The sequence below is a fragment of the Priestia sp. YIM B13491 genome (genome assembly GCF_042787605.1).
In the GTDB taxonomy this organism is placed as follows: domain Bacteria; phylum Bacillota; class Bacilli; order Bacillales; family Bacillaceae_H; genus Priestia; species Priestia megaterium_E.
Map to the genome: position 1 here is coordinate 979415 of NZ_JBHZOR010000001.1, position 110286 is coordinate 1089700.

A 110286-nucleotide genomic window follows, 5' to 3' on the forward strand; every position below is an offset into this window, starting at 1 on the left:
TATTGATGATGCCTTTTTCTACTACTGAGCCAATCCGATGGGTAGACGCCCTTTTTACATCTACTTCCGCTATGACAGTGACCGGCTTAGCCGTCGTAGATACAGGTACGCGTTTTACCGTCATCGGTCAAACGATCATTATGCTGTTAATTCAAATAGGCGGTCTTGGCATTATGTCATTTGCCGTGTTGATTTTTATGATGCTAGGTAAAAAAATTGGATTTAAAGAGCGTATGCTCGTTCAGCAGGCATTAAATCAAACAAGCGTCGGCGGAGTTGTCCTGCTAGTTAAAAGGCTGTTTATCTTTTCATTTTTAATTGAGTTTATTGCACTTATTTTTTTAGCGATACGCTGGGTTCCGGAATTCGGATGGTCTAAGGGGCTGTTCTTTAGCTTGTTTCATTCAATTTCAGCTTTTAATAACGCAGGGTTTGGACTACTGTCTGATAACTTAGTACAGTATGTTGGAGATCCTATTATTAACATAACGATTTCTTTTTTGTTCATCATTGGCGGGTTAGGGTTTACCGTTCTTGCTGATATGTGGGTGAAAAAATCGTATAAAAAACTAACGTTGCATTCAAAAATTATGATTATCAGCACGTTTGCGATTAATGTGATTGCCATGCTTTTTATTTTTTTCTTAGAGTACAGCAATTCGCATACGCTCGGAAATTTATCATTAGGAGACAAAGTATGGGCTTCTTATTTTCAAGCAGTAACGACAAGAACCGCTGGATTTAATACAATTGATTTAGCTCACCTGCATGATGCAACGGTCTTTTTAATGGTCTTATTAATGTTTATTGGTGCAGGAAGTGCGTCAACAGGAGGCGGTATTAAACTAACAACGTTTGTGGTGATTGTTTTTTCTGTATGGGCATTTTTACGAAGCCGGGAAGATATTGTGCTGTTAAAGAGACGACTTCTTCCTCTTCACGTGTTTAAGGCACTAGCCATCACGATGATTTCAATTATGTTTGTATTTGGGGCCATTTTCCTGTTAAATATTTCGGAAAACCTTCCGTTTGTAAAAATTATGTTTGAAGTTGTTTCAGCGTTTGGAACAGTAGGTTTATCAATGGGAGCAACTCCTGAACTTTCGTACTTTGGACGCGTAATTATTATCTTTATCATGTTTTTAGGAAAAGTGGGGCCATTAACGCTTGCGTTTTCATTATCTAAGCAAAAGCGCGAAGCTGTTCGTTATCCAAATGAAGATATAATGCTAGGGTAGAAAAATCGCCTTCGATAAGGCGATTTTTTTATATTATTTATACGTTCAAGACATATAAGAGGTTACGCACAAAACAGTTGCGATGAATAAAAAGAAGGCAAAGACAAGAACAATGGGCAATTTGGAATGTCGGCGCATTAAAGGTCCCCCTTTTTTATAGTAAAAAATCTCTTACTATATATAACGAAAGAAACAAAAATATGATTCACTTTTTTTGGCGGAATTTGAAGGTTTTTCTCATTGGAAAAATCCGCACCCCTGTCCTAAACATTTTGCCAAGCTGTTGCATACACTAAAAGCAGATAATAGGAAGTGAGGGATGGTACGTGGGAAAACAAAATTTTGCGTTAATCGTTGTGTTATTTGTTTTACTTGTTATTGTAGGTGCGTCTGGCTTTCGCTTTTAAACGTTAACTTTATTTACGCATAGCCCCCGTCAAAAAGGGCATACTAGGCGGAAGTAAAAACCAAAAATTTCTTCAATATTGCCGAACAATGAGTTCCTCTACTCATTCATCTAATCGGTATGTAGCCATGCGAAAGCATGGTTTTTTTTTGAAATAAGAGGATGAATGATGTTCATCCCCTCTAGAAATTAGTAGTAGCAAGAACACCCTACGATTACTAATAGAATAAATAAAACAACGATAAATGAAAAACCAAAACCGCCTTTTGCGCCCATATGTGTAACCTCCTTTAGTAAAAGTCTCTATATCCTATGTACTAATTGGGTTAAGTGATTGAGAAATTTGCCTATTTTTTAACGGTAACGATCTTTTGAGAAGAATGAAGAACACTTACTTTTTTCATTTGTGCAGAAATCCTTTATGATAAAGAGGAAAAGGAGGGCAAAGTGGTGGGAATACATGTAGAATACGTCATGAATCAGCTAGAAGAGGGAAAGTGGAGAGAGGTCAAACGCGAAATTCAACAAGAAATGAAGAAAAAACCTCAAGCATCTGATTTGTACTGTTACTTAGCGGTTTGTTTAGCAAAGCAAATCGAAGAATCAATTATCTTTGAAAAAATGGTATTAAATTTAGAAATGGACCGAGCTCTTCATCAGGCACTAACATTAAATCCATCTTCAAGCTTGGCGCACTTCGTTCGAGGAATAAAATACCGGGAAACTCCGCTTATGTTTGGAGGGAATTACGAAAAATCGCTGTCTTATTTGCAGCGGGCGCAAGATCTTGGTTTTGAAGGGATTATGCTGCCGCTCGAACTCGCCAAAACCTATATTCAATTAAAAGAAATGGAAAAAGCGAAAGAACAAATCGCCTATGCCCGGGAAATCAATCCTACTCACGGAGATATTAAAAAAGTCGAAGACATGCTGCAAACAGGACGGTGAATCAAAAGTCCTGTTTTATTTTTGGTTTTGAGGAAACATATGCTGATTTTCATAAAGAATTGCTTTTTATATAATAATAAGAATATTTATAAAAATTTTAAGAAATGCATGTAAGTCCAACGACTTCTTAACTGCTAGATTTTCTACATTATTAGAGCGTTCAGTCTACATAATTCCAAAAATAGTAAGAAACTATCAGCCTATGGATAAATTGTTGGAAAATATAGATAATTGTAAATGAATAGAGAAAAAGGTAAACATGCAATTAACTAAAAAAGCAAAGGTCTGATTTACTTTGCTTTTTATTTATACATATATGTAAAAAATATCATAATAAGCCAATTTATTCTTTGTGAAATCCATCGTTTCAGACGATGTGAAATAATGTATTTGAAGGAGGAGACCCAGATGAAGGTTATGAAGATGTTGGTTATTGCATTATTTAGTTTAAGTTTAGTTGTCACACCAGCTGCTGCTGAAGTTCCGGGTGTCGACCATTCAATGAAACGAGGTGCTACACAAGGAATTGTAGCGGCATCTCACCCACTGGCTGCTGAAGCGGGAAGGAAAGTTTTAGCTGAAGGCGGAAACGCTGTAGATGCGGCAGCTGCCATTCAATTATCTCTAAACGTTGTGGAACCGATGATGTCAGGTATCGGCGGCGGCGGCTTTATGATGATTTATGAAAAAAAGAAAGATAAAATTACGATGTTAGACAGCCGTGAAATGGCACCAGCTGATGTCACGCCTAAGCTGTTTTTAGATTCAAAAGGAAAAGTCATCCCTTTCAGTAAGCGTCACATAACAGGAAAGGCAGTTGGAGTTCCTGGTACGCTAAAAGGAGTAGAAACAGCCCTTAAAGATTATGGAACAATGGACTTATCAGATGTTATTAAACCAGCTATTACTCAAGCAGAACAAGGAATCAAAGTAAATTGGTCGATGGCTCAGTACATTGATGAAAATGTAGACAAGCTTGAAAGATACCAAACGGCCGGTAATGTATTTGTGCCGAATGGCAAGCCGTTAAAAGAAGGAGATAAGCTTATTCAGGCCGATCTTGCTAAAACATTAAAGCTTATTCAAAAAGAAGGATCAGACGCTCTTTATAAAGGAGAAATTGGAAAAGCGCTTGTTAAAGAAGTTCAAAAACGCGATGGAAGCATGACCATGGATGATTTGAAAAATTACGTTGTAAAAGAACGTGAGCCGGTCAAAACAACTTACCGAGGCTACGATGTGGTTAGTGCAGCTCCTCCTAGCTCCGGCGGATTAACCGTGCAGCAGATTCTAAAGCTAATGGAAGGTTATGATGTAGAAAAAATGGGTTCCAATACGCCTCAGTATTTGCAGCATTTAACGGAAGCGATGCACTTAGCTTTCGCGGACCGCGCGGCGTATATGGCAGATGAAGACTTTTACGAAGTGCCGAAAAAAGGACTGTTAGATGAAGATTATATTAAAGAACGTCGTAAATTAATTAATCCAAACAAAGCAACGCCTAATGTCAAAGAAGGAGACCCTTGGAAATATGAAGGAAAAGAAAATCCAAATAAAGCAACAGTAAAGGAAGAAAATCCAATCGGCCAAACGACTCATTTCTCTGTTGTAGACAAATGGGGAAACATGGTTTCTTACACGACTACCATTGAACAAGTTTTTGGTTCAGGAATTATGGTTCCTGACTACGGATTTATGCTCAACAATGAAATGACGGATTTCGATGCCACTCCGGGAGGCGTGAACGAGGTTGAGCCTAAAAAACGTCCTCGAAGCAGCATGTCTCCAACGATCCTGTTAAAAGACGGAAAGCCGTTTATGGCAATTGGTTCACCGGGAGGCCCCACCATCATTGCGTCTGTAGCAGAAACGATTATGAATGTTATTGACCATAAGATGCCGATTCAAAAAGCGATTTTAACACCTCGTATTTATTCAGGCGGCTACCCAACCGTAAGATGGGAACCTGGCTTTAGCCAAGATACAATTCTTGAAATGATGGCCAAAGGACATGCGTTTGAAGAAAAGCCTGAGCACATTGGAAACGTTCAAGCGGTTATCTATGACTATGAAACGGGGAAAATGTACGGAGGCGCTGATAATACGCGCCAAGGCACGGTACTAGGAGTAGACGCAATTAAATATGTATCCAAACAGCCAAAACCAATTAAAGAAGAGAAAAAAGGAGAGTTTACAGTTGAAGTCAACCGTGCCGTTTATCCATTTACTGATAAGCAAGTGAAGCTGATTGATGGAAAGCCTTACGTTCAGTCGGATCGCCTGCTGTTAGGCTTAGGCGTCATTGATTCGAGTGACTTAAAGCTGTATAAACCAAATCATCACTCGTATTTATCAGTTATCAAAGTAGCCAAATCACTTGGCTACAAAGTGAAATGGGATGAAGAAAAGAAAGTGGTCTCATTAGAAAAAGATCCTGGTGAAGACGATGCCGGCGATGATGAAGACGGAGACGTTATTACAAATTAAAAAAGAGACTGGGACAAAAGTAGTTTAGGTGAAGAAAAATCCGAACGATGAATTGAGATTCTTGATGGAGAATCCAACTCGTTCGGATTTTTTTATTGGTATGGCAAACGTAGGTTTTCAGTGTGTAGTTACTTCTAGCTGTTGCACGTAAATCAACAGCGGTGTAACGAGCGATCCATACTCGCTCCTTTATTCCATTTGTTCATCTTTAAATTGAATGAATTTTGTTATGTCGCAATCTCTTTTTTATGAAAGCAAATAAAATTGGCGATTTTAAACCAAACGACAAAAAAATTTGCGTAGTTTGCCAAAAAGTTGTAGAAATCGACAGTTTTTTTTGCATGTGTAAGAAAACCCGTGATAGAAAGACTGATAGAATGCTACAAACAAAGTTGGCATCATTTTTGCATAAGAAATAGATGAGGGGCTGTATCAATGAAAAAAATACATAGTTACATAAACACCTATGTTTACTTCACACAGAATAAAATGCAACGGAGGTATAGAAAATGAAAAAAGACATTTCAATTATCGGTGTACCAATGGATTACGGACAAACAAGAAGGGGTGTAGACATGGGGCCGAGCGCGATCCGCTATGCAGGCATGAATACACGCTTAGAAGCTCTTGGCTATACCGTACACGATGAAGGCGATATTAAAGTAGAAATTAAAGAGCGGGCAGACGTAGATAAAAATACGAATTTGAAAAACTTAGCGGCTGTAGCGAGCGGAAATGAACAGCTTGCTGCACGAGTTGAAGAAGTGAGAGAGCAAGACCGTTTTCCGTTAATATTAGGCGGAGACCACAGCATTGCAATTGGAACGCTTGCAGGAGTCGCGAAAGGTTCAGAAAATTTAGGCGTTATTTGGTATGATGCTCACGGTGATTTAAACACCGCTGAAACATCTCCATCAGGCAATATTCACGGCATGCCGTTAGCGGTGAGCCTTGGTATTGGACATCCTGTACTTTTAAATATTGGAGGGTATACCCCAAAAATTAAACCTGAAAATCTAGTTATTATCGGTGCACGCTCATTGGATGATGGTGAAAAAGAGTTAATTAAAGAAAAAGGAATTAAAGTGTATACCATGCATGAAATTGATCGTTTAGGTATGACGCAAGTGATGAAAGAAACGATTGATTATTTAAGCGGTACAGACGGCGTGCACCTGTCGCTGGACTTAGACGGCTTAGATCCGGATGATGCACCAGGCGTAGGTACACCTGTAAAAGGCGGCATCAGCTACCGAGAAAGTCATTTAGCAATGGAAATGCTAGCGGAAGCAGATATGGTGACATCTGCTGAATTTGTAGAAGTGAACCCTATTTTAGATCAGCATAACAAAACTGCAGAAGTAGCGGTTGCGTTAATGAGTTCATTGTTTGGCGATAAGCTTTTATAAGAAAGAGCTACTTAATAGGTATCGTGTAGAAGAAAATCTTTTATGATCCAATAAACGTTCATGCAGGGCTAAGCGGCTGCCATCCTCGCTACGGGGCTGGCGCCATTTGAAAAACATCCGGCATTAATGGACTTGAGCCATGAAGAGCTACCTAGTAAGCGGCTATAAAAACAAAATAAACCTAAAAAAAATGAAAGCGATTTCATTTTTTTATGCAGCAAAGGGAGGAAATGGGATGAATATTCCACAGGGACAGCCAGGAGAATTAAAAAGAACGATGAAAACAAGGCATCTTTTTATGATATCACTAGGAGGATGTATTGGTACCGGTTTTTTTCTGGGTTCAGGTTATACCATCAATGAAGCAGGTCCGATGGGAGCAATGATTTCCTACTTAGTAGGAGGGATCATTATGTATCTAACGATGCTGTGTCTTGGAGAATTATCTGTTGCTATGCCAGTTGCAGGATCGTTTCAAACGTACTCCACTAAATTTATCGGCCCTGCAACCGGTTTTGCGATTGGATGGCTGTACTGGCTAGGATGGGCAGTAACGGTGGCGCTTGAGTTCTTAGCTGCCGGACAATTAATGCAAAGATGGTTCCCAGACTCGCCCGTTTGGTTATGGTGCGCCATTTTTGGAGCGTTAATTTTTTCACTAAATGCACTTTCAGCTAAAGCATTTGGTGAAACAGAATTTTGGTTTTCAAGCGTTAAAATTTTCGCCATCATTATGTTTATTGTTGTAGGCGGAGCGGCGATGTTTGGACTCATTGATATGAAAAGCGGACAGGAAGCACCGCTTCTATCAAACTTCTTTGCCGAAGGGCTGTTTCCAAATGGCGTAACGGCTTTGCTGATTACAATGATTACGGTGAACTTTTCGTTTCAAGGAACAGAATTGATTGGAATTGCGGCAGGGGAAAGTGAAAATCCAGAAAAAACAATTCCAAAAGCGATTAAGCAAACGGTTTGGCGTACGCTTTTCTTTTTCGTCTTATCCGTGTTTGTCCTAGCAAGCATGATTCCTCGTGAAAAAGCAGGCGTCGTAGAAAGCCCATTTGTTGTTGTGTTAGACAGTGTAGGTGTACCTTACGCGGCGGATATTATGAACTTTATCATTTTAACAGCTCTTCTTTCAGTCGCAAACTCTGGATTTTACGCGGCTACACGTATGCTTTATTCTCTTTCAAGAGAAGGAATGGCAAGTCCTGCGCTTGGAAAAGTTAACAAAAGAGGAGTTCCGTTTAATGCACTATTAATTACGCTTGTGATTTCATGTTTTTCGCTGCTTTCAAGCGTAGTGGCAGCTAAAACCGTTTTTGTATGGCTGATTTCACTCGCTGGACTCGGTGCTCAAATTGGCTGGATTGCGATTACCGCTTCACTGCTTGCATTTCGTCGTGCTTACGTGGCTAAAGGTGGAAAAGTGGAAGATCTGAAATTTAGAACACCTCTTTATCCGGTTCTTCCTATCGTAGCGCTTATTACGAACTGTATCGTTATGATCAGTCTTGCGTTTGATCCCGAGCAGCGAATGGCGTTATACTGCGGAGGTATTTTCTTTATAGGCTGCTATGTTTATTATTATTTGAAAATTCGAAAACAAAATCAGTCAAAACAAGAGCAAGAAGTTCAGCTTGCGGAAAATAAACGAATGATTATTTAACATAAAAAACCCGGAAAATCGTGATTTTCCGGGTTTTTCATGTACTCGTTTTTAGCTATCTAGTGTTGTGTCTTCATTTTTACGGCGGCGGAGCCTCCATAGCGTGATAAGAGCAACCAGTGTAAGAACAATACCGCTGCCGAGCAGGATATGACTCACTGTTTTATCCTGCTTTTTTTGGCCTTGCTCAAAATATTTCTTGTACATTGCCACCGCAGCTTTATTTTGCTTGTATTTTCTGGGAACGCTCACTTCTTTTCCGAGTTTCCAGCCGTCTTTATAAGCTTTTTGCTGTAAAGATTTCACATCTTTATTCGAATAAAAACCTGCTTTGTACCATTTTTCTAGCTCGGGCTTGTCCTGAAGACTTTTAGGCGCTCTATAGGTCTGATAAGTGAAAGCTGAGTCGTATCCGTCTGCTTTTACGTCTTTTTGCTTTTGTTTCTGTCCTTTTTCATATCCTTGCTCAAAGGCTGTTTGCAATTCGCCTTCTGCTTCTGCAGGTACTTCTAATGAAAGGACGTGATAGCCTTGTACGTAGCCCTGCTTTTCAAACTGCTTTTTTTGGTGCTTCAGCACTTCGGCTTTAGCGGTTTCAAAGCCTTCTGTAAAAGCCTGACGTGTGACATCCTCATCATCATACATGCTCGGAACACTCATTGAATCATTTTCAAGACCTTGGTCATAGCCTTCTTTTTTTGCTTTAACAGATAAGTCCATTAAAGAAATAGCTTTTTTGTAGCCTTGAACATACCCTTTATTCCAGTCGGATGACTTAGAAGGAAAAGGGTCGATTTCTGACTGAATAGTAGCATGTTTGTAATCAAGGACGCCTTGCTGATAGCCTTCCTCTTCGCCGGCAGCCATTTCATTTTCTTGTTCAGTCTTGAGTTCTTCCTCTTTTTGCTGCTGTCCTTTTTTATATCCTACCGTATACCCCATCATAAACCACGTGAATTCTTCAGAAGATTTGTCCAGTCCTGTTGTTTGATCAAACTGTTCGAATTTTTTCTGTGCGTATCCATCTTCTTCTCCAAGCGAATAGCCTTCTTGATAGAGGGAGTCAAAAATTGCTTTTACATCTTCAGTTGTATCCACGTCTGTTGACTGGTCCAAAACGTCGGAAGAGGAGTCCGGGGAATCGGGAGTAGCATAAGAAGGGATGGGATCACTTGCAAGAATAAGTAAGCAAGCTGTACTAATAACGGCTAATTTTTTTTTCATCATTTCTTCACCTTTTAGTTCAAAGTCAATGTTTATTTTGTAGTTTAAGCGTACAGCTTTCCATGTAGAAAGGCGTGTAAAAGTTTTTCCAATTATGAAAATTATAACATTTAAATGAGAAGGAGAATAGGTGGTAAAAAGGAGAAATATGTGTTTTTTACAGAGTTTTATTTTTGTCGCTGTTTTGCTTTTTTCACTTTAAATGAACGATAAAATACTTCAGCTACAAAACAGAACAAAAGGAAAAAAAGGACAAATAGTTCAGCGAACTCCATAACCCGAAACGGACTGTAGGCATTTTGCAAGGCCATGGAAAAACTAAATCCTTGTATCATATCCACTCCCATAGAAAATCCCATTAAGCATCCTAACAGCAAAGCTGATATCCAAACGATTTTCATACGTCTCACTCTCCGGTTTTGTTTTTTTTCTTGAAAACATTCTACCGATAGTTTTTGTTATTTTTTTGTCTTACGCGTTGATTGCTCTATTAAAAATTGCATACAAAGCATTTATTTGGAAAAATCTAAAAAAAAGAAAAGAAAGGTGTTTTTAATCGTGCCTTCTTTATTTAAAAATAAAAAAAGCAAAGACAATACAAAGGAAACAGAAGGTTCGCTACCAGAGGAACAAGAACTGCTGATACAGTCGCTTGAAGGTAATATAGCCAACATAAAAAAGCGAACGGGGAACAGCTCGGATATGGTGATCCGCTATATAAAAATCGGGGAACGGGCAGCTATTCAAGCGGCCGTTATCTATATAGACGGGATTGTAGACAGTCAGTCTATTCAAGAGCTTTTAGTAGACACCATGATGAAAGATGACGTGTTTTCTGAACCAATAACGCCTCAAAACGCCTTTACGTTATTAAAAGAAGATGTAGTAGGAATTGGAGACGTTGCGATTTTACATACGTGGAGTGAAGTTTTTCCAGCCTTGATGTCAGGAGACACGCTTATTTTGATAGATGGAAACAACCATGCAATGAGTGCAGGTACGAAAGGCGGAGAGTGGCGTTCGATTCAAGAGCCGACTACACAGCTTGTCGTTCGGGGTTCGAAGGAAGGGTTCACGGAATCGATTGCTAAAAACATGCCCATGGTTAGGCGAATTATCAAATCGCCCGACTTATGGGTAGAAACGATGAAAATTGGGAAAGTAACGCGGACCGACGTTTCAATGATGTACATTAATGGAATTGCCAATGACAAAATCGTAAAAGAAGTAAAGCAGCGTCTTAACCAAATTAATATCGATAGCATTTTAGAATCAGGCTATGTGGAGCAGCTTATTGAAGACCAAACGTACACTACTTTTCCTACGATGTATCACACGGAGCGTCCCGATATCGTTGCAGGAAATCTGCTAGAAGGGCGTATTGCGATTTTTGTAGACGGAACGCCATTTGTGCTGATTGCGCCGGCTGTTTTCATTCAGTTTTTTCAGTCTCCTGAAGATTATTATTCGCGCTTTGATATTGCAACATCGATTCGTTTTTTACGCATTCTTATTTTTTTCATTTCACTAATTGCACCGGCTACGTATGTAGCGATCACAACGTTTCATCAGGAAATGGTTCCCACGAAGCTGCTCATCGCCATTGCTGCACAGCGGGAAGATGTTCCGTTTCCTTCCTTGGTTGAAGCACTCATTATGGAAGTCACATTTGAAATTTTACGAGAAGCCGGTATTCGACTTCCAAGGGCGATCGGTTCTGCAGTTTCAATTGTAGGAGCGCTCGTGATTGGGCAAGCATCGGTTCAAGCGGGGATTGTATCTCCAGCGATGGTTATTGTTGTGGCGATGACGGCGATAGCAAGCTTTGCTACACCTTCTTTTGCCATTGCGATTTCTGCGAGGCTCATTCGTTTTGTTTTTATGATTGCAGCAGCTACTTTTGGGTTTTATGGCATTATTCTGTGCTTTTTAATGATGATTGTTCACCTCTGCAGTCTTCGTTCATTTGGCGTTCCATATATGACGCCTCTTGCTCCATTCATTCCGAGCAATTCAGGTGATACCATTGTTCGCATGCCGTGGTGGATGCTTAGACAAAGACCAAGGCTCATTAGTAGTGGAAATATGACGCGAGAAGGAGACGGACAGCGGCCAATGCCTCCTAAAAGCCGAGGAATGGCAAACACTACGGTGAAAGAAGGCGATCAAAATGATGCGTAAAGGGCTCTTATGTACAGTAATGGCGTTTACGATTTGCTTTCTTTCAAGCTGCTGGAGCAGTAAGGAATTAACCGATTTAGCGATTGTCGCAGCGATGGGAATTGATAAAACAAAAGATGGTCAGTACCAAATCACGCTGCAAATTATTAATCCAGGTAACGTAGCCGGCGGTCTTCAAGGAGGCGGCGGAGGTACACAAAGTCCGTCTGTTTCTGTATACGGAGCAAAAGGCGCAAACTTAGTGGAAGCAAGCAGAAGAGCATCGAGCACTGTATCAAGAAGACTGTACTACGCTCATACAAACTTAATTGTTATCGGAGAAAGTCTAGCGAGAACCGAAGGCATTGATGTTATTATTGATGGCATTGACAGAGATCCGGAATTTCGAATTACATCTGATATGGTCATTGCAAACGGCGTAAAAGCCTCCAGCTTCGTAAAATCTCTTACGCCAATTGATAAAATTCCAGCTAATAAAGTCCTTAAAACGCTGGAGCTCACCGAACAAAAGTGGGGAGAACATATGAAAGTATCGGCTCAAGAAGTTATGAAAAACCTCGAATCTCCGGGAAGTCAGGCCCTGATGTCAGGGTTTGGAATAAGAGGTAGCGCTCAAAAAGCCCAAACGCTGCAAAATCTTCAGCAAACTGCTCCTGAATCCACTCTTCGTGCAGAAGGACTCGGCATGTTTAAAGATGGCAAGCTGATTACATTTTTATATGGAAAAAAAGCGCGAGGCGTGATGTGGCTGCGGGATAAAGTGCAGGGAACAGATGTGAATATTTCATGGAAAGATAAAAAGAAAGCCATTGCTTATCAAGTCGTTCGTCAGCGAACAAATGTGAGTGCAAACATGGTAAACGGCAAACCAAAGATGATTGTAAGAACTAGGGTAGAAGGAGATATTGGTGAAATGGAAGTACCTGTAGACATTAAAAATCCATTTATAATTCTTGATATTGAAAAAAAAATAGAAGCAGCAATTGAAAATGAAATAAAAGCAGCGTTTGCTTTTGCTCAAAAAAACAGACGGATGTTGTGGGATTTGGAGAAGTCGTGCACGAAAATTATCCGAGGCAGTGGAAAAGGCTTCAGCACGAGTGGAGCGATGTCTATTTTCCTGAAGTGGAGATGGATGTGAAAGTAGAAGCGTATGTAAGACGAGCAGGTTTGCGAAACAAGTCGTTTATGTCTGATGCCGTAAAACAACGACAGTAAACAGGAGGAGGAGGGAGCAATGAGTGGAAAAAGTGAAAATTAGCTCTGTGCAGTTTTTTATTTTAATCGTCCTTTTTGAACATGGAAGCGCATTGCTCATTCCGCTTGCAATGGATGCAAAACAAGACGCCTGGCTTGCTATTTTACTTGGTATGTTTGGGAGCTTGTTGCTTTACCTCATTTACTACCGGCTGTATAGGTACTACCCTGACATGCTGCCAACAGAATACATGCAAAAGCTGTTAGGAAAAGTCTTGGGATCCGCACTTGCTTTTTTATATTTGCTTCATTTTTCATATGCTGCCGCTCGCGTACTCCGTGATTTTGGAGAAATGCTGCTGACATTTGGCTATCCCGACAGCCCTTTGTTTGTGGTGAACGCGATGCTGATGCTGTTGATTATTTATACCGTGCACAAAGGACTTGAAGTAGTGGCTCGAGCAGGAGAGCTAATGTTTATTTTGATGTATATCTTGGCTGTAGCAGGATTTGTGCTTATTTTTGTTTCAGGCCTAATTGATTTTAGCTCTTTAAAACCGATACTCGGAGATGGGATTTGGCCGGTTTTGAAAACGGTGGCTACTCAGACTCTGTATATTCCGTACGGAGAAGCTGTTGTGTTTACGATGATTTTTCCATATGTAAAAGATTCTAAAAAAGTAAAGCTTGTAGGCCTTTGCGGCATTGTGTTAAGCGGCATTAATTTAGCAATTACAATGGCGATTAATGTTAGTGTATTAGGGATAGGATTGACTAACAGGTCAGTCTTTCCGCTTTTAAGTACGGTAGAGAGCATTAGAGTAGCTGATTTTTTAGAACGGCTGGACGTGTTTTTTATGATTGCATTAGTCATCGGAGGATTTGTTAAAATCAGCGTCTTTTTTTACGCTGTCATTGTTGGACTTTCCACATTGTTTAAGGTGAAACGACCTTCTGCGCTGACATATCCTGTGGGCACGGTGATTTTATTTTTTTCTTTGACGATTGCAAGTAATTTTCAAGAGCATTTAAAAGAAGGGCTAACGATTATGCCGGTATTGCTTTTTATCCCTTTTCACGTAGTGATTCCGTTTACGCTGCTCTGTATAGCATTTATTAAACATCGCATGAAAAAAACAAACGCGCTGCAGCCATCCTAACGGCTGCAACGCGTTCGTCTGCTATCTGCTACTGCAAATGCAGCTGCTCCCGCTCTTTTTTTACTTGTTCTAGCTGTGAAATCGTAACAAGCTGATACCCTTGTGCGTGAAGCTGCTTCATAATTTCAACCGCTGCTTCGGCACTTGTTTGATAAATATCATGCATTAAAATAACTTTTCCGTCTCCGACTTGGCTCATAACTGCTTGAACGGAGTGAGGAACGTTTCTATATTTCCAGTCTTCGGGGTCGATATCCCATAGAGTCACGCCAACATTTCCGATATAACGTCTTACATTTGCGTTCACGGCTCCATAAGGAGGGCGTACGTGCAGCGGTTCATAGCCGCTCACTTGTTTAATGAGCGCTTGGGTATCGCCTATTTGATGTTTGACCTGCGCTTCGTTCAACCGTGTGAGCTGAGGATGATCCCAAGAGTGATTTCCGACCTCGTTGCCTTCCTTGACCATACGTTCGATTGTTTCAGGATAATATTGAACGCGGCTTCCTAACACAAAAAAGGTAGCGTGCCCGTTCACTTCTTTTAATCCATCTAAAATCACATTGGTAGATGCAGGGTTAGGTCCATCATCAAAGGTCATCGCAACGACTTTTTTAGTTGGATCAATAGGCGCTCCTTGCTGCGGCATTTCGTTAACGATATGTTTTGGAGGCGTTTCTTTGACTTTATTTTTATTTGCTGCTTCGTTTTTGTAAGCATCGCTCAGCATGTCTTTAAATAAATCTTTTTGGATAGCGATTGTTTTGGTTTTCGTTTGTTCAGCACCTAGCTGATAAGGCTTAAAATAGATCACAATACTGTTTTCAAGCAGCGCAAACTGACTGAAATTTTGATTAGCTGCCTGAGTTCCTTTTTGAAGGTCCGGGTCAAAATCAGCTGTTTTCATTTGGTTTTTTAATTCAGCATATGAAATAGCCGAAAGGCGATCTAAATAGTTTGCATCTTCTTTAAATAAATTCTTTAACGTCATTTGTTTTTGAGCAGGCAGGTCGAAGGTAAAGGTTTTGAGAGAAGACGTCCCTTTCTCTCCATTTACAGATTCATATTCATCAAAGACAAGGCTTAGCGTTTGCTTGCTGTAATGGACGATTTTATATGTGATCGTTAACTCAGATTTTTTCTTTTTTGACTGCTTCTTCAGCTTTTTTTCATAGTGTGCCACTTGATCTGTTATGTAAGCTTGAATGGATTGATCGATTTCTTTTTTACCAAAGGAAGGGTAGCTAATGGCATAGCCTCCGTCGGTAAGGTCCTTAACTAGCGTTTGAATTTCAACGTTTGGATAGGTTTGATCTGTTTGAATACTTGCCGTTTTTTTCTCTGTACTGTTTGCTTTAACGATATACCCTGCTGTACCAAGAAACAAAATACAGCATCCAAGCAGTGTCAAAATACGTTTGTAGCCCATGGTTTTCATGTAGTAATATTCCCCTTTTTGTATATATCTACCTAATAGACGCATGAGACGATCATTTAGTTTTACTTTTTTTTAAAAAAACCAAACTATTTTTCTACTTATTCCGTCTACCTTATAGATGTACTTCAGCAAGAGAAAATAGAAGGGTATGAAAGACGATGAAAAAACATGATGCACATCAGATGCTCATAGCGTGCGTAACTGAGCATAAAGCAGATTTTTACCGGCTTGCTTTCAGCTATGTAAAAAATCAAGAAGATGCGCTTGATATTGTGCAAGAATCGATTAAAAAAGCACTCATTTCAATGGACAGTATCAAGGATATTCAATCGATTAAAAGCTGGCTTTATAAAATTGTTGTACGAACAGCAATCGATTTCCTGCGCAAGCATAAACGTTTAATGCTTATGGACGATGAAGCGCTTGAGTACTTGAGCAGCGGACGTGAAGATCAGTATGAAGATATCGATTTAAACCAAGCAATGGATCAGCTGCCGGTTAAATATAAAACCATTATTATTCTGCGTTTTTTCGAAGATTTAAAAATGGACGAAATTGCGGAAATTATTGAGGAAAATGTAAATACGGTCAAGACAAGGCTATACAGAGCGTTGAACCTGTTGCGGATTACGATGACGGAGGAGGACTTAGAACAATGAATGAAAAAATAGAAAAGTTAAAGAAGGAGTATCATGACATTCCTATTCCAGAGGAATTAGATGATGTTGTTGCAAAGGCACTTTCTTCATATTCTCGTAAAAAGAAATCCTATATTTGGCCGAGCGCAATTGGGGCAGCAGCGGTGATTTTTATCACAACGGTGAATGTGAGTCCAGACGCGGCAAATGCAATGGAAAAAATTCCTGTGCTTGGAAAAGTAGTAGAAGTGATCACATTTGATGAACTAAAGCAAGAAGAAAAGCATTCTCGTATTGACGTGAAAACACCATCGATTTCAGGCTTGGAAAACAAAGGTCTCCAAACAAGCTTGAATGAAAAGTATATAAAAGAAAACGAGCAGCTGTATGAACAGTTTAAAAAAGAGATGAAAACATTAAAAAAAGGAGAGAAAGGAAACGTGGCTGTCAGCAGCGGCTATGATATTATGACGGATACCGATGATTTGCTTGTGGTTCATCGATATGTGGAAGAATCGAGAGCTTCAACGTCGAGCGTCAATCAGTACGACACGATTGATAAAAAACACGAAGTGCTCGTTACGCTTCCAAGTTTGTTCAAAGATAAAAGCTATATAAAGGTCATTAGTGAAAATATTAAACAGCAAATGAAAGATCAAATGAAACATGAAGAAGGCAAAATCTACTGGCTGACTGAAGAAGATATGGATCCTTTTAAAGAGATTGATGAAAATCAAAGCTTCTACATTACGAAAGATCATAAGCTTAGAATTGTATTTGATAAATACAAAGTCGCCCCAGGATATATGGGAAACGTTGAGTTTGAAATTCCAACGGATGTTATTTCAAACCTTCTGGTTGGTAAACGGTATATTCATTAAAAAACAGGCGTGAACGCTGAACGTTCACGCCTGTTTTTTACATAAAGAAACGTTTAAATTTATTTTTATGCAAAATAAGTTGAAATATATAAGCAATCATGTATAATATTTTGTATATATTTTCATTCTTTTTGTTTATAAAGTCTTAGGGGAAAATGATGTGAACGGTTGCATTTCTAGAGAGGAAGTGAAGAGGTGAAACGCACGTTAAATCAAGATACAATTAAAGATGCCATGCTGTTTAATCAGCTTGTGATGCAAGTAAGTAAAGCTCTTTGGAAGTCTACTGAAAAGGATTGGGAGCAGTGGGTTAAGCCGTACGATCTGAGCATTAATGAGCATCACATTTTGGGGATTGCTTATCAGCTGGAAATCGCGTCGATGACCGACATTTCAAAGCTAGGCGTCATGCATTTATCCACAGCTTTTAACTTTGCAAAAAAATTGCACTTGCGGGGCTATCTTACCCTTTCTAAAAATGAGAAAGATAAGCGGAATACATACGTACAGCTCACAGAAGAAGGAAAAAAGATGTTTTTAAAAACGCTTGAGGATTATAACCCTCTTGAAAATCCTTTGTTTCAAGGAGCGATGCCGCTTCGAGATGTTTACGGAGAGCTGCCTGACTTTGTGGAGCTGACGGCTCTGATTCGAAGCATATACGGAGAGGATTTTGTCCAGTTTATCGAACGTTCTTCTCAAGAGCCCGCTAGCTTTAAAAAATAAAAAAGCCTTCTTGTGCAAGCTGAGAAGGCTTTTTTGCATATTAACTTTTTTCAGTTAACCGTTCAAGTTCTTCTGAGGAATGGGCCATCTTCTCAATACGCAGAGACAGCTGCTTCATTACATCGGCTATTTTTTCAAGTTCTTTTTTTGTTAGAACGGTTTGCTGTTTGTTCTCGGTTGTTATGCTAAGAACGTTCGTGAAAAAAGAAGTAATGTTGTTCATATTGTCAGCCGTATCTTTTGTTAATGTAGCGACTTCTCCGCCTAGGGCCGAGACGCTTTCGATTTGTTTTTGAATGTCTCCGATAAAAGTGGAAATATTAGCAATCGATTTCTTCGTTTCTTCTGCAAGCTTCCGTACTTCCTGTGCCACCACTGCAAATCCTTTTCCATGCTCGCCCGCTCGAGCAGACTCAATTGAAGCGTTTAGTGCTAATAAATTCGTTTGCTCCGCAATAGAAGTAACAATCGAAACGATTTGATGAATTTGTTGTGATGTGTGTTCGAGCGTTTTCATTTTGTTTTGAATGAGCGACGTATTTTTTTGTATGCTTCCAAGCATGTTTTGTTCTTCTTTTAATTTTGCTTGACTTGTAACAGATTCTTTCTCAATGACTTCTGCTAGTTCAGAGCTTTTGTTTGCATAGGAAACGACGTCAGAAGACTGACTGTGCATTTGATTCATAAACGTTTTCGTTTCTTCAGATAACGAAGAAAGGATAGAGGATGTACGCGAGATTTCTAGCTGAATTTTCTCTTTTTGAGTCTGAAGTCCAGCGCGCCGCTCGTCATATTCAAGCTCATAGGCTTTTAACACAATTTGCTGTTCTAGACTAATAAGCTTTGTCATACTTGCAATAAAAGCCAGACATTCTTCTTTTGATTCCATCGTACGTTCACATACTGAAAGAAGCGAAGTAAATAAATTTTGAAATGCGCACAAATACCAGTTTGGCTCAAGTCCAATTTTGACGTGCATCTTGGAAATTTTTTGACGTTTTACCACAAAAGCATCGTCTATTTGTCCATCAAACATTTCTAAAATATGCCGTTTTAACGTTTGCTTTAATGCATGGACGCTGCTGTGCTTTTCGATAATCGCAACCAAATGAGGCTGTTCGCCAATAGCTTTGTAAAAATCGTTCACGATCTCTTCGATGGCATTCAGCGCGTGAACTTGAAATCTGGCAATCCGTTCGAGATCCTCTGCTGTTAAGGAAATCATGTTAATCTGCTTTTTTATCATCGGGTCCGATACATGAAGCTTTACAGTGATGGATTCGACAGCCGCTGCTTCGGCGTGCGCTTTGTTTCGTTTAAACCAATTCATGTTTATCACCTTTATTTGCTAGAATAGTTGTTTTTCTCTTCTTCTTATATTTCGGCGTTTTACATCCAAGAGTTGAGGCTGTTTAAGAAGATTGTTATCAAATTGTTATCTTCTATTAATTGAATTGTTATCCGCAGATGGTATGGTTGTACGGTGCTTAAAACATGATTCGGGGAGGAAACGAAATGAAAAAAATGCTATCGGCGCTTCTTGTAGGAGGAGCTTTATTTGCAAGTCCGGCAATGGGACACGCTGCGTTTGGCGACACGGTTTTAAAACAAGGGATGACAAATGATGATGTTGAACAAGTTAAAACGGTGTTAAAAGATAAAGGATTTTTAAAAGGCGAAGTATCGCGTTATTTTAATTATGAAACAAAAAAAGCGGTTATGGCTTTTCAAGAGAAACATAACCTAGAAGCAGATGGAATTGTTGGAGAGAATACATACAATGCATTAGGTAAAGGCGGCGTTGTAGAAGGCGAATCAGAAGTGAATACGGATAAAGTAATCAGCAAAGCAAAATCTTTAATGGGCACGCCGTACAAATGGGGCGGCACTACACCTTCAGGATTTGACTGCAGCGGATATCTTCAATATGTATATAAAGAAAGTGTAGGCGTTGATATTCCCAGAACGGTTGAAGATATCTATAAAGCAAGTGAAAATGTAAGTGAACCGCAGGTAGGAGATCTTGTGTTTTTTGAAACGTACAAAGAAGGGCCTTCTCATGCAGGCATTTATCTTGGAGACGGAAAATTTATTAACGCATCGTCTTCTAAAGGTGTGACAATTAGCGATAAAAATTCAAGCTATTGGAAAGAGCGCTATATAGGAGCAAAGCGTATTGCAGCCAACTGATTCTTCATTTAATAGATAAGACAAGACAAAGCTTAGGAGCTTTGTCTTTTTTTGTTTGGGTTTCAGTAGGTAGGAGGAAGTAGGAAGTAATCATGTGTAAAACGGGCTAGTCATGTGCGTATTTGTATGGAAATATAATAAAAGTTCTGTCACCTTTCTGATAAAGCTTGTATATATTGATAAAGTAATCTCTTAGGTTACGTCAATTGTTGTAGGTAATTTGAAGGGATAGCAGTATAAAAAGGAGGAACAAACTTTATGTTTTTTTGTTGTTACCGTCGCTATGTAGAAAAGATAAAACATCTGTTGTTTTCAAATCGATTTGCTGAATTTATTCAGGAAAACACAAAGAAAGCAGTAGAAGAAGTCGTTTATTCTGACACGTTCAAAGAATACGTAATAAGTATTATTAAAGAATCTCAAGAATCACCTTTTAAAGAAATTGCCGAGCAGTATATTGGAAAAGAAGTTGTGATTGAAACAACGGCTGGTTCACTAGAAGGTGTTGTGACATTTGTAGGAGATGATTATTTAGAATTAGTAGAGTCTCCAACATCAACGGTACTACTTCCATTTACAAGCATTGTTACTATTCAAGGCGCTTAAACGAAAGGAGAGAAAAGTATGTTTCAAGATACATTACGAGAAAATGTTGGCTCATTTGTGCAAATCATCACAGCTATTGACGTTATTAATGGGACCCTGCTTGCTGTTACGGACGCAGCGGCTGTTGTACGTACATCAAGCTCATATGGTGAGCCAACGAACGTAACCATTCCACTAGTAGCTATCACGTATGTTCGAATTTTCAGCGGAGTTGAGTGAGTTTGAAAGTATCAGTGATTATTCCAGCCTGTAACGAAGAAGATTCATTATTACCTGTGCTTAAAGAAGCTCAAAAAATAAAGCCGTTTGAGATTATTGTCGTAGTAAATGGATCTAGTGATGCAACTAAGGCAATAGCCGAGGATGCAGGCTGCCGCGTCATTTATTATGAGGAAACTCTTGGCATAAATATCGGAAGAGCCATTGGGGCTAAAAAAGCAAAAGGAGACATTTTGCTTTTTTTGGACGGAGATATCGCGGTTCCTCATCAAGAGCTGATAAAATATACGCAAGCTATAGAAACCGGTCATGATATAGCGTTAAACGACCTGACGTGGATTATGAAACGAAAGGTACGTCCTCATTCTGTTTCCGTTGCGAAATACATGCTGAACTTATGCTTACAGCGTGAAGATTTATCCGTTCAAGCCTTAACAGCCATTCCTCATGCTATCAAAAAAACATCAGCAGCTAAAATCGGGTACGAGAACTTAGCTCATCCCCCGCTCGCTCAAACGATTGCTCTTTTAAAAGGAATGTCAATCGTTGCACCGTGTTCTTCAGACGTTATTTATACCAATAAGATTAGAACCACCCACAAAACAATTCCTACCAATTCACCTTTTCCTATTTCCACTAATTATATTATTGGAGATCACATTAAAGCGTTAGCTCATCTTATCGAAGAAAAAGGCATAAGAGGCGGACTAACAGACGGCGATCGAAATCGAGAAGTTGTTTCCGCTTATACACCAAGCGTGAAGCGGAAAGCAGGCGTTAAGTACAGTGCTGTTATCCCAGTAGGTGAAGAAAAAGAAACGATTGCAAACGTGATCCAAGAAGTAAAAAAAGCCGGAGTGGAAGAAATCATTGTAGTTGTCAACGGAGCCGATGAAGTGACGGTTAAGCGAGCAATTGAAGCGGGTGCTACTGTTCTTCATTACAAGCAGCGGCTTGGGCATAATGTACCTCGAGCAATCGGTGCGATGTACAGCAGCGGTGAGATTTGCTTGTTCATAGATGGAGACATTGTGATTTCCGCGGAAAATTTACGTCCGTATTTAGAAGCAGCTGACCAAGGCATTGATGTAGCGCTTAATAATTTAGAGTGTCTGCTTGACGAAGTGCATCCTATTCACTCGGTAAGTACTGCCAAATATTTTCTGAACCTTGTCTGTAAACGTCCTGATTTGACAATTAATACAACAACGGCTATTCCACATGCCATTAAACGAGGTGTAATGGAGAAAGTAGGCTACGAATCTCTTATTATTCCGCCTTTATTTCAATTAAAAAGTATTATGTACGGCTTTAATGTCCAGCCTGTTCACTTTGTGGATGTGGCGCGAACAAACCGGATTCGAAAAGAGCATATGAAAGTCAAAGGTCTAGCAGCATCAACTCAGCGAATTTTAGGAGATTATGTAGAGGCCATGGCGTATTATATTAGCCAAACTAGCGAAAGAGGCGAATTTCTTCCCGACATCCGAAGACATGATCTTTTGTTTGAGGTGTTGAAGAATGAATAAAAAAGTTGCCGTTATTGGTCTAGGGTATGTGGGACTGCCGCTTGCTCTTTTGTTTGCTAAGAAAAACTACACCGTGATTGGACTTGATATTGACGTTCGGAAAATTGAAGCGCTAAAACAAGGGAAAAGCTATATTCCAGACGTATGTAATGATGTGATTCAAAGTGAGAAAAATTTTCAAGCATATGAACTGAAAAAAGGGATTTCCGCATTTCAAGCATGTGATTATGTAGTGGTGACCGTGCCAACTCCTATTACAGAAAATCATAATCCAGACCTAGGACCCGTTATTAGCGCATCTACGTTTTTGAAAGAACATATGGTAAAAGGACAAACCGTTATTTATGAAAGCTCTACCTATCCAGGCACGCTTGAAGAAGTCGTTTTACCTATTTTAAAGGAGTCTGATTTGCAAGCGGGAGTTGATTTTTATTTAGCTTACTCTCCAGAGCGAGTCGATCCAGCAAACAAGTCGTACGACATTGAGTATATTCCAAAAGTGATTAGCGGCTACAGCAAAGACTGCCTTTATCACGTGCAGACGTTTTATGAAAGTATTTTTCAGCAAGTCGTACCTGTTTCTTCTCCAAAAGTAGCGGAAATGTGCAAGCTGTTTGAAAACATTCAGCGCCTTGTCAATATTTCGTTGGTGAATGAAACAAATGAACTGTGCGAAGAATTAGGGATTGATTTTCATGAGGTCTTACAGGCGGCATCTACTAAGCCGTTTGGGTTCACACCGTATTATCCAGGTCCCGGAATTGGAGGACACTGCATACCCGTTGATCCGCTTTATTTTTTATGGAAACTAAAGCAAAATGGGTTAACAAGCGAACTTATTGAAGCTGCTCATCATATTAATGAAGAAATGCCAAATAAAGTAATTAGACGTGTTCAAAAGCAGATCGCTGCAAATGAGAAACGCGTGTTTGTTGTAGGCATGGCGTATAAAAAAGACGTAAATGATATGCGTGAATCGCCGGCGCTGACGGTATGTGAAGGTCTTTTAGCAAAAGGATATGAGCTGACGTATCATGACCCTTACATTGAATCCGCTATATTAAATAAACAAACGTATTTCTCTGTCCCGCTGACAAAAGAAGAAGTTAAAAAAAGCGATGTTGTACTTGTGTTAACCGATCACAGTCAAATCGATTGGTCGATTGTAAAATACGCAAAAAAAGTTGTAGATACAAGAGGTATTTTAAATGAATGAAGCCGCTGAATTGTTCAGTGGTTCTTTTTTTAGGGGGGATATCAATGAAAACTCTTTCTGTCGTTCTGCCCGTTTACAATGAGGAAGAAATGTTAAAAAACGTGCTTAAGCAAATTAAGAAAGTGAACGTGCTTGAAATTATTGTGGTCGCAAACGGCTGTACCGATGCTTCAGTGAAGATAGCGAAAGAAGAGGGGTGCACGGTAAAAGTAATAGAAAAGCGTATGTCTCCACATGAAGCGAGAATGGAAGGGGCAAAGACTGCCAAAGGAGATGCCGTCTTGTTTGTAGACGGAGACATTATTCTTTCGGCTTCCGAGCTTGAGCGTTTTGTTCAGCCTTTGTTATTTGGAAATAGCGATGTTGTGCTAAACAAGTGGGGAAAAATGAAAACGAATGCTTTTAACCGCAGCGAGCTGATGTGGAGTACGGTTTTGCATCATGCTCTTGGGAAGCCTCATCACACCAACGCTTATTTAAAAGCGCCTTACGGGGTACAGTTAAGCGTGTTGAAGAACTACTGGGAGCTGCCGCCTCTTTCGTTATTTGTGACATTTTTAACACAGTACCGCGTAAGTATGTCTATGTCGATTGAAACACAGGGGAAAGGAAGCTTTCGTCCATTTGATCGCCCGCTGCGCACCAAAGAGCGAATTCAATCCTACCAGAAGCTTCTTCAAACATACTATACGCTGGCGTCAAATCGTAAAAGGCGAGTGAATATGCTTGCGCAGCCCATTCCAGTTGTGGAGCACGGATGGGGGAAATTATCTTCTTTTTATGGAGGAAAACAGCTGTCTATCATTATTCCAGTTTGCAACGAAGAACAAACAATCAAACAAGTGATTGCAGAAGCAAGAAAACTTGAGCCTTTAGAAATCATTGTCGTGATTAACGGTTCCACTGATCAGTCGGAGGCGTATGCCAAAGAACAGGGTGTCAAAACCCTCGTCTACGATGAGCGGTTAGGGCATGATTGCGGAAGAGCTGCGGGGGCTCTTGCAGCAACGGGAGATATTCTTCTCTTTATAGACGGAGATTTTGTTCTTTCAGCTCAAGAGTTGTATCCATTTGCTTCAGCGGTAGCGAGCGGCGTTGATGTAGCTTTAAACGTATGTGAAGATGAAGCGAAGCTCACGCATGTTGTGCAGGGGTGGAAGTACGTGTTAAACGAGACGGTAGGAAGAAAAGATTTATTAATGAGCTCGATGACAGCTGTTCCTCATGCCATAAGCAGAGAGTGCCTGCAAAAAATTGGACTCCAGTCTCTTGTAATACCGCCTTTTGCTCAAGTAAAAGCGATAATAGAAGATTTTCGTGTGCAGGCCGTTCACCATGTTGACGTAAATAAGTTCAATCGGTTTCGATATTCTGAGCACATTCCATTAAAGAGCCATTCTCCTACGGCAGAACTCATTATTCACGATCATATTTTTGCTTTTCTCTCTTATCTTCAGCGTGACTGAGCAGGGAGTATTGCCTTACTTCTAAAAGAAACGTTTAAAATGAGATAAAGAAATTTGCTGATATCTTGTTTTTCTGTTCTAACCCCTTGAATTTGTTCACAGTTGTAACTAAAATTGTTACATGTGCAGACAAAAGTAAAAAAGGAGGAAAAGAAATGAAAAGCTATCAGCTTGGAACGTTTTTACTTCGTCTTATGTTAGGGCTAACGTTTTTTATTCATGGCCTTGGCAAATTCCAAAGCGGTATTGATAATACGGTCGGTTTTTTCCAGAGCATGGGCATTCCTGCGTTTTTCGCTTATGCGGTTGCGGTTATTGAATTCGTAGGGGGAGCCGCTATGATTCTTGGATTTCAAACGCGTTTAATCGGTGTCTTGTTTGCGATTGTAATGATTGGCGCTATTTTTACAGCGAAAAGCGGTGCTGGTTTTACAGGCGGCTATGAGCTTGAGGTTGCCCTTTTTGTCGTTTCGCTTCATATGATTCTAGCAGGAAGCGGCGCGTACGCGTTAGACAACCGGTTACAAAAACCAGAAGAACATTATTCTTAAAAAGGTAGGCGCTATGTGCCTACCCTTTTTTGTAAAAAATATCCTTCTATCGATTCATTTTTACTAAAATATACAGCTATCATTTTTAAGAAAATTCGTATATATGGTACTATTTGGTCATAGATGACTACACAGTCATTCTATTTGAACGATACGGGGAGGTTTTAACATGAAAACCGAAAGAGAAAACGGAATTGTCCGTCAAGTGAATACGATTCAAACAAAAGAAGAGCGATTTAATCCTTTTTCATGGTATGAAGAGATGAGAAACAGCGCGCCTGTGCAATGGGATGAAGAAAGGCAGGTATGGGATGTTTTTCACTATGACGGGGTCAAAGAAGTGCTAGAACAAAAGAATGTTTTTTCTTCTGATCGAAGACCTCCACAAAACCAAAGACAAACTGCTCTGGGAACGAGCCTAATTAATATTGATCCGCCTAAGCATGCTGAAATGAGAGCGCTTGTCAATAAAGCTTTTACGCCTAAAGCAATGAAAGCATGGGAGCCTAAAATTGCGCGTATTACAAATGAATTATTACAAGAAGTGGAGCATCTTGAAGATATTGATATAGTCGAGCATCTGTCCTATCCGCTTCCGGTTATGGTAATTGCCGATATTTTAGGCGTGCCGATAGAAGATCAGCGTCAGTTTAAAGATTGGTCGGATATTATCGTAGCGGGTCCTTCTAATAACGAACGTGAAACGCTCGAAAAATTGCAGCAAGAGAAAATGAAAGCAAATGATGAGCTAGAAACTTACTTTTATCGAATCATTGAAGAAAAACGCACACGTCCAGGAGATGATATTATCTCCGTGCTTCTTCAGGCAAAAGAAGAAGGGAAACAGCTAACGGATGAAGAAATCGTCGGTTTTTCTATTTTGCTGCTGATTGCAGGAAACGAAACAACCACAAATTTAATTTCAAACACGATTTATTGTTTAATGGAAGATAAAGCTTCTTTTGAACGACTCAAACAAGAGAAAGAACTTTTGCCTTCTGCGATTGAAGAAGTTCTTCGCTATCGTTCACCCGTTCAAGCTCTTCACCGAATCGTAAAAGAAGATGTGACTCTTGCAGGCAAGAAACTAAAAGCGGGCGAACACGTCGTTCCATGGATGGGATCTGCGCATCGAGACGCTCAGTATTTTGAAGACCCGGATGTATTTAAAATCGATCGAAAGCCAAATGTGCATATGGCATTTGGAAGAGGCATTCATTTTTGCTTAGGAGCACCGCTTGCTCGAATAGAAGCAAAAATTATGCTGGCTGAGCTGATTGACCGCTATCCGCAGATGGACTGGAGCCCGTCATTTGAGTTAAAGCCGATTGAAAGCACGTTTGTGTACGGGTTAAAAGAATTATTGATTCGTAAACATGTATAAAAAAAGCACGCTTTGCGTGCTTTTTACTCTTTCTCTGCTTGAATTCTCGCTTCAGCAATTTTATCCGTATGATCATATCCCCATTTAAACATCAGCTCGATAATAGGGATGAGCGTTTCTCCAAAAGGTGTTAAATAATATTCTACTTTAGGCGGAACTTGTTTATAGACTTCGCGGTGGATAATTCCGTCGCGCTCGAGTTCGCGAAGCTGCAGTGTGAGCATTCGCTGCGTCACGCCGGGAATGAGTCTGCGCAGTTCATTAAAGCGCCGGCGTTCCTTTGATAATTGATATAAAATGACGCTTTTCCATTTGCCTCCGACTACATCAACGGCTGCTTCCACAGGGCAAGAATAGCCGTGAGGCTCCCATTTTGTTAAGTCGTATTTCATAGTGATTACTCCTTTTATCAGTGAGTTCAGCTGCATTTGTGCTGTTTATACTATAGCACGTCTTATTTGATAAAAACATGGAAATGATTCATGGAATTATTGACGGAAAATTAAAAAAGTAATGGAAATAATTATGAGTTTGTTGTATGATGAAACTATGAAAATAACTTTTCTATTAAAAAGCGAAATATTTTGAAAGCGCTTTATTTATAAAGGACGACAGGGGAAAGGGCGGAGGAATGATGAAAAGATTTATCAAAGTAGAAAAAAGAAATCATGTGGCGGTTGTACGAATGAATCAGTCAATGCTCAATCGTTTGAACAGTGAAGTCATGTATGAGCTGCAAGAAACGATGAATGAGCTGCAGCACGATGCGTCGGTTGGATCTATTGTATTTATGGGAGAGTACTATAAAATGAACGGAGATCATAGAACAACTTCTTTCCTACGTGAAGAAACAGGAAGGCTTTATCAGCCAATTCATGCAGTAGCAGCTCGGGCGATTTTTCAGCGTATTTCATGCAGCTCCAAACAAACGATTGCGCTTCTTACAAACTTTACATTTGGCGGAGGGTATGAGTTAGCTTTAGCGTGCGACGTACGAATTGCAGAAGAACCTGTACAGCTCAAGTTAACAAACGGCATGACCGTTAGTGCGCAAGAAGCGTGTAATATGGGCAAAGTGCAGCACGTTGTGCAAAAAGGAAAAGGATTAGAATATTCACTTGCGCTGAACGCATTAGAAAAGGAAGCTTAAAAAACGCTTTCACTTTATTTTTATAAAGTGAAAGCGTTTTTATTTTATTTTGTTGATAAAAAGGTATTGAAAATTCTGAAAAAAGGAGTAGAATGATAACAAATCTACTTATTTTAAATAAGCAAAGGAGCTGGTATCAATGCCATTCATTTTTAAAGAAGCGGTAGTCGGATTGTTTACAGCGGCAGCAGCAGGTTTACTGGCGTTTCAAGGGGTAGAAGTGGTGTCAGCCATCATTCATCTGCTAACTTTTTGGAAACAGTAATAGCTAATAAGTAGAGGAACGACCTATAAAGATAAGGGGCTTGAGACTTTCTCAGCCCTTTTTGTTGTGGAGTTCATTATTTTTCAGTATACTAACGGTGGAAATTAAGACATAATATGGTTACATAGCAGGGATTTACGAACTCAGTAGGGAAGTATGTAGACTCTGAAAAAAATAAACAACGATCGCTTTTACCCGGTAACAAGTTTTGTTATCGGGTAACGTGTGTAAGGGGTGTGGATAAGTGAAAGACAAAAATTTAACAGAAGAACAGCAGCGAGTTGATTGGGTAGTAGAAGAAATCAGCCAAAAAGCTGAAAAAATAGGCAAAAGCGTAGGAAACGTAAGGGGCGAAATTGTCGATTTGCGAAGCACGTTTTGGGACGATGTCACGGTTAATATGGATGAGCCGGATGACGTGATTGAGACATTTACGAGTATTAAGCAGCAGGCAGAACTTTTAGCTGAGCGTGAAATTACCCATAGACAAGCGTATGATCAATTAAAAACATTAAAAAAACTGACGCAATCCCCTTATTTTGGACGTTTTGATTTTATAGAAAATGGTGAAAAAGAAGCGGAAGCTATTTATGTGGGCGTGGGCTCTTTAATGGATCAAAAAGATGAAGAGTTTTTAATTTATGATTGGCGTGCGCCTATTTCGAGTCTTTATTATGATTACTCACCGGGAAAAGCGCAGTACGAAACGCCAGGTGAAGCGATTAAAGGCGAGATGAAGCTAAAGCGTCAGTTTATTATCGAAAATAGCGTAATTAAAAGCATGTTTGATACAGGGATTACCATTCGAGACGAGCTGCTTCAAGAAGTGCTCGGACACAATGCAAGCAGTCAAATGAAAAGTATTGTAGCGACCATTCAAAAAGAACAAAACCAAATTATTCGAAATGAAAAAAACAAAGTGCTGATCGTTCAAGGAGTAGCAGGGAGCGGTAAAACGTCTGCGGCTCTTCAGCGCGTGGCTTATCTTCTCTATCATCACCGAAAGCAGCTGACTGCAGAAAACATGATGCTGTTTTCACCAAATCCGCTTTTTAACAGCTACGTCTCAACCGTTCTTCCGGAGCTTGGAGAAGACAATATGAAACAAACAACGTTTCAGCAATATGCCGATGGCCGGTTAGGAAACGAGTTTGAAGTGGAGGACTTGTTCGTGCAAATCGAATATTTGCTAACGGAAAAAGATGCTGCGGCAAAAAAGCAAAAAATGCAGGAAATTCGCTACAAAGCAAGCCGTGAATTTAAAAAGCAGGTAGATGCGTATATTGAAGAACTGTCTACTAAAGACATCATTTTTAAAAACATTAAGTTTCGCGGCGAAATCGTGTTATCTGCTCGGCGTTTGCTGTCTTATTTCTATTCGCTTGATACGGGAATTTCCATTCCTAACAGGATGCAGCTCGTAGCCGAGTGGGCGCTTAAGCTCATCAACCAGCTTGAAAAACTGGAGCGTAAAAAAGATTGGGTTCAAGAAGAAATTCAGCTTTTAGAAAAAGAAGATTATGTGGAGGCCTATCAGCACCTGCAGAAAAAGGAAGGCTATACGGAAAGCTCATTTGATGATTTCGACCGGGAACAAGCGTATTTAGCCAAAGCGGTTGTAGCTAAGAAAATGAAATTTATTAAGCAGGCGATCAAGCACCTTAAATTTATCGACATTCGCCGTATCTATATGCAGCTGTTTGAAAGACATCACCTTTTTTCCTACGTAGAGGGATGGGAAGACACTGCTAAAAACACGGTGCACAGAGTCATGAACATGAAACTGTCTTATGAAGACGTAACGCCTTACTTATATATAAAAGATCAAATTGAAGGGCGCAAAGCCAATCCTGTCATTCGCTATTTGTTTATTGATGAAGCACAGGACTATTCACCGTTTCAGCTGGCGTTTTTAAAAGAGCTGTTTCCGCATGCCAGAATGACGCTGCTTGGAGACTTGAATCAAGCGATCTATGCGCACGCCTTGAACGCACCGACTATTCTTTCAAGCGAACTGTACGAAGAGAAAGAAGCAGAAACGCTGACTCTTACGAGAAGCTACCGATCAACACGTCAAATTGTCGAGTTTTCAAGGGATATGGTAGCAAACGGTCATTTAATCGAGCCGTTTAATCGAGACGGTGCGAAGCCAACCGTTACGGCTGCAGATAACGTCCAAGACCTGCATGAGGCGATCATAGACAAAATTAATAAATTGAAGGAACAAAACTATAAAACGATTGCCGTGATTGCCAAAACTGCTGAAGAAAGCCGAGAAGCATTCCAAGCATTGCCTGCTTCGATGTCTGCAAGGCTGCTGACAAAAGAAACAAGTTCATTTGAAAAAGGCATGCTTGTCCTGCCTGCTTATTTAGCAAAAGGAATTGAATTTGATGCCGTCATCATTTACAATGCATCGAGTGAATGTTACCAAGATGAATATGAGCGAAACTTATTTTATACCGCATGCACAAGAGCAATGCATGAGCTGCACCTGTTCTCGCTTGGTGAAACCAGCCCGTTTATATCAAATAAAGAAACTTATGAATACCAAGGTAAATAAACAGAGAACGGTCAGTGTCTCGAGTGTCTGAAATAGTAGTACGGAAAATAGAGGATGAAATCGCAAAGGTTTTGCCCTCTATTTTTTATTTTTATGGATGGATTCAGTTTATTTTCATTGCTTAAATAAAAATTGTTTGGTCAAAGTCTAGTTACCATAAAGCGAATCAAAAGGACGGTAAAAGGAGGAGTTTTATATCCAATATTTACGAATAAATGTATTACTCATCTTTATAATAAGTTTATTTTTCTCAGGTATTATTCTTTTTTCTTATAAGTTATTTGCTTGGGGCATGCTACCCATCATAGCCTTGCTGTTCAGCTATGCTTTAACCTCTAAATATCGTTCAACGGTTTCTCTGTTTCTATTCTTTTTAGTAGGGATATGTATGTTTCAAGTAGGAAGCAATTATTTCATCGAATGGGATCTATCGAAAAAGATGAAAATCATTATAAACAGAGTTTTACTTCTGTTTATCATAGGTGGACTATTGCTTTCAGTTTTGTTGTCCAAACAAAAGGTATTTCTTTTTGCATCGTTACCAGACTGGCAGAAACGTATAGTGATGCCATATCATTCGATTAAGCTAACGTACTTTTTACTGTTTGGTCTAATTGGTTCGGCTACAATCTTTGTACCGTTACTGTTCGTTGAAGATATAAGCTATACAAAATCATTCGTCATATACGGTATAGTATTCTCCGTTATAAACGCTATTTTAGAAGAGTTGCTTTGGAGAGGGATCATGTTATCTCATTTAAAAAGTAATCTTTCCACTTTTTATGCTGTTTTCATTACGAGTATTGGATTTGGTCTTTTGCACATATCAATAGGAATTCCTGTAATCATGAGTTTACTTTTTTCTTTTGGTGGACTTTTCTATGCATTTGTCGTTTTAAAGACGAAAAGCATATACCCGGCCATAGTTTTTCATTTTATTATTAATTTAGGTATGGTCTTTAACGGATGGATATTTTAGCATCTTGCACCAAGAAGCTCAGAGCTATATATCGCTCTGAGCTTTTTATGAGTTATTACTGTTGTATATTGCCTGAACTGTTTACAGTAGGCCGCCTTCTTTTTATTGACTTTCAAAATGCAGTAAATACTTCACTAAATAAAGGCCTGAGTTTGTTTTTTCTTGAAGAGGAATGGTCAGGCATGTGACGTAATAATACCCGTTTGGAATATCATAGCTTAAAGTTTCAGATAAGACACTTTTGATTTCAATCCCATCGCTTTCGACGTGAAAAGGAAGGCGAGTGGTCTTTTCAGCCCGTGATGCGTCTGGAGTTTCGTTTACCCACACTTCAATAATGGCTTTTGTGTTCGATACGGCTTCAAATGAAATAGCTTTATCGTCTGCGACATATCCTTTTTGAATATCTTCATCACTCCAGTCGTGATGGGGCTTTGGCTGTCCTTTTTGAAACAGCGTAAACTGATGATAAGACATGGTTAGCTCTTGTTCTTTCCATTTTGTTTTCATGATTTCACCTCTTCAAAGTAAAGCTTGTTCTGCTATTATTGAACGATAAATTGTACGCGTGTACCATCTGGATACTGTTCTAACTGATTTCCAACCCATGAGCCGGCTCCGCGGTTATCAGAAGGTGAAATATAGCGAATGTCAGCTCCTGCTCCGCCTTCTTCGCACATAGCCATTGGCCATTCATCACGGTCATAGCCTGTTTTTGTTGGATATCCTTTCAGGGATTCTTCTCGGTTCGCTTCAGCACCTTCGCGATCAATTGTGCAAACGGCAGAGTGCCCAGAGGCAATTGCGTCACGAATATGATCACCCGTTTCAGGATATCGGTCTAACGGAAAATAAAGCGTCGCATCATAGTTTACTTCAGCTTCCGTTTTTTCAGGAGCTAAAAAAGCCGCATGTCCCATAAACCCTAAAATACATGCCATGATAATGAATAGACTTGCCATTAATTTTTTCCCGTATGTAGTCATCTCAAACCTCCAGTGTAAGTCGTTTTTACAGCTTAACTATACTCTCAGATTGCTAAGTTTAGATTACAGGACAATAAATACGGTGTAAACAAGTATTAACATTTATGTGAAAATGATCTTTTTTTCTTATCTGTAAGGAGTAGAAAAGCTCCTTAATATTCCGGGAATTATACTTTTTATTGTGAACCTGCTTACCAGTCAGGTTAAATGTAGTGTGAAGAGGTAGGTAACGAAAAGAAATCTCAGCAGTGCAAAAAAGAGTAAACTTCCTTTACTTGACATCATACCCTAATAGGTATAAAGTTGTGTATACATTTACTTCTTGCGTACAGCTTAAAAGCAAGAAACGCAATCATGTATGAGCGGAGGTAGTAGTATGATGGAATATGATAAGCAAGTTAAAAATCGTTTGAAACGTATTGAAGGTCAGTTAAAAGGTGTGTTAAATATGATGGAACAAGGAAAAGACTGCCGTGACATTGTGACACAGCTCTCAGCAGCCAGAAGCGCAATTGATCGCACGATGGGTGTTATTGTCAGCACCAATCTTGAACAATGCGTAAGAGAAAGCATTGAAAAAGGCGAGAATACGGAAAACTTAGTAAAAGAAGCAGTAGAGCTGTTAGTAAAAAGCAGATGAGACATTCGTTTCATCTGCTTTTTGTTTTTATTGTACGCTGCTCATAAGGATAAAAACCGCTGTTCCTAAACACAATACGGATAGGAACAGCGGTTTTTTAGGTTTATCTCGTTTTAAGAACAGGAAAGATATATGGAGAGAAAGGAGGAGGTCAAGGTGAGTGATGACAAAAAGTCACCAACATATAATCATACGGAAATTCATCATAAAATTGAGGCTTCTCCAAAAGCGCCGGGAATCAAAGCTGCTTTTCGCTTTAACCACGCTTCTTCTCCTTGGGTAAGAGGAATTAGCTCAGGCTTGTCTTCAAGTTTACCGATTTTGATAGGGATTTTGTTTGATCATTTGCAGTACGGACTCATTGCAAGCATTGGCGGCTTTACATATTTATATACAAAAGATGAGCCTTATGCGCAGCGTGCCGTTAAGTTATTTTTAGCTTTGCTTGGCGTTACGCTGTGCTTTACACTCGGCTCGTTATTTGCTGACGTAGCTTGGATGAAAACTATTTTATTTGGTCTTATTGGAGCTGTATCGGTTTATGTTTTCGGAGCGTTAAAAATTCCAGGGCCTTCTGCCATGTTTTTTGTCCTTTCATTTGCTGTGAGCACGAGCATTCCAGCGCCGAATTTGCAGGCTGTTTTTTTGCACGCAGGACTCGTTTTTTTAGGAGGAGCACTATCTTGGTGTATTAGCATGAGCGGCTGGCTTATTAATCCGCGCGGACCTGAAACCGCTGCTGTGGCGAAAGCGTACAGGCAGCTAGCTTCATTTGTCGGGTCTCTTGGTACGGAATCGTTTCACACCGAACAGCATAAAACGGTTGTGGAGCTTCGGGCAGCGGAAACAGCGATGAAACAAGCGAAAATTAATCGAAAAAAATCATCGTTTGCGCATCGCCTGTTTTTATTAAATCAAAAAGCCGAAGGGCTGTTTATCTTTGTAATGGCCGCTGCGAACGATTTTAATCCGGCTGTTTCTAAAAAAGCACAAGCGGTGATTGAAACGTTCGCATCCGAAATGGCCACGCTAAAAAAACATAAAAAAATCCGAGACGTGCGTGAAGAAATTGAAGAGCTGTCCATCAAAGAAGAGCTGCGCACATTATTATTGGATGTAAATGACGTTCTTCAAATGAAGGAATTAAAAGAAACGGAGTACATTCAATTTTCACAAGGCAGCGTAAAAACACGGTTAAAAGCTGCTTTTCACAAACGTTCGTATGTGCTTAAAAACGCTTTGCGCTATGGAATTATTATGATCATTGCCGCAGCCGTTGCCTACACGACAAATATTCCTAGGTCTTACTGGATTCCGCTTACGTGCGCGGGAGTGATGCTTGGAGCAACCGTTCGTGCAACGGTTCAGCGAGGTATTCAGCGTTCGGTCGGAACGATTTTAGGTATTTTAATTGGGAACGGAATTTTAATGCTTGAGCCCACAGGAATCGTGATTGCACTCATTGTCTTTGTGCTTCAATCGACAATCGAGATTGTAATTGTTAAAAACTACGCTCTCGGCACGCTCTTTATCACACCAAATGCTCTTTTAATCGCTGAAAGCGGTCATCCGGATAAAGCGATTAGCTACTTTACGTCCGCTCGGGTGATTGATATTGTTATTGGTTCTATTATCGGAGTGGTCGGTACCGTATTAGTTTTTAAACGAGCTTCTTCGCTTCGTTTGCCGTATTTGCTCGGAGATGTGATACGAAAAGAAGGACAGTTTTTAGAAATGCTAAGCACCGAACAAGATGAAGAAAGAATTAAACGAGAAAGAAATAAGCTTCAAGGGGAACTCGTTAATCTTCGGGCGCTGTACGATAATGTAATTGGAGAATATTCTAAAACGGCCGTCAAACTAGAAGGATTGTGGCCTGCCGTTGTCGCTACCCAGCAGTTAGGTTATATGCTTCTTGCGTCGTTTGAAGGATATGAGCTGTCAGAAACGGAGAAACGAGAGCTTAAGGAAACATTTGCTCAGCTAGCTGCAGCAGCTGAGCAAAAACGAGCGCCAAAGCTTTCAAGTGTTCCAGCCCTGAAACGATACCCTATTATTCAAGGGGAAATAGTCGCTTTATATGAAAGTCTGCAGGTGGAAATATAAAAAGCACGGAACCCAGGGGCTCCGTGCTTTTGTTTTTACATATCCACAACTTCATTTACCGTTTTATTTACATCGTCACGCGTCATTTTTTCTTTTCCTTTCATCAATGCGTTTAATGTTCCATCAGCAAGCGCTAACGGAATTTTACAGAAATGAAGGATCGGAAGCGATTTGACATCTTCTAAATATTTCTTTCCTAGTGAAAGATTGCGGCGAGCGTAGGCAAACATATCTTCTCTGCTCCAATTGTTAGGAAAGAAGCTGACTCCGCGCTCTGAATCTTCCGAGGTATTACGCAGGATATTAACAGACTGCAAGCCGCGTCCGAACGCAATAGCTAATTCTTTGTCTGTCTCCGTGCCGTCATACCATTTCCAAATGTCATTAAGCATCACACCTACTAGACCAGCTACGTAGAACGTATAGTCATCTAAATCCGCTTCATTTTGAATATGCCAGTCTTTTTCTACCCAATCGGCCATTCCTTTGGCCATAATAGAAGTTGCATCTAATACTTGATCTGCAACTCCAGTCGGACAAAGCGCAATCCAGTTGCCGAGCTGAAGCGTTACGTCAGGTAAATCAGCTTGATAAGGACCTACTAATGCCATGTACTCGTCTTCGTTAAAAGACTTTTTTAACAGGTCACTAATGTCGTAAAGCAAGCGGCTTTTTACACCGGCTTCTAGCTCAGGGTGATCTTCAATTTCATCAATTGCCCTCATACATAAGTAAGCAGATCCTACTGCATCCTGCAATTCTGCCGGCAAGTGGCTAATTGGAATAAAAAATGTTCGGCTTGTCTCTTTTAACATCACCATTGCGTTGTCGCGTAATTTGTTGGGTACACTCATTGATAACTAGCTCCTTTTTACATATCCACATGTCAAATTAGTTTAAGTTTTCATCTTATATACTATAGTAACAAAAAATGAGCATTTAATGGAGTTTAAAGATTACTTATTAACGATATTGTCATTATTTTGTAGTATTTGAACAGAGAAACTTGTAACATATACAAGTTTACACTACGATAATACTCGTTCATTCTTCGTTTTACAGAAATAAATGGTTTATTTTTAAGAAAATTGCTGTCATGCTAATGAATTAGATGAGCTTTTAAGAGAGTATTCAACAGTAGGTTATACATAATACATAGGACAATACAGAGGTGAATGTATGAAAATTTTAATTGTAGAAGACGATGATAAAATATATGAATTAGTGAAAGAGAAATTTGAACAGTGGTCATTTGAAGTGGCTGGAGTAGAAGACTTTCAAAAGGTAATGGAAGTATTTATTGCAGAAAGCCCAGAGCTTGTTATTTTAGACGTGAATTTGCCTGTATATGACGGGTTTTACTGGTGTCAGCAAATACGTGCAGTTTCAAAAACTCCTATCGTCTTTCTTTCCTCTCGTGAACATCCAATGGATATTGTTATGGCAATGAATGTTGGCGCGGATGACTATATTCAAAAGCCGTTTAACTTGGATGTTCTTGTTGCTAAAGTGCAGGCGCTTCTGCGCAGAACGTATTCATATGGAGATACGATTTCGGACGTTATCGAGTGGAACGGCGCGGTGCTAGACTTAAAAAAAGGAAGTTTGCATTACAACGACCAAGAAATTCATTTAACGAAAAATGAATTTTTTATTTTGCGGCTTCTCTTGGAAGAACGAGGCAAGATTGTATCGCGAGAAGAGCTTATGCGAAGGTTATGGGAAGATGAGAAATTTGTAAGTGACAATACGCTTTCTGTCAACATCACACGCATTCGCACCAAGCTGGAAGAAATCGGGCTGAATGATAAAATTGTGACTAAAAAAGGCCAAGGATATTTGGTGAATTAAGATGTGGAAAAGTTTTTTAAGAGAAAGACTAAGCTGGATTTTATTTGTTCTTATATGGCTGATTGTAATCGATGCTCTGCTGCTGCTTGAGTATGATATTAAGGTGTCGTCCACTTCGTTTTGGTATTTAAATCTATTAACGCTGTGTCTGCTGATTCTGTTTCTTTTATGGAGAGGAATAAAAGAAAGAAAATTTCTAAAAAAGTTGAGCTTAATGATGCGGAATGATGCGTACGATTTGCAAGAAATGCAGCCATATGTTCGAACAAAAGCAGATGAAGACATGCTGAGTTTGCTGCAGCATATAGATCGTGTGTATCGCAGACAAACTCATGCTCTTCACGTACAGCAGCGAGAGCAGCAGGAATATATAACGACTTGGGTTCATGAGATCAAGACGCCGCTTACTGCGATGAAGCTGCTTATTAATGCTCATCGTACAGAGCTTTACAAATGGCCTTGGCTAAAGGATTTTGAAGATGAGTGGATGAAAATTGACGGATTAGTAGATCAGAATTTATATTCTGCAAGCCTGCAGTACTTAGAAAAAGATTATCAGGTGCAGGCAGTGTCGCTAAGCGAACTTGTTTTTCCAAACGTTGCGTACTTCTCAAAATGGTGTATTGAAAAGAAACTGGATATTGATGAAAAAAATCTAGACATACTGGTACACACTGATTCAAAGTGGATGCAGTTTGTTGTGAGACAAGTGCTGTCTAACGCCATCAAATATAGCCCTCTAGAAGGAAAGCTTTCTTTTTTTAGTGAAGAAACGCCAAAGTACGTAAAGTTATTTATCGCTGATCAAGGAAAAGGGATTCCGACTCAAGATCTTCCCAGGGTTTTTGAAAAAGGATTCACAGGAAATGCGGGAAGAAAAACGAAGGGAGCTACGGGGCTAGGTCTGTATTTTTCAAAAAAAATTACAGATGCTCTTGGCCATCGAATAGAAGTGAATTCACTTTTACACGAAGGCACCACGGTGATCCTGACCTTCTACAAACCGAATTCTTTTGATAACCTTTCAAAAATGTAAGATTGCACGCTGAGATTGTCATCTGCTTCAAACGAATCTTTCCTTGTTTCAAAGTAAGATAGAGCTATACACAAGGAGGGAACGTACATGAAGCGAAAGTGGATTAGCCTCTTAGCTCTGCTTTTGGTTGTAGGAGCAGGTATAGGAGGAATAAAGATTTATCAAAAAGCCGCAACGGAGCATCAATACGGGATTATCCCAAAAGAAGCAAAAAAAGTGAATGAGTATGGACGAGTTCAATATACCATTTCAGTGATAAACGAAAAAGGACAAACAACGTTTCAAACATTTACAACGATTAAACAGTTAAACGAAGGAACGGTTATTGACCTTTTCGTTCGAGGCAATGAAGTTCGGAAATATGACATTATAACAAAGAATGAGCTGCCACAGCGAGTGAAAAGCGTGTGGCCTACAAAAGAACGAAAGGAGGAAGAAAAGTGAGCGTTGTTCTTGAAGGAAAAAATGTAACCAAAACGTTTGGATCAAGAGGAAATGTATACGAAGCGCTGAAAGGAATTGATTTTACAATCGAAGAAGGAGAGTTTGTCGGTATTATGGGACCATCTGGAGCGGGAAAAACGACGCTGATGAACATTCTTTCAACGATTGACCGTCCCACCGACGGCGAGATATGGATTCAAGGAGAAAACGTGGCGCTCATGAAAGATAAGAAGCTGTCTGCTTTCAGACGCAATCATTTAGGGTTTATTTTTCAAGATTATAATTTATTGGATACGTTAACGGTAAAAGAAAATATTCTTCTGCCGCTTACGGTTACAAAAATGTCTAAGAAAGAGATGGAAGCGAAGCTTAAAGACACCGCAACGCGACTAGGCATCTATGAGCTGGCGGATAAGTATCCGTATGAGATTTCTGGCGGACAAAAACAGCGCGTTGCAGCAGCGAGAGCAATGATTACGAATCCAGCTGTTATTTTCGCCGATGAACCTACCGGAGCTCTTGATTCCAAAGCTGCTTCAAGCCTGCTTGAAAAGCTGTCGCAATTAAATCAAGAAGACCGTGCCACGATTATTATGGTGACGCATGATCCGCTGGCTTCAAGCTACTGCAGCCGCGTGCTGTTTATTAAAGACGGACAAATTTACACGGAGCTGTTTAAAGGCGAACAAACGAGACAAGCATTTTTTAAACGAATTATGAACATTCAAGGCGCATTAGGCGGTGAAGGCTATGACCGTATTTGATCTTGTTAAAAAGAATATGCGCAAAAATATTAGCCGGTACAGCCTTTATGTCTTTTCAATGATTTTTAGTATTATTGTGTACTATGTGTTTGCTACGCTTCAGTACGACCAATCGATTTCAAAGGTTATTGGAGAAGAGCTGAGGCTGCAGGGCATTTTTAATGCTTCAAACTACGTTTTGCTTACCTTTATTGTTGTCTTTATTTGGTACACAAACTCATTTTTTATCAGGCAGCGTAAGAGAGAGCTCGGGCTGTATCATTTAGTCGGCATTGAAAAACGTACGATTGGAAAAATGATTTTTTATGAGAATATGCTGCTGGGGATTTTTTCTTTGGTGGTCGGTATTTTACTAGGTACCGTGTTTTCAAGGCTATTTGTGCTGTTTTTACTAAAGCTTATGGGACTGTCGCTTTCTATTACGCTCACATTTTCTTTTCAAGCGGTTTTAAAAACAGCCGTAGTGTTTTTGCTTGTTACCATTTTTATATCGTTTCAAGGCTATTTTATTATGTACCGCTATACGCTATTAGATCTGTTTCAAGCAGAAAGCAAAAGTGAACGCGTAAATAAAATGAATTCGAAACGCTCAATTGCAGTGGGAGGACTGGGTATCTTACTCGTTGGCTACGGATACTACCTTTCATCGGGAAACATTGTGACGCCTAAGTTTTTTCTAATTGTAGCCGTTGTACTGTTCTCGATCATTTTCGGTACATTTTTACTTTTTAAAGCCACAATTGAGTGGCTGATGGGGCTTTACCGAGAGCATGCAAGCCGATATTATTCGTTTGCAAATATGCTAAGCGTTTCTACCATGATGTATCGAATTAAAGCAAATGCACGAGTGTTAACCCTAATTACGATTTTGTCGGCTACTACACTTGTAGCAGTTGGTGTGACGTATTCCTCGTACTATAATACAAAAGCCGACGCCAGAAGCATGCAGCCTTATGACTATACGCTGCACAGCAAAAAAGCAGCGCAAGAATTTATGGATGTACTGGATGAGCTAGATATCCAATCAAATCGGTATGTCTATCATATCGTGAAGCACTCTGCTGATTTATCGGATTTTCGATTTATTACATCGGGCTACTATAAAGATAGGGAACAAATCAGTTTTTTAGATGAAGAAGAAGTGCGGAAAAATGGCGTTTCGGTTCCTGCGCTAAGCGCAAACGAAACTGTTATTTTTGATTCAATGGCAAAAGGAAAAGTGTTTAAGCCTAGTACAGGTAAAACCGCAGCTGTGCAGCTGAACAAATCAGAAGAGCTTACTTTAAAAGTCGTTAAATCCGAGCCTTTGCTCATTCTTGATTCTGACAGTGCCGGCTATCAGTTTGTAGTCCACCACGATACATTTAACAAGCTTCTAAAAGCTGGACAAAAGCAAGCGGTGTACGTATTTAATACCGATGATGGAAACAAACAAAATGAACTTGCTAAGAACTATCATCAAATCGCAAAAGAAGCTGGCGAAAGCCGTACTTCATACTATGATGTGTTTCAGGCAGGCTTAATGAGTAAAGGATTGTTTATTTTTATTGGAGGGTTTTTAGGGCTCGTCTTTTTGATGGCAACGGGCAGTATTATTTATTTTAAGCAAATCTCTGAAGCGGAACAAGAGCGCAAAAGATTTGAAGTTCTGCGTAAGCTTGGGTTTTCAGTGTCTCAAATGATGAGCGCCGTTCGAAAGCAGCAGCTGTTTACGTTTGGTTTGCCTTTAGTGATTGGCATCTTGCACAGTCTATTTGCGCTGAAGGTCATTACGAACCTAACCGGTGAAAGTCTGATAGTCCCTGTTTTAATAGCGGATGCAGTATACGGGATTATTTATTTCTTTTTCTACTGGCTGACAATGAATTACTACCGAATGGTAATAAAGCGACTATAAAGAAAAGACTGTTTCGATCAAAGAAACAGTCTTTTTTTGGTTGGGAAAATAAAAGGTATGGAGTAATGAAATCCTGAATATAAAAAAAGGGTATATAAAAAGTAGAGAGTTGTATTGGAGGGGAAAATGTGAAAGCAGATGCTGTATTTGAAGGGGGAGGCGTTCGAGGAATTGCATTCACGGGTGCGATTGAAGCGATGGAAGAAAGCAATGTAGAATGGCAGCGTCTAGCAGGTACGTCAGCGGGAGCGTTAATTGCGGCACTTTTAGCGAGCGGCTATAAAAGCGGTGAAATTCGCAGAGAGCTTCAAAACATGGACTATGCTAAGTTTCGCGGGAAAACGATCATTAACCGAATTCCTCTGATTGGAAACTTGATTGAACTGATGGTTCATTTAGGTTTTTATAAAAATGATTATTTGGAAAAATGGGTGTACGGTTTGCTGCGTGAAAAAGGAATCGAAACGTTTGCGGATTTGCCGGCAGATAGGCTGAAAATTATTGCCTCAGACATTTCGAACGGGCAGATGCTTGTGCTGCCTGACGACTTGCCTCGCTACGGAATGCAGCCAAGCGATATGAAGATTTCACAAGCCGTGATGATGAGTGCGTCCATTCCTTTTTTCTTTCGTCCGGTCATCTGGAAGTCCAAAGGGTTCAAGAGATCATACATTGTCGATGGAGCGCTTTTAAGCAATTTTCCGATTTGGCTGTTTGATACGGAGCATCCGCGTTTCCCGACATTTGGTTTTCGATTTGTCAAAGAAGAAATTGATACAGCCGCTATTATTCCGACGCCGGTCCATTTATTTAAAAGTATGTTTACGACGATGCTGCAAGCTCATGATTTGCGGTATTTGAACGCGGAGACAAAAGAACGAACGGTGCAAATTCCAACCGGTGTGATTACGGCAACGGATTTTGCCTTAAAGGAAGAAGAAATCGAATTTTTATATGAATCTGGTTATATATCAGCAAAGCGCTTTTTAGAAAAGTGGGATTTTGAACAGCATAAAATGAATCGGACCGGACGGCAGCTGACACGAAGAAAGCTCCCGTAACAGGAGCTTTTCTACGGCTGTTTTAAAATGTTGACTTCAACAGCTTCGCCTTTTGCCGGAACGGAATACTGAACGCTTTTGTCTTTTTTGAGCCATGCTTTAACGAGCTGTCCTTTTTTGTATGTTTGATCATCCGAAACTTTTACATAAATAGGCTGTACATCGCTAGAACCAAGTATTTCTTTTGTTGTATAGTCAAGCGCGGTATCTCGCGGAATGACGTTTGCAATAAGAATTTCATCCTGTTTCACTTCTAAAATGCGCCCTTGAACTAAATAGCCGGCCGGCTTTTTTGACTGCTCGGCGTTATCAGAACAGCCGCTTAAACAAATAAAAAAGAGAAGAAAAAGTGCAGTTGATTGAACGGTAAACTTCATAAAATCTCCTTTCCGTTTCAACATGACTACCATTATAACGCGTTTGACCATTTCTTTTCCAGTTTTCGGAGAAAGCAAGAGGTAATCGTTGACGCTATTTCAGCACGCATGATATGTTTTAACTCATAAACGCTATTTTTACTAGAAGTCACGCTTAGTACGGGAGGTCCTTATATGGATGTTACCTTTTTAACCAATGTTATTCGACATATATTAGAACGAGATAATTTTGTCATTGACTTTGAAGAATCAGATGAACAAAATATTCACTTTTGGCATCGAGACGAGCCGTTTCGCCTTTTTATTTCAGAGCAAACGGAAAGTTATTTAGTATGGACCGTTTTTGAAGATGAAAAGGAACAGTGGAGCGGAAAAACATTTCTCCAAGAAGTGACGAATACGTGTAAAGACTGCAGTGAGCCAATTGCGCACTGGATTTATAAAGATGGAGGCAAAGCAGGTTATTGCGATCATTGTCTTCAAACGTTTGGAAATGCGTATTTTACAAATGCTGATGATATCAAGCAAAACCTTCATTTAATTGACGGTTCTATTTGTTTTATTACCGATGAAACCGGAAGCGATTGGTGGATTGCATATGAAGGATTCAAACGAGTAATTGCAAGATTAGAAGAAAATCCCGATCAGAAAGTCGAAATGTACAAGCCCGAATATCCGGTCTTTAAATGGGAAATACATTTTCTAACGGAAAACAATTCTGCTAGCTTTAAGTTCAAAGATGACTTTGCATCTGGAATTTTACCGAAGGGAAGAATACTCTAACATCCTTGTTATAAGGGTGTTTTTTCTTATAATGGGAAGTTTTTTTGAAAAAAATAATTAATTTAGGTTAAAAAGAAGGAATTAAAGGGTAAAGAGTAGAAGATATATCACTATAGGAAGAATGGGGGAAATAATTATGACAACTACAACAAATTTAACACTGGGGTACAAAATGTACACGATTGATTTTAGCCGTCCAACGCAGTCTAACGAGGCACTGCTTGATTTCTTTAAAGATGTGCAGCGCAGACAGGGAAATAATGCAGAAAGCTTTTCTAAAACATTAATGGAAATCGAAGAAATCAAAACAAAATATGTAGATCATGAAATCGTACTGCTGGCTAAATCGCTTGAACAGCAAATAAGCCGCTCAAATGCAGAAAAACTTGAGGTCTGATAATCACCAGAAATGGTCGATTTATCAGACCTTTTTTATTTCTATCGATGCAGCACTTTTGGGGTGAAGTCAAGGGGACAGGATATCTGGTAGTATAGGTTTTTGGTCGAAGATAAAATTCTGTACATGTCAACGGATGTTTGATTTCATCAAAAGTTGTAGATGAATAGACTATCAAGTCGTTGGAGGCGTTGTATGGTTGGAATTTGCAGCTGGAAGTGTGCAGTGAGTGGAATAAGTATTGCCAGTGTCTACAGTAAGCAACCGTCATGGCAGCGGGAGTGCTATTTGGTGACACCTGGTAAAGTTTATTATGAGTCGTGCTATCAGGGGTACGGAGAGTTTGCGGGAATGGATATTTTTTGTTTGATAAGAGAAAGCAGAGCGTGGAAAGAAGACAGTGAAGAGGTAGTGGCTTTTAAGCCTAAGATTGTGCTGGCGAAATATTACAGCGGACAGCGTTATGAAGAACTGCCGGAATCAGAGCCGTGTCCGTACGGAGGCTATTTTTTTGAAGGGTGGAAGGAAGGGTAGCGAATATACATAAAAGCTGTAGAGATATCTCTACAGCTTGTTATTAACGTCTTGTTTCATCGACAGATTGTTCTAAGTCACTTACTTCTTGCGTAATTGTATTTAATTCTTCTTGCACCGCTTCAGCTTCAAGAACAGGATCTTGAACGATTTCTGTCGTTTCAAGCTCTTCTGCTGCAGCCGTTTCTGCAAGCGGCTGTTCTTTAGCAGTGCGCAGAGATTTCACTTTGTTGACAACTTGCGAAGACTGTTCGGAGACTTTTTGTGAAAGACGAGCCGTGCGCTGTTTGAGATCTTGGCCTTTTGCATATACCGTTTCTTTCACTTGACCTGTTTTAGCAAGTGCTTGATTCGCTCCATCTTGAATAGAAGCACGCAGCTCTTTTCCTGACTTTGGCGCTACTAGTAAAGCTGTTGTTACACCCACTACGCTACCTACTAACGTGCCGACTAATAACTCTTTGCTTCCACCTTTTGTTTCTTTACCCACTGTTTCTTTTACGTTTTCTTTTGTCATGACATTTCCTCCTTTTATAATATGTAATATGAAGGGTTTACCATTTTGTTGAATACTTCCTGCAAAACGCAAATGATTCGCTAAAAAAATCTGCAAGTGCCGTCGGACGCTCGTACAGGCTGGTGAAATTTGATTGTATATAGTATTCAACCATCTGACAGAAAAACCTTCTTTTCTGCTATAAAAACAAAAAAAAACTTATCTATAAAATCCGACACAAGAAAACGACAACATTCGTTCTTTGGTAGCATTTTCACTTGAAATTTTATATCATAGAGGGCAAGGAGAATACGTTCTCTTTTTTTAGATGCTGGAGGGATTGAAGAAATGGCTGAATCGAAGTACAGAACGATTTTAGAAGCAAAATCTGGAGAGTTAGAAGCATTAAAAGACAAAGCAATCAAAGACAGCTGGCAGCCGATTTATCATATTCATCCACAGTACGGGCTGATGAATGATCCAAACGGATTGGTTCAATTAAACGGTGAATATCACGTGTTTTATCAGTGGTATCCGTACGGCGCGATGCATGGAATGAAGCACTGGGCTCATGTGAAATCTACGGATTTAGTAACGTGGGAACGCCTTCCGGTTGCGTTAACGCCAACGGAAGAATATGAATCGCACGGCGCATACTCAGGCGGCGCGATTGAAAAAGATGGTCAAGGGCTGCTGTTTTATACGGGGAATGTAAAATACGAAGACGGCTCACGTTCAGCTAATCAGTGTATCGCGATGCTAAACAGGGATGGAAGTGTAGAAAAATACACGAATAATCCAGCGGTACGAGGCGTTCCTGATGGGTATACAGGACATGTGCGCGATCCGAAAGTATGGAAAGAAAATGATACATATTATATGCTGCTAGGCGCTCAGCGTGAAAACGAAACGGGCGCGTTAATTGTGTATGAATCAAGCGATGCGCTTCAGTGGTCATTTAAAGGTGAAGTTAAAACATCGCTTCCTGACTTTGGCTATATGTGGGAGTGCCCGGATTACTTTAAACTGGACGGAAAAGATGTGTTTGTCTTTTCGCCGCAAGGAATCAAAGCGGATGGCCACGATTTTCATAATATTTATAATGTGATTTACGCGGTGGGAACATTTGATGTGGAAAGTTTAACGTTTGAAATGGAGTATTACCGTGAAATTGATAAGGGGTTTGACTTTTATGCACCGCAAACGTTCCAAGATGAAAGCGGACGTCGCTTGCTGTTTGCATGGATTGGAAACCCGGACGTTGACTATCCGTCAGACGAATACGGATGGGCCCATGCCTTAACGCTTCCTCGTGAGCTTTCGCTTGAAGGAAATGAACTTGTTCAAAAGCCTGTAGAAGAGTTAAATAAGCTTCGAGATCAAGCAGTTCATTTTAGAGGAACGCTAAAAAATGAAGAAGTGATCATTGATGAAGCAACAAACAATGCATATGAAATCAATATGACGTTCCGCGAGATAGAGGCCAAACAGTTTGGTTTAGAGCTGTTTAATAGTAAAGAAGAAGAGCTTCGCCTCGTGTTTGATACAGGAAAGCAAGAAGTGCGACTCGACCGTTCTTCATTCCACCATCAATATGCAACGGAATACGGTGTGGTTCGCTCTGAAAAATGGACAGCGTCAAATGAAGTCGATGTTCGCGTATTTGTCGACAAAAGCATCGTCGAAATTTATATAAACGGCGGCAAAATTGTCTTCACTTCCCGGGTATTCCCGAAAAAAGATTCCAAATCAGCTGTAAATGTATTTGCAGAAGGGGCCGTGGACTACCGTATTGATTATTACGGCATGTCCCGCGGTATTTAATATAATAAATGAGAAAAGCCAATGAATATCATTCATTGGCTTTTTGGTTTCTATAAAAATAAAATACAAATACATGAAGCAACTAAGTGAGGAACAGCTGCAATAATAAAACGTTTCATCCACTCTGTATCCTCTCGCTGCCGGACGGGTGTAAAGTAAGGACCTCTCGTTTCAAATCGAAATGCGTCGAGAAGCGTAACGAGTGCAATCGCTGTAAGTAATATGCCAAGAGGACCTGAAATATAGTAAATATACTGCCAGTTGCCTGCTGTAATAGAAATGATAATCACAATAATTAAAGATATAATGCCAGATATTAATCCTGTTTTCAAACTCAAAATCTCCTTACATCCAGTTTTTGCTTATCTATTTTACCATAACCGAATGAAGGTTTGTATATACGGCTCGGGGCGGATATTTACTTCTTAATTGACCTTCTATGTAAGTATCTTCTCGTATAAAATGAGTTTCCTAGCAAAAGCAGTGTCCCTAGAATCCAGCCAGCTGCAGGGGAATAAGGAAAGATATTTTTTAAAGCCATCCCAAAAGAAATAGAGGCTGCTCCGAGTATAAATAAAAGCAGCGTGATTCCTTGACGTTTTTTCATATGTACCACCTCTCTTACTAATTTTACCATAAAATGTGAGTGTAGTAGAATAAAATGTAAGGTGTCATACAAAAAAAGAAGTATATGGTAAAATTTAAGGAGTAGGAAGGGAAGAGGAATGCAGTGATTAAAAAAGGATTTATAGCAGGTATCGTGATGGTCGGGATTGCTCTTGCTCTTGCTGCTTTTACAGGGAAGTGGAGCTATCTCTATTTTGTGTCAGGCACAATGGGAGCAGTGTCACTGGTTTTAGCTTTGGCATACCTTATTGACAGTATCGTGCTAGGAAGTACAGGCACATTCTTTTCAGTCAAAAAGACGCGCAGGGTGAGCCGAGTTGAAGATGCAAAACGATTTGGAGCTATTGCAGTACCGAACGTATTAGCTGCTTTGATTTATGTAGCCGCTGGTTGATGAACAGAAGTCTATAAAAGCAGCTTGAGGTGTAACCTCAAGCTGTTTTTTATGCGTCAATCTGAACGTTTCTTTCCCGTTTATCACGCAGAGGCATCAGCATACTCACAAATCCAACGCTTACAATGATGATTGCCGCCGTTAAAAAAGTTGTCTGAGCACCTGCAAGCTTTACAACCATGCCTCCAAGAAGAGGAGCAGTAAGTAAAACGGCACTCGTTAAGGTGTTGATGAATCCGTACACTTTTCCGAGGTGTTCCTTGTCGCTGTATGTTTGAACGATATAGTTAAACAGCAGTAAATTAAGCCCAACTCCGGCTCCTCCAATAGGTGCAACAATCAAAATGAAATAGCGTGACATAACGGCTGGATTAAAGCAGCTAATGAAAAATAAAGCCCCTCCAAATAGAAGCAGTCCAAGTGATAACAGTCTAAATGGATGGTGAACCTGTTTTTTTCTATTAAGATACATTCCTGTTGCTAGCGCCCCCAGTCCGATTCCAGAAAGCAGCCAGCCGAGCATTTCCGGATGATGAGGCAGCACATCTCGTAGGAAGATGCTGATTTGAGCGTCAACAAGCATCACTACAAAATACGAAAGGTGAAACAAAATAACGGCGCGTAAAAGGATTGAGCGCTGAAAAACGATTTTCCAGCCGTTTGAGTACGTTTCTTTCAGTTGATGGGAAGAACGAGCAGCTTGCCCTTGAATGTTTTTACGTGCTTTTTTAAGTGAAAACAGCACGCCAATAGAAATCATACAAGCTGCGGCATTAGCTAAAATGCATGCTTTTGGCGTTGTAATCGTCAGCGCGGCGGCTCCGAGAAACGGCCCCACAACTTTTGCAATTTGAAACATAATGTTTTGTAAAGTAGAGGCCTGCAGCAGCTGATCTTCTTTGACCACTTCTCGAACGTAAGAGAGCTGTGCGGGCACTTTCATAACAGAACTCATAGAGCGCAGCATCAGCACCCCAAGTGCCAAAAGCGATTCATTTGTAAAAAATAACAGACATGTGAACAGAAGACGGACTAGTTCAGACAGAAACATCAGCTGTACTTTATCATAGCGGTCGGCTAAATTTCCTGCTGCTTGACTTAGCAGGATGCTAGGTAAAGCGTACGCGACAGGAATAAGCGTAATCCAGAGGGAATTTGCGTGCCACACGTATGTAAAAAGCGTCATCACCGCAAACATATCAAATAAATCTCCGAAGCTTGCTGCAGTGCTTGAAATAAATAATTTTTTATAAGAAGAATTAGCAAACAGCTTTTCTTTTTTCAATACCTTCATTCCTTTATGTGTTGTTCGTAAAAAATAATCGCATCTTCAATAAATTGAAGGACTTCGCTGTCAATAGGGTAGAGATTAAGTGAACTTGATGCCTCAGGAGATTTGCGAACATCCCAAAAGGCTTTTTCTAAAGCCGCATGAGGGCCAAATAGCTCACTCGATAAAAACAGTATATCAGCTGCAATCAGCTGTCCATCTTCAGATTGAGGTGCGCGCTGGTGCTTTAAGCAAAGCTGAACTCGTTTTATGATGTTAATCCATTTATCGGCACTCGCATTCTCCATTTTAGGCAAATCATGCTGCAGAATCTCACTTTCTTCTATTGAAAGCGAAAGGAGATCCGTCCAGCTGCTCTTGGCATTAGTTTCATTGTCAACTAAAGGAAGGAGCTGCTTCCAGTTTAATTCACCTTCTATTTTTATACTGTTGCGAAGCGTGTGAGTATGTTCTAAAGCTTGTTGAATTTCCATCGCTTTTTGCTGAAGCTTTTGCTGATGAATCGCTAGAAGTTCATCGATACTCACTTTGTGAAGAATAAGTTCAATATCTCGCAAAGGAACGGCTAAGTTTTTTAAAAGAGTAATTTTCTCTAGTGTGACTAAATCCGTTTCTGAGTAGGACCGCTTTCCGCTTTCGGCTTTTGACGATGGATGAAGCAAGCCGATTTGGTCGTAGTAACGAAGCGTACGCACCGTAAGGCCTAGTTTTTTAGCGGCTTGCCCAGTAGAAAAATAAATCATTTTTAACCCCTCCAAAAAAATGCTTGCAGGTAACGTTACGTCACCTTTTACACTGAATATATGTAAAAGGGAGGCGAAGTAAATTGAAACAAAAAAATCAAGGATTATGGACAATAAAATCATTCGTAATTATGCTGGGCGTCACGTTTGTTGGTGTGCCTATCTTAATTGAAGGCATATTGCAGGACGCTTTATATTCCCTGTTTAAAAATGACCTTTATGCTGGAACAGCTACTGGATTTGTTATGGCAGCTGTGTTTTTATCAGCTCTGTATGGGCTGATGGTTCAGGCTGGTGATAGAAAAATTGGTTTTCAATCGTTTTCAAAACGGCACTGGCCGCTCATTCTTTTTTGGCTTTTTGTGCTGATCTTAGGAAGTGTGGGGATTGTTGTACTCATGGAATGGCTTGATATAACACATGAAAATAAAAAAACAGCTAGTTTGCAACAAGATCTGTCGCTGTTTTCATTTATACTTGCTTTTGTTTCAGCCGCTGTGATCTCACCTTTTTATGAAGAGATTATCTACCGAGGATTTTTTTATACGTGGCTGAAACGTAAAGGAGGGATTGTCGTTGGATTAGTGGGAAGTTCGTTTATTTTTATGCTGGTGCATATTCCAACGTACAATACCTTGCCCGTTAACTTTTTATCAGGTCTCGTGTTTGCATGGGTGTACGAAAAAACAAAGTCGCTGCTTCCAAGTATGATCATTCACGCTTGTTTTAATGGGATTGCCGTTATTTTAACAGCGGCAGCTTAATGTAGTTTCGGTGACAAGTAAGCTATGATTTATCTTACCATATTATGTCTACTGAAGAAGCGAATTGCAAAAAAATAAGTGGAAAATGAACCCGGAAACTGCTAGAAGCACTGCTTGTTCCTAGCCGTTTTTTGTATATGCATGCGCGCTTAAGGCTTGTCTTAAAGTGGACGTTAAGGTGTATGATAAGAGAGAGTAGAGACAGCTATAAAAAGGAGAGGGTATCGATGCAATATCGAAAGCTTGGAACAACAGGTCTGGAAGTATCAAATTTATGTCTAGGTACCATGGCGTTTGGACGATGGATTGACGAAAAAGCGTCGGCAGCTATTTTACATAGCGCCATTGAAAACGGAATTAACTTCATTGACACAGCCAACTATTACGGAAAAGGGCAGGATGAAGAGTTTAGATATGGCACAGGGGAATCTGAAGAAATTATTGGACGTGCGTTAAAAGGAAAACGGGATGATGTTGTACTTGCAACAAAAGTCGGCATTGCCGTAGGAAAAGGCAAAAATGATAAAGGCCTTTCACGCACACACATTATGAGAGAAGTGGATAATCAGCTGCGACGACTGCAGACAGACTACATTGATCTTTATCAAGTTCATCTTTTTGACCACCATACACCTATGGAAGAAACGCTTCGCACGCTAGATGATTTAGTTCGTCAAGGTAAAGTTCGTTATATTGGCTGCTCTAATTATGCTGCGTGGCAAATCGCAAAGTCTCATCATATTAGTGACAAAATGAATCTTGAAAAATTCATTTCCGTTCAGCCCCAGTATAATCTTCTCTCTCGTGAAATTGAACAAGAGCTGCTGCCGTTTAGTCAATCTGAAGGTGTAGGCGTCATGGTATACAGTCCGTTAGCGCGCGGCATGCTTTCAGGCAAATATAAAACACCAAATGACGTGCCGCCAGAAAGTCGCGCTGCGCATGGTGAAAAGCTGCTGCGAAACTACTTTACAGACCAAAACTTTCAGCTGGTGGAGCAGTATCGCAAGTTAGCAGAACAAAATGAAGTAAGCTTGTCTCAGTTTGCTCTTTCATGGGTATTGAATCAGCCCGCTGTAACGTCAAGCATTATCGGAGCTAGTAAATTGCACCACGTAACAGATGCGGTTGAAATCAGCGATTGGACATGGTCAGAAGAGCTGTTGAATACCGTGAATTCACTGTATTAATAAAAAATCCGCAGGTGAACCTGCGGATTTTTGTGATTAAATTTTAATTTCCTTTTGCGTTAATTTTGCTTCTAGTGAGTCGTACAAAGCGAGCTTATAGTTGATTTGTTCAAGGTATTTAAAAGTTTTGGCCATTTCTTCTTCCACCGCTTCTTTGTGCTGAAGCATCATGTTTTTTCGTTCTTTAATCGTGCTTTCGCCTTGTTTATAGAGCTCTACATAGCGCTTGATTTCTGCAAGCGGCATGCCTGTTGAGCGCAGAGCTAAGATAAAACGGATCCATTCAATATTCGTCTCATTATAGAGGCGTTTTCCATTTTCATCACGCTCTACAAAAGGAAGGATTCCTTCTTTTTCATAGTAGCGTAAAGTCGGTGCGGAAAGCCCGGTTTTTTCATTCATTTCTTTCATGCTATAAGACAAGATTGTTCACTCCCACTTATGAATCGTATAGCTTACTTTAAGGTATATGATAATCGATAGTTGAACGTTTTATCAAATTCTTTTTCGTTTTTCGAAAAATATGGAACTTTTATACAGTTTGTCCGTAATAACAAGTAGACAATAAGAAACTTACTGTAAAAGGTTAAGTAAAGGGGATAGAGTAATGAAAAAAGTAAAATGGATTAGTTTTATCCTGCTGCTGATTTCAAGCGGAGTGTTTTTTATCAATCATCAGTACGCCATTTTACTAGCGGCTTGGACTGTGTACGGAATGGCTTTATCAATCCTGGTTTATTTCTTTTCATACGATATGAGTGATTCAAACAAAGAGTAAAAAGCGTATACGCGTTTCTTATTGTCTTCAACATAAAAGCAGAAAATGAAAGGGTGGAAGAAATGGGAGAACTTTTTTGGATGATTTTGTTCGGAGCGTGTATTTGGGTGCCGCTAATTTGGAATAAAATTGCGATTGGCAAGCGCATCGCACACGAAGAAAAGAAAGCAGGACGTGATTTAACAGGGGAAATCAATCCGTTTACCGGAGGAAGAATGTAAATAGAGATTAAGACATATCTAAATTAATCCCATTGAAAGACGAACAAATAGGATAAATGAGCTCATATGAATTGCTTGTGACACCGCTGTTGATTTCCGTGCAAGGCTTCGCTTTCCGCGGGCGGCCGGTGAGCCTCCTCGTCGCTTACGCTTCTGCGGGGTCTCACCTGTTCCGCTTTTCCCGCAGGAGTCTTCGCCTTGCCCTCCAATCAACCGATAGAAGCAGCTACCTACATAAAACTTACATTCAGCCTATCCATAAAAAATCCAAACGAATATAATTTTCTACCAAGAATCTCAATGCATCGTTCAAATTTCCCTACCACTAAAATACGTTTGTCTCAGCCTCTTCATTAGTAAAGAAAACAATAGTTTAATTTTGTTATTAATAGTATAATTAACCATATTTATTTTAAATAGAAAGGTTGATGAAAAAGTGTCAACATTCTTTTTGGTCGGCATGATACTTGTGCTGGCGATGATTATTTTTTCGCGTACGCTGTGGGTGCCCGGCGGAATGGTAGAACGTCTTAGCAAGAAAAAGTGGTTTCAAAACCATTGGCTGAGCGGAGGCTATTTGTTTGGCATTAATGCTTTATATTTTGGTACTACAATATTTTTACTCTATCTTCTTATGTTTACAGATATCCCTTATCTACATATTGTTCTTATGTTTTTAGCGACGATTGTAAGTATTTTCACGTGGAGCGCCTTTAGTGCCGCATGGACAGGGTCATTTAAAAACCGTCTTAAAATGGCTTTAACGGGAAGCAGCTTTTATTTAATATTGGCATTGATTATGGTGATCCAGTGGGTAAATGTTAAGCCTCTGTATCCCAATGAAGATACGTTTATGCGAGCTTTAGGGTGGATGCTTGGCTTTTTCGTTTCAGCCGTCGCTTTTAGTGTATGTTTTATCTTCACGGCGTTTCTTGGAAAACGTTCAGCACGTGTGTAAGGATATCATCCGTTTTTTCGCGTTTTTTTCTAGTTAACTACTATTCACGAAAGCAGGGGTAAACGTGATTCGAGAAATTTCAGCTTCCGATGCAGTCGCTTTTTTAGCGTTAAATAAAGAGCTTGATCGAGAAACAGCATATATGCTGTACGAGGAAAATGAGCGTGCGACTACGCTTGAACAGCAGAAAAAAATGATTACAACTTTTTTAAAGATACCAAACTCGACCATTTTAGTAGCGGAACAAGACGGACAGCTCGTCGGACATCTATCTGTGATTGGCGGAAGCGTTAACCGAAAAAAACACAGCGCATACTTAGCTGTTGGCGTGCTTCAATCTTACGGAAACCGAGGTATCGGCACTTCGTTGTTTAAAGAAATGGAGAGATGGGCAGCACAGAGCGGCATTAAACGAGTGGAGCTAACGGTGATGACCCACAATGAACCGGCCATTTCGCTGTATAAAAAGATGGGTTTTGAAATAGAAGGGAAAAAAGTATGTTCGCTCGTTGTAGATGAAAAATCAGTCGATGAATATTATATGGGGAAAGTTTTTGAAAAAACGTGCTTAAAGGAGAAATGAACATGGAAACGACGATTGCTCAGTTAGATGAATGGGTGATAAAGCTCCCTAAAAAGCTTGAAGTATTCTCTGAAGTAGCGGCGTCAAACCGTCCTGCTCCTAAGAAGTGGTCACCGAAAGAAATTGTGGGGCACTTATGTGACTCAGCCATTCACAATTTACAGCGCTTTATCAACGTACAGCATGAAAAAACACCTTTGGCTCTGACGCCTTACAAACAAGATGAATGGGTAGAACTGCAGCACTATCAAGATACGTCGATGGAAGAAATAGTTGCCCTATGGCGCAGTTTAAATAAGCAAATTGCTTCCGTTCTTTCGCATATACCAACAGAAAAGCATATGTATCAATTCGAATTAGAAGATGGAAAATTCGTTTCGCCCCAGTGGTTGGCTAAAGATTATATTGCTCATTTAGAGCATCATATTAAGCAAATCGACGCTCAACTGCCGCTAGGAGGCAAAGAGGATGAAAAAAGAACATAAAAAAGAAAAATCTCAGGTGAAAGTCGATTTTAGAACAGGCCGCGCCTATGGTGATCATGAATACATAGGAAGTTCAAAAAAAGGTGTGCTTCTTGCTTTATTACCAGTTCTAATCATTGCCGGAGGTATACTGTTTCTGATGGTAAAATGACAAAAGCCGCATTATAGCGGCTTTTTTTCATAGAGGTGCTGAGTTTTGCTTTCTTCGGGATTGTTGCGGCTTTCTAGGGTGGAAAAGCCTGCGTGTTCTGCGACAATTTTAGCTGCGGAAGGAAGCGTTTCGACTCTTTCCCAAGATTCTGGATCCCACAGCTTTGATCGCTTGAATGCTTTGCTGCAGTGGAGAAAGCATTCTTGTACTTCAACGCCGATAGCGAGCAGCGGAGTTTTATTGTGAACCGCCATTGTTTCAAGCAGCGCTTTTTCTTTTACAATGCAAGCTTTGCCGTTAATCCGCAGCGTTTCTTCTATGCCTGGAATCAAAAAAAGCAGCCCTATTTGAGGATTAGATAAAATATTTTCCAATGAATCTACTTTTTGATTGCCGCGCCTCTCTGGAATCAATAGCCTTTTCTCATCGACGACTTGTACAAAACCAGGGTGATCCCCCCGCGGAGAACTGTCGCAAATTCCTTTATAATCAGCTGTAGCGATGATAACAAAAGGGGAATGTTTAATAAATTCTCGGCAGTGTCGATCTAAATAAGAAATTATTTTTTGATGCGCCAATTTGTTAGGCGCGCCGACTATACGGCGAAGCTCTTCCTTCGTTTTTACTTGTTCTTTAAAGTGACTGTTTTTCATTCCTATTTCACTCCTACTTTTTGCGTATACTGAAAATACCATTTTTACATGTGAAATACTATGTTTTTATATTTAAAAAACAGAAAAATCAGTATATTAAAAAGAAGTAGAAGCGTTGTAACGCTAATTTCGGTCTTTTTTTAAGTTTTTGATTGCGTTATCAAATATGTCATTAACCGTTTTCATATGTTCACTGACAAGATGGTCGGAGTCTTTTTCTCTCTGGCGCATGTCTTTTAACAAATCATCCATATCATCTAGCAAACTTTGAAAATACTCATCTTTTTGTTCTTCTTTCATTGTGGAATCGTCCATTTCATCAAGCTTATCGAGCTTATCTTCAATTTTTTTGAAGTATTCATCTCTCAAGAATCTCACCTCATTTATAAAGTAGCTTTCTGCTTATTGTATGCACAATGTTTGTTTGCATGAGTAAGAAGTAGAAAGTACATAAATAAAAGAAGAGTCTGAAAAGTTCATTTACTCCTTAGTAGGTTACTTTTTAGTTCCCATATTACTTTGAAGTGCGTACTTTTTTTTATTGTGTATATGCTTCATAATAAATTTTGTCAGGGGATAATAATAACATTTAATGAATAGATGAGTCATTGAGTTTACCTTCATACTGATCAATTTCTAAAATGGAGTTGTAAAAATTTCAGGAGGTTTTATGAATATGAGAGAAATACTGCAGGGAAAACTAGGGTTTGGAACAGCACCACTGGGCAATATGTATCGTAATATTCCAGAAGAAGAGGCCATCGCAACGGTCGATGCTGCTTGGGAAAGCGGAATTCGCTACTTTGACGCAGCCCCTCTTTACGGAGCTGGTTTAGCCGAGATGCGCCTTGGTGAAGCCCTGTCAAAAAGAAATCGCGATGAGTATGTGCTAAGTACGAAAGTAGGTCGCGTTATTTCAGATGAACTAGAAGACACATCTTCACGTGATATGGGAGAAAAAGGCGGACTTTTTGAATTTGGCCGTAAAAATAAAATTATTAATGACTATAGCGCGGATGCAACTCTTCGTTCGATCGAGCAAAGCTTAAACCGTTTAAAAACAGATCGCTTGGACTTTGTGTATATTCATGATGTTGCGCAAGATTTTTATGGAGATGAGTGGGTAGGACAATTTGAGTCTGCTCGAACGGGCGCATTTCGTGTGCTTACACGTTTGCGTGAAGAAGGAGTTATTAAAGGATGGGGACTTGGAGTAAACCGAGTAGAGCCAATTGAAATCATGCTGGAGCTGGAAGAAGCAAAGCCGGATGTCTCGTTGCTAGCTGGCCGTTACACGTTATTAGATCATGAACGTGCGCTGCAGCGAGTAATGCCCGAAGCCGTAAAGCATAATATGGACATTGTGGTCGGCGGACCATATAGCTCAGGCGTTCTTGCTGGAGGTACGCACTTTGAATATCAAAAAGCATCTTCAGACATTATGGCAAAAGTAGAAAAAATCAAAGCTATTGCAGATCGTCATCAGATCAGCATTAAGGCTGCTGCTGTCCAATTTTCACTGGCTAATCCAGCGGTTGCTGCTGTTATTCCAGGCGCTAGTCGTCCAGAGCGTATTGCCGAAGACAAAGCGGCCTTAAACACCGCAATTCCAGCAGCCTTCTGGGAAGAAATGCGTGAACAGAAGCTTGTAGCTCCTCATGCACCGCTGCCAATTAACGTGAAGTGAAAGTAGAACGATAAATATAGGCTTTTAGTAAGCATAAAAAGTGTCTCGAAGTTTCGGTTTTGAAACACTTTTTTTGTATGGAGATAAAAATTAACAAAAGATTCAGTAGGTTTCAATCGTAAAAACGAACGTTTGAACAATTTTTCGATTAAAATATTCGTCTATGTATTGAATAACCATTTTGTATTTGATACATTTAGAAAGTGAAAAATATTACTCGCATATGCTTGGAAATATGGTCTGAGTGTCTCTACCTGGTTCCCATTCAAAGAACTGGACTACGAGTTAAAGTGTAAAAAAGTTCGGTTTATCAATACATAAATGTTATTCCGTGCTTAACTCCTTATACTTTGACTCTAAAAAGCTTAGAAAATCAAAAGTGTTCTAGATTTTTTCTTTTGTCCAATCATCGAGTGTATGAAATAACAAAACGAAATGGAGTGAAAGTAACAATCTATGAAAAACAGGGTGTTAAAATCAGGAATTTTATTGGGTATTAGTATGATTTTATTACTATCTATACTTGCCGGGTGTAATTCAGCTTCAAAAAAAGAAGCCGGAGATAAACAGAGGCAGAAGCCTATTATTGTGCAAGGACCGATGCCGATAGAAGCGCAGAAATTCGCTAAAAAATTAGAAAATGTAAAAGAAGAAAAGTCAGGGAATTTTGTTTTTTACAAAGGAACTGTCGATAATTATCCGGTCATTGTGGTTAAAACGGGAAAAGGAATGGAAAACACGGCAGCTGCTACAGCAATAGCTATAGAGAAATACCATCCTAGAGCGATTATTAATCAAGGAACATCAGGCGGACATGATGAAAACCTGAACGTATTTGATATTGTATTAGGGAAGAGAACAACGAACATAGGCTCCTTAAAAACAGGCGATAAAAAAGAAGGCGAAGGAATGGATCCTGCTGCGTGGAAGCCCATGGATTTGATGGCTTCTGAAGGAAGCGCTGGTGAAGATCCTGATGCTGAAAAAGCTCGTTATTATGAAGGAGATAAAACATTACTTGCAGCTGCAAATGCAGTAAAAGATACATATAAAAAAGGTAAAGTGGTTGAAGGAACGATAGGATCAGCGGACACGTGGAATAACGAAGTGGATCGAATTAAGTGGTTCCATACTAGGTACGGGACGTCTGTAGAAGAAATGGAAGGCGCGGCGGCAGCACAAATTGCAGGAAGCTATGACGTTCCATTCTTAGGTATCAGAGTGTTATCTAACAACAAAGTAAACAATGGAAAATATAATCCAAATACAGCAGCCGCTTGCCAAGACTACGTTTATGAAGTAATTAAACGCTATATCAGCGTAAATGCCAAGTAAATCTTTATTTGAAGTTTTGATATGTTGCGTTATAATTAAGTGAAAAGAAGCTTATTGATAGGAATTCATTACATTTGTTTTTTTATCTTTGGTGACTTGACTATATGTAGATATATGGCGGGCTGGATAACAAGTATTGAAAAATGCTGAGTCGTTAACCCATCATAAAGAAATTTGTACAACTATGCACAAATTTCTTTATGATGGGTTTTTTTGTGGGGGAGTGGAGATATTGGAGACAACTAAAAAAGCAGCAGGCTCTAAAACAGGCTAATAGCTTTTGAACGTTTTACTAACATGAAGAGAATCAATGTAAGGAAGTTAGATAAAAGGAAGGGATACCAAAGTGTTTAAACTATTTTTATGTAAAAGAAGGCAGTATCTAATTACGACATATCAATTTATTTTAAATGTCTCGCTGATTGTCCTTGGATTTATACTCGTTTATTTTTTATTGAGAGAGCTTTTTTACATCATGAATGATGCCTTAACAGGAAATAATAACGTTCATAAAATCCTTGGAAAAGTACTGGTTTTCTTTTTATACTTTGCTTTTGTTTCGATGATTATGACTTACTTTAAGGAAAGCTGTCATTTCCCATTAAGTTATCTTTTATATATTGGAATTACTGCCACAATACGATTTATTATTGTGAATAACAATTATCAAATCGGAAGTTTATTTTTATCTTTAGGAATTATCGCTTTAACGATTAGTTACTTAATGTTAACGAAAAAAAGATTAGAAGATAATGAAAGGAGAATTTGAACATGAGTAGAAATAGGGAGCATGAATTTAGTAACTTGGTGCGCGAAATCCGTAAAGAGCAGGTTGGAAACGGACCGAGGGAAATCACTACTCGTTTTATAGATACGTGGGCTGTTAGCGAAATGAAAGGCAATCTTACGAATGTAGAAAAGTTTATGATAACTTCTTCTGAAGGCAAAAGGATGGTTCATGAGGCACGCACGGAACTAGTGAAAAAAATTTATGATTGTTCAGAGATGAGAGATAAGTTTGAAAAACTTGTTCATGCAAAAATTATAAGAGTTTTTTCAGACATTAACATTGAAGAAGATGTCGCGATGACTACTTTTGTTTTTGATAAAAAGTTAGACGATTAACTAAAATAGTTTTTTGAAAGAAAGAGGGATTTAGTAACGTCAAACAACAGAGACATAGCGGATGTTGCTGTTGTGAAGAGTAAGTGTAAAAGAGTGTCAAAGCCTTTGTTTCCTTAACAAAGGCTTTGATGCTTTTTTCATCTAGGCGCTTATCTGTTCTTGACGCCGCTCATCAGCAAAAACAAAGGAATGCGCATTCGACGTTCGTAGGTTTTAGCGCTGTCGAAGTGTTCTTTTTGAGGGCATGCTTCCTTTAAATGTGTGACGGTAAAGCCGCTTTTCTGCATTAAAGAAAAGTATTCTTCAAGCGTGCGATGGTATTTTTGAACGTATCCGCCCATCCAGTGCTGCTGACGGAATCCCATTGAGAAGTAGTTATCTACCGTCCAGTTTGTGCGCAGAGCGGAAGGCTGTAAAGTGGAAGTAATGACTGGATGTTCTACAGAAAAAATAAATCTTCCTTCAGGTTTGAGTGCTTGATTCACTTTAGTGAAAATGGAGGCTAAGTCTTCTATATAGTGGAGAGACAGTCTTGCAGTAATCAAATCGTATTCGGTGCGTGGTGGAGTATAATGCTCCATCGATTCATGGAGCACTCTTGCATTTGGATAGTTTAAAAGCTGTTGCTGAGCCGCGTTTATCATATTGATCGAGCCGTCTACTCCTGTATAAGAGAAACAGCCTTTTGCAAGAAGCTCAGCGCCAAATCGGGCGTTTCCGCAGCCTAAGTCTAAAACGTCTGCATCTGTAACATCACCTAGAAGCTGTAAAATGGCCGGTTTTTCAATCGTATCATTGGCGTTTTCTTTCTGCTGCCGGCGTTTTGTATAGGCCAAAAACGTCTCGTCATTATCGTAAAATTCAGCTCCTGTTGAGATCTTCACCTAAATCAGCCTCCCTTTATGCAAAGTACCTCATTATACACATGTATTCAAATTATTTACAAGTATTTTGATGAATATAGAAATAATGTTTTATTTCGGTATATACACACATGAATGAGAACTTTGGCTCTTTAGTTGACTTTAACATTATTTCGTGCTAATTTGTATATGCAAATGAAGAAAAGGAATGATTACATGAATAATGAAGAAGAACAAGTATTAATACATTGTCTTTACTTTACAGCTAGCCGGTTTGCTCGTAACATTGCAAAATTAGCTGAAAAAACATTTGATTTTGGTGACGTTGCTCCTTCATACCTCTATATGATTATGATTGTAAAGTTTCATCCAGAAATCACACAGAAAGAATTATGTCAGAAGTTATCTATTGCGCCTTCCACAAGTACGAGGTTTATTGATAAACTTGAAAAATTAAAACTAGTCACTAAAAAAATGGATGGGAAGCAGACGCTGATTTCTTTAACGGATGAAGGAGAAGAAGTTTATCACCAGTTTCGGGTTTCTTTAAAAGAATTGTTTACCAGTTATTCCAAAGTGTTAGGACACGAATTCAGTAAAGATTTAAGTAAAATGCTTCATGAAGCGAGCAATAAGTTAGAGAAAGATTTGTAATTTTTTTACTTTTTCATTTGCATATACAAATGTGTCAGGAGGCTTAGTTATGCCAGAAAAGATATTACTAATTATTGGTGCTGGTCCAGGGATTAGCTTAAATACAGCAAGGAAATTTGGGAAAGAAGGCTTTAAAGTGGCACTGATTTCCCGCAGCATAGAGTCATTACAGAAATATGAAAATGAACTTAAAAATGATGGAATCGTAGCAAAAGGATTTCCAGGGGATGTCTCTTCAGTGAAATCTTTGAAAACAGCCATCGATAAGGTAATTAACACTTATGGAAAAATTGATGTGCTTTTATACAATGCTGCTTCAGGAAGACCAGGCAAACCAACAACATTGAACGCTGATCAATTAGTGGAAGATTTTAAAATCAGTGTAGCTGGAGCTCTTACTAGTGTTAAAGAAGTGATTCCCTATATGCAAAATGGAACCATTTTATTAACAGGGGGCGGATTAGCTCTTTACCCATATGCTGACTATTCTTCACTAGCCATTGGAAAAGCAGGTATTCGTAATTTAGCATATAGCTTGAATCAAGAACTTAGCCCAAAAGGAATTTATGTTGGAACGTTAACTATCAAAGGTTTTGTTGAAGAAGGAACTTATTTCTCATCTGAAAACATTGCTGAAACCTTCTATCATATGTATAAAAACCGAGAAGATGTAGAAGTTACTTTTGAAGAAAAGTAAAAATTTTTAATAAAACATTTGTATATACAAATATAAAGGAGCTTAATTATGAAAAAAACTTTAGTTATTGTTGCACATCCCAAATTAACCACTTCAGCCATTAACAAAACATGGAAAGATCGACTAATTCAAGAAAACGATATTACTGTTCATGATTTATATGCTAAATATCCAAACGGTAATATTGATGTTGCCTATGAACAACAGTTGCTTCTTGAACACGAACGAATTGTTTTTCAATTCCCATTCTACTGGTATAGCAGTCCTTCTTTGTTAAAAGAGTGGCAGGATGTTGTTCTTACTTACGGTTGGGCATATGGGTCAGAAGGAACGAAACTGCGTGGAAAAGAGTTTATGTTAGCCATTTCCACAGGCGGACCTGAAGAAGCATACCAAGCTGGTGGATACAATCTTTTCAGCATGAGCGAATTAACCAAACCATTCCAAGCAACATCTAACTTGACCGGTATGCGGTTCTTGCCTACTTTTACAAAGCAGGGAGTACGTTTCTTAACGGACGAACAAGTTCGCGAAAGTGCTGAGGAGTTGGTGCGTCACCTGCAACTTAACTATTAGGAGAATAGAATCCTTGTTGAAGAATATTTTACAACTCACCAACAACGGGTCGTCTTAAAATGGAGAAAACAATATCAAAAACATCAGCAGTTTTGATTGCTGAAATTGCTACTATAAGATCGATATTAAAACATAAGTATAAAGGTTTTTTGCGTTTACCCTAAAAACTTTTTAAAAAAACTTGACCTCAACTTAGGTTGAGGTTGTATCTTTTTATTAATATCTAATTAAAATAAACATTGGAGGAAATAAAAGATGACAAAATTCGCTTTTGTAACAGGTGCTAATAAAGGTATTGGGTATGAAATTGTCCGTCAATTAGCAGAAAAAAATTATCATGTATTTTTGGGTGCTCGTAATACAGAATTAGGACAGAAAGCTGTACAATCTTTAGGATTTTCGAATATCTCGTTTGTTCAAGTCGATATTTCGGACACACAATCCATTCAAAACTCAAAAAATAAGATCCTTGAAGTTACAGACCACTTAGATTTGTTAATAAACAACGCAGGGGTTGCCCTAGATTTTAATATTTTACCTACTGAATTAAAGGTAGAAACGCTGCGTGAAGAATTTGATGTTAACTTCTTTGGAACATTTCAAATGATCCAAACCTTTTTACCCCTACTAAAAAAATCTCAGGGCGGAAAAATAGTAAACGTCACAACCGATATGGCTTCGCAAACCATGTTTGATAATGGTGAAGTCCATCCACTAAATATACTGGGCTATAATTCATCAAAAACCGCCGTGAATTCGTTAACACTAGCCTTTGGTAAAGAATTTGGTACAAGCGGTCCTGAAATTTTAGGTGTGACACCTGGTTTTACGTCTACTGACCTTAATGGAAATGCTCCAGGGGGCAAAACAACTGCGGAAGGTGCGCAAATCATTGTCAACTACGCTTTAACTGAAAAAAATTATAATGGTAAAATTCTTGATAAAAATGGGGTTATTCCATGGTAAACAGGATAAGTGAAAAACGATGAACTATACTATTGGAAAAATTGCAAAAATGAATCACTTATCCATTTCTCAATTACGTTACTATGATAATCAAGGACTTTTCCCTTTTCTCAAAAGAACTGAAAAAGGGAATCGAGTTTTTGACGAGGATGCACTTAAATTTCTGGATATTATATTATGTTTAAAAAATACCGGAATGCCAATCAGAGACATTAAACAATTTGTTGATTGGTCAATGAATGGGAATGATACCATCTCTCAACGACTAGAAATGATGAAACAACAAGAAATTAAAGTTATAAAACAAATTCGTGATACCGAAGAAAACCTTAAAAAAATACAAGGGAAAATTTCAAGGCTCGAAGGTGAAATGCAAAACTAATTGAAAAAGACCAACGTGAACCCGTTTGGTCTTTTTTGCTAATAACCAGTAAAGATCTCTTTTTACACAACTTATATTAGAAGGTAAAAAGGAGTTTGAAAATTTCTTTCTAAGAGACCTTCAACAATCTGGCCTTTATCTGGAATAACATAACTAATATCTTTAAATATCTTTAAACAAATACAAGGTTTCTTCTTATTGTGGCTACTATCATAAAGTGTATTTTTCATCTTCTACTATTTCTAAAATGAGCTGCTTATTACTCTTCTTTATTTTCAACATCGTACCTGAGTGGATAGAGAAATCATCTCGCAGCTTTTTAGGAATAGTAAGTCGAAAACGGTCATCAATTTTTCGAGATTGAGCCGTAAATGTTAAAGTCGTTTTCTTACCAAAATTCATTTCATATTTTTGAATTACAATGTTATTTTCTTTGCTAATAAAAAATTGAACCTCCATGTTTGCATCCAATTCGACGGACGTTAAAAGTTCAGAAGTGAGCTGAATCTGCCGGCCGGTTAATGTTGCATAATAAAGAGGAGCCACCGCAGGTTTTTGTGAAAGCGCTATCGATTTTTCGTCTCTTTTTTTCATAACAATTTGCTGTTCTACCATGTATAGTTCTACATAATCAAAGGGCTTAAGTTCATAGTCGTCTCGCAGGGATCTTGGAATGACTATTCTACCCATATGGTCAATTGTTCGAATGAAGATATGAGAAGGAACCGGGACATTTTCATCATGATGATCGATAATAATCCAATCATCACAGCTCCGCAAAAAAACTTTGTCGTTTGTCTCGAGTTTTGTTAGTTGCATAAACAAAGAAGGAAGGGATACTCTTCCCATTTCGTCAATTATACACTCTTCTTTTTTTGTACGCATCTTGCTACTTAATCCTTTCTAAAAACATTTTAGATGGGGTATGTTACTTAAATTACACAGCATTTATTTCTTTGTCAAATGAAGCAAATGAGTATTTATTCATCCTACAGATTGAGAAATACAGGAAGTTTGACCTCATTCAGTAGATGCACAGCTGTCCCATGTAAAAGGTCATCATCTGAAGAAAACAGTTAATCTGTTAATTAGAAAAGCATAGAATAAAAGCGTTTTTCTTTCTTTTGATTTTATTGTCAGAAACAAAGGTTTAAAAAGGAGCTTCCTTCCTTTTCTAAAGAGTAGGTTTTTTATTAACAAAATGCAGCCGGATTTACGCTGAATGATGAATAGATTTATGCATATTAAGTCGAGAAAAAAATTTCAAGCGGAGCTTTTTTTACTTGTTTTGAAGAGCAGTTATAGTCGAAGGATAAAGAAAAAAGCTCAAAGCAATGAGCTTTGAACCAATTTTTATCGTTTTTCAACCAGCAGTAAGCTGAAGGTAGCCAGCGGTCCTAAAGCAAGAGATAATAAGAACCAGTTCAGACCCGTTCGATTTTTACCTTGCGCTAATCCGGCATTAATTAAAGCCAGCGTTCCCCATCCTACAACGTATTGATTATCCATATGACACCCCGCTAATAATTGTTTCTTTATTTGATTAACAAAACCTATATTAGCATAAATATCCATATTTTTGATTGGAATTCCTGAATTAGGGTGGAGAAACGGTGAATTTCTTCAAGAAGCAAGGTTCTTATTCTCCTTAACTTAGTGAAGGTAGTAGTGAATAAGAGAAGGGTGCACGTAGTAGACGTGAACATATTGAGGTCGATGATAGTGAAGCTGATGCATATATTGATTCATAAGCCTTTGAATGGCGTTATACACATTAGGCGGATAGCCATAATAGCCGTGGTGAATACCAACTCGAAACAAGGAAACGGGCGTCGTGTTATTGGTTCTGCACATTGTTCTACACTCTTCTGCGCTTTTAACCTTGCGCAGCTGCTCCACCCGCTGGTGCAGCTTTTCGCTGTCCTAGTTCTTGATCGAGTATAAAAATAGCTGCAGGGTTATTTTGAGCGATTTTTAGACGGTCTACAATCGTTTGAGCTTGAGCTTCTTCGTCGACTTGTTCTCGTAAAAAGTCCTGCACGATGACTAACGTTTGAGGGTCATTCGCTTGGCTTATAAATTGAAACGCTTGACGATAAGAGTTCGTGACGAACTTCTCATGCTCCAATACTTTTTGAAACGTTTCTAACGGTGTCCCAAACTCACTTGGCTGAGCAGGCAAAGAGCTTAATTCTACCGTTCCGCCGCGGTCAACTAAGTAGTCAATAAGTTTTAGCATATGAGTGCGTTCTTCTTCAGACTGCAGACGCAGCCAGCTGCCCATTCCTTTATAGTTTAATCGGTTCATGTAGTTAGACATAGCTAGGTATAAAGTCGAAGAGACGTGTTCAAGTTGAATTAAGTTATTGAGCAGCTTTTGAATTTGTTCGTTCATATTTGTTATTCCTCCTTAGGGAAAGGGTTTCTGTCGTATACTACCTGCAACCATCACGCTTTTAATCTACAAAGATACTATATGTCACTTCTTTAAGTAGGTAACTTGCCCATCCTTTATTGGTGCTTCTTGCTTACATATAAGGGTTGTATAATATAGGAATAAAAGTAGTTTAAAAGTATCTTTTTTTAGATGGTTAAAATTACTATGTTCTATTTAACCAATTTAGTGATAAAATTGTCACTCTGTGCAATTTTAATTGGTGTGAAGGAGTCAGAAAAATGAATATGCAACACGTATTAATACCTGGATTTGAAAAGCTTGCGAGCTTTGTTTTCTGGTATCCATTTATTATGTCTTTATTTTGGATTGCAGGCACGCTTATTTACATACGCTATCGCGACCGAGATCCTAAAGTTGATTTTTCAACAATTGACTGGCCGTTAGTGAGCTTTTTAGTGCCTTGCTATAACGAAGAAGAGACGATTGAAGAAACGCTTAAGCACCTTTTGGCGTTAGATTATCCGTCTAAAGAAATCATCCTTATTAACGATGGCAGTACGGATGGAACAGCTGCTATTTTAAAGGAAATCAGCAGAAATCACCCTGAAGTTCGTGTGATTCAGCTTTATGAAAATAAAGGAAAAGCCAACGCGTTACATTTAGGTGCGCACGCATCTAAAGCTGAGTTTTTAATCTGCTTAGATTCCGACGCTATTTTAGATCAAGACGCTCCATATTATCTAATCCATCATTTTCTTCATAAAGGGGAACGGCTGGGAGCCGTTACCGGAAATCCGCGCATTCGAAACCGTAATACGCTGCTGAGTCGCATTCAGCTAGTTGAGTATTCTTCTATTATCGGTTCTATTAAACGAACACAGCGAATTTTAGGAAAAGTAATGACGGTCTCAGGCGTAGTAGTAGCTTTTCGAAAGAAAGCACTTGTGGACGTCGGACTGTGGGATCGTGACATGATTACGGAAGATATCGCCGTGAGCTGGAAGCTGCAGCAGCGCTTTTGGGATATCCGCTATGAACCGCGCGCATTGTGCTGGATGCTTGTGCCCGAAACCTTAAAAGGAATTTGGAAGCAACGAGTACGCTGGGCTCAAGGCGGACAAGAGGTAATGCTTCGCCACTGGAAAGTGTTATTAAAATGGAAGCAGCGCAGAATTTGGATTGTATACCTAGAGCAGTGGATCAGTACCCTTTGGTCATTTGCATGGCTATTTGTGACTATCATGCTGCTTGTTACGGCGAGCAGCCCTCAAGACATGCTGTTTTGGTTTACGTTTACTTCATTTTCCCTTGTATTTATGAGCTTAATTCAGCTGTTTATTGCGCTGAAAATTGATTCAAAATACGACAACGTGAAGCGGTATTACGTATGGGCTGCATGGTACCCAGCTCTTTACTGGATTGTGAATACGATTGTGGTAGTGGGCGCATTTCCTCGTGCTATCAGATCTAGAGTGAAAGGAGGCTATGCTACATGGAGCAGTCCAGACCGCGGCTTAACGAAGAGCAAATCATGATTCAAGCCAAACAGCCTCTTGCCCGATTAGTGATAAGCATCATTATTTCATCTGTTTTTTGGCTGTATTGTGCCATTGTTCTTTGGTTTTTCCTTTCAGCTGTTATCGGCGTAAATGACCGTTACAGCGGGGTATTAAAAATTGCGTTCAAAACGACGAACGGCGAAATTCGAACATTTTTAGTAATTGGACTCGCTATTTTTTGCTTCTTTTTCCTGGCTCTGTTTTTATGGAGATCCTACAACAAAAAGAGATTTGGAAGCTTAAACCGACGAAAAGAGCCGGCGTATACGAGTATTAAAGATTTAGAGCGTCTTGAGCTTTTATCCAAGGATCAAATTCAAGAGCTTCAGCGTGCACAGTACATCGAGTTTGATGTTAATCCGTTAAAACATACTGAAGAGAGGAAGCACGCATGAAGAAATATGTATTCTTTCTTTTGATTGCGGCATCGGTAGTTGGTTTTGTTTTCTTTAAAGTAGTGAACTGGGAAGACAAGGCGAAAGCAACAACGACCGTGGAGCCAGCGCTTGAGACGAACGGATGCTTAGGCTTAAATTATCATCGCGTGCGCAAGCATAATTGGTTTAACCGAATTGTCAGCTCAGTTACAAAGTCTGACGAGCTAACAGAGTACAGCGTCTACAGCAATGATTTTGAACATCAGTTAAAAAAGCTGAAGGAAATTGACGCTACGTTTGTTACGCCAAAAGATATTGAAACGTATCAGCAAAAAGGTACGTTTCCAAAACGCTGCGTATGGATTTCATTTGATGATATCGACCGTACTGTTTATCAAAACGCGTTTCCAATTTTGAAAAAGGAAAACATTCCGTTTACGCTATATGTAATCGCAGGACAAGTGGGAGCAGAGGACTTTCAAAATTTAAACATGGCTTCGTGGAGTCAGCTAAAAGAAATGAAAGACAGCGGCCTTGCGACAGTCGGTTCGCATACATATGATATGCACCGTTTAGAAGAAGACAAGCCTTTATTTCTGACGCCTGCTAAATACAGCGCGTTTGCTGAAGATTTACGAAAAAGCAAAGAAACGATTAAGCAACATTTAGGAGTAGACCCTGTTTACTTTGCGTATCCATACGGCAATACAAATGATGACGTAGCTAAAATTGTGAAAAATGCCGGTTTTCACCAAGCAGCTATCCTAGCGCCGCACCTTATTACAAAAGATAACGATCCGTATTATCTTAATCGAATTGTTGTATACAATAAAACCTTTCAAGACCTTATTCTTCCGTGGCTGAACCGTACAAGCTCGTAAGAAGAAAGTGAAAAAAGCCTCTGTTTAAAGCAGGGGCTTTTTTCTTTTTACCATCAAAATGTATGTCAATTACGTGAAGAAAGTACACTTTCATTTCTATAAAAATCATTTTAATGGTACCATAGAAAAGTTGTGATAACAGATATGGATAAACGAAACTATCTATCAATCCTTTTACAAACTGCGTGTAAGAAGTTTGTAAAGGTGTAAAGAGGAAAAGCGGCAATTGTACGCTTACTATTTTACGAATGTAAGGCAATCGGACAAACTAATTCGCTGTCCATTGCTAATTAAATTGTATTCATTATTCACGATTCCTCTCTATCATTTCGTCATGGGTTTTGTTTTATCGTTAAAATTTTGATAAAGGTGTATAGGATATGGAAAACAGGCATTTTGAATATAAATTTAAAGAGGCGCTAAAAAAACTAAATGATATTGAACTTGCGTTAAATGAATCATCAATCGTAGCGATTACGGATAGTCGTGGATTCATCAATCACGTGAACGATAAATTCTGTGAAATTTCTAAGTACGAAAGACATGAGCTTCTCGGGCAGGACCATCGTATTATTAATTCGAAACATCATTCAAGCTTGTTTTTTAAAGAGTTATGGAGCACGATCAGATCCGGTAAGGTATGGCACGGAGAAATAAAAAATAAGGCAAAAGACGGTTCGTACTACTGGGTGGATACAACCATCGTTCCTTTTTTAGATGAGCGGGGTAAGCCGTATCAGTACGTATCGATTCGTAATGATATTACAAAACGAAAAGCATATGAAGAAAAAATTAAGCAAATGGCTTATTATGATCCGTTAACCAATTTGCCTAACCGCTATTGGTTAAACAAGCAGCTGAAAAAACTGCTTTTAAATCGGGAATCTCCTGAACTGTTGGCCATTTTATTTTTGGATTTAGACCGCTTTAAATCAATAAATGATACGCTTGGCCATCATCACGGCGATGTGCTGCTGAGGCGCGTAGCAGAAAGGTTAAAAAAATGTATTCCGTCCTCTGATTTTATCTCGCGGCACGGGGGCGATGAGTTCATTTTAGTGCTGCATTCACTACAAACTGTTGAGGAAATTGAAGAAATGACCGAGCAGATTGTAAAAGAAATGTCGCTTCCTTTTTATATAGACGGAGATAAAGTGCTAACCTCTACAAGCGTTGGCATCAGCTTGTTTTCAAAGGAATGTCAGCAGCAAATTGTCCCAAAAGACGCAGATGAACTAATCGACCGGCTGATCAAGCAAGCAGATATTGCGATGTATGTAGCAAAACGCAATGGACGAAACACATATGAAATGAGTTCGTCTTCATCTAATGAACGAATAATTAAAACAATCAGCATGGAGAATGAGTTAAAGTATGCGTTAGAAAGACATGAGTTTCAGCTTGTTTATCAGCCGTTAATCGATTTGAAAACGTCTGGTGTGATAGGGGCAGAAGCGCTTATCCGCTGGAATAGCGCAAAATTTGGTACCGTCTATCCAAATGAATTTTTGCCTATTTTAGAAGAAGTGGGTCTGATTGTGCCGGTTGGCAAGTGGGTGTTAGAAGAAGCGTGTAAGCAAATGAAAGCATGGACAGAGCTGAATTCAAAAGCGAGCAAAATAGGAGTGAACGTATCACCTATTCAGCTGAAGTCCTCACGATTCGTAGCGGAGATTGAACAAATCTTGCAAAAAACAGGCCTTGAGCCGCACTTTCTGGAACTTGAAATCACCGAAAGCGTTATTCAAAACAGTCAAGAATCGAAAAAAGTGCTAAACCGCCTGCGGAGTCTAGGGATAAAAGTGGCGATGGATGATTTCGGAACGTGCTATTCTTCTCTTAGCTATCTGAAACACTTGCCGATTAATACGTTAAAAATTGATAAATCATTTATTGACGACTTAGACGAAGTTGGAAAAGTGCTGGTTGAAACGATTATTCAAATGGGAAAGAAACTTAACTTTGATCTCACTGCAGAAGGAATCGAAAACGAAGAACAGCTGCAGTTTGTGACAGAACAAGGCTGTCATATCGGTCAAGGCTATCTATTTGATAAGCCGCTTTCTCCCGAGGAAATGAGCCGTTTGTTGAAATGAAGGAAAATCCTATGTACGGAAAGAAGCTCTTTAATAGAGCTTTTTTTTATGGTTTTTAATCGTATGTAAGGAGTGAGAAAGTCGTGAAAGAGTACGTTGGAATCTGCACAGTATGTCAAAAGAACGTATACTGTTTAGAGGGATTTTTAAACGGTGTGGTTGTTGAAGGGAAGCTGGTGTGCTTTGCGTGTGAAGAAGAGGAGAAGCGTGACTCTCATAAAAACAAAAACTAGCTACCTGGGGTAGCTAGTTTTTGTTTACTGCGCATTCACTTTTTCAGCTTGCCAGTAATACTCGCTGAACACATCAGAAAAAGCTTTGACGGTATTTGTGAGTTCTTCCATATTGTTATCGACGCCCCCTACTTCGATTAAAATGGAGCGGTCGGATAAGTCTTGATTATATAGCCCGTTATTGCCGCTTGTTTTCTTTTTGCTTAACACTCCGCGGCTAAGGCCTGGATATTTTTCTTCTAGTTTTTCATGAATCGCTTTAGCCATTTTCACGTTTTCATCAAATTTCGGGTTTGCTTCACCTAATACAATCATCATTTTAGCGTACGATTTGCCGTTAATAGCAGCCGTTGTTTTTTCTTGGCGCAGTGAATCACGATGAATATCAATTAAATAATCGACGTCTTTGTTTTGCTGAAGAGCTGTTTCCACTACGCTGCGAGACATCATATAGGCTCGTCCTGTACCCCAGCCTTTTTCATTCAGCTTTTGCGTCATATTGGTTGTATCTACTTCCGAACCGATTCCGTCTGCTTTTAATTCCATTCCTAGCATTTGACCAACGAGCGTGATGTTGGTTTTGTTATCAACTGCTTTATTTTCGTTCGCTTCACCTTGCATACCAAGTAAAGGGAAATAAGATTCCCAGCTGTGCGTGTGGTAGATGTACACAACTTTTCTGTCTCCCGTGCTTTGCTTGGCCTGTGTTTGAGACTGTTTTTTGCTTTCTTCGTACGTTTTGCTTTCAGCAGGATCCAAATCACGCTCGCCTGAAATGCTTTCGAGCGGAGGAGCCGATTCATGAGGAATCGTGGTATAATCCGTTCCTTCACCGGCTAATAGAATATGGGAATCAAAAATAGAAAAGCCGGGCAGTTCTGATCCAAATAGACTTCTTGTATCTGCCACGCGAATATTCGTCGCCAGCTGAAGGGCGACAGAAGAGAGAGGAGGCGGAGAGAAATCTTCTTCAAAGGCATGAGAGAAATGATGGTTTTCCGTATGCATGAAGTAGAACAAGCTTTGTGCTTTATAATTTGATAGTGCTTGATAGACAACGTTCGAGCGCAGCGTATGCTGAAGAGTTGAATACGTGACGGTAAAAATAGCGGCTGATGTTAAAAGAACAAATAGTATAGCGATAATTAATGATTTATAAGAAAGGATCCAAAAAAGCTTTTTAGGCTTTTCAGTAAACTTGTTTTTCATAGAATAAACCTCCTCTAATAAAATTTTGAAATCAGCGGATGAGAACTCTAAGAGGAGAATGTTATGTATCTACTATTTACTCTATTAAAAAGAAATAGAAATATGATAGAAACCATGATATTTAACACAACATAAAAAAGTTTATATTAGGGCATACTGTAAAAAAACGGTGCGTATTGGAGCTGGTTAGATGAACGACTCATGGGTTTATCATCATTTTATTAATACATTTTTATTTTCTTTAACAATGTTTGGCGTGGCATTTTGTGTGCTGGGACTGTTGCTGTACATGCTGTGGAAAGAAAAGCAAAAAGAAGGACCAAAAGAAAACAAGAGCTCTTAAATAAGAGCTCTTGTTTTGTCTAATATTCAGTTAGAAAAAGGGAGATTCACTCTCTCTAAGAACTCCATTCGGTTGCCGAAAGGATCAGCCACGTAAATTCTTTCGACACCGGGAATGTTTTTGTCTTCCATAAAAGAAATACTGAAGCTAGTCAAATGATCTTTGAACTCAGGGAGATTTTTGACGTGAAAGCCTGGATGCGCTTTTTTTGCGGGTGAAAAGGCAGGTTCAACACCAATATGCAGCTGATAAGAACCAAATTCAAACCACACGCCGCCGCGCTTTTTTAGACTTTCCGGTTTTTCGACTTCTGTTAATCCAAGAACAGTTCCGAAAAAGTGCCGTGCTTCGCTTTCTGAATTCGGTGGTGCAGCTAGCTGAATATGATCAATATGCGTCAGTGTAAAAGTCATAAACATTCCTCCTTAAACAGTAGAGTACTAGTTAAGTTTACGTGATGTATACGTGTAAATAAATGTAAAAAATATGATACTTTTCATAAGAAAAACTTATTATATATACATATAAAACTAAATGAGGTATATTTTATTTTGTTGTTATTTAGGAGAATTGGAGATTAATATGGAATATCACTATACGTTAACAAAAGAGGATTACGTAGCTTTTAACATGCATCACGCTCAACATTCGGAAAGAGTACAAAAAGTGCTGAGAGTTCAGCGATGGATGTCGCTTATTTTTCTTCTTATTCCTTTGCTTGTTTCGTGGGTTGAAGGAGAATTTTTACTCGGCATGTTCGTAGCGTTTGCACTGCTTGCGGTGCTGTGGTTTTTATTTTATCCGAAGTACTTTTACGGAAGTATTAAAAAGAACATTGTAAAGGTAATAAATGAAGGAGATAACAGCAGTCTGACGGGTGAGCATACTATGATGGTTACGGAAGATGGCTTGGTAGAGAAAAGCTCAAAAGGAGAAGTGAAGACTCCTTGGTCAAGCATCACTCAAATTAGAGAAACCGATGAACATATCTTTATCCTTGTTAGCGCAATGAGCGGATACGTTATTCCTACAAGCACATTTGCAGATGTAAAAGCGCTACAGCAGTTTAAAGAAACGCTGAATGCTGCAAGAGACGAAAAAACAGGCTGAGTAGTAAATAATAATGTGAAAAAACGCCCTCCTAGACACTTTTCTAAGAGGGCGTTTTTTTAACAGCAGTCCCAGTTGTACAAAACATCTCTAAAGTTACGGTGGCGAAGGTCTTCTTCTTTAATGAAGAAATTGGCCACTCCCGCATCACCAAACATAATATCCGCTTCGTCGTCCATAGCGAATTGAAGAAGCAGAACATCGTATGCTCGCAGCGCTTCATCGTAGTCTCGAGGATCGCTTTGAGTAAAAAAAGCGTATCCGCCCATTTTATGATACTCGCCCGTAAGCTCATCCCAGTAGATTTCTTCCGTTTCTTCATCTTCAAATAAATCTGATTCTATATCATTATATCGATAGTCAGTAGGGGAAACGGGTTCAATTTTTATTTCAAACTGTAAGCCTACTTCTTGAGGAATAGGGAACATATCCCGGTCAATGTCTTCAAGATACGTAAAATCGGTTGTTAGCTTTTTTTCATCTGTGGTTACGTCTTCATAAAAAACGATGCGAAAGTCTTTTTGAGCCGTAGGATGGTCAAAATCAAGACCGTACATATCGCCGGTGCTTTCGTTATCAGCTCCGCAAATGAAAAATTGAAGCATGCCTTGAACGGGCATATTTTCATAGGAAGGTACTTCAGAAAAATTGATTTGTGCCATCAGGAGCATCGGCTTGCCCTGAGAATCAAGAGGATGATTTGCTTCTAGAGGAAGGTAAGGGTTGCCGCCAAACTTGCTTTCATATAATTTTGGACTGTTCATAACCGTATTGATGTGGATGTAAGGCTTACATGTTTTTTCGATTTCTTTTCGGTAAGGTTCTAGCTTAGGAGGCAGTTCTAATTTTGATAGAGGATTCATATGTACTCTCCTTTTTGTTTGGAATAAAAAGAACGTTTGTTCGTATTTTTATTTTACCTTAATACATACTGAAAGAGAAGAGAAATCGTATAAAAAATCCCTTTGCAGAAGCATCTACAAAGGGCACAAAGAAATGATAGCGTTTTCATTAAGGGACTTACTAAATGACTGCTTATTTAGAAAAGAATCCTTTTAAAGCAAATGCTACGTTTTGCGGTCTTTCCGCTAAGCGGCGCATAAAGTAGCCAAACCAGTCGTTGCCAAATGGAACGTATACGCGCATTGTATAGCCTTCTTTTGCAAGGCTAAGCTGCATATCTGTGCGGAATCCGTACAGCATTTGAAATTCAAACTGCGTGCGCGGGATGTTGTTTTTGTGAGCGAACTCTTTTACTTTTGCAATAATATTGTGGTCGTGAGATGCAATAGCCGTGTATGTCCCGCTCAGCAGATGCTCTTCAATAATTCGCATATAGTTCTCGTCAATTTGGGCTTTATCTTGAAACGCCACGGTTGGTGATTCTTGATACGCGCCTTTTACCAATCGAAGAGGAATGCCTTTTAGCTCTTTTACGTCTTGTTCAGCACGGAACAGGTAAGCTTGAATAACCGTTCCAACATTATCAAACGTCTCGCGAAGCTCTCGTAAAATATCTAGCGTCATTTGACAGTGAGCATAGTCTTCCATGTCGATTCGGACAAAGTTGTCGTATTTTTTCGCTGTTTCAAGAATGCGGCGCATGTTCTCAACGCAAAAACTGCGGTCAATATCCAAACCAAGCTGCGTCATTTTGACAGATAAGTTGCACGTTACACCGGCTTGCCCCATAGCTTCCAGCGTTCTGACATTATATTGAGTCGCTTCGATAGCTTCTTCTCTGCTTGAAACAAATTCCCCTAAATGATCAAGCGTACAAACAAGTCCTTTTTCATTCAGTTCCCGTACTTTTTTGATCGCATGTTCAATCGTGTCGCCAGCTACCACTTGAGCTGCCCCAAAGCGAAGACCCCATTTTTTCGCCGCTTTGTTTAGCGCTTTATTTTGGGAAGCGTGAAGAAACACATTTTTAGATACCTCTGCTAACATAAATATCTCCCCCTATAGAAAAAAATCCCTTGTTGTTTTAAGATAGAGCAGCCTAAGGCTGCTCTACTGAGTATTAAAGCGTCGTGCTTGTTGTTTTTGCTTGCAGGTGCAGAATCAAGTAATCAGGACCGCCAGCTTTTGAATCTGTTCCTGACATATTAAATCCGCCAAACGGCTGGTACCCAACGATGGCACCTGTACAACCGCGGTTGAAGTAAAGGTTTCCGACGTGGAACTCTTCTTTTGCACGCTCGATGTGCTCAGGCGTATTTGAAAGAAGGGCACCTGTTAAGCCGTAGTCTGTGTTGTTCGCAATTTCCATCATATGATCGAAGTCGCGCGCTTTGCAGAATGCTACGACTGGGCCGAAGATTTCTTCTTGCATTAAACGTGCTTTTTCATCTACATCTGCAATGATCGTAGGCTGAATGAAGTAGCCTTTTGAATCATCTGCTTCTCCGCCCGTCATTAAACGGCCTTCTTCTTTACCGATTTCAATGTACTTTGTAATTTTGTTGAAAGAAGCCTGATCAATAACAGGTCCCATATACGTGTTCACATCTTCAGGGCTGCCCATTGTTAATGTTTTTGTCAGCGCAACTGCTTTTTGAAGAACGATATCGTACACGTCTTGGTGAACAACCGCACGAGAGCCTGCTGAACACTTTTGTCCAGAGAAGCCAAACGCTGAATACACGATAGAAGAAGCAGCTAAATCTAAATCAGCATCTTTGTCTACAACGACCGTGTCTTTACCGCCCATTTCAGCAATAACGCGTTTTAGCCAGATTTGACCAGGCTGTACTTTTGCCGCGCGTTCATAGATGCGGCAGCCTACTTCACGAGAGCCTGTAAATGAAACAAAGCGTGTTTTTGGATGATCTACTAAATAGTCGCCAATTTCGCTTCCGCTTCCCGGCACGTAGTTCAGTACGCCGTCTGGAAGGCCGGCTTCTTTCATTACTTCTACAAATTTTGCTGCGATAACCGGTGTGTTATTAGCCGGTTTTAATAGAACCGTATTTCCTGCTACGATTGCTGCTGCAGCTGTTCCTGCCATGATCGCTAACGGGAAGTTAAACGGTGAAATAATAACGCCGACACCAAGCGGAATGTAGTTGAATTTATTTTCTTCACCTTCGCGGCTCTCAACAGGCGCGCCGTCTTTTAGCTGCACCATTTGGCGAGCGTAGTATTCAAGGAAGTCAATTGCTTCTGCTGTATCAGCATCTGCTTCATTCCAAGGCTTTCCTGCTTCTTTTACAAGATAAGCTGAAAATTCATGCTTGCGGCGGCGAATGATGTCCGCTGCGCGGAAAAGAATATCTGCTCGTGCTTCCGGCGCTTCTTTTTTCCACGTATTAAAGGTAGAAAGTGCTGCTTGCATAGCTTTTTCAGCCAAGTCTTGATCTGCTTTTGACACGCGGCCGATAACTTCTGTTTTATTTGCTGGGTTAATCGACTGAATTTGATCTTCTGTTGTAATTAATTCTCCGCCAATTACAAGAGGATAGTCCTTGCCAAGCTCTGATTGTACAAGTTCTAGTGCTGATTCAAACGCATCTTTGTTTTCTGCAATCGTAAAGTCCGTGAAAGGCTCGTGTTTGTATTGTTTGATTTCGTTAATATTCATTGTGTTCATTTTCATTACCCCTTTTTTAGAAAATTTAAAACATAATTAATATTCCAACACCCTATACCTGTATTATAATCACCTTATTATCGTTTTGTACATAGTTTTTTAACAAAAATGTTCAATAATTTTTATAAATAAACACTTTTGTTTAAATAAACAATCAATTCTTCGTTTTTATAGTGATTTTGAACAAAAAGCACAATAAAGGACAGAGGTAAGCAGAAGTAAAGATGTTTTGAACTGAAGAATTACGATAAAAGAAAGAGTTTATCGTTAGTAAATGAAAATGATCTTCCTTTCAAAAAAACAATAGACAAAGTTGTTCAAAATAAATTATCATATAATTCGAAAAGTAATTTTGTCGAATGAAGCTATCTTTTGCGTTAAGTGAAGGCTTCATTTGAATGTACAGATAGAGGGAGGGTAGGAAACGACAGTTATTTGTCCACAGCGTTGAAAGGGCTTACATATTTAACGCGCGATGCGAAGAACGTGTAATTCTTTAAATGACGGTTTTTATGAGGAGGATTTTAACATGAGTCATCAACCGCCTGAGTTAAAAAAAGAATTAAAAATTCGACACATAACCATGATTTCTTTAGGAGGAATCATTGGTGCCGGTTTGTTCATTGGAAGCGGATCACTCATTAACGCAGCAGGTCCTGGTTCCATTTTTTCGTACGCGTTTGCCGGTTTGCTGGTGATTTTAGTGATGCGAATGCTGGGGGAAATGTCTACGGCTAATCCTTCAAGCGGCTCGTTCGCGACCTATGCCAGAGAAGCACTTGGACCGTGGGCCGGCTACACAATCGGCTGGCTATACTGGTTTTTCTGGGTAATTGTTATTGCTGTTGAAGCGATTGCCGGCTCAACAATTATTCAATATTGGTTTCCGTCCTTACCGTCTTGGGGCGTTAGTCTCATCCTGACGTTTTTATTAACGTTAACGAACTTATACTCTGTTAAATCATTTGGTGAATTTGAATACTGGTTTTCACTTATTAAAGTAGTTAGTTTAGTGCTGTTTTTACTTTTAGGAGGAGCGATCATCCTCGGTTTAATACCGGGAGTAGAGTCTCCGGGAGCATCGAACCTTCTTCATAGAGGCGGATTTCTTCCAAATGGAATCAGCTCCGTCTTTTTAGGAGTGGCGATTGTGATGTTTTCTTTTATGGGAACAGAAATTGTCGCAACAGCCGCTGGAGAATCGGCTCAGCCTGAGCGAGCAATCACCATCGCAACAAATACCGTTATTTATCGTATTTTATTTTTTTATCTTGGGTCTATTTTAATCTTAGTAACGATCCTTCCATGGGATTCTTCAAGCTTGATGAAAAGTCCGTTTGTTTCGATATTAGAGCTGGTAAACGTTCCGGCAGCGGCTCAAATTATGAACTTTATCGTACTGACTGCTGTTTTGTCTTGCTTAAATTCAGGTCTATACACAAGTTCTCGTATGCTGTACTCAATGGCGCAAAAAGGAGACGCGTCGCGCATGTTTTTGAAAGTGAATAAAAAAGGCATTCCGTTTAATGCCATTGTAGGATGTACCGTAATTTCTTACATCAGCGTTGGTTTTAACTATCTTTCACCTGATAGAATCTTTTTATTTTTAGTAAACGCATCGGGAGGCGTAGCGCTTCTTGTGTACCTTGTTATTGCTTTTTCACAGCTTCGCATGAGAAAGAAATACGAAAAAGAAAAGCCGGAAGCATTAAAAATCAGAATGTGGCTGTTTCCTTATTTAACGTATGGAACGATTGCGGCAATCACAAGTATCTTTATTGCGATGGCATTTATTGATTCACTTCGCACTCAGTTTTATCTCACGCTGCTGATTGCTGTATTTGTGGTATGTTCATACTTCTTTATGAAAAAGAAAAAAGATGATAGTTCCCTATCTGGACAGGGGAATAAAAGAATTTCTTAATAGAAGAGAAAATCATCACGAGGGGCTAGGGGGAAGTAAATTGGCAAACAAAGAGTTAAAAAGAGGGCTTGAATCTCGTCATATCCAAATGATTGCTCTTGGAGGAACGATTGGGGTAGGGTTATTCATGGGTTCAGCAAGCACCATTAAATGGACGGGGCCATCCGTCCTGCTTGCGTATGCTATTTGCGGCGTTTTTATTTTCTTTATTATGCGTGCAATGGGGGAAATGCTTTACTTAGAGCCAAGTACGGGTTCGTTTGCGACATTTGGTCATAAATATATTCATCCGTTAGCGGGTTATATCACGGCTTGGAGCAACTGGTTTCAATGGGTGATTGTCGGCATGGCAGAGATTATTGCAGTCGGCGCTTATATGCAGTACTGGTTCCCGCATTTACCGGCGTGGGTTCCGGGAATTGTCGCCATGGTCATTCTCGGTGGGGCAAATTTAATTTCGGTGAAATCGTTTGGAGAGTTTGAGTTTTGGTTTGCAATGATTAAAATTGTTACGATTGTTCTCATGATTATCGCTGGTCTTGGCCTTATTTTCTTTGGTCTTGGAAACGGCGGCGAAGCGCTTGGCCTGTCGAATTTGTGGGCAAACGGCGGTTTCTTTACAGGCGGATGGTCCGGCTTTTTCTTTGCCTTGTCGCTTGTTATTGCTGCCTATCAAGGAGTAGAGCTTATTGGAATTACAGCAGGAGAAGCAAAAGATCCTAAAAAAACGTTAACAAGTGCAATTCAAAGCTTAATTTGGCGTATTTTAATTTTTTATATCGGCGCCATCTTTGTGATTGTAACGGTGTATCCGTGGAACGAGCTGGATTCACTTGGCAGTCCGTTTGTTTCTACGTTTGCTAAAGTAGGAATTACAGCAGCGGCGGGCATTATCAACTTTGTTGTCATCACAGCGGCCATGTCTGGGTGCAACAGCGGAATTTTCAGTGCGGGACGTATGCTTTACACGCTAGGTGTAAACGGTCAGGCTCCGGATTTTTTTACAAAGGTTTCTCGAAACGGTGTGCCTATTTATAGTACCGTGGCGGTGATGATTGGCTTAGCTGCGGGCGTTGTCTTAAATTATATTGCACCGCCAAACGTTTTTGTGTATGTGTACAGTGCGAGCGTGCTTCCAGGTATGATTCCGTGGTTTGTGATTCTTATCAGTCAAATTCGTTTTCGAAAAGCAAAAGGAGCGGCGATGGACCAACATCCATTTAAAATGCCTTTTGCTCCCGTGACGAACTACGTAACAATCGCGTTTTTATTGATGGTGCTTGTAGGCATGTGGTTTAATGATGAAACGCGCATATCGCTGGTTGTCGGCATTATCTTTTTAGCTATTGTTGTGCTGAGCTACTATGTACTAGGTATCAGTAAGCGTACGGAAGTACGGTCTTCTGAAAGACGTAAGCTAGTGAAATAAATGATTTTGTAAGAGAGCTGAAAAGCACTTTAGTTTAAGGAGAAGATCCGAACGATGAATGAAACTCGTTCGGATTTTTTTATTGATATGGTGAACGTAAGTTTCAGCTTATGTATCTCATTTGTTCGTCTTTAGATTGAATTGATTTCGTTATGCCTTAATCTCTTTTGGACAGAGGAGAAGAACCGAAGTCAGCGCTTTTCTTAGGCTGTTTTCTTCTTTTATTAATGAGGTGCATGGCAAGAAGGAAAAAGAAAAAAGAAAAAACCAGAGTCAAAAGGGCGCGTTTAGGCATAAGATAATCCAACTCAAGTGAAATGCAAGCGGCGTTTTTCTTGAGGAAAGAGTATTTAAAGAAAAGGAAGTGTTCGTATGTCTGGAAACCCTGGATATGGTCATGGATCTGGTTTTGCTTTATTAGTTGTATTGTTTATTTTATTAGTGATCATCGGCTGCAGCTGCTACGGCGGAGGCTTTGGCTGGTAATTCACTCATTTCAAAAGCCCTATAAGGGCTTTTTCTATGCTTATAAATAACGCTTTTTTCCGTTTTGATAAATGTTGACGTGAAAGCCGTTTACTTCACCCATAAAGATTTTAGAAGGAAATCCTGCTGCTTTGACAGATGAAGTGATTTCGACAGTTTGATACGTTTTTGGTTCCAACGTAACAGTATGAAGCTTAGGTTTATTCATCATCACTAAAAAAGGGGTATCTTCTTTAAAATAGGAGCGTTCATCCAGTGCTACTTCAAACGTAACGGGTTTTGAGCTGTGATTTTCAAATGAAAGGTCACAGGTGCCTGTTAATACGGTTTCTTTTTTATTTCTCTCAAATGTACAAATGCTGTTTTCCACATCGTAAGAAACGGCATACATACCTGGTAATACGGTCTTTTGCATCGCTTCAACCATATGACCAGGACCCGATATGACAATAAACGCAGCAAACATCGTTAGTTTCAAACGATGCCTATTTAAACTTTTGTAAAGGGCAAAAAGACCAAGTAAAAGTATAATTCCCCACGCATTGCTAGCATATTGAATTCCCGTCATTGTTTCTTCATCTCCATAGAGGGGAAGACCTAAAAAAGAAAAGACAGAATGACTGAGCGGCGTTGAGTTAGGAAAAGGGATGTTTAAAATAAAAACGGCTAGTAAAAAGGTGAGTCCTTTTATCAAAAGTGATCGTTCACGAATCATGTTGTTCCTCCTTAGCTATAAATCCCGTATCATTATATACTATTATTATCTTATTTTGTAATTAATGGTTATTTTACTGCGTCTGGAGGGAAGATGAATGAAGACTTTTTTATTAGTTAGGCATTGTGAAGCAGAAGGGCAAGAAGCAAAAGCATCACTGACGGAACAAAGCATACAGCAAGCCCAGCAGTTAATGTATTATTTGAACAAGCTGAGTTATCCCATTGATAAAATTATTTCAAGCCCGTACAAACGAGCCGTTCAAACAATTGAACCTTATGCAAAAGATACCGGTCTGTCTCTTCATATAGATAAAAGGCTAGAAGAAAGGCGTTTAAGCGGACAGCCTCTTTTCAACTGGATAGAAGTATTAAAAAGAACTTTTGATGACATAGACTTTAAGGTAGACGGAGGAGAATCGACCAAAGAAGCCACGGTACGTGTTTTAGAGCTGTTTAAAGAAGTAATGAATGAAAAACAGAAAACAACTCTGTTTGTTACGCACGGCAATTTGATGACGTTAATCCTCAGATATTTTGATCCGAAATTTGGGTTTGGTGAATGGTCGCGTTTAACAAATCCCGATGTATATCACATCGATCTCCAAAAGAAGAACGTTTCCATTACAAGGCTTTGGAATGAGCAGAAAACAAATTGATGAAATAAAAGATTTTTTGTGCAGATGATAAGTTTAGCTCAATATAAAAACCTTAAGCCGCATCACAATCCAGAAATGTGGGTAGCCTCAAAGCTGCCCCGTAGGCTTTTAACAGATACATAATTAGGTTGAAGCCTGTCTTAGAACAGAAACTTGCTATTTCTAAATTGATATGTTACACTAAGGTTAATTATTTTTGTTCGGTATGAAATTGAAAGAAGAGAAATATTCTTCAATAGAAATTTTTATCTGGAAATAGTACGATTGAGCAAGGGTAGTAATATATGCGTGGAGTAATTCCACCACTGGAGGAAATAGTATGACTGAAGGTACAGTAAAATGGTTTAATGCAGAAAAAGGTTTCGGTTTCATCGAAATTGAAGGCGGAGAAGATGTATTCGTACATTTCAGCGCAATTCAAGGCGACGGATTCAAATCTTTAGATGAAGGTCAAAAAGTGACTTTCGACATCGAGCAAGGTCAACGCGGTGCACAAGCTGCTAACGTTGTAAAAGCATAATTTTATGCAATCCAAAAAAGACTCCGACTTTGGACGGGGTCTTTTTTTATTGTAACAAACACGCAGGTAACGGAGGAATACGTATGAGTAAAGCAAAAGGTAAAGGCGGCACGGGGCGAGGCACCGGCAAAAAAGGGTGGAACCGCTGGCAGGCGAGTGCAAAAAAGAAGAAAAATGCAAAGCCTTATAAAAGCAAGGGAACAAAAAATGCTGATAAGCCGGAAGGCAACTAATCCTATATGCGCAGTATCATCTGCAACTTCGACTTACTCTGCTTGAGTAAGTTTATTTCATATGGAATTATTTTTTTATTGCTTTTTTGACAGATTGCTGTCACTATATGAAATAATAAAGTGATTTGTGTGAATTTTCTATAAAAATTGATTTTTTTTGCAAACACTTTCATATTTCGACAACCTTTTTGATTTTTATCGGTTATACTTCTTTATAATAGATTATAGAAAGATGCAGGGGAGCATAAAGTGAGAGAGGAAAGCGACAGTTTACCTGTACGCTTTTTACGTTTCTGGACCGTATTGCAGTAGCGTCGTAACAAGTAGATCATGCATCAGTTTAGAACACATCAAAACTCAACTAAGTGTAACGGGGGGATATGAGTGAGCGTAGGCATCGTAATTGAAAAAGTTCAAAATTATGCTATGTTAGAAGATCATGTTTTGGTTGAAATGGTTCACAGCGGAGATGAAAAATCATTGGAGTATTTAATCAACAAGTATCAAAATCTTGTGAGGGGTAAAGCAAGAAAATACTTTTTGATTGGTGCTGAAAAAGAAGATATTGTCCAAGAAGGAATGATTGGACTGTACAAAGCAATTCGCGACTTTAACGAAGACAAGCTAACATCTTTTAAAGGGTTTGCGGAGTTATGTATCACAAGACAAATCATTACGGCGATTAAAACGGCTACTCGTCAAAAACACGGTCCGTTAAATTCGTACATTTCATTGGACAAGCCTCTGTATGATGAAGAATCAAACTATACGCTGATGGATATGATTCCTGGCGATCAAATTGCTAATCCGGAAGCGGTGCTGATTCATCAAGAAAAAGTGGAAGACCGCGAGTTAAAAATTGCGGAAACACTTAGTGAATTGGAAAGAAAAGCATTGACGCTGTATATGGACGGCCATTCATACGCTGAAATTTCGAAAGAATTAAATACGCACGTCAAGTCAATTGACAACGCGCTGCAGCGTATCAAAAGAAAGTTAGGTCGAGACGTAGAAAGCAGACAAGCTATTTCATAATAGGTAAAAAACAGCCGGACCTCAAAGGGGGTTCGGCTCTTTTTCACGGTCTTTTAAAATGTCTTGAATAATTTCAATATGAACAGAAGCCCACGATTGTTCACGGAAATGAAGAAACACGCTTGGAATGAGAATAAAAACATACAGCACCACAAAAATAATCCAAAGCCAGCTGCCGTCTTTAAATAAAAATTGCTGCAGCCGCTGCGAAAATAAAAAAAAGAGCCAAGGCAAAGCAGAAACAAGGATGGGAATGACGCCGGAGCCGTTTTTTTCTTTAGTCATTCGGTAATACACTTTTCGCAAAATAGCGCTTTCGAGCGTAAGGTAAAGCTGCCGGATTTCTTCCATTTCCGCTAATTCATCAATTTCTTCTGCGTTTTGGTTTTGATGAGCTGCTTTTTTCAGTTTAAGGTAGACTTTATGAGCATCGCCGCGCAGTGAAAACATATACCAGCCTCCCGCATAGTGTTTCGTCTTCTTTAACAGAGTTTGCAGGTGCATGTAAATATATACAAAAAATTTCGTGATACGAAAGAATAAGAAAACAGAAGTGAAAGCGTGAATCATTAGTAGAAAAAGAAAGAAAACAGCTGATTTTCGCCCTTTTTCGCCGCCTTTACACATCAAGTAGCAGCACATATACTAATAAAAGAACAATTAGTTACCTAGGTAAATAAAATGAAAAGGTGAGGTGGAAAAAGTGAATAACTTGGTGTTTCATGAGCTTCATCAAAAGTCGAGATTGTCTATTAAAGAAGTAAATGAAGTGTTAAAAGCGTACGGGCTATACAGCTCACAGTACTCAATTTTATTTTGTTTAAAGCGATTCGGCTCGATGACGCAAACGGAGATTTGGCAGTATTTAAATGTCGAAGCGCCAACGGTTACCCGCACGTTAACAAGGCTTGAAAAAAGCGGATGGATCGTTCGAAAAGCAGGCAGTGATAAACGAGAGCGCATCGTTTATTTATCTCCTCAAGCGAAGAAAAAACTTCCGGAAATTCAGCAAGAAATTGAACGTTTAGAAGAAAATTTGCTGATTGCTTTATCCGACAGCGAACAAGATCAGCTTATTTCGTTATTAAAGAAAATTTGTAAATCTACAGAAAAGGGTGAAATGAATGACGAACCAGCAGGAGCCAATCTGGACTAAAAGTTTTATCAGCATTGCGATTACCAACTTTTTTATTTTTGTTGTGTTTTATGCATTGCTGACGCTGCTGCCGATTTATGTATTAGACGCCTTAGACGGCACGAGTACGCAGGCAGGGCTTGTTGTTACCATCTTTTTATTATCTGCGATTATTGTTAGACCGTTTTCAGGGAAAGTCATTGAAAACATTGGAAAGAAAAAAACGCTTGTATTTAGTACCCTCATTTTTGCGCTTTCTTCCTTCTTATATATGTTTATCCACCATTTTAACGTGCTTTTATTATTGCGCTTCTTCCAAGGGATTTCATTCAGCTTAGCGACAACCGTCACCGGAGCGATCGCAGCGGATTTAGTTCCCGCTAAACGACGAGGAGAAGGGCTTGGCTACTTCGGAATGTCAATGAACTTAGCCGTTGTTGCAGGGCCGTTTTTAGCACTAACGCTTCATCAATACATGGCATACAACATTATTTTCCTTGTATTTGGCGTGATTATGCTCGTTGGCTGGCTGTGCGGAATGATGGTCAAAAATCTTCAAGAAGACGCTGCTCCGTCAGTAAAGAAATCATTTTCACTGAGCGATTTATTTGAAAAGAAATCCATGCCGATTTCATCTGTAGGTATTCTCGTTTCTTTTTCGTATGCAAGTATTATTTCTTTTATTTCTGTGTACGCACAGTCGCTTGGATTGATTAAAACAGCAAGCTTTTTCTTTGTCGTGTTCGCAGCTGCGATGCTGATTTCACGACCGTTTACAGGAAGATTATTTGATAAATCTGGCCCAAACATTGTGATTATTCCATCATGTATTGTTTTTGCGATTGGTCTATTTAGCTTAAGCCTTACACATTCTTCTTGGATGCTGCTGTTTTCAGGTGCATTAGTAGGACTAGGCTACGGAACGCTGCTTCCTAGCTTCCAAACGCTTGCGATTCAAGCAGCGCCTGCTCACCGAAGCGCATATGCAACTGCCACGTTTTTTACGTTTTATGATAGCGGTATTGCGGTTGGTTCATTTGTATTAGGAATTGCAGCAGGTGCTTTAGGGTATTCAAAACTGTACTTTGCACTTGGTATTTTTGTTCTTTTGATTACACTTTACTACAAGTGGATTGCAAATTTACGTCAAAAACAAAAAGCGGCAAATATCCAGGTGGGCATGAAATAAAAAAGCTCGGCGTAATACGCGCCGAGTTTTTTTATGGATTTTTTACAGGACTTTGGAAGGGAAGCATATTTAAGTCAAAAGGTACTAGCCAATTCCTATCCATCTGCACCATACTTTAACAGAGGAACCATTTACATATAAAACTTCTTGGATGAAATAAAAAACAAAGGAGAAAAAACATGAAAGTAATGAAACCTCTTATGGTCACAGCGTTAGGACTTAGTCTTGCCACTTTTTATGAAGGCGCTTTTCCTGCAGAAAAAGCTGTGCAAGTACAGGCTGCTACAGATGAAAACGTGATTGCTGATAAAGCAAAAACGTATGAAGGAGCGGATTATACGTCTGGAGGAGAGACGTTAAGCGAAGGGTTTGACAGCTCTGGCTTCGTTCAATATGTGTTTAAGCAAGCGCTCGATACAACGCTGCCTCGTTCCGTGAAAGAACAGTCAGAGCTTGGAACAGACGCCGATAAAAACGAGCTGCAGGCAGGCGATGTATTGTTTTTTGACACCAATGAAAACGGTGAAGTGAACGTAGCCGCTATTTATATCGGAGACGATGAGATGATTTATGCATCTTCTTCAGACGGAAAAGTCGTGGTGAAAAACATTTCAAGCAGCGCGTATTGGTCATCACATTTTGCCAAAGCAAAGCGCATTACAGGCGCACCGGAAATTGCAAAAGATAATGAAGTCATTGCAGAAGCATTAAAACATCTCGGTACACCATATGTATTCGGAGGCGAGTCGCCAACGGACGGCTTTGACTGTTCCGCATTTGTTGCCTATGTATTTCAACACGCATCGGACGTGTACCTTCCGAGATCAACCGATCAGCAGTGGCAAGTTGGAGAAGAAGTTGCCCGCGAAGATTTAAAACCAGGCGACGTTATCTTTTTTAAAGATACGTATCGTAAAGGGATTTCACACGTCGGTATCTACGCAGGCGGCAATCAGTTTATTCATGCCAAGCGCAGCGAAAATGTGACGGTGGATTACCTGACAAGCAGTTACTGGACGTCTAAGTACGCAGGAGCGAGACGCTACGATGACCTATCGCTGTCAAAAGACAATCCATTTGTGACGGAATCTCTTAAATATGTAGGAGAAGTACCTTACGCACAAGGTGGGACAAGTCCTTCTACAGGTTTTGATACGGCTGGTTTTGTTCAATATATTTACAAAGAAGCTGCTGGAAAAGACATTCCGCGCTATGCGAGTCAGCAGTGGGAAGCAGGAGAAACCATTTCACAATCTGACTTGAAGCCAGGAGATCTCGTCTTTTTTGAAGGAAGTTCGCTTATTCCATCTATCTATATTGGAAATGACTATGTCGTTCACGTATCTACATCCGAAGGCGTAAAAATTACAAACTATAAAGTAGACAGCTACTGGGCGCCTAAATACTACGGAGCCAAGCGCATGCCATAAAGGTGAAAAAACAAGACAGTCTGGGGCTGTCTTGTTTTTTTTATAGGTAGTCAATTGCTTTTGTATGTCTTTGATTCGCGCTAGCGTTATCCCTTCCCGCTGCTCGACGGCTAAAGGGTGATCGGTTGGCTCTAACTTGATGAGGGGTCTTGTTCCGACAGATCGTGTATGCACATTTGTTTTCAAATTTAACGTTTCGGGATAGCCTGGAATGGAAACTGAAAACCATCCGAAATAAGGCGGTTCATTTTCTCTTTTGTCACTTTCCCATAAATCGATCATTCGATGAAAATTTTCTTCGCTTAAAGAAACCCATATGTTCCAAGTGAAAAATTCTTCTTCATTAAGAACAGGAATTTCAACACAGCCTCTTACGAAAAAATGTTCTTGATTCATGATACAAATCTCTGAATATAGTTCAAAGTCGTTTTGTCTTTCATCGTCTGACGCATCATAATAGTAAAAAGGAGCTTCACTTGTATAGCTCATAGGCAAAGCAGGGTGAGGGTGTTCACAGGTTAAGTCTTTAAAGTGAAGTTTGCTCGTTTTCTTCTTGCCATATAATCGTCTTCTTCGCATATTATTTTAGACTCCTCAGATAAAAGTATCTTCATTATAATACAAAAAAATGGCTGCTTAAGCGTATAATGTGTAAAAAAGTTTGATACCCCGTATCTTTTGAACTTCCTTCAATCGTTTAGTAAATAGAGAGTGCAAAAGGAGTGAAAATCATGTCACATTCAAAAAAAATTGAAACACAAACAGAAAGCTTTGACGATGTCTGCTGGAACGAGCATTACCCAAAATTGCAGCAGTACTGCCGTTTTTTAACGCAAAATGCGTGGGACGGAGACGATATTGCCCAAGAAACGTATTTAAAAGCTCAGCGATATAAAGGTGAAGAGCGCAATCTGTCTTCTGCGCTGTTAAATAAAATTGCGTATCACCACTGGATTGATCTGCTGAGAAAACGAAAGCGTGAAGTAATAGCCGAAGAAGAAGGTTTGGAGCAGCAGGCCGACAAGCAGGCGTTTGATAGTAAGGGACACTCGGTCGAGTTGCTCCTTAGTCAGTTTACGCCGAAGCAAGCGGTTATCTTTTTCTTAAAAGAAGGCTTTCGCTACCAGCTAAAAGAAATAGCGTTGATTTTACAAACGTCAGAAACAGCGGTGAAAAGCAATTTACATCGTGCTAAGCAGCGGTTAGAAAAAGGCGGTGAGCCGTTTTCTACAGATTCTTTTTGGGATGAAAAAGAGCGTAATGAGCTGTCAGAACTGTTTTATAAAACGTTAGAAGCGCAGGACCCAGCACTTTTGATTCGGGCTTTGCCTTCCTTAAAAAGCGTCATTCAAAAACCAACGTATACTCCGACGTGCACTCTCTGCATGGCTGCATAGCCATATTACGTATGATAAGGAGGATATATATGAGTACGATTCCATATGTAATTGAACAAAGCAACCGCGGTGAACGTTCGTATGATATTTATTCGAGGCTGTTAAAAGATCGAATTATTTTAATTGGTGATGAAATCAATGATCATATTGCTAACAGCGTGGTCGCGCAGCTCTTATTTCTCGCCGCAGATGATTCTAAAAAAGATATTTCACTTTATATTAACAGCCCCGGAGGTTCGACTTCAGCAGGGTTTGCGATTTATGACACGATGCAGTATATCGAGCCGGACGTTCAAACAATTTGCACGGGCATGGCTGCTTCTTTTGGCGCACTGCTTCTCCTAGCAGGAGCAAAAGGAAAGCGCTATGCACTTCCGAACAGTGAAGTTATGATTCATCAGCCGCTAGGAGGGGCTAGAGGGCAGGCGACTGAAATTGAAATTAGCGCCCGCCGAATTTTAAAGCTGAAGCAGCATATTAATGAAATTATATCAACACGAACGGGACAGCCGGTTGAAAAAGTGGCAAACGATACGGAACGAGATTATTTTATGAGTGCTGAAGAAGCAAAGGCATACGGCATTATTGACGGTATTCTGTTGCCGAAATAAAGAGGTGATAAGAAAGCATAGACGGCAGCGTCTATGCTTTCTTGTCTATAAAAATAAGAAAAAAGACCTTAGTATTATCTTTATTTTTCTTTAAAAGGTAGGTATTATATAAAATATAACAGATTTTAGAAAGAAGGTTTTACACATGCAAGAAGTGATTGGAGTAGAGCAGCGGTCTCTGTTTCAAAAAGTATTAGTAACATTTATTTTTTCGTTATTTATTTCAACAGTTGGCTTATATGTAGGTCAATATGTGCCTCCGGCTTATTTCCTTCCGTTAGCGATTGCTGAACTTGTGATGCTGGTTGCCGCATTTATGTTACGAAAGAAAAAAAGCGTAGGATATGGCTTTACATATGCTTTTTCATTTATATCAGGCATCACGCTGTTTCCGATTGTCAGCTATTATGCATCAGTAGCGGGGGCGCAAGTTGTTCTTTATGCCTTTGGAAGCACGTTCGTTATTTTTACGGTGATGGGTGTAATTGGGGCAAAAACAAAAAAAGATTTAGGGTTTTTAGGCAGCTTTTTATTAGTAGCGCTGTTAGCACTAGTGTGTATCAGCATTTTCTCGCTGTTTAGTCCCTTAACAACGCCTGGACTCATGGCATTTTCAGTGATTGGTACCATCGTTTTCTCACTTTATGTACTGTATGATTTTAATAAAATGAAGCACGGTGAAATCACAGAAGAGCTTGTTCCACTGCTGGCACTATCTCTTTATTTAGACTTTATTAATCTATTCATCAACTTGCTTCGCTTTTTTGGTATTTTAGGCAGCGATGATTAATAAGAAAGAGGCTGGGACAAAAGTGTTTTAGCTGAAGGAAGATCCGAACGATGAAGATTCTTGATGGAGAATCAACTTCGTTCGGATTTTTTATTGGTAGGATGAGCGTAGATTACAATCTCTTTTTTGTTTTAGTTATTCTCCGCCGTCCCCATCTCCATCTCCATCCTCGCTAACGTCATCCTCTGTTTTTTCATAGTTTGGTCCGGTAGCGTAAGGATCTTTAAAAAACTTTTCAAGCCACGTGGAACTTGTAGCGACCGCGCCGTTTTTAGCGTGAATAAATTCACTGATTGTATATATTTCAACGACGTGCTTTCGATATTTCCGAAATAAAAATGCACTGGCAACGACGCCAATGCTGATGATTATATACGTATTCATGAAATCCTCCTTATAAAAGGGTTAGTGTTATGTATGCCAGATAAGAAAAGGATATGCGAATCTAAAACAAGTTCGTTTAGTGGTGCGGGTCTTTGGAAAAGTGGTAGTATAGAGCTGGTACATAGAGAACGTAAACTTTTTTGGAAGGATGCATGTTAGTGGTGAATTTTAAAGAGTTTTTTACTATTTCTTCGTATGAAGTAATGGAGCATTTGAGTCGAAAAGAAAACGGAAAGAATATAGATGAATACGAAGTGATGTTATATAACGAAAACGTTAGTCAAACAGAAAATGTGATGATTAAGTTTAAAAAGGTGAGCGATGAAATAGCAGTGGAAAAGGTCCAAACGTTCTCTTACTTTGATCAACAGAGTCCCAAACATCCCTGTAAGATTTGCGGCAGTGAAGTGATGGTAAAAGAGAACAGCACTGAAGAACTAAATGTTTACGCACATAATTGTTCATTTAACTATGAAGAAATAGAGTGCTGTTTAAGAGAACTAGTACAAAATGAACTTTTACAGGATAGATTTACTCAAGAAGAATTCGACCGGAACTATGGAGTTAACTATCGTGATGACGCTAACCAGCAATATAGCTTTTACGATGCCCAGCAAAGAGATACTTTCTACACCATCTTTAACGATAGTGTTTATCACACCTCTTACGCACGCAGGACCACAAGAGCTCCGCTGCAAGTTTTGCGGGATGGATGAAGAGCTGCTTGTTGTAGACGGAGCTTTCTACCAAAAGTGCACAGTGCTAACTCCACATACAAATCAAATTATTAATATGATTGAAGCAAGAAAACAAAACGAACCAGACGTAACAAAACGTTGAGGAGAGAAAAGGGGACGAAGTCTCAGAAGAACATAAAAAAAGAAGCTTCCTTTTGAGCGAAAGGAAGCTTATCAAGTTTGTACCTATAGGGTTGAGTGGTGCATAATTAAATAGCTAACGGAATAACCGATGAATCATTAAAGTAAACAATTTCTGAAAGAATGGTGCAGCCTTTCAGGTTTTTGAGCTGAGAAAGGGCTTCTTCTTTGCTATCAAACTCGTACATTCTCATTTCACCTTTTCCTACATAACACGTAATTACATACATTTTAGAAGTACCTCCACCTATCATTTATCAATTTATTAATAAAGAGCCATAACGGCTTTTATTCCTATTAAAATAGCGTAAGTGCGCCTGTGACAATAGCAAGGACAATGAGAACAAGAGACGTTAAAATGGCCCATTTAAATGCAAATCGCTGATGTTCACCAAGATCAACACCTACCATACCTACAAGTAAGAAAGTAGACGCAACGAGCGGGCTTAACAGATGAACAGGTTGTCCGAGCACTGAAGCTCGCGCAATTTCCATCGGATCAATTCCGTAAGAAGCAGCTGTTTCAGCGAATATTGGTAAAACACCGAAGTAATAAGCGTCGTTACTCATCACGAATGTAAACGGCATGCTTGTTAAAGCAACGATCGTCGGTAAAAATGAACCGAGTGAATCAGGAACTAAATGAATTAACAGGCTTGCCATTTCATCAACCATTTTAGTGCCGGATAGTATTCCTGTAAAAATACCGGCTGCAAAAACAAGTGCTGCCACGGTCAGTGCGTTGCCTGCATGAGCCATTAAACGTTCTTTTTGATCCTCAAGTTTTGGATAGTTAATCATAAGAGCAAGCGCAAAGCCAATCATAAATAAAACAGAAACTGACCAAATGCCTGAAACCAATACGACCATGAGTGCAATGGTTAAAGCTAAGTTGATCCAGATTTTTTTAGGCTGTGTAATATCTTCTTGAGAAGTTAAAGATGCGTCTTCAGCAAACGCAAGCGAGCTTTTTAATTCAAACTGCTCGATGTCAATAGCACCAAGTCGTCTGCGCTCTTTTTTTCCAAGAATATAGCCTGTAAAAACAACCCACAAAGCTCCGCCAATTAGCGTTGGAAGAAGTGGAATAAAGAACTCTGATGCATCAAGGTGAAGGGCGACAATCGCACGAGTAGCCGGGCCTCCCCAAGGCGTCATGCTGCTCATAATACTAAGAGAAAGCATCGCAACTGTCGTTAACACTAACGGACTCATATTCAGGCGTTTATAAAGTGGAAGAAGAGCAGAAACCGTAATCATATAAGTGGTTGTACCGTCTCCGTCTAGTGCAACTAAAAGCGATAGAAGAGCCGTTCCGATGACGATTTTAAGCGGATCGCCTTTTACGATTTTTAACAGCTGCTTAATTAATGGATCAAACAGTCCGGCATCAATCATAACCCCAAAATATAAGATGGCGAACAACAGCATCGCAGCTGACGGAGCTACTTGTTTTAGACCTTCTAGCATCATGTCTCCGACGCCTTTGCCAAACCCTCCAATCACTGCAAAAAGAAGTGGAATGACCATTAAAGCTACGATAGGAGACATCCTTTTTGACATAATGAGATACGTAAAGACAATAATCATTGTAAAACCTAGTAGTGCTAGCATTCAAACAACCTCCTTTATTTTCCCTCTTTTCTCTGAAAGCGTTTTCTTTTAGAGTAAAAAAACGTGACTAACACCTCTCATCCCCATGTATGAGCCGTAGTTTGATTATTAAGAATTTTTAAAGCCGCTCTTTACTCCCGCTGATGTTTCTTGTTTTCATGTTAGTACATTTTTAAAAATAAAGGAAATATAGGTTTTTTTAGAAAGTTCATAAAAAATTTTTATAATGGTAGTCTAGAAAAAAGCTTGGTCTAAAAGAGAGATTCTTCCAAGACGCAAACTTTTTAGCTTTGGCTTTATTTTTCACTTAGCTTTAAAAAGTCAATAAACGCTTTCACGACCGATAGATTCAAGTAAGAAGGATCATACATGAGCCACGTGTTTCGAAGCAAAGGTGATTCATCTCGGTACGAAAGTCCGTATGTATATAAGTTGTCGCTGGAGTGAAGGCAAATTTCAGGTAAAATGGCAAAGCCTAAATCATTTTTGACCATTTCTTTGGCTGTTTCTTGCCGGTCAACTTCCATTGCCACAAACGGAGGCTCTGAAAACTTGTCATGCCACCAGTCTTGAATGAGATCTTTTAGCGACGTATCGGTTTTATAGTTAATATAAGGCAGGTTCGGCAAGTCATCGATCGCAATCTCTTTTTTCGAAATTAAGCATAGCCGTTCTTTCGTCAGCAGTGATTTCTCTCCGTTCCACGGGTAATTGCCTCGTAAAATGCCAACGTGCACACGCGAAGAGTCTAATAGATTCATAACTTGCGTACTCCAGCCCGTATTGACGCTGAACTGTACATTTGGGTAGTGAAGAGAGAACTGTTTTAAAATTTTAGGAAGCTTATGCTGTGCAAAGTTACTCGATACCCCTAAGCGAAGCGTTCCCGTAACGGTTTCGCTCATATTACGCATGCTGTCTTTTGTTTCCTGCAGCTGCTTCCACATATTTTCCGCATAGCGAACAAGATGCTCACCTTCAGATGTAAACTCAATTCCTTTTTTCGTTTTGAAAAAAAGCGACACGCCAAATTCTTCCTCAAGATTTTTAAGGCGGTAGCTTAAAGAAGGCTGCGATACGTAGAGCCTTTCAGCCGTTCGCGTAATGTTCTTTTCTTCGTGAAGCGTTTTAATTAATATCCAATCTTTTTGATCCATCCCGATTCCCCCTTGTATTTAGATTATAAAAAAATTTTTAAAAAGACAATAAATTTTATGTATTTTACTTATGACCACCTCTATTATACGATAAATGGCAAATGAACCGGTTCTAAATAGTAAAAAAATAAAATGGTTTGATGAACGCCTCGGCGTTTGTTAGTAGGGGAGAAAGGTGATTAATATGACGCGTATTCCTGTAACGGTTATGAGAGGTGGAACAAGTAAAGGGGTTTTTATCAATCATGAAGAAATGCCTGTGAACAAATCGGATTGGGAACCGTTTTTGCTAGATATAATGGGAAGTCCGGATCAACGTCAAATTGACGGACTCGGCGGAGCTAATTCGCTGACAAGTAAAATCGCGATTATAAAAAAATCAGATTTAGAGAAAGCTGACGTAGATTACACGTTTGCGCAGGTTAGCATCAGCGAATCTCTCGTTGATTTTAAAGGAAACTGCGGCAATATCTCTTCAGCGGTCGGACCTTATGCAATCGAACAAGGACTTGTACAAGCTGTGGAACCGGTGACTAAAGTGCGGATCTATAATACAAATACCAAAAAAGTAATCGTAGCGGAAGTAGAAGTAGAAAACGGGAAAGTGAAAACAGAAGGATCCTGTATGATTCCTGGAGTGCCAGGTACGGGTTCACCCATTTATCTTTCGTTTGAAAACGGAGAAGGAGCCGTTACTGGAAAACTGCTTCCAACCGGGAACGCTATCGATCTTCTGCCAACATCCATTGGGACGATAAAAGCATCAATTGTTGATGTAGGAAATCCGCTTGTATTTGTTAAAGCAGAGGATATTGGCCTAAAGGGAGCAGAACTTCCGCATGAATACACGGACAAACAGCTGAAACTATTTGAAGAAATTCGCTCCATTGCAGCGGAAAAAGCGGGGCTCGCACCTCAAGACAAAGCAACTAAACTATCACCAGCGGTTCCAAAAATGACGATTATTGCTCCTCCTATGGACCATCGCGACGGGACTGGCAGAGAAAAAGCTGCTTCTCAAATGGACGTATTAATCCGCATGATGTCGATGCAAAAACCGCATCAAACGCTTGCGATTACAGGAGCAATTTGTACAACGGCGGCTATCTATACAAAAGGCACGCTTCCGTCAGAAATGGTTCAATTAAAAGGCGATACCGTTCGACTTGCTCATCCAATGGGAATTATGGAAACCAGTGTGGATCTAAAAGATGGACAGGTTAACGGAATCAAAGTAGTGCGTACAGCCCGTCTTATTTTTGAAGGATTTGTTTATACAAAGCATACGTATGATGTATGTTTATCAAGTTAATAATGTTCTCTAAAAAAAGCTCTTTCTAGGAAACTAGGAAGAGCTTTTTTATGTTAGAATATTTTTACTGAATATTGAAAAAGTGGGTGAAAGTATGAAAAAAAGAACGTATATTGATCTAAGCCACATCATTGAAGACGGAGTTATCACACATAAAGGCTTGCCGGCACCGATCATTTGCGACTATTTAAGCCGAGAAGAGTCTAGAAAGCTTTATGAACCAGGCACTGAATTTCAAATCGGTAAAATTGAAATGGTCACGAATACCGGTACGTATATTGACGTGCCGTTTCACAGATACAAAGACGGAGCGGATTTAGCTCAAACGGCTATTGATAAAACAGCCGGGTTAGAAGGAATAGTCGTTTCAGTTGATCCGACTTTAAAAGCGATTGATGAATCTCATTTTCAACATGTAGATGTAAAAGGCAAAGCGGTATTAATTCATACGGGATGGGATCACTACTGGAATACAGACGATTATTTAGAAAATCATCCATACTTAACAGAAAGCGCGGCAGCTTATTTAGTGTCTCAACAGCCCGCTCTTGTCGGAATTGATTCGATGAATATTGACGATACAAAAGGAAAAGCAAGACCAGCTCATACGCTGCTGTTAGGAGCGGACGTTGTAATTGCTGAACACTTATGTCACTTAGATCAACTAAAGGAGGAGTCCTTTTTATTTTACGCCGTGCCTCCTAAAATAAAAGGAGTTGGAACGTTTCCGGTAAGAGCATTTGCGGAGGTAGAAAGAAAATGATCCAGTTACATAGATATAGAGAAGTGCAGGAATTTAAAAACCAAGTAGAGCCGCTTTTATCAAAGAATGAAGTTCTTCATAACTTAGCGCTCGGCATTTTACACAGCTTGCAGGAAAACAGCAAACCAAATTTTATGGGTGTTATTTTAAAAGACAGCCGTGCTGCGCTTGTGTTGCTGCAAACACATCCTAAGCAAATCATCCTGTCTCACATACAGAAGCTAACGGAGGGTGAACTAAGCGAAGCGGCAGAGCTGCTACAAGAAATCGACATACCGGGCTTAGTTGGAGAAAGACAAATGGTTTTATATCTTTCTCAAAAGCTAGCAGATTTAAAAAATCAAGAAGCTTCTTTGAAAATGGATCAGCGCATTTATCGGTTAGACAAAGTAAAAAAAGCAGCGGATGCTGACGGAGTGCTGGTAAAAGCAAGGTTGGAGCATCTTCCGCTCGTGACAGAATGGATTTGGGAGTTTATGGGCGTCATTGGAGAGCCTGTATCAAAAGAACAAGCTGCCAAAACAGGAGAAGCTTTTATTAAAGCAGGAAGGTTATTCCTATGGGAAGTGAATGGCAAGTATGTGTCGATTGCCAATGCTACGCGTCCAACGGCCCATAACATTACGATTAACTATGTGTACACACCTCTTGAAGAACGTAAAAAAGGCTATGCCTCAAGCTGTGTATCCACGCTTTCTCAGCTTATGCTAGACGAAGGATTTCAAACAACAAGTTTATACACAGATATGACAAATCCTACGTCTAACAAGATTTATATGGAGATTGGGTATGAACACGTAGCGGATTCAGCATTGGTTTTATTTCATGAAAAAAAGTAGCAGACAGCCTGCTACTTTTTCTATTACTTAAGGTTTTTTAACTAAATTAACGTGATTTAACGTTTTGCTATCATCAAAAATGAATTCAAGATCATAGGCGCCGGCGTGATAGGTGTACTTCGTTTGAGTAGTACCATCACCTTTTACTTTGCCTGTAAAGTTCGGCTGACCTAATTCTTTCTTTAAGTTAGCTTGGGTGATGGAGCCTAGATTTGTTTGACGCTCTACATTTGTACCAAAATAGCGGATTTCGTTGATGACGTTATTTTGATCATAGCCAAATGCGTATCCAGGGTGACCCATTTCCGAGTGATAGTAGTCAAAGTTGTTTGATGAACCTTCAGGCGGGGGACCGAACTGATCGCGAACGTCTTGACGCAGTGTTTTGCCAATTTTGAAGTCTGCCGTTAAGCGTGGCACTTCACCTTTTACTGCGGCGTTGTAAATTTCATTAATGTTTTTTACAGCTGTTTGACTTTGACTGCTTGTTTCTTGAGATGTAGCTGCATGTGCTGGTGTATCAAGCTGAGCGACAGGAGCAAATCCAAACGCAGCAATTCCTGTAATCGTTGCAGCCGCCGCTGCTTTTGATAGTCGTTGTTTCATTTTCATGATTTTTTCCTCCTATATATAACGATTTAGCAACCTCAGTCTACCTAAAAGAGCAGGTAGGCCAGAATGGTCAAGGAGTCTTAGTTTAGTTGGTAACTGATATATATATATAATTTAACACGTCTTTTAGAATGTAAACGTCAGGTAAAGTAAAAAGCAAAAAACGCTTCATTTATCATAGGTTAAAAGATTGGTTTATATTCCTTTATTAGGTAAAAAACGTAATATAGAGAGGGTTCTAATGTTTTATAAAAAACTAGATAATAATTGTAAGTATGATACAATAAATCAAGTATTTGTTAAAAATACAATATTTATTTCTGGGGTTTTGATGTATGGAAAAAAATTTGATGAGAGGTACGCTTTTGTTAACAGCGTCTTCTTTGCTAACAAAAATTTTAGGTTTTATTTATATTATTCCGTTTACGGCCTTGGTGGGAACGTCAGGATACGCGCTTTATAAGTATGCATACGGTCCATACACCTTGATGCTAAGCTTGTCGACGATGGGTCTTCCGCTTGCTGTTTCAAAGTATATATCAAAATATAACGGTCTTGGAAACTACCGTGCTGGACAAGATCTATTAAAAGCAGGACTTCTATTAATGACGATAACGGGCATCATAGGCTTCTTAGTCCTCTATACGATGGCGCCGTGGCTTTCTGAGCTAGTGATTAACGGAAAAGATTCCTCAGGAAATAGTCAAAAAGACGTAGTATACGTGATTCGAATGGTGAGCTTTGCTTTAATTATTATCCCGCCTATGAGTCTATTACGAGGCTACTTTCAAGGTAACCAGTCCATGGGACCATCCGCGCTAAGTACAATTATTGAACAAATAGTGCGCGTGCTGTTTATTTTAGCAGGAGCATACGCTGTTATTCACCTTTTTCATAGCACGATGACAAAAGCTGTTGGAATCGGTACGTTTGGAGCGTTTGTTGGAGGCGTAGGGGGTATAGGAATTCTCGGTGCGACTTATCTAAAACGCAAGCGGCTGATTATGAAGGAAGTAAACAGCGGAAAGAATAATAAATTCATTTCGTTCTCTTCAATGTTCAAAGAGCTTGTGACGTACGCTGTTCCATTTGTCTTAGTTGGTTTAGCGATTCCAATCTATCAAAATATTGATACGTTTACGATTAACATCCTTTTTCAATCAATAGGGTATGGACAAGCTAAAGCCGAAATAATCAACTCTGTCATTGGATTAGCTCAGATTTTAGTGATGGTGCCGGTATCGCTAGCCACCGCCTTCAGCATGTCGCTGATTCCCGGCATTACATCTTCTTTTGTGCAGGGAAATTTACGAGAAGTAAAAGGAAAGATTACAAAAACGCTGCAACTGCTGTTATTTTTTACTCTTCCTGCTGCTGTGGGGCTTTGTTTATTAGGCAAGCCGGTATATATGATGATTTTTGGAGCAAAAAACAGTCCTGAAATCGGTGGAGTTGTTTTACAATGGTACGCGCCTGCTGCCGTTTTATTTGCTCTTTTTACAGTAACAGCCGCAATTCTCCAAGGAATTAATCAGCAAAAGAAGCTAATTTTAGGCTTGGGCTTAGGAATTGTTGTGAAGCTAGTATTAAACGTACTGTTGGTTTCAAGCTTAAAAGAAATTGGACCGGTTGTCGCGACTTACGGAGGGTATGGTGTATCGGTTATATATAACTTTTATTTAATTGAAAAATCCATTTCTTACCGAGTTCAATCACTGGGACAAGCTGCGTTGACACCTGTTTTATTAGTAAGTGTGATGTCAGCCGCTGTGATTATCGGCAATTATACTTCTCACTATTTTTTAGAAAATAAGCTGTCTGCATCTTCACTTGCAATTAGTACATCTTGTATTTCAATTGCTTTAGGTGCTGCCGTGTATCTAGGACTTGGCGTAAAAACAAGTTTAGGGCAATCCGTTGTATTAAATAGAAGAAAAAGAATGTAAAGGAGAGAAAGTAGTGTCAAAACGATTTGTACTAACCGTAGCGGCTGGAGGATGTATAATAATTTCCGGCGCGCTGCTGCTATTAAATTGGGAAAGAGTGTTTGGAGATTATCGTCCCATTCAAACAGCAACAGCTGTATTCAAGTTAGAAGTGGGAAGTCAAGATGTAGCAAAGACTACGGATTCAGATGATGCTCTTCACTATATGGTTAAAAAAGGGCATTTAGATGAATATATTCAACTGATGAATGAAAAAGGCTATGTGTTAAAAGAAAAAGACATTAATCATAACCGACTTGTTTTTAACGATGGACAAGAGGATGAGCAAATTTACTACAAGCGCTTTGCTAGGAAGTATACGATGATTGATGGAGAAGGGTAAAAGCATTCACTGAGAATAACTACATACTAAAATCATTAAAAGAAAACACCACCTTGCGAATAAAAGGGGGTGTTTTTTAGTTAGGTTATCTTATCTTAGTTTCGCTCTTGCTATACCTGTTACGACCATACTAGTAATAAAAATAACTACGATTCCAACATTGGTTGGGTTATCAAAAAAGATTTTTGAAACCGCCAAAGCGATAATGAGTCCAATAGCTACTCCAGATAATTCTTTTATCAATTTCAACGTTAACACCTCTTAAAAAATATCGCTCAGGAAAAGTCTAACATTCTTGGTAAAGTGTTTTCAATCGATAGTGGATTAACAAAAGAGATGTAATAAAAGTGCTCTGCTACACATGATCCTTCTAGAAGACTAGCAGACTTACCGTAAGCGCTTTGCTAGGAGGCATACGATGATTAATTTAGAAGGTTGATCTGTATTTTAGTAGACTAAAACCGTATAATCCTATCTGTTTTTAAAGTTTTTTTGCGTAAAAAAAGAAAAATAATATTGACAATTGTTAAAAAACTATTAATATTGACTATATTACATAAAACAAATAGCTATTGTTTTCCTTATCAAGAGAGGTGGAGGGACTGGCCCTGTGAAACCCGGCAACCGCTGTCTATGACAGAATGGTGCCAAATCCTTAAGAACAGTATGTTCTTGAAGATGAGGAAGAGACGTTTGGTTAACGAGCTCTTCCTTTATATAAAGGAAGAGCTTTTTTTATATTATAGGGGGAGTAAGTTAAATGAAGAAGTTTCTTATTTTAGCCGTTGCGCTTGTACTACTCGTAACTGGCTGTCAGTCAAAAAGCACAAAAAGCAGTGGAAGTGAAGAGAAAGGAAAGAAGCGAATTGCTCTTGTTTTACCTGAAAAGATTGGAGTTAACCCGTTTTTTCAACAAATGGATGATGGAGCAAAACGCGCTGGAAAGAAGTATAACATTGATATAAAGACAATTGAATCCACGGACCAAGCAGCCATTGAAAGTAATTTGCGTGCTGCCGTAGCAGAAAATTATGATTTGATTATTACATCTTCTTTTGAATCCGAAGATGCGTTGAAAAAAGTAGCTCAAGAAAACCCGCAGCGTCAATTTGCGATTATTGATACAGTGGTCGATTTACCAAATGTAAGAAGCGTTGTATTCCGTGAACAAGAAGCTTCATATTTATTAGGAGCAGCAGCAGGATTGGTTACAAAAACGAATAAAGTAGGAATGGTTGCAGCAGATGATATTCCATTATTAAAAAAATGGACGGTAAGCTTTAAAGAAGGATTACAATCAACAAACCCCAAAGCCGAGTTTCTAGTAAACTACGTTGGAAGCTTCTCTGATCCAGCTAAAGCAAAAGAACTTGCTATTTTACAGGCTTCAAAAGGAGCTGACTTTATCGCCGGAGCTTCAGCGGTAGGCGACTTGGGTGTATTTGAAGCAGCAAAAGAAAAGGGTTTTTATACGGCTGGCCAAGATATTGACCGTACGGAAGTAGATCCTGAGCATATCGTTTTATCGCAGTTAAAAGGATCTGATGCGGCTGCTTATGAAACGGTAGAAGCACTCGCAAATGACAAATTTAAATCGGGCGTAGTGACATACGGCTTAAAAGAAAAAGGTGTTGGGTTAACGTATGTGACTCAAGACAGCAAGACACCTCTTAATGACTTTGTAGGGCAAGATGTAATTGATCAATTAAAAGAAATTAAAGATTCGATTATTGATGGAAAAACCGTGGTAAAAGATCCGTTAGCCAAGTGAGTTGAAAAGAGAAGTCGAGTAAGGCTGGCTTCTCTTTCTTATTTTTGAAAAAATCCTAAAGTGGAAAGGAGCAATGAATGGAATGAGTGAGCTGCTGCAGTTAACGAATTTGACGAAAAAATACGGTTCGTTTTTAGCGAATGATAACGTGTCATTTACGCTGAAAAAAGGCGAGGTTCACGCGCTGGTTGGAGAAAATGGCGCTGGGAAAACGACGTTAATGAGGATGCTTTACGGAATGGAAAAGCCGAGTTCAGGAAGTATTCAGCTACATGGGAAAACCGTCTCGTTTTCATCTCCTGCAGATGCCATTAAAAACGGAATAGGCATGGTGCATCAGCATTTTATGGTTTTTCCTCATTTTACAGTGGCTGAAAACATTGTCTTGGGGCATGAGCCAAAGAAAGGCCTCTTTTTTAATAGAAGGCAGGCGAAAGCAGATGTACAGCAATTAACCGAAACGTATCAAATTTCAGTAGATGTTCATAAAAAAGTAAAGCATTGCTCGATTGGAGAACAGCAAAAAATTGAAATTTTAAAAGTGCTGTATCAAGGAGCAGAAAACATTATTTTAGACGAGCCTACCGCCGTTCTTACTCCTCATGAAGTGAAGGAACTATTAAAAACAATCCGTTTTTTAGCTTCTCAAGGTAAAAGTATCGTTATTATTACACATAAGCTGCAAGAAGTGATGGAAGTAGCGGACCGCATTACGGTTCTTCGAAATGGTAAAGTAGCCGGCGTCACAAGTAAAGAAGATACCAATGCTCACCACCTAGCCAGGCTGATGGTAGGGCGAGAATTAAAAGAGCGTCCTGCAAGAATGCCATCAAAAGGTACCTCTCATTTAAACGTACAAAATCTCTTTCTAAAAGGAAAAGGACAAAAAAACGTATTGCAAAATGTGTCTCTTCACGTTTCTGCGGGCGAAATTGTCGGTATTGCAGGCGTGTCGGGAAATGGACAATCAGAGCTGCTTCAAGCCATTGCTGGATTAGTAGAAACAGATAGTGGCAGTATCAAACTTGGTGATGAGCACCTTACAGGGCGATCTGTGCGTGAAAGAAGAGAAGCAGGCATCGCTCATATTCCAGAAGACCGCTATATGTGGGGAGCCTCCAAAGACGATACGATTGAAGAAAATGCACTGATGGGCTATCAGTATAAACCTTCATTTTCAAAAATGGGCTGGTTAAAAAGAAAGATATTCAGTTCTAGTGTGAATGAATGGATAAACGAATTTTCGATTAAAGCCACTTCATCTAAGCAAAAAGCAGGAGAGCTGTCAGGGGGAAATCTGCAAAAATTGATTGTTGCCAGAGAGCTTGGCCAAAACACTTCTTTTCTACTTGCTGCTGAACCAACGCGAGGAGTAGATATTGGGGCAATGGAACGTATTCATGATGCTTTGATTCAAAAAAGGAATAATGGCTCCGCTATTTTACTTGTGTCTTCGGAACTGTCGGAGATTATCTCACTATCAGATCGAATTTTAGTTATGTACGAAGGCAGTATTGTTGGAGAGCTTACAAGGAAAGAAGCAACAGAAGAGAAACTAAGCATATTAATGGCAGGAGGAACGGTAGAAGGTGATACAGTTGCAGAAACTTCTTAAATCATTAATTCAGCCGATTATTGCAGTTATTTTTGGCTTAGCAATAGGAGGCATTATTATTTCCTTAACTGGTGGTTCGGTTCTTCAAACATATACAGAGCTCTGGAATGGAGCGTTTGGTAATTTTTATTTCTTCACTACTACGCTGGCTCGCGCTACGCCTATTCTTTTAATTGCGTTAGGTGTCGGGTTTGCTTTTAGAGCAGGTGTGTTTAATTTAGGGGGAGAAGGACAGATGGTCGTTGGAGCGATTAGCGCAGCAATTGTCGCTTATTACCTGCCAGCTCCTGGGATAGTCAAGCTTATAGCGGCTATTGCAGCTGCTGTTGTGGCAGGAGGTTTGCTTTCCGTTTTAGCCGGTTGGATGGAAGCCGCGTTTAAAATTCAGCTTGTCATTTCAACACTTTTGTTAAATTATATCGCTGTTTTATTTGCAAGCTATTTAGCAGGCCATCCGTTTCAAGACAAAACAGGCTCAGCAGCTCTTGCTCAAACGCCTATGATTGAGCAATCGGCGTGGCTTGGAAAAGTGTTTCAAGGAATGCCTCTTCATATCGGGTTTATCATTGCTCTAATCGGTGCGCTTCTGCTGTGGACGGTGCTTCGCTACTCTGTGTTTGGGTACGAAGTGAACGCATCCGGAAAAAATCCGTTGTTCGGGGCGTATGGAGGTATTCATCAAGTAAAAGTCATGCTGCTTAGTATGTTTATTAGCGGGAGCTTGGCTGGATTAGCCGGAGGATTTGAAGTTCTTGGTTCACAGTATCGTTTTGTAGACGGTGCGCTGACCGTTCCTGGATATGCGTGGACTGGAGTGATGGCTGCCTTGTTAGCAAACTCGAATCCGATCGGCATTGTTTTTACGTCTCTTTTACTTGCCGCTTTGCAAACAGGAGCGATGGGGCTGGAGCGTAATACAGAAATTCCGTTAGAAATTGCGAGTATTATGCAAGCTGTGCTCATTCTATTTATCTCAGCAAAATTCACAAAGCAGTGGTGGAGAGCAAAAAAGAAAGGAGCTGATATTCGTGGAGCTGCTTGATTGGTCACTGTTAAATGCAACGTTACGAATGGTTGCGCCTATTTTATTAGCGGCGCTGGGCGGGATGCTTTGCGCGCGCGTAGGCATATTTAATGTAGGGCTAGAAGGTCTGATTTTGATTGGAGCTTTTAGCGGGGTTGCCGGCAACTATTATACTCATAATGTCTTTTTTGCGATCGTGATTGCTGCTGGAGCAAGCTTGCTTTTTGCGTTGCTGTTTGGAATGATGGTCGTGGTGTTTAAAGCGAACGAAATTGTGGTTGGGGTGTCTATTAATTTTTTAGCACTGGGCTTAACGACCTTTTTACTCCGGACAATTTTTCATACAAAAGGTGCTTATTACGATAAAAACATGCACGGAATAGGCACATGGGATATTCCTTTGATTAAAGATATACCTGTAATCGGCGACATTATTTCAGGACAGTCGCCGCTTGTCTATTTTGCTTTTTTAGCAGCAATTGCTTTTTATATCTTCTTTTATCGAACAATTTTCGGTTTTCGGCTCCTAGCAGTAGGCTACAATCAAGTAGCAGCAAGTACGCTTGGCTTAAAAGCGATCAGATATCAGCTGTTTGCGATTGCAGCATGCGGAATTCTGTGTGGGATTGCCGGGGCGCAGCTTTCATTAGGACAAGTGACGATGTTCTCAGAAGGCATGACTTCAGGACGTGGATTTATCGCACTTGTTGCGATGATGCTCGGTCAGTCTCATCCGCTCGGTATTTTAGCATCAAGTATACTTTTTGGCTTAATGGATGCGGTGAGTACACGGCTGCAAGGTTTTTCAATACCGACCGAGTTTACGATGATGGTCCCTTACGTGCTGACATTAGCAGCGATGTTTTTCTTGCGAGATAAAGGAGTCGAAACGAATCAAACAAGTCAGCAAAGTGCACGCTGATAAAAAAATAAAGAGGTGGTACCTATGAACAAAGCAGACCGTATTAAACGAATGAAAACACCAGAAATTGATCCAAAGTATGAAGGACGAGTGCCTCCGGGGCAAGTAGTGACAGAGCGCTTTCCGATTTTACATGAAGGCGACGTGCCGGAGTATAACTTAGAGGTGTGGACGCTTCGAGTGTTTGGATTAGTAAACAAGGAAGTAACGCTTTCGTATCAAGATATATTGGACATGCCGCAAACGACGGTGAAATGTGATATTCACTGTGTAACGAGATGGACAAGGCTTGATAATGAATTTACGGGCGTGCTGTTTACAGACTTTTTAAAAGCAGTTGGCGTGGAGTTGAAAAGTAAATACATCATGCTGCACGGAGATAATGACTATACGTCAAATATTGAAGTGAAAGATTTACTGAGAGACGATATTCTTCTCGCTCATTCCTTTAACGGAGAGCCGCTTACAGCTAAGCACGGATATCCGCTGCGATTGGTTGTTCCGCATTTGTACTTTTGGAAAAGTGTTAAATGGCTTCGAGGCTTTGAAGCTATTGATGAAAATCATCCTGGCTTTTGGGAGCAAAACGGCTTTCATCTTAGAGGAGATCCGTTTAAAGAAGAGCGTTTTTCCGGAGAAGATTTAGGAATTCCAGAAGATGAGTGGGTACATAAAGACTATGATTAATAAAAATGCCTATGCGCGAGCATAGGCATTTTGTCAGCGCTGGCGGTTTAATTCCCATACAACGTGGCGAAGTTCAGGTAAAATCAGCTTGGTCATCGCTAGACGAACAGCACCGCTTGATCCTGGTGTAGAAAAAACGGCTTTTTCGTTAATCGTCCCGGCAATTGCCCGGCTCATAATCGCTGCGCTGCCAATGTCTTCGGTGTAGCTCAGCATGCGAAACAGCTCGCCGAATCCAACGATTTCTTTATGAATCAGCGCTTGAACGGCTTCAATCGTAACGTCTCGTTTTGTAATGCCGGTCCCGCCGTTTGTGAGAACAACGTCAATGTCCTCATCACTGCATCCGGCAAGTATCGCTTGTTGAATCGACGTTTGGTCGTCTTTTACAATTTCGTAGGAAGCGACCTGCACGTCGTGTTCTTTTAGAAGTTGGATCATTAGCGCGCCGCTTTTATCGGTTTCTTTTGTACGTGTATCGGATACCGTAATGATTTTGCAGCGAACGGGCTGAGTTGCTTTGGATTTATGTTCATGTACGCTCATTATGTACCTCCTTTACGCTTTCGTACGCTTGTAGTCACCGTTTTTGCCGCCTGATTTTTCAAGCAGATACGTTTCGCCGATAATCATGCCTTTATCAATGGCTTTGCACATATCATAAACGGTTAGAGCGCAGGCAGAAGCGGCAGTTAAAGCTTCCATTTCAACGCCCGTGGAGCCTTCGGTTTTAACAGTTGCTTCTATTACTAAACGGTACTGATCATTGCTTGTATCCCAGTCAAATGAAAGGTTTACGCCTTTTAATAAAAGAGGGTGACACATCGGAATAATGTCAGACGTGCGTTTTGCTGCCATGATTCCCGCTACTTGTGCGACAGCAAGAACGTCGCCTTTTCCGATCTTATGTTCTACAATGGCTTCGTGAATTTCTTTGTTAACAAGTATGCTTGAACGAGCGGTTGCAACGCGGCGAGTGATAGATTTTTCGCTAATATCGACCATGTTGGCACGGCCTTGGTCATTAAAATGTGTAAAAGAAGACATCGGTGTTTTCATCCTTTTTCAGTAAATTTTGTTGTATGATAGAAATAGTGAGATATGCTATGATTTTACACCATAGCGTAAAAAGTGAACAGACATAAAGGAAGTGAAGAATGTATGTTAGAAAGCAGAACACCTATTTCAATTCCTGAAGCAATTGAAAAAGTTATGACATATAAAAGAAAAGGCAGCATCGAACGCGTATCGATCACCGAAAGCTACGGGCGCTATTTAGGAGAAGATATTATCGCCGATCAAAACGTTCCTCATTTTAATAAATCGCTTTATGACGGCTTTGCGGTTCGAGCACAAGACTGTGTAGAAGTATCGAGTGAACGTCCTGTGGAGTTCGAAGTTGTAGGTGAAATCGGTGCAGGCTCTGTATTTGAAGAAGAAGTAAAGCCGTTTCAAGCGGTGCGTATTATGACAGGAGCGCAGGTCCCTCATTCGTGTGATGCGGTTGTGATGCTTGAAGTCACAACTTCGTATGAAAAAGACGGGAAAACATATATGGCGTTAAGCAGGCGGGCTTCAAAGTGGGAACACATTGCGTTAAAAGGAGAAGAAACAAAAAAAGGAGACGTGCTTGTTTCCAAAGGGACGCGAATCAATCCGGGCGTCACGGCTTTTTTAGCTACGTTTGGCTATGCGGACGTCGCTGTCGTGAAGCAGCCGGTTGTTGGGGTTTTAACAACGGGCAGCGAGCTGCTTGATGTGAACGAGCCGTTAGAGCCAGGAAAAATCCGCAACAGTAACTCCTATATGGCACTCGCACAAATCGTAAGAAGCGGGGGAGTTCCAAAATATTTAGGGAAACTTGAAGATGATTTTGACCGTTGCTATGAAGCGGTAGAAAAAGCGCTTGAAGAAGTGGACATTCTACTAACGACCGGCGGCGTATCCGTTGGCGACTATGATTATTTGCCGGCTATTTATGAAAAGCTTGGTGCGAACGTGCTGTTTAACAAAATTGCGATGAGACCCGGAAGCGTCACAACAGTTGCAGAACGAAACGGGCAGTTGCTGTTTGGACTATCAGGAAATCCATCTGCTTGCTATGTCGGGTTTGAACTGTTTGTTCGTCCGATTGTTCGCAGCTTTTTGTATTCACCAGCGCCTCATTTACATAAAACAAAAGCGGTATTAAACGGCCGCTTCAAAGAACCTAATGCTTTTACGCGAATGGTGCGAGGAGAGATTTCAGACGAAGGCGGAAAGCTTGTCGTGACGCCTGTTGGCATGGACAAGTCAGGGGCTATTTCATCATTAGCTGCAGCAAACGCGCTGATTGTTCTTCCAGGAGGAGAGCATGGATATGACAAAGGAACAGAAGTGAACGTACTGCATCTTGAAAACGAAGGCACGAGTTCGCTTTGGGTATAAATAGCATTCTGCTTATTGCTTGTCCTTTTTTTCAATAAGAACTTGAAGCAGCCTCGGCATTGGCAAGCGAGGCTGCTTTTTTGTAAGAGTTCATTTATACGTATCGCAGCATAAATGACTACTAGATTTTAACATGTTTTTAAATGTAAATACTACTTTTGATGTGCTTTAACGGGTGTATAAAAGGTTTGCTTTTTATGCGAGAGTTCTTCATTTCTATCGAAATGAAATATTGTTAAATCAGGGGTGTATAAAAAAGCCCATAAAACGAATAACACCCTACCGAAAACCTCTTGTGCGCCAAGGGTTCTTTTTTTGATGTGTACTGGAAAGAGTGTTTATGTAAACCAGGAATGAATTATACATTTTTCTCCTTAATTGAAATTGGATGTGTTAACATAAAAATAGATATTATTAGGAGGATTTAAATTTGAAGTTTAGACAACTCAGTTTAGTCATCGTATTTAGTTGTATATTGATTCTTCTTGCTAGCTGTAGTGAAGAAGATAAGACTTTACGCTTTGAAGGGGAAAGTGAGAATTAGAAGTCTCAGTATTTTTTAAC

General features: G+C 39.7%; 125 protein-coding genes, 2 pseudogenes and 2 riboswitches (1 of these 129 running past the window's edge). Of the genes and pseudogenes, 87 read left to right on the forward strand and 40 right to left on the reverse strand.

Annotated elements, in window-relative coordinates; genetic code table 11:
• Positions 1–1238 carry the 3' portion of a TrkH family potassium uptake protein gene (locus ACFX4E_RS05000; RefSeq protein WP_028410995.1) on the forward strand. Its footprint begins 82 nt before the window's first position, so only the last 1238 of its 1320 coding nucleotides appear in the window; its start codon lies beyond the left edge, outside the window; the stop codon is at positions 1236–1238.
• Between the two features lie 326 nt (positions 1239–1564).
• On the forward strand, positions 1565–1645 hold the full coding sequence (locus ACFX4E_RS05005; protein WP_016765202.1) for a YjcZ family sporulation protein: 81 nt from the start codon (positions 1565–1567) through the stop codon (positions 1643–1645).
• Positions 1646–1833: 188 nt separating this feature from the next.
• Here ACFX4E_RS05005 and ACFX4E_RS05010 read toward each other — a convergent pair whose 3' ends face one another.
• Positions 1834–1920, reverse strand: coding sequence for a YjcZ family sporulation protein (locus ACFX4E_RS05010; RefSeq protein ID WP_016765201.1), 87 nt, complete (start codon positions 1918–1920; stop codon positions 1834–1836).
• A 174-nt stretch (positions 1921–2094) separates the two neighbouring features.
• Here ACFX4E_RS05010 and ACFX4E_RS05015 point away from each other — a divergent pair, with 174 nt between their 5' ends.
• The 4 genes from ACFX4E_RS05015 to ACFX4E_RS05030 all read left to right on the forward strand — a co-directional run bounded on the left by ACFX4E_RS05015 (position 2095) and on the right by ACFX4E_RS05030 (position 8157).
• Entirely contained in the window at positions 2095–2592 is a 498-nt protein-coding gene (locus ACFX4E_RS05015) for a tetratricopeptide repeat protein (protein ID WP_253351746.1), read from the forward strand.
• A 408-nt stretch (positions 2593–3000) separates the two neighbouring features.
• Positions 3001–5079: a gamma-glutamyltransferase gene (ggt, locus tag ACFX4E_RS05020; protein WP_377237839.1), complete on the forward strand. Its 2079-nt coding sequence runs from the start codon at positions 3001–3003 to the stop codon at positions 5077–5079.
• Positions 5080–5588: 509 nt separating this feature from the next.
• Positions 5589–6488, forward strand: coding sequence for an arginase (rocF, locus tag ACFX4E_RS05025; protein ID WP_013058586.1), 900 nt, complete (start codon positions 5589–5591; stop codon positions 6486–6488).
• Positions 6489–6723: 235 nt separating this feature from the next.
• Positions 6724–8157: an amino acid permease gene (locus ACFX4E_RS05030; protein WP_043978423.1), complete on the forward strand. Its 1434-nt coding sequence runs from the start codon at positions 6724–6726 to the stop codon at positions 8155–8157.
• A gap of 51 nt (positions 8158–8208) precedes the next feature.
• Here ACFX4E_RS05030 and ACFX4E_RS05035 read toward each other — a convergent pair whose 3' ends face one another.
• Complete coding sequence (locus ACFX4E_RS05035) at positions 8209–9381, reverse strand: hypothetical protein (protein ID WP_377258861.1); 1173 nt, start codon at positions 9379–9381, stop codon at positions 8209–8211.
• A gap of 167 nt (positions 9382–9548) precedes the next feature.
• A complete protein-coding gene (locus tag ACFX4E_RS05040) occupies positions 9549–9782 on the reverse strand; it encodes a YczF family membrane protein (RefSeq protein WP_377237837.1) in 234 nt (77 codons plus the stop codon).
• A gap of 157 nt (positions 9783–9939) precedes the next feature.
• Between ACFX4E_RS05040 and ACFX4E_RS05045 the strand changes: the two genes are divergently transcribed.
• From ACFX4E_RS05045 to ACFX4E_RS05055, 3 genes and pseudogenes are all read left to right on the forward strand, one after another.
• Positions 9940–11562, forward strand: a complete 1623-nt coding sequence (locus ACFX4E_RS05045) for a spore germination protein (RefSeq protein ID WP_377237836.1) — start codon at positions 9940–9942, stop codon at positions 11560–11562.
• A pseudogene (locus ACFX4E_RS05050) lies at positions 11552–12780 on the forward strand (Ger(x)C family spore germination protein). Before ACFX4E_RS05045 ends, ACFX4E_RS05050 begins: the two are co-directional and overlap by 11 nt.
• 23 nt (positions 12781–12803) lie before the next feature.
• Positions 12804–13919: a GerAB/ArcD/ProY family transporter gene (locus ACFX4E_RS05055; protein WP_377237835.1), complete on the forward strand. Its 1116-nt coding sequence runs from the start codon at positions 12804–12806 to the stop codon at positions 13917–13919.
• Between the two features lie 28 nt (positions 13920–13947).
• Here ACFX4E_RS05055 and ACFX4E_RS05060 read toward each other — a convergent pair whose 3' ends face one another.
• Positions 13948–15357 carry a polysaccharide deacetylase family protein gene (locus ACFX4E_RS05060; RefSeq protein ID WP_377237834.1) on the reverse strand — a complete coding sequence of 470 codons (1410 nt, stop codon included), beginning with the start codon at positions 15355–15357 and terminating at the stop codon, positions 13948–13950.
• Positions 15358–15515: 158 nt separating this feature from the next.
• Here ACFX4E_RS05060 and ACFX4E_RS05065 point away from each other — a divergent pair, with 158 nt between their 5' ends.
• The 3 genes from ACFX4E_RS05065 to ACFX4E_RS05075 all read left to right on the forward strand — a co-directional run bounded on the left by ACFX4E_RS05065 (position 15516) and on the right by ACFX4E_RS05075 (position 17602).
• The gene (locus ACFX4E_RS05065) at positions 15516–16016 is read left to right on the forward strand and encodes an RNA polymerase sigma factor SigV (RefSeq protein WP_377237833.1); all 501 of its coding nucleotides are present in this window, start codon (positions 15516–15518) and stop codon (positions 16014–16016) included.
• A complete protein-coding gene (rsiV, locus tag ACFX4E_RS05070; protein WP_377237832.1) occupies positions 16013–16876 on the forward strand; it encodes an anti-sigma-V factor RsiV in 864 nt (287 codons plus the stop codon). Before ACFX4E_RS05065 ends, rsiV begins: the two co-directional genes overlap by 4 nt.
• A 195-nt stretch (positions 16877–17071) precedes the next feature.
• Positions 17072–17602 (forward strand): HTH-type transcriptional regulator Hpr, encoded by a 531-nt coding sequence (locus ACFX4E_RS05075; RefSeq protein ID WP_028411008.1) that lies wholly within the window; start codon positions 17072–17074, stop codon positions 17600–17602.
• 40 nt (positions 17603–17642) lie between these two features.
• Here the strand turns inward: ACFX4E_RS05075 and ACFX4E_RS05080 are convergent, their stop codons facing one another.
• The gene (locus ACFX4E_RS05080; protein WP_098249090.1) at positions 17643–18932 is read right to left on the reverse strand and encodes a globin-coupled sensor protein; all 1290 of its coding nucleotides are present in this window, start codon (positions 18930–18932) and stop codon (positions 17643–17645) included.
• 185 nt (positions 18933–19117) lie between these two features.
• On the opposite strand from ACFX4E_RS05080, the gene ACFX4E_RS05085 reads away from it, so the two are divergent.
• The 8 genes from ACFX4E_RS05085 to ACFX4E_RS05120 all read left to right on the forward strand — a co-directional run bounded on the left by ACFX4E_RS05085 (position 19118) and on the right by ACFX4E_RS05120 (position 26763).
• Positions 19118–19792: a C40 family peptidase gene (locus tag ACFX4E_RS05085; protein ID WP_028411010.1), complete on the forward strand. Its 675-nt coding sequence runs from the start codon at positions 19118–19120 to the stop codon at positions 19790–19792.
• 258 nt (positions 19793–20050) lie between these two features.
• Positions 20051–20398, forward strand: a complete 348-nt coding sequence (locus ACFX4E_RS05090) for a DUF2642 domain-containing protein (RefSeq protein WP_028411011.1) — start codon at positions 20051–20053, stop codon at positions 20396–20398.
• Between the two features lie 18 nt (positions 20399–20416).
• A complete protein-coding gene (locus ACFX4E_RS05095) occupies positions 20417–20617 on the forward strand; it encodes a hypothetical protein (protein WP_028411012.1) in 201 nt (66 codons plus the stop codon).
• The gene (locus ACFX4E_RS05100) at positions 20614–22146 is read left to right on the forward strand and encodes a glycosyltransferase family 2 protein (protein ID WP_483879949.1); all 1533 of its coding nucleotides are present in this window, start codon (positions 20614–20616) and stop codon (positions 22144–22146) included. The genes ACFX4E_RS05095 and ACFX4E_RS05100 overlap by 4 nt, the downstream gene beginning before the upstream one ends.
• Positions 22139–23362, forward strand: a complete 1224-nt coding sequence (locus ACFX4E_RS05105) for a nucleotide sugar dehydrogenase (protein ID WP_377237830.1) — start codon at positions 22139–22141, stop codon at positions 23360–23362. The genes ACFX4E_RS05100 and ACFX4E_RS05105 overlap by 8 nt, the downstream gene beginning before the upstream one ends.
• A gap of 44 nt (positions 23363–23406) precedes the next feature.
• On the forward strand, positions 23407–24828 hold the full coding sequence (locus tag ACFX4E_RS05110) for a glycosyltransferase family 2 protein (protein ID WP_377258864.1): 1422 nt from the start codon (positions 23407–23409) through the stop codon (positions 24826–24828).
• A gap of 155 nt (positions 24829–24983) precedes the next feature.
• Complete coding sequence (locus ACFX4E_RS05115) at positions 24984–25379, forward strand: DoxX family protein (protein WP_377237828.1); 396 nt, start codon at positions 24984–24986, stop codon at positions 25377–25379.
• A 169-nt stretch (positions 25380–25548) separates the two neighbouring features.
• Positions 25549–26763, forward strand: a complete 1215-nt coding sequence (locus ACFX4E_RS05120; protein ID WP_060747182.1) for a cytochrome P450 — start codon at positions 25549–25551, stop codon at positions 26761–26763.
• A 23-nt stretch (positions 26764–26786) separates the two neighbouring features.
• Here the strand turns inward: ACFX4E_RS05120 and ACFX4E_RS05125 are convergent, their stop codons facing one another.
• Positions 26787–27155, reverse strand: a complete 369-nt coding sequence (locus tag ACFX4E_RS05125; protein ID WP_013084552.1) for a winged helix-turn-helix transcriptional regulator — start codon at positions 27153–27155, stop codon at positions 26787–26789.
• Positions 27156–27394: 239 nt separating this feature from the next.
• Between ACFX4E_RS05125 and ACFX4E_RS05130 the strand changes: the two genes are divergently transcribed.
• The 4 genes from ACFX4E_RS05130 to ACFX4E_RS05145 all read left to right on the forward strand — a co-directional run bounded on the left by ACFX4E_RS05130 (position 27395) and on the right by ACFX4E_RS05145 (position 31720).
• Positions 27395–27913, forward strand: a complete 519-nt coding sequence (locus ACFX4E_RS05130; RefSeq protein ID WP_223272391.1) for an enoyl-CoA hydratase/isomerase family protein — start codon at positions 27395–27397, stop codon at positions 27911–27913.
• A gap of 139 nt (positions 27914–28052) precedes the next feature.
• Positions 28053–28178 (forward strand): hypothetical protein, encoded by a 126-nt coding sequence (locus ACFX4E_RS05135; protein ID WP_016765178.1) that lies wholly within the window; start codon positions 28053–28055, stop codon positions 28176–28178.
• A gap of 244 nt (positions 28179–28422) precedes the next feature.
• Positions 28423–30741: an RNA polymerase recycling motor HelD gene (helD, locus tag ACFX4E_RS05140; RefSeq protein WP_323600074.1), complete on the forward strand. Its 2319-nt coding sequence runs from the start codon at positions 28423–28425 to the stop codon at positions 30739–30741.
• A gap of 388 nt (positions 30742–31129) precedes the next feature.
• Complete coding sequence (locus ACFX4E_RS05145) at positions 31130–31720, forward strand: CPBP family intramembrane glutamic endopeptidase (protein ID WP_028411019.1); 591 nt, start codon at positions 31130–31132, stop codon at positions 31718–31720.
• A 102-nt stretch (positions 31721–31822) separates the two neighbouring features.
• On the opposite strand, the gene comJ is transcribed toward ACFX4E_RS05145, so the two are convergent.
• Entirely contained in the window at positions 31823–32230 is a 408-nt protein-coding gene (gene comJ, locus ACFX4E_RS05150) for a competence protein ComJ (protein WP_028411020.1), read from the reverse strand.
• Positions 32231–32265: 35 nt separating this feature from the next.
• Entirely contained in the window at positions 32266–32640 is a 375-nt protein-coding gene (locus tag ACFX4E_RS05155; protein ID WP_255257698.1) for a NucA/NucB deoxyribonuclease domain-containing protein, read from the reverse strand.
• A 445-nt stretch (positions 32641–33085) separates the two neighbouring features.
• Here ACFX4E_RS05155 and ACFX4E_RS05160 point away from each other — a divergent pair, with 445 nt between their 5' ends.
• Together ACFX4E_RS05160 and ACFX4E_RS05165 are read left to right on the forward strand one after the other, a co-directional pair.
• Entirely contained in the window at positions 33086–33346 is a 261-nt protein-coding gene (locus ACFX4E_RS05160) for a metal-sensitive transcriptional regulator (RefSeq protein WP_013058561.1), read from the forward strand.
• A gap of 156 nt (positions 33347–33502) precedes the next feature.
• Positions 33503–35452, forward strand: a complete 1950-nt coding sequence (locus tag ACFX4E_RS05165; RefSeq protein WP_377237827.1) for an FUSC family protein — start codon at positions 33503–33505, stop codon at positions 35450–35452.
• Between the two features lie 35 nt (positions 35453–35487).
• Here ACFX4E_RS05165 and ACFX4E_RS05170 read toward each other — a convergent pair whose 3' ends face one another.
• Positions 35488–36306: a squalene/phytoene synthase family protein gene (locus ACFX4E_RS05170; protein ID WP_028411023.1), complete on the reverse strand. Its 819-nt coding sequence runs from the start codon at positions 36304–36306 to the stop codon at positions 35488–35490.
• Between the two features lie 325 nt (positions 36307–36631).
• Here ACFX4E_RS05170 and ACFX4E_RS05175 point away from each other — a divergent pair, with 325 nt between their 5' ends.
• From ACFX4E_RS05175 to ACFX4E_RS05200, 6 genes are all read left to right on the forward strand, one after another.
• Positions 36632–37303, forward strand: a complete 672-nt coding sequence (locus tag ACFX4E_RS05175) for a response regulator transcription factor (RefSeq protein ID WP_028411024.1) — start codon at positions 36632–36634, stop codon at positions 37301–37303.
• 1 nt (position 37304) lies between these two features.
• Complete coding sequence (locus ACFX4E_RS05180; RefSeq protein ID WP_377258868.1) at positions 37305–38339, forward strand: sensor histidine kinase; 1035 nt, start codon at positions 37305–37307, stop codon at positions 38337–38339.
• An 87-nt stretch (positions 38340–38426) separates the two neighbouring features.
• Positions 38427–38783, forward strand: a complete 357-nt coding sequence (locus tag ACFX4E_RS05185) for a DUF1093 domain-containing protein (RefSeq protein WP_098792016.1) — start codon at positions 38427–38429, stop codon at positions 38781–38783.
• Complete coding sequence (locus ACFX4E_RS05190) at positions 38780–39547, forward strand: ABC transporter ATP-binding protein (protein WP_028411027.1); 768 nt, start codon at positions 38780–38782, stop codon at positions 39545–39547. Before ACFX4E_RS05185 ends, ACFX4E_RS05190 begins: the two co-directional genes overlap by 4 nt.
• On the forward strand, positions 39534–41444 hold the full coding sequence (locus ACFX4E_RS05195; protein ID WP_377237824.1) for an ABC transporter permease: 1911 nt from the start codon (positions 39534–39536) through the stop codon (positions 41442–41444). The genes ACFX4E_RS05190 and ACFX4E_RS05195 overlap by 14 nt, the downstream gene beginning before the upstream one ends.
• Positions 41445–41572: 128 nt before the next feature.
• Positions 41573–42505 carry a patatin-like phospholipase family protein gene (locus ACFX4E_RS05200; protein ID WP_028411029.1) on the forward strand — a complete coding sequence of 311 codons (933 nt, stop codon included), beginning with the start codon at positions 41573–41575 and terminating at the stop codon, positions 42503–42505.
• Between the two features lie 11 nt (positions 42506–42516).
• Here ACFX4E_RS05200 and ACFX4E_RS05205 read toward each other — a convergent pair whose 3' ends face one another.
• Entirely contained in the window at positions 42517–42882 is a 366-nt protein-coding gene (locus ACFX4E_RS05205; protein WP_016765167.1) for a DUF3221 domain-containing protein, read from the reverse strand.
• A gap of 174 nt (positions 42883–43056) precedes the next feature.
• Here ACFX4E_RS05205 and ACFX4E_RS05210 point away from each other — a divergent pair, with 174 nt between their 5' ends.
• The 3 genes from ACFX4E_RS05210 (at position 43057) to ACFX4E_RS05220 (ending at position 44596) form a co-directional block, all read left to right on the forward strand.
• On the forward strand, positions 43057–43665 hold the full coding sequence (locus ACFX4E_RS05210) for a hypothetical protein (protein WP_028411031.1): 609 nt from the start codon (positions 43057–43059) through the stop codon (positions 43663–43665).
• A 136-nt stretch (positions 43666–43801) separates the two neighbouring features.
• A complete protein-coding gene (locus tag ACFX4E_RS05215; RefSeq protein ID WP_098249079.1) occupies positions 43802–44062 on the forward strand; it encodes a hypothetical protein in 261 nt (86 codons plus the stop codon).
• Positions 44063–44257: 195 nt separating this feature from the next.
• A complete protein-coding gene (locus ACFX4E_RS05220) occupies positions 44258–44596 on the forward strand; it encodes a hypothetical protein (RefSeq protein WP_098249078.1) in 339 nt (112 codons plus the stop codon).
• A 43-nt stretch (positions 44597–44639) separates the two neighbouring features.
• On the opposite strand, the gene ACFX4E_RS05225 is transcribed toward ACFX4E_RS05220, so the two are convergent.
• On the reverse strand, positions 44640–45113 hold the full coding sequence (locus ACFX4E_RS05225) for a YtxH domain-containing protein (protein ID WP_013058548.1): 474 nt from the start codon (positions 45111–45113) through the stop codon (positions 44640–44642).
• Between the two features lie 327 nt (positions 45114–45440).
• Here ACFX4E_RS05225 and ACFX4E_RS05230 point away from each other — a divergent pair, with 327 nt between their 5' ends.
• Positions 45441–46916: a glycoside hydrolase family 32 protein gene (locus tag ACFX4E_RS05230; RefSeq protein ID WP_060747192.1), complete on the forward strand. Its 1476-nt coding sequence runs from the start codon at positions 45441–45443 to the stop codon at positions 46914–46916.
• Positions 46917–46966: 50 nt separating this feature from the next.
• Here ACFX4E_RS05230 and ACFX4E_RS05235 read toward each other — a convergent pair whose 3' ends face one another.
• Positions 46967–47248 (reverse strand): hypothetical protein, encoded by a 282-nt coding sequence (locus ACFX4E_RS05235; protein ID WP_013058546.1) that lies wholly within the window; start codon positions 47246–47248, stop codon positions 46967–46969.
• A gap of 86 nt (positions 47249–47334) precedes the next feature.
• Positions 47335–47523, reverse strand: a complete 189-nt coding sequence (locus tag ACFX4E_RS05240; protein ID WP_013058545.1) for a hypothetical protein — start codon at positions 47521–47523, stop codon at positions 47335–47337.
• A gap of 123 nt (positions 47524–47646) precedes the next feature.
• Here ACFX4E_RS05240 and ACFX4E_RS05245 point away from each other — a divergent pair, with 123 nt between their 5' ends.
• Complete coding sequence (locus ACFX4E_RS05245) at positions 47647–47937, forward strand: P-loop NTPase family protein (protein ID WP_377237823.1); 291 nt, start codon at positions 47647–47649, stop codon at positions 47935–47937.
• A 49-nt stretch (positions 47938–47986) separates the two neighbouring features.
• Here ACFX4E_RS05245 and ACFX4E_RS05250 read toward each other — a convergent pair whose 3' ends face one another.
• Entirely contained in the window at positions 47987–49231 is a 1245-nt protein-coding gene (locus ACFX4E_RS05250; RefSeq protein ID WP_377237822.1) for an MFS transporter, read from the reverse strand.
• Entirely contained in the window at positions 49228–49971 is a 744-nt protein-coding gene (locus ACFX4E_RS05255) for a MerR family transcriptional regulator (protein ID WP_028411037.1), read from the reverse strand. Before ACFX4E_RS05255 ends, ACFX4E_RS05250 begins: the two co-directional genes overlap by 4 nt.
• Before the next feature lie 83 nt (positions 49972–50054).
• Between ACFX4E_RS05255 and ACFX4E_RS05260 the strand changes: the two genes are divergently transcribed.
• Entirely contained in the window at positions 50055–50735 is a 681-nt protein-coding gene (locus ACFX4E_RS05260) for a CPBP family intramembrane glutamic endopeptidase (protein WP_263033824.1), read from the forward strand.
• A 227-nt stretch (positions 50736–50962) separates the two neighbouring features.
• Entirely contained in the window at positions 50963–51925 is a 963-nt protein-coding gene (locus tag ACFX4E_RS05265) for an aldo/keto reductase (RefSeq protein WP_098249071.1), read from the forward strand.
• Positions 51926–51961: 36 nt separating this feature from the next.
• Here the strand turns inward: ACFX4E_RS05265 and ACFX4E_RS05270 are convergent, their stop codons facing one another.
• Complete coding sequence (locus ACFX4E_RS05270) at positions 51962–52348, reverse strand: MerR family transcriptional regulator (RefSeq protein ID WP_098579913.1); 387 nt, start codon at positions 52346–52348, stop codon at positions 51962–51964.
• Positions 52349–52532: 184 nt separating this feature from the next.
• Here ACFX4E_RS05270 and ACFX4E_RS05275 point away from each other — a divergent pair, with 184 nt between their 5' ends.
• A complete protein-coding gene (locus ACFX4E_RS05275; protein ID WP_162871439.1) occupies positions 52533–52703 on the forward strand; it encodes a hypothetical protein in 171 nt (56 codons plus the stop codon).
• A gap of 62 nt (positions 52704–52765) precedes the next feature.
• The gene (locus ACFX4E_RS05280; protein WP_162213596.1) at positions 52766–52924 is read left to right on the forward strand and encodes a hypothetical protein; all 159 of its coding nucleotides are present in this window, start codon (positions 52766–52768) and stop codon (positions 52922–52924) included.
• A gap of 18 nt (positions 52925–52942) precedes the next feature.
• On the opposite strand, the gene ACFX4E_RS05285 is transcribed toward ACFX4E_RS05280, so the two are convergent.
• The gene (locus ACFX4E_RS05285; RefSeq protein ID WP_181869417.1) at positions 52943–53137 is read right to left on the reverse strand and encodes a hypothetical protein; all 195 of its coding nucleotides are present in this window, start codon (positions 53135–53137) and stop codon (positions 52943–52945) included.
• A gap of 223 nt (positions 53138–53360) precedes the next feature.
• Here ACFX4E_RS05285 and ACFX4E_RS05290 point away from each other — a divergent pair, with 223 nt between their 5' ends.
• The 4 genes from ACFX4E_RS05290 (at position 53361) to ACFX4E_RS05305 (ending at position 55101) form a co-directional block, all read left to right on the forward strand.
• Entirely contained in the window at positions 53361–53882 is a 522-nt protein-coding gene (locus ACFX4E_RS05290) for a hypothetical protein (protein WP_377237821.1), read from the forward strand.
• A 64-nt stretch (positions 53883–53946) separates the two neighbouring features.
• On the forward strand, positions 53947–54465 hold the full coding sequence (locus ACFX4E_RS05295; RefSeq protein WP_377237820.1) for a GNAT family N-acetyltransferase: 519 nt from the start codon (positions 53947–53949) through the stop codon (positions 54463–54465).
• Between the two features lie 2 nt (positions 54466–54467).
• Positions 54468–54950: a DinB family protein gene (locus tag ACFX4E_RS05300; protein WP_377237819.1), complete on the forward strand. Its 483-nt coding sequence runs from the start codon at positions 54468–54470 to the stop codon at positions 54948–54950.
• Positions 54934–55101 (forward strand): hypothetical protein, encoded by a 168-nt coding sequence (locus ACFX4E_RS05305; protein ID WP_169305186.1) that lies wholly within the window; start codon positions 54934–54936, stop codon positions 55099–55101. Before ACFX4E_RS05300 ends, ACFX4E_RS05305 begins: the two co-directional genes overlap by 17 nt.
• An 11-nt stretch (positions 55102–55112) precedes the next feature.
• Here the strand turns inward: ACFX4E_RS05305 and ACFX4E_RS05310 are convergent, their stop codons facing one another.
• Entirely contained in the window at positions 55113–55754 is a 642-nt protein-coding gene (locus ACFX4E_RS05310; RefSeq protein ID WP_377237818.1) for a pyridoxamine 5'-phosphate oxidase family protein, read from the reverse strand.
• A gap of 123 nt (positions 55755–55877) precedes the next feature.
• On the reverse strand, positions 55878–56123 hold the full coding sequence (locus ACFX4E_RS05315) for a hypothetical protein (RefSeq protein WP_028409779.1): 246 nt from the start codon (positions 56121–56123) through the stop codon (positions 55878–55880).
• Positions 56124–56430: 307 nt separating this feature from the next.
• Between ACFX4E_RS05315 and ACFX4E_RS05320 the strand changes: the two genes are divergently transcribed.
• From ACFX4E_RS05320 to ACFX4E_RS05335, 4 genes are all read left to right on the forward strand, one after another.
• Positions 56431–57441: an aldo/keto reductase gene (locus ACFX4E_RS05320; RefSeq protein WP_028409780.1), complete on the forward strand. Its 1011-nt coding sequence runs from the start codon at positions 56431–56433 to the stop codon at positions 57439–57441.
• A 197-nt stretch (positions 57442–57638) separates the two neighbouring features.
• Positions 57639–57742, forward strand: a riboswitch (purine riboswitch).
• Positions 57743–57897: 155 nt separating this feature from the next.
• Positions 57898–58776, forward strand: a complete 879-nt coding sequence (locus ACFX4E_RS05325) for a 5'-methylthioadenosine/S-adenosylhomocysteine nucleosidase (protein ID WP_377237817.1) — start codon at positions 57898–57900, stop codon at positions 58774–58776.
• Positions 58777–59122: 346 nt separating this feature from the next.
• Positions 59123–59545, forward strand: coding sequence for a phosphate-starvation-inducible protein PsiE (locus ACFX4E_RS05330; RefSeq protein WP_377237816.1), 423 nt, complete (start codon positions 59123–59125; stop codon positions 59543–59545).
• A 2-nt stretch (positions 59546–59547) separates the two neighbouring features.
• Complete coding sequence (locus ACFX4E_RS05335) at positions 59548–59901, forward strand: Na-translocating system protein MpsC family protein (RefSeq protein ID WP_377237815.1); 354 nt, start codon at positions 59548–59550, stop codon at positions 59899–59901.
• 149 nt (positions 59902–60050) lie between these two features.
• Here ACFX4E_RS05335 and ACFX4E_RS05340 read toward each other — a convergent pair whose 3' ends face one another.
• Positions 60051–60785, reverse strand: a complete 735-nt coding sequence (locus ACFX4E_RS05340; protein ID WP_377237814.1) for a class I SAM-dependent DNA methyltransferase — start codon at positions 60783–60785, stop codon at positions 60051–60053.
• Positions 60786–60980: 195 nt separating this feature from the next.
• Between ACFX4E_RS05340 and ACFX4E_RS05345 the strand changes: the two genes are divergently transcribed.
• The 5 genes from ACFX4E_RS05345 to ACFX4E_RS05365 all read left to right on the forward strand — a co-directional run bounded on the left by ACFX4E_RS05345 (position 60981) and on the right by ACFX4E_RS05365 (position 64039).
• Positions 60981–61418, forward strand: coding sequence for a MarR family winged helix-turn-helix transcriptional regulator (locus tag ACFX4E_RS05345; protein WP_377237813.1), 438 nt, complete (start codon positions 60981–60983; stop codon positions 61416–61418).
• Between the two features lie 49 nt (positions 61419–61467).
• Positions 61468–62115 (forward strand): SDR family NAD(P)-dependent oxidoreductase, encoded by a 648-nt coding sequence (locus tag ACFX4E_RS05350; protein WP_377237812.1) that lies wholly within the window; start codon positions 61468–61470, stop codon positions 62113–62115.
• Between the two features lie 48 nt (positions 62116–62163).
• Entirely contained in the window at positions 62164–62691 is a 528-nt protein-coding gene (locus tag ACFX4E_RS05355; RefSeq protein ID WP_377237811.1) for an NAD(P)H-dependent oxidoreductase, read from the forward strand.
• A gap of 255 nt (positions 62692–62946) precedes the next feature.
• Positions 62947–63657: an SDR family NAD(P)-dependent oxidoreductase gene (locus tag ACFX4E_RS05360; RefSeq protein ID WP_377237810.1), complete on the forward strand. Its 711-nt coding sequence runs from the start codon at positions 62947–62949 to the stop codon at positions 63655–63657.
• A 19-nt stretch (positions 63658–63676) separates the two neighbouring features.
• Complete coding sequence (locus tag ACFX4E_RS05365) at positions 63677–64039, forward strand: MerR family transcriptional regulator (RefSeq protein WP_377237809.1); 363 nt, start codon at positions 63677–63679, stop codon at positions 64037–64039.
• Positions 64040–64249: 210 nt separating this feature from the next.
• On the opposite strand, the gene ACFX4E_RS05370 is transcribed toward ACFX4E_RS05365, so the two are convergent.
• From ACFX4E_RS05370 to ACFX4E_RS05385, 4 genes are all read right to left on the reverse strand, one after another.
• Entirely contained in the window at positions 64250–64924 is a 675-nt protein-coding gene (locus ACFX4E_RS05370) for a transition state regulator Abh (protein WP_377237808.1), read from the reverse strand.
• 468 nt (positions 64925–65392) lie between these two features.
• Positions 65393–65548 (reverse strand): hypothetical protein, encoded by a 156-nt coding sequence (locus ACFX4E_RS05375; protein WP_169305187.1) that lies wholly within the window; start codon positions 65546–65548, stop codon positions 65393–65395.
• Positions 65549–65692: 144 nt separating this feature from the next.
• A complete protein-coding gene (locus tag ACFX4E_RS05380; RefSeq protein WP_141425866.1) occupies positions 65693–65893 on the reverse strand; it encodes a hypothetical protein in 201 nt (66 codons plus the stop codon).
• A 22-nt stretch (positions 65894–65915) separates the two neighbouring features.
• A complete protein-coding gene (locus ACFX4E_RS05385) occupies positions 65916–66434 on the reverse strand; it encodes a ferritin (protein ID WP_028409787.1) in 519 nt (172 codons plus the stop codon).
• Between the two features lie 281 nt (positions 66435–66715).
• Between ACFX4E_RS05385 and pgaC the strand changes: the two genes are divergently transcribed.
• From pgaC to ACFX4E_RS05410, 5 genes are all read left to right on the forward strand, one after another.
• Positions 66716–67972 (forward strand): poly-beta-1,6-N-acetyl-D-glucosamine synthase, encoded by a 1257-nt coding sequence (pgaC, locus tag ACFX4E_RS05390; RefSeq protein WP_098249058.1) that lies wholly within the window; start codon positions 66716–66718, stop codon positions 67970–67972.
• A complete protein-coding gene (gene pgaD, locus ACFX4E_RS05395; RefSeq protein WP_098526172.1) occupies positions 67930–68391 on the forward strand; it encodes a poly-beta-1,6-N-acetyl-D-glucosamine biosynthesis protein PgaD in 462 nt (153 codons plus the stop codon). Before pgaC ends, pgaD begins: the two co-directional genes overlap by 43 nt.
• A complete protein-coding gene (gene icaB / locus ACFX4E_RS05400; RefSeq protein WP_098791998.1) occupies positions 68388–69254 on the forward strand; it encodes an intercellular adhesin biosynthesis polysaccharide N-deacetylase in 867 nt (288 codons plus the stop codon). Before pgaD ends, icaB begins: the two co-directional genes overlap by 4 nt.
• Before the next feature lie 380 nt (positions 69255–69634).
• On the forward strand, positions 69635–71350 hold the full coding sequence (locus ACFX4E_RS05405) for a putative bifunctional diguanylate cyclase/phosphodiesterase (RefSeq protein ID WP_263035555.1): 1716 nt from the start codon (positions 69635–69637) through the stop codon (positions 71348–71350).
• Positions 71351–71433: 83 nt separating this feature from the next.
• Positions 71434–71583: a hypothetical protein gene (locus ACFX4E_RS05410; RefSeq protein ID WP_013084503.1), complete on the forward strand. Its 150-nt coding sequence runs from the start codon at positions 71434–71436 to the stop codon at positions 71581–71583.
• A 24-nt stretch (positions 71584–71607) separates the two neighbouring features.
• Here ACFX4E_RS05410 and spoIIP read toward each other — a convergent pair whose 3' ends face one another.
• A complete protein-coding gene (gene spoIIP, locus ACFX4E_RS05415) occupies positions 71608–72792 on the reverse strand; it encodes a stage II sporulation protein P (protein WP_025750039.1) in 1185 nt (394 codons plus the stop codon).
• A 190-nt stretch (positions 72793–72982) separates the two neighbouring features.
• Here spoIIP and ACFX4E_RS05420 point away from each other — a divergent pair, with 190 nt between their 5' ends.
• Positions 72983–73135, forward strand: a complete 153-nt coding sequence (locus tag ACFX4E_RS05420; RefSeq protein ID WP_263033836.1) for a hypothetical protein — start codon at positions 72983–72985, stop codon at positions 73133–73135.
• Between the two features lie 26 nt (positions 73136–73161).
• On the opposite strand, the gene ACFX4E_RS05425 is transcribed toward ACFX4E_RS05420, so the two are convergent.
• The gene (locus ACFX4E_RS05425; protein WP_377237807.1) at positions 73162–73548 is read right to left on the reverse strand and encodes a VOC family protein; all 387 of its coding nucleotides are present in this window, start codon (positions 73546–73548) and stop codon (positions 73162–73164) included.
• A 169-nt stretch (positions 73549–73717) separates the two neighbouring features.
• On the opposite strand from ACFX4E_RS05425, the gene ACFX4E_RS05430 reads away from it, so the two are divergent.
• A complete protein-coding gene (locus ACFX4E_RS05430) occupies positions 73718–74245 on the forward strand; it encodes a YcxB family protein (RefSeq protein WP_098526175.1) in 528 nt (175 codons plus the stop codon).
• A 59-nt stretch (positions 74246–74304) separates the two neighbouring features.
• Here the strand turns inward: ACFX4E_RS05430 and ACFX4E_RS05435 are convergent, their stop codons facing one another.
• From ACFX4E_RS05435 to pruA, 3 genes are all read right to left on the reverse strand, one after another.
• Positions 74305–75108 (reverse strand): YwqG family protein, encoded by an 804-nt coding sequence (locus ACFX4E_RS05435; RefSeq protein WP_263033838.1) that lies wholly within the window; start codon positions 75106–75108, stop codon positions 74305–74307.
• Positions 75109–75280: 172 nt separating this feature from the next.
• On the reverse strand, positions 75281–76195 hold the full coding sequence (locus tag ACFX4E_RS05440) for a proline dehydrogenase family protein (RefSeq protein ID WP_025750035.1): 915 nt from the start codon (positions 76193–76195) through the stop codon (positions 75281–75283).
• Positions 76196–76268: 73 nt separating this feature from the next.
• On the reverse strand, positions 76269–77837 hold the full coding sequence (gene pruA, locus ACFX4E_RS05445) for an L-glutamate gamma-semialdehyde dehydrogenase (RefSeq protein WP_028409795.1): 1569 nt from the start codon (positions 77835–77837) through the stop codon (positions 76269–76271).
• 529 nt (positions 77838–78366) lie between these two features.
• Here pruA and ACFX4E_RS05450 point away from each other — a divergent pair.
• The 3 genes from ACFX4E_RS05450 to ACFX4E_RS05460 all read left to right on the forward strand — a co-directional run bounded on the left by ACFX4E_RS05450 (position 78367) and on the right by ACFX4E_RS05460 (position 81676).
• Positions 78367–79761 carry an amino acid permease gene (locus tag ACFX4E_RS05450; protein ID WP_377258873.1) on the forward strand — a complete coding sequence of 465 codons (1395 nt, stop codon included), beginning with the start codon at positions 78367–78369 and terminating at the stop codon, positions 79759–79761.
• A gap of 40 nt (positions 79762–79801) precedes the next feature.
• Complete coding sequence (locus ACFX4E_RS05455) at positions 79802–81190, forward strand: amino acid permease (RefSeq protein ID WP_263035556.1); 1389 nt, start codon at positions 79802–79804, stop codon at positions 81188–81190.
• A gap of 372 nt (positions 81191–81562) precedes the next feature.
• On the forward strand, positions 81563–81676 hold the full coding sequence (locus ACFX4E_RS05460) for a YjcZ family sporulation protein (protein WP_075419294.1): 114 nt from the start codon (positions 81563–81565) through the stop codon (positions 81674–81676).
• A gap of 40 nt (positions 81677–81716) precedes the next feature.
• On the opposite strand, the gene ACFX4E_RS05465 is transcribed toward ACFX4E_RS05460, so the two are convergent.
• Complete coding sequence (locus ACFX4E_RS05465) at positions 81717–82391, reverse strand: hypothetical protein (protein WP_028409798.1); 675 nt, start codon at positions 82389–82391, stop codon at positions 81717–81719.
• 97 nt (positions 82392–82488) lie between these two features.
• On the opposite strand from ACFX4E_RS05465, the gene ACFX4E_RS05470 reads away from it, so the two are divergent.
• The 4 genes from ACFX4E_RS05470 to sigH all read left to right on the forward strand — a co-directional run bounded on the left by ACFX4E_RS05470 (position 82489) and on the right by sigH (position 84837).
• Positions 82489–83049 (forward strand): histidine phosphatase family protein, encoded by a 561-nt coding sequence (locus ACFX4E_RS05470; protein ID WP_263035557.1) that lies wholly within the window; start codon positions 82489–82491, stop codon positions 83047–83049.
• A gap of 319 nt (positions 83050–83368) precedes the next feature.
• A complete protein-coding gene (locus ACFX4E_RS05475; protein WP_013058502.1) occupies positions 83369–83569 on the forward strand; it encodes a cold-shock protein in 201 nt (66 codons plus the stop codon).
• Between the two features lie 77 nt (positions 83570–83646).
• Positions 83647–83802 (forward strand): DUF3934 family protein, encoded by a 156-nt coding sequence (locus ACFX4E_RS05480; protein WP_162837669.1) that lies wholly within the window; start codon positions 83647–83649, stop codon positions 83800–83802.
• Positions 83803–84186: 384 nt separating this feature from the next.
• Positions 84187–84837, forward strand: a complete 651-nt coding sequence (sigH, locus tag ACFX4E_RS05485; protein WP_013058500.1) for an RNA polymerase sporulation sigma factor SigH — start codon at positions 84187–84189, stop codon at positions 84835–84837.
• 21 nt (positions 84838–84858) lie between these two features.
• Here sigH and ACFX4E_RS05490 read toward each other — a convergent pair whose 3' ends face one another.
• The gene (locus ACFX4E_RS05490) at positions 84859–85287 is read right to left on the reverse strand and encodes a hypothetical protein (protein WP_050691476.1); all 429 of its coding nucleotides are present in this window, start codon (positions 85285–85287) and stop codon (positions 84859–84861) included.
• 253 nt (positions 85288–85540) lie between these two features.
• On the opposite strand from ACFX4E_RS05490, the gene ACFX4E_RS05495 reads away from it, so the two are divergent.
• The 3 genes from ACFX4E_RS05495 to ACFX4E_RS05505 all read left to right on the forward strand — a co-directional run bounded on the left by ACFX4E_RS05495 (position 85541) and on the right by ACFX4E_RS05505 (position 88591).
• Positions 85541–85993, forward strand: a complete 453-nt coding sequence (locus tag ACFX4E_RS05495; RefSeq protein WP_013058498.1) for a MarR family winged helix-turn-helix transcriptional regulator — start codon at positions 85541–85543, stop codon at positions 85991–85993.
• Positions 85962–87161 (forward strand): MFS transporter, encoded by a 1200-nt coding sequence (locus ACFX4E_RS05500; RefSeq protein WP_263035558.1) that lies wholly within the window; start codon positions 85962–85964, stop codon positions 87159–87161. Before ACFX4E_RS05495 ends, ACFX4E_RS05500 begins: the two co-directional genes overlap by 32 nt.
• A gap of 179 nt (positions 87162–87340) precedes the next feature.
• Positions 87341–88591: a C40 family peptidase gene (locus ACFX4E_RS05505; RefSeq protein ID WP_377237805.1), complete on the forward strand. Its 1251-nt coding sequence runs from the start codon at positions 87341–87343 to the stop codon at positions 88589–88591.
• A 39-nt stretch (positions 88592–88630) separates the two neighbouring features.
• Here ACFX4E_RS05505 and ACFX4E_RS05510 read toward each other — a convergent pair.
• Positions 88631–89170 (reverse strand): annotated as a pseudogene (locus tag ACFX4E_RS05510) (DUF2199 domain-containing protein); the annotation flags it as partial.
• Positions 89171–89322: 152 nt separating this feature from the next.
• Between ACFX4E_RS05510 and ACFX4E_RS05515 the strand changes: the two are divergent.
• From ACFX4E_RS05515 to ACFX4E_RS05525, 3 genes are all read left to right on the forward strand, one after another.
• Positions 89323–89988, forward strand: coding sequence for a sigma-70 family RNA polymerase sigma factor (locus tag ACFX4E_RS05515; protein ID WP_028409804.1), 666 nt, complete (start codon positions 89323–89325; stop codon positions 89986–89988).
• Between the two features lie 29 nt (positions 89989–90017).
• Positions 90018–90599, forward strand: coding sequence for an ATP-dependent Clp endopeptidase proteolytic subunit ClpP (gene clpP, locus ACFX4E_RS05520; protein WP_263033843.1), 582 nt, complete (start codon positions 90018–90020; stop codon positions 90597–90599).
• A gap of 145 nt (positions 90600–90744) precedes the next feature.
• A complete protein-coding gene (locus ACFX4E_RS05525) occupies positions 90745–91389 on the forward strand; it encodes a Bax inhibitor-1/YccA family protein (RefSeq protein WP_028409806.1) in 645 nt (214 codons plus the stop codon).
• A gap of 135 nt (positions 91390–91524) precedes the next feature.
• On the opposite strand, the gene ACFX4E_RS05530 is transcribed toward ACFX4E_RS05525, so the two are convergent.
• A complete protein-coding gene (locus ACFX4E_RS05530) occupies positions 91525–91773 on the reverse strand; it encodes a hypothetical protein (protein WP_377237804.1) in 249 nt (82 codons plus the stop codon).
• A 158-nt stretch (positions 91774–91931) separates the two neighbouring features.
• On the opposite strand from ACFX4E_RS05530, the gene ACFX4E_RS05535 reads away from it, so the two are divergent.
• Together ACFX4E_RS05535 and ACFX4E_RS05540 are read left to right on the forward strand one after the other, a co-directional pair.
• Positions 91932–92489, forward strand: a complete 558-nt coding sequence (locus ACFX4E_RS05535) for a hypothetical protein (RefSeq protein ID WP_377258876.1) — start codon at positions 91932–91934, stop codon at positions 92487–92489.
• Entirely contained in the window at positions 92482–92613 is a 132-nt protein-coding gene (locus ACFX4E_RS05540) for a hypothetical protein (RefSeq protein WP_377258878.1), read from the forward strand. The genes ACFX4E_RS05535 and ACFX4E_RS05540 overlap by 8 nt, the downstream gene beginning before the upstream one ends.
• Before the next feature lie 106 nt (positions 92614–92719).
• Here the strand turns inward: ACFX4E_RS05540 and ACFX4E_RS05545 are convergent, their stop codons facing one another.
• The 3 genes from ACFX4E_RS05545 to ACFX4E_RS05555 all read right to left on the reverse strand — a co-directional run bounded on the left by ACFX4E_RS05545 (position 92720) and on the right by ACFX4E_RS05555 (position 95422).
• Positions 92720–92881: a hypothetical protein gene (locus tag ACFX4E_RS05545; RefSeq protein ID WP_377237803.1), complete on the reverse strand. Its 162-nt coding sequence runs from the start codon at positions 92879–92881 to the stop codon at positions 92720–92722.
• Between the two features lie 67 nt (positions 92882–92948).
• Positions 92949–94265 carry a CitMHS family transporter gene (locus ACFX4E_RS05550; protein WP_013084478.1) on the reverse strand — a complete coding sequence of 439 codons (1317 nt, stop codon included), beginning with the start codon at positions 94263–94265 and terminating at the stop codon, positions 92949–92951.
• Positions 94266–94561: 296 nt separating this feature from the next.
• Positions 94562–95422 (reverse strand): LysR family transcriptional regulator, encoded by an 861-nt coding sequence (locus tag ACFX4E_RS05555; RefSeq protein WP_025750019.1) that lies wholly within the window; start codon positions 95420–95422, stop codon positions 94562–94564.
• Between the two features lie 184 nt (positions 95423–95606).
• Between ACFX4E_RS05555 and ACFX4E_RS05560 the strand changes: the two genes are divergently transcribed.
• The 3 genes from ACFX4E_RS05560 to ACFX4E_RS05570 all read left to right on the forward strand — a co-directional run bounded on the left by ACFX4E_RS05560 (position 95607) and on the right by ACFX4E_RS05570 (position 98336).
• Entirely contained in the window at positions 95607–96734 is a 1128-nt protein-coding gene (locus ACFX4E_RS05560) for a 2-methylaconitate cis-trans isomerase PrpF family protein (RefSeq protein WP_377258936.1), read from the forward strand.
• A 94-nt stretch (positions 96735–96828) separates the two neighbouring features.
• Complete coding sequence (locus ACFX4E_RS05565; RefSeq protein WP_377258881.1) at positions 96829–97497, forward strand: cyclase family protein; 669 nt, start codon at positions 96829–96831, stop codon at positions 97495–97497.
• The gene (locus ACFX4E_RS05570; RefSeq protein ID WP_098791988.1) at positions 97494–98336 is read left to right on the forward strand and encodes a GNAT family N-acetyltransferase; all 843 of its coding nucleotides are present in this window, start codon (positions 97494–97496) and stop codon (positions 98334–98336) included. The genes ACFX4E_RS05565 and ACFX4E_RS05570 overlap by 4 nt, the downstream gene beginning before the upstream one ends.
• Before the next feature lie 27 nt (positions 98337–98363).
• Here ACFX4E_RS05570 and ACFX4E_RS05575 read toward each other — a convergent pair whose 3' ends face one another.
• On the reverse strand, positions 98364–98948 hold the full coding sequence (locus ACFX4E_RS05575) for a YjgB family protein (RefSeq protein WP_377237801.1): 585 nt from the start codon (positions 98946–98948) through the stop codon (positions 98364–98366).
• A 335-nt stretch (positions 98949–99283) separates the two neighbouring features.
• Between ACFX4E_RS05575 and ACFX4E_RS05580 the strand changes: the two genes are divergently transcribed.
• Positions 99284–100894, forward strand: coding sequence for a putative polysaccharide biosynthesis protein (locus ACFX4E_RS05580; protein WP_377237800.1), 1611 nt, complete (start codon positions 99284–99286; stop codon positions 100892–100894).
• Between the two features lie 13 nt (positions 100895–100907).
• A complete protein-coding gene (locus ACFX4E_RS05585; RefSeq protein ID WP_098966656.1) occupies positions 100908–101276 on the forward strand; it encodes a hypothetical protein in 369 nt (122 codons plus the stop codon).
• Positions 101277–101366: 90 nt separating this feature from the next.
• Here the strand turns inward: ACFX4E_RS05585 and ACFX4E_RS05590 are convergent, their stop codons facing one another.
• Positions 101367–101525, reverse strand: a complete 159-nt coding sequence (locus ACFX4E_RS05590) for a hypothetical protein (protein ID WP_377258884.1) — start codon at positions 101523–101525, stop codon at positions 101367–101369.
• 329 nt (positions 101526–101854) lie between these two features.
• Positions 101855–101961: riboswitch (SAM riboswitch) on the forward strand.
• 75 nt (positions 101962–102036) lie between these two features.
• On the opposite strand from ACFX4E_RS05590, the gene ACFX4E_RS05595 reads away from it, so the two are divergent.
• The 5 genes from ACFX4E_RS05595 to ACFX4E_RS05615 all read left to right on the forward strand — a co-directional run bounded on the left by ACFX4E_RS05595 (position 102037) and on the right by ACFX4E_RS05615 (position 107295).
• Positions 102037–103047: a BMP family lipoprotein gene (locus tag ACFX4E_RS05595; RefSeq protein WP_028409815.1), complete on the forward strand. Its 1011-nt coding sequence runs from the start codon at positions 102037–102039 to the stop codon at positions 103045–103047.
• 82 nt (positions 103048–103129) lie between these two features.
• Complete coding sequence (locus tag ACFX4E_RS05600; protein ID WP_377258939.1) at positions 103130–104662, forward strand: ABC transporter ATP-binding protein; 1533 nt, start codon at positions 103130–103132, stop codon at positions 104660–104662.
• Positions 104637–105704 carry an ABC transporter permease gene (locus tag ACFX4E_RS05605; RefSeq protein ID WP_377258887.1) on the forward strand — a complete coding sequence of 356 codons (1068 nt, stop codon included), beginning with the start codon at positions 104637–104639 and terminating at the stop codon, positions 105702–105704. The genes ACFX4E_RS05600 and ACFX4E_RS05605 overlap by 26 nt, the downstream gene beginning before the upstream one ends.
• The gene (locus ACFX4E_RS05610; protein WP_377258889.1) at positions 105691–106608 is read left to right on the forward strand and encodes an ABC transporter permease; all 918 of its coding nucleotides are present in this window, start codon (positions 105691–105693) and stop codon (positions 106606–106608) included. Before ACFX4E_RS05605 ends, ACFX4E_RS05610 begins: the two co-directional genes overlap by 14 nt.
• Before the next feature lie 24 nt (positions 106609–106632).
• Positions 106633–107295: a sulfite oxidase-like oxidoreductase gene (locus tag ACFX4E_RS05615; protein WP_377258892.1), complete on the forward strand. Its 663-nt coding sequence runs from the start codon at positions 106633–106635 to the stop codon at positions 107293–107295.
• 33 nt (positions 107296–107328) lie between these two features.
• Here the strand turns inward: ACFX4E_RS05615 and ACFX4E_RS05620 are convergent, their stop codons facing one another.
• Positions 107329–107841 (reverse strand): MogA/MoaB family molybdenum cofactor biosynthesis protein, encoded by a 513-nt coding sequence (locus ACFX4E_RS05620; RefSeq protein ID WP_098249034.1) that lies wholly within the window; start codon positions 107839–107841, stop codon positions 107329–107331.
• 12 nt (positions 107842–107853) lie between these two features.
• On the reverse strand, positions 107854–108342 hold the full coding sequence (moaC, locus tag ACFX4E_RS05625; RefSeq protein ID WP_377237796.1) for a cyclic pyranopterin monophosphate synthase MoaC: 489 nt from the start codon (positions 108340–108342) through the stop codon (positions 107854–107856).
• A gap of 114 nt (positions 108343–108456) precedes the next feature.
• Between moaC and ACFX4E_RS05630 the strand changes: the two genes are divergently transcribed.
• Positions 108457–109722, forward strand: coding sequence for a molybdopterin molybdotransferase MoeA (locus tag ACFX4E_RS05630; RefSeq protein ID WP_098791984.1), 1266 nt, complete (start codon positions 108457–108459; stop codon positions 109720–109722).
• Positions 109723–110286 lie beyond the last annotated feature (564 nt).

What these genes read in the sequence shown, in the direction of transcription:
- ACFX4E_RS05010 (WP_016765201.1), bottom strand. Translation starts at nt 1,920, where the DNA reads ATGGGCGCAAAAGGCGGTTTTGGTTTTTCATTTATCGTTGTTTTATTT.
- ggt (WP_377237839.1), top strand. Translation starts at nt 3,001, where the DNA reads ATGAAGGTTATGAAGATGTTGGTTATTGCATTATTTAGTTTAAGTTTA.
- rocF (WP_013058586.1), top strand. Translation starts at nt 5,589, where the DNA reads ATGAAAAAAGACATTTCAATTATCGGTGTACCAATGGATTACGGACAA.
- ACFX4E_RS05030 (WP_043978423.1), top strand. Translation starts at nt 6,724, where the DNA reads ATGAATATTCCACAGGGACAGCCAGGAGAATTAAAAAGAACGATGAAA.
- ACFX4E_RS05035 (WP_377258861.1), bottom strand. Translation starts at nt 9,381, where the DNA reads ATGAAAAAAAAATTAGCCGTTATTAGTACAGCTTGCTTACTTATTCTT.
- ACFX4E_RS05040 (WP_377237837.1), bottom strand. Translation starts at nt 9,782, where the DNA reads ATGAAAATCGTTTGGATATCAGCTTTGCTGTTAGGATGCTTAATGGGA.
- ACFX4E_RS05060 (WP_377237834.1), bottom strand. Translation starts at nt 15,357, where the DNA reads ATGAAAACCATGGGCTACAAACGTATTTTGACACTGCTTGGATGCTGT.
- ACFX4E_RS05065 (WP_377237833.1), top strand. Translation starts at nt 15,516, where the DNA reads ATGAAAAAACATGATGCACATCAGATGCTCATAGCGTGCGTAACTGAG.
- rsiV (WP_377237832.1), top strand. Translation starts at nt 16,013, where the DNA reads ATGAATGAAAAAATAGAAAAGTTAAAGAAGGAGTATCATGACATTCCT.
- ACFX4E_RS05080 (WP_098249090.1), bottom strand. Translation starts at nt 18,932, where the DNA reads ATGAATTGGTTTAAACGAAACAAAGCGCACGCCGAAGCAGCGGCTGTC.
- ACFX4E_RS05085 (WP_028411010.1), top strand. Translation starts at nt 19,118, where the DNA reads ATGAAAAAAATGCTATCGGCGCTTCTTGTAGGAGGAGCTTTATTTGCA.
- ACFX4E_RS05090 (WP_028411011.1), top strand. Translation starts at nt 20,051, where the DNA reads ATGTTTTTTTGTTGTTACCGTCGCTATGTAGAAAAGATAAAACATCTG.
- ACFX4E_RS05095 (WP_028411012.1), top strand. Translation starts at nt 20,417, where the DNA reads ATGTTTCAAGATACATTACGAGAAAATGTTGGCTCATTTGTGCAAATC.
- ACFX4E_RS05105 (WP_377237830.1), top strand. Translation starts at nt 22,139, where the DNA reads ATGAATAAAAAAGTTGCCGTTATTGGTCTAGGGTATGTGGGACTGCCG.
- ACFX4E_RS05110 (WP_377258864.1), top strand. Translation starts at nt 23,407, where the DNA reads ATGAAAACTCTTTCTGTCGTTCTGCCCGTTTACAATGAGGAAGAAATG.
- ACFX4E_RS05115 (WP_377237828.1), top strand. Translation starts at nt 24,984, where the DNA reads ATGAAAAGCTATCAGCTTGGAACGTTTTTACTTCGTCTTATGTTAGGG.
- ACFX4E_RS05120 (WP_060747182.1), top strand. Translation starts at nt 25,549, where the DNA reads ATGAAAACCGAAAGAGAAAACGGAATTGTCCGTCAAGTGAATACGATT.
- ACFX4E_RS05125 (WP_013084552.1), bottom strand. Translation starts at nt 27,155, where the DNA reads ATGAAATACGACTTAACAAAATGGGAGCCTCACGGCTATTCTTGCCCT.
- ACFX4E_RS05130 (WP_223272391.1), top strand. Translation starts at nt 27,395, where the DNA reads ATGATGAAAAGATTTATCAAAGTAGAAAAAAGAAATCATGTGGCGGTT.
- ACFX4E_RS05135 (WP_016765178.1), top strand. Translation starts at nt 28,053, where the DNA reads ATGCCATTCATTTTTAAAGAAGCGGTAGTCGGATTGTTTACAGCGGCA.
- ACFX4E_RS05145 (WP_028411019.1), top strand. Translation starts at nt 31,130, where the DNA reads ATGTTTCAAGTAGGAAGCAATTATTTCATCGAATGGGATCTATCGAAA.
- comJ (WP_028411020.1), bottom strand. Translation starts at nt 32,230, where the DNA reads ATGAAAACAAAATGGAAAGAACAAGAGCTAACCATGTCTTATCATCAG.
- ACFX4E_RS05155 (WP_255257698.1), bottom strand. Translation starts at nt 32,640, where the DNA reads ATGGGACATGCGGCTTTTTTAGCTCCTGAAAAAACGGAAGCTGAAGTA.
- ACFX4E_RS05160 (WP_013058561.1), top strand. Translation starts at nt 33,086, where the DNA reads ATGGAATATGATAAGCAAGTTAAAAATCGTTTGAAACGTATTGAAGGT.
- ACFX4E_RS05170 (WP_028411023.1), bottom strand. Translation starts at nt 36,306, where the DNA reads ATGAGTGTACCCAACAAATTACGCGACAACGCAATGGTGATGTTAAAA.
- ACFX4E_RS05175 (WP_028411024.1), top strand. Translation starts at nt 36,632, where the DNA reads ATGAAAATTTTAATTGTAGAAGACGATGATAAAATATATGAATTAGTG.
- ACFX4E_RS05180 (WP_377258868.1), top strand. Translation starts at nt 37,305, where the DNA reads ATGTGGAAAAGTTTTTTAAGAGAAAGACTAAGCTGGATTTTATTTGTT.
- ACFX4E_RS05185 (WP_098792016.1), top strand. Translation starts at nt 38,427, where the DNA reads ATGAAGCGAAAGTGGATTAGCCTCTTAGCTCTGCTTTTGGTTGTAGGA.
- ACFX4E_RS05195 (WP_377237824.1), top strand. Translation starts at nt 39,534, where the DNA reads ATGACCGTATTTGATCTTGTTAAAAAGAATATGCGCAAAAATATTAGC.
- ACFX4E_RS05205 (WP_016765167.1), bottom strand. Translation starts at nt 42,882, where the DNA reads ATGAAGTTTACCGTTCAATCAACTGCACTTTTTCTTCTCTTTTTTATT.
- ACFX4E_RS05210 (WP_028411031.1), top strand. Translation starts at nt 43,057, where the DNA reads ATGGATGTTACCTTTTTAACCAATGTTATTCGACATATATTAGAACGA.
- ACFX4E_RS05215 (WP_098249079.1), top strand. Translation starts at nt 43,802, where the DNA reads ATGACAACTACAACAAATTTAACACTGGGGTACAAAATGTACACGATT.
- ACFX4E_RS05220 (WP_098249078.1), top strand. Translation starts at nt 44,258, where the DNA reads ATGGTTGGAATTTGCAGCTGGAAGTGTGCAGTGAGTGGAATAAGTATT.
- ACFX4E_RS05225 (WP_013058548.1), bottom strand. Translation starts at nt 45,113, where the DNA reads ATGACAAAAGAAAACGTAAAAGAAACAGTGGGTAAAGAAACAAAAGGT.
- ACFX4E_RS05230 (WP_060747192.1), top strand. Translation starts at nt 45,441, where the DNA reads ATGGCTGAATCGAAGTACAGAACGATTTTAGAAGCAAAATCTGGAGAG.
- ACFX4E_RS05240 (WP_013058545.1), bottom strand. Translation starts at nt 47,523, where the DNA reads ATGAAAAAACGTCAAGGAATCACGCTGCTTTTATTTATACTCGGAGCA.
- ACFX4E_RS05250 (WP_377237822.1), bottom strand. Translation starts at nt 49,231, where the DNA reads ATGAAGGTATTGAAAAAAGAAAAGCTGTTTGCTAATTCTTCTTATAAA.
- ACFX4E_RS05255 (WP_028411037.1), bottom strand. Translation starts at nt 49,971, where the DNA reads ATGATTTATTTTTCTACTGGGCAAGCCGCTAAAAAACTAGGCCTTACG.
- ACFX4E_RS05265 (WP_098249071.1), top strand. Translation starts at nt 50,963, where the DNA reads ATGCAATATCGAAAGCTTGGAACAACAGGTCTGGAAGTATCAAATTTA.
- ACFX4E_RS05275 (WP_162871439.1), top strand. Translation starts at nt 52,533, where the DNA reads ATGAAAAAAGTAAAATGGATTAGTTTTATCCTGCTGCTGATTTCAAGC.
- ACFX4E_RS05280 (WP_162213596.1), top strand. Translation starts at nt 52,766, where the DNA reads ATGGGAGAACTTTTTTGGATGATTTTGTTCGGAGCGTGTATTTGGGTG.
- ACFX4E_RS05300 (WP_377237819.1), top strand. Translation starts at nt 54,468, where the DNA reads ATGGAAACGACGATTGCTCAGTTAGATGAATGGGTGATAAAGCTCCCT.
- ACFX4E_RS05305 (WP_169305186.1), top strand. Translation starts at nt 54,934, where the DNA reads ATGAAAAAAGAACATAAAAAAGAAAAATCTCAGGTGAAAGTCGATTTT.
- ACFX4E_RS05310 (WP_377237818.1), bottom strand. Translation starts at nt 55,754, where the DNA reads ATGAAAAACAGTCACTTTAAAGAACAAGTAAAAACGAAGGAAGAGCTT.
- ACFX4E_RS05320 (WP_028409780.1), top strand. Translation starts at nt 56,431, where the DNA reads ATGAGAGAAATACTGCAGGGAAAACTAGGGTTTGGAACAGCACCACTG.
- ACFX4E_RS05325 (WP_377237817.1), top strand. Translation starts at nt 57,898, where the DNA reads ATGAAAAACAGGGTGTTAAAATCAGGAATTTTATTGGGTATTAGTATG.
- ACFX4E_RS05335 (WP_377237815.1), top strand. Translation starts at nt 59,548, where the DNA reads ATGAGTAGAAATAGGGAGCATGAATTTAGTAACTTGGTGCGCGAAATC.
- ACFX4E_RS05345 (WP_377237813.1), top strand. Translation starts at nt 60,981, where the DNA reads ATGAATAATGAAGAAGAACAAGTATTAATACATTGTCTTTACTTTACA.
- ACFX4E_RS05350 (WP_377237812.1), top strand. Translation starts at nt 61,468, where the DNA reads ATGCCAGAAAAGATATTACTAATTATTGGTGCTGGTCCAGGGATTAGC.
- ACFX4E_RS05355 (WP_377237811.1), top strand. Translation starts at nt 62,164, where the DNA reads ATGAAAAAAACTTTAGTTATTGTTGCACATCCCAAATTAACCACTTCA.
- ACFX4E_RS05360 (WP_377237810.1), top strand. Translation starts at nt 62,947, where the DNA reads ATGACAAAATTCGCTTTTGTAACAGGTGCTAATAAAGGTATTGGGTAT.
- ACFX4E_RS05365 (WP_377237809.1), top strand. Translation starts at nt 63,677, where the DNA reads ATGAACTATACTATTGGAAAAATTGCAAAAATGAATCACTTATCCATT.
- ACFX4E_RS05370 (WP_377237808.1), bottom strand. Translation starts at nt 64,924, where the DNA reads ATGCGTACAAAAAAAGAAGAGTGTATAATTGACGAAATGGGAAGAGTA.
- ACFX4E_RS05375 (WP_169305187.1), bottom strand. Translation starts at nt 65,548, where the DNA reads ATGGATAATCAATACGTTGTAGGATGGGGAACGCTGGCTTTAATTAAT.
- ACFX4E_RS05380 (WP_141425866.1), bottom strand. Translation starts at nt 65,893, where the DNA reads ATGTGCAGAACCAATAACACGACGCCCGTTTCCTTGTTTCGAGTTGGT.
- ACFX4E_RS05385 (WP_028409787.1), bottom strand. Translation starts at nt 66,434, where the DNA reads ATGAACGAACAAATTCAAAAGCTGCTCAATAACTTAATTCAACTTGAA.
- pgaC (WP_098249058.1), top strand. Translation starts at nt 66,716, where the DNA reads ATGAATATGCAACACGTATTAATACCTGGATTTGAAAAGCTTGCGAGC.
- pgaD (WP_098526172.1), top strand. Translation starts at nt 67,930, where the DNA reads ATGGAGCAGTCCAGACCGCGGCTTAACGAAGAGCAAATCATGATTCAA.
- icaB (WP_098791998.1), top strand. Translation starts at nt 68,388, where the DNA reads ATGAAGAAATATGTATTCTTTCTTTTGATTGCGGCATCGGTAGTTGGT.
- ACFX4E_RS05405 (WP_263035555.1), top strand. Translation starts at nt 69,635, where the DNA reads ATGGAAAACAGGCATTTTGAATATAAATTTAAAGAGGCGCTAAAAAAA.
- spoIIP (WP_025750039.1), bottom strand. Translation starts at nt 72,792, where the DNA reads ATGAAAAACAAGTTTACTGAAAAGCCTAAAAAGCTTTTTTGGATCCTT.
- ACFX4E_RS05420 (WP_263033836.1), top strand. Translation starts at nt 72,983, where the DNA reads ATGAACGACTCATGGGTTTATCATCATTTTATTAATACATTTTTATTT.
- ACFX4E_RS05425 (WP_377237807.1), bottom strand. Translation starts at nt 73,548, where the DNA reads ATGACTTTTACACTGACGCATATTGATCATATTCAGCTAGCTGCACCA.
- ACFX4E_RS05430 (WP_098526175.1), top strand. Translation starts at nt 73,718, where the DNA reads ATGGAATATCACTATACGTTAACAAAAGAGGATTACGTAGCTTTTAAC.
- ACFX4E_RS05435 (WP_263033838.1), bottom strand. Translation starts at nt 75,108, where the DNA reads ATGAATCCTCTATCAAAATTAGAACTGCCTCCTAAGCTAGAACCTTAC.
- ACFX4E_RS05440 (WP_025750035.1), bottom strand. Translation starts at nt 76,195, where the DNA reads ATGTTAGCAGAGGTATCTAAAAATGTGTTTCTTCACGCTTCCCAAAAT.
- pruA (WP_028409795.1), bottom strand. Translation starts at nt 77,837, where the DNA reads ATGAACACAATGAATATTAACGAAATCAAACAATACAAACACGAGCCT.
- ACFX4E_RS05450 (WP_377258873.1), top strand. Translation starts at nt 78,367, where the DNA reads ATGAGTCATCAACCGCCTGAGTTAAAAAAAGAATTAAAAATTCGACAC.
- ACFX4E_RS05460 (WP_075419294.1), top strand. Translation starts at nt 81,563, where the DNA reads ATGTCTGGAAACCCTGGATATGGTCATGGATCTGGTTTTGCTTTATTA.
- ACFX4E_RS05465 (WP_028409798.1), bottom strand. Translation starts at nt 82,391, where the DNA reads ATGATTCGTGAACGATCACTTTTGATAAAAGGACTCACCTTTTTACTA.
- ACFX4E_RS05470 (WP_263035557.1), top strand. Translation starts at nt 82,489, where the DNA reads ATGAAGACTTTTTTATTAGTTAGGCATTGTGAAGCAGAAGGGCAAGAA.
- ACFX4E_RS05475 (WP_013058502.1), top strand. Translation starts at nt 83,369, where the DNA reads ATGACTGAAGGTACAGTAAAATGGTTTAATGCAGAAAAAGGTTTCGGT.
- ACFX4E_RS05490 (WP_050691476.1), bottom strand. Translation starts at nt 85,287, where the DNA reads ATGTTTTCACTGCGCGGCGATGCTCATAAAGTCTACCTTAAACTGAAA.
- ACFX4E_RS05500 (WP_263035558.1), top strand. Translation starts at nt 85,962, where the DNA reads ATGACGAACCAGCAGGAGCCAATCTGGACTAAAAGTTTTATCAGCATT.
- ACFX4E_RS05505 (WP_377237805.1), top strand. Translation starts at nt 87,341, where the DNA reads ATGAAAGTAATGAAACCTCTTATGGTCACAGCGTTAGGACTTAGTCTT.
- ACFX4E_RS05515 (WP_028409804.1), top strand. Translation starts at nt 89,323, where the DNA reads ATGTCACATTCAAAAAAAATTGAAACACAAACAGAAAGCTTTGACGAT.
- clpP (WP_263033843.1), top strand. Translation starts at nt 90,018, where the DNA reads ATGAGTACGATTCCATATGTAATTGAACAAAGCAACCGCGGTGAACGT.
- ACFX4E_RS05525 (WP_028409806.1), top strand. Translation starts at nt 90,745, where the DNA reads ATGCAAGAAGTGATTGGAGTAGAGCAGCGGTCTCTGTTTCAAAAAGTA.
- ACFX4E_RS05530 (WP_377237804.1), bottom strand. Translation starts at nt 91,773, where the DNA reads ATGAATACGTATATAATCATCAGCATTGGCGTCGTTGCCAGTGCATTT.
- ACFX4E_RS05540 (WP_377258878.1), top strand. Translation starts at nt 92,482, where the DNA reads ATGGATGAAGAGCTGCTTGTTGTAGACGGAGCTTTCTACCAAAAGTGC.
- ACFX4E_RS05545 (WP_377237803.1), bottom strand. Translation starts at nt 92,881, where the DNA reads ATGTATGTAATTACGTGTTATGTAGGAAAAGGTGAAATGAGAATGTAC.
- ACFX4E_RS05550 (WP_013084478.1), bottom strand. Translation starts at nt 94,265, where the DNA reads ATGCTAGCACTACTAGGTTTTACAATGATTATTGTCTTTACGTATCTC.
- ACFX4E_RS05555 (WP_025750019.1), bottom strand. Translation starts at nt 95,422, where the DNA reads ATGGATCAAAAAGATTGGATATTAATTAAAACGCTTCACGAAGAAAAG.
- ACFX4E_RS05560 (WP_377258936.1), top strand. Translation starts at nt 95,607, where the DNA reads ATGACGCGTATTCCTGTAACGGTTATGAGAGGTGGAACAAGTAAAGGG.
- ACFX4E_RS05565 (WP_377258881.1), top strand. Translation starts at nt 96,829, where the DNA reads ATGAAAAAAAGAACGTATATTGATCTAAGCCACATCATTGAAGACGGA.
- ACFX4E_RS05570 (WP_098791988.1), top strand. Translation starts at nt 97,494, where the DNA reads ATGATCCAGTTACATAGATATAGAGAAGTGCAGGAATTTAAAAACCAA.
- ACFX4E_RS05575 (WP_377237801.1), bottom strand. Translation starts at nt 98,948, where the DNA reads ATGAAAATGAAACAACGACTATCAAAAGCAGCGGCGGCTGCAACGATT.
- ACFX4E_RS05580 (WP_377237800.1), top strand. Translation starts at nt 99,284, where the DNA reads ATGGAAAAAAATTTGATGAGAGGTACGCTTTTGTTAACAGCGTCTTCT.
- ACFX4E_RS05595 (WP_028409815.1), top strand. Translation starts at nt 102,037, where the DNA reads ATGAAGAAGTTTCTTATTTTAGCCGTTGCGCTTGTACTACTCGTAACT.
- ACFX4E_RS05600 (WP_377258939.1), top strand. Translation starts at nt 103,130, where the DNA reads ATGAGTGAGCTGCTGCAGTTAACGAATTTGACGAAAAAATACGGTTCG.
- ACFX4E_RS05615 (WP_377258892.1), top strand. Translation starts at nt 106,633, where the DNA reads ATGAACAAAGCAGACCGTATTAAACGAATGAAAACACCAGAAATTGAT.
- ACFX4E_RS05620 (WP_098249034.1), bottom strand. Translation starts at nt 107,841, where the DNA reads ATGAGCGTACATGAACATAAATCCAAAGCAACTCAGCCCGTTCGCTGC.
- moaC (WP_377237796.1), bottom strand. Translation starts at nt 108,342, where the DNA reads ATGTCTTCTTTTACACATTTTAATGACCAAGGCCGTGCCAACATGGTC.
- ACFX4E_RS05630 (WP_098791984.1), top strand. Translation starts at nt 108,457, where the DNA reads ATGTTAGAAAGCAGAACACCTATTTCAATTCCTGAAGCAATTGAAAAA.